Below are 115,343 nucleotides of genomic sequence, written 5' to 3' on the forward strand. Positions count from 1 at the left end.
AGGGGCTTCTTATTTCCCGAAAAAAGCGGAGTACATGGAAAGTATCGATACGCTTGCGGCGTTAGTGGAGTTTTCCGAATTTGTTCAGAAGGTTGTAAAGGACCATCTCATAATCCGGGAGCTGTCACAGCTAAGGCTGTTATTGGCAAGACTTCAAGGCATTATTAAAGGGGCGGAGATCAAGCAGCTGCGCATCCATGATCTTACGCTCGGCAAGCTTCGAAATTGTACGGCGATCTGTCTGTTTCAGCATAGCAATGACATATTGTCATGCATCGAGGCCGCAGGAGACACGGCCGGCGGTTATTCTTTTCATGTGAGCGATCCTAACTCTTACGTATCTTTCACCTACAATACAAGAGCTGAAGGCGAGCCGGTACTGTTCTATACGGAGGCCAAGCGCATGTTCTACCTTCTGTACAAGGTTGGAGAGTACGTGATCTCTTATCATTTCCCAGAAGAAACAAAATGGAACCAAAATATGTACGTGGACTACACGGATGATATAAAAAATGGTATACTGATGGCACATTCCAATGTAATGATTTTTGATTTCATCCATTCCGCCTTAAGGGGGTTGCAAAAATGAGCTCGAACAAAATTAAGATGCGACGGGTTCAGAACACGGACCATCCCAAATATACGATTCATCCTGATTTTAACCCTGCAACCAAGGTCGTCATCGTGAACAAGGGAATTACGATTGGTTTAACGGGAAGCAAATTGCCCGAGCTGCCGAAGGATTCGGTTTTGTTTGTCGATACTAATCGTACAGACACCTACACCTCCCGCAATAAGCTGCAGCGGATGAAAGAACTTAATCAGTCCTTAAAGAGCTCAATCCTCGTATCAGAGGCTTAATAGAAGAAATTTAAACAAGGACCCGCAGCTTGCGGGTCTTTTGCGTAAATATCGGGTAATAACATTCTGAACATGGAGGGGACTAACCCGTGGACGAAGTAACCTTTAACCAACAGAACATGTTCGCGCATGTTTTTAATTATGCTCCGATTGGAATCGCATTGATCTCACTGGATCAAAGATGGATTGATGTTAACCCGGCTGCATGCCAGATCCTCGGATACAAGAGGGCGGAGCTGCTGACGATGGATCCCACCGAGCTCATTTTCTCTTCGGGCACAGACGATCTATGCTCAAAGTTTGGGGAGCTGCTGGAAGGGAAAATCTCGACCTTTAGTCTGGAGAAGAAATATCTGCTTACGAACGACGATATCGTATGGGTATCCCTTCATATCTCGCTTGTTAGAGAAGGCGCGGACGGGAAGCCTTGGTATTATATCGCGCAGATCGTTGACATCACCGCAACCAAGATGACCGAGCAGAAGCTGCAGGAATCGGTAGAGCGGTATACGTCTCTGAAGAAATACAATCACGATACGATTATCTCCTTCGACCTGCAGGGCAAGATTATCGGCGGTAACGTGATGGCGGAAAAGCTGACCGGACGTCAGGTATCGGAATTAATCGGGACAAGCATTGCCAGTGTTATCGGCGAGGACAGTCTGGCGCGCATACTGGCCGATAATGAACCGTACACCGAGATTGAAAGCTCGATCAACCATCTTCTGCATGTCGATGGATCTTATTTAGAGGTTCTCGTTACGATCGCGCCTATTATCGTAAATAACCGAAGTATCGGCTTCTATTTGTTGATCAAAGACATTACGGAACAGAAAAAGCTGCTGATCGAGAAGGAAACGGCCGAACGAACAAATGAGGTAAAAAGCGAATTTCTGGCGATGATGAGCCACGAAATACGTACTCCGATGAACGGAGTGATCGGCATGACGGATTTACTTCTCGATACGCCGCTGGATGACGAGCAGAAGGAGTATGTGACGATAATCCGTAAAAGCGGAGACACGCTGCTTGGCATTATTAACGATATTCTTGATTTTTCCAAAGTGGAATCCGGCAATGCGGAATTAACGGTGGAGCCTTTTAATTTAAACGAGGCGATCGCGGAAACCTTTGATACCTTAATGCCCAAGGCGATGGAAAAAAACCTGGAGTTCAAAGTATGCATCAAACCTGGAATTCCGCAAAATATTGTTGGCGATTCACTCAAGATTCGTCAGATTATGCTGAACTTGATCGGCAATGCCATCAAATTTACGCCAAGAGGTTCTATCGGCGTCTCCGTAGACAAAGCCGAGGCCGAAGGCGAGTACGTCAGACTTCATTTTGCCGTGAAGGATACAGGGATAGGAGTTCCGGAGGACAAGGTGCCTTATTTGTTCGAGCCGTTCTATCAAGCGGATCATTTTATGGTGAGGCAGGAGGGCGGAACCGGTCTAGGGCTTGCCATTACGCGTAAGCTCGTTCAATTAATGGACGGCCAGATTTACTGCGAGCCCAATCCTGGAGGAGGAACGATATTCAGGTTTCATATTCTGATCCAAGCCGAGCTGCTGCCGGCAATTGCCTTACATGAATCCATTACGGAAAAAGCACCGCAGCCGGAGGAGGAGCTATCCATTCTGATCGCGGAAGATAACGAGGTTAACCGGCTTGTGTTAATCCGCATGCTGGAGAAGCTTGGCTATCGACCAAAAGCGGTATCCAACGGTGCAGAAGTTGTGGAAGAGGTCCGCAGGAAGAAATACGATATCGTATTTATGGATATACAGATGCCGGTTATGAACGGAATGGAAGCTTCAAGAATTCTGCGCAAGACCATTGAACCGGGTAACCTGCCGTACATCGTTGCCGTTACGGCTAACGCGCTAGTTGGCGACCGGGAGCGGTATATGAGTGCGGGGATGAACGAATATATAAGCAAGCCCCTGCACAGCTCGGCTATTCTTACCGTGATTCAGAAATGCTTGGAAGGCAAGCGCAGGAAAGTAACGAGTTAGCTGGCTTTATAGTAAATGATAAAACCGCGCAGGTGCGCGGTTTTTTGCTGCTTCTTTTAAGTGAGAGCATCGTTGTGCTGCGCGTAATACCGGTGTAAATCTGCCAATTTGGATTGCGCTTGGGAGCTTCAACTGGACGAAGAAAAAACAGGCTTGCAAGAGCCCTTTAACGATACCCGAATCCGAAGACTTTAAGCCGCATGCAACTCTCGAGTTGTCTAGATTGCGGGAGCTTCTGCGTTAGAAGCATAACAAACGTAAATACGCCTGCTGTCGGTTATACCGGGGCAGGCGTATTTGTGATGCAGAGGGGTTCTATGAAAGTTAGAACTGATGACGTGCTGGCAAACGGGTAAACGCAGTCGGAGAGCGTACTCCGATTGATAAGCTATGCGTGTGCGTCAAAGGCAATGGGACTTCCGAAATCGGTTCAACGGTTACTAGACATACGGATCTAGCCGTAACCCGGACGAAATGCGGAGAGGATTTCATGGCGTGGGGAAGTAATCCCGATCGTATCGCGTCTCAATTGGGAACAAAGTCCAGTTTTAGTTAATTTCTTCTTATTTATGATTCGCGGACCAAATAATCGAGTATGATTTGGGAAGGGAATTAGCCGGCGTTCATGGGAGGCCGGGTAAGGAGTGATGAATACGGATACGATATGGCGGATCCGAAGCGTGGTTAGAGATTACGCGGAAGCAGTGTACCGATTCGTCCGAGAAATACCTAACAGATATACTTGGCTGACAAAGATCTATGCGGTCTGGTGCTGGATATCGTTGCTGCTGTTTATCGTGGGATTATTCCTGTATCGCGATTCGCGTACGATGCTGGTTCAATATTTATGGTCATTTTACGTGCTGCTGCAGTTCTGGCTGTTATGCCGCAGCAAGACCTTTACCTGGAAAAAGACGGCCATGTTTATGCTTCTTGGAATCTTTCTTGTTATCCCAGTCACGGCATGGACACTGATGGGCGTACATGGGCTGGTAGGAGGCCGTACATCGGACACTTGGTCACAAGCGGTTATTACTCCCATTGCGGAGGAAATATGGAAGCTGCTTCCTCTTGGCTTGTATTTATTATTCTCGCGGCGGGCATCTGCCATGAGTCTAAGCGATTATACGCTAGCCGGAGCGGCATCCGGGGTGGGCTTTCAGCTGATGGAGGAGCTAAGCCGAAGATGGCTAAATTCCGGGATCATCGGGCGGACATACGGCTACAGCACAACGATGCTGGGCGGTGAAACCATCCACTGGGATTTCTGGACGTTGTTTCCGGGCCGATTCGAAGAAAGCATATTCCCGACCATCATGACCGTCAGTCACCCTGTACATACGGCAATGGTTGCATTAGGGTTGGGGCTTGGGGTAAGATACCGCAAACGGCTGACCCATTGGATTTTTACTTTGCCTGCGCTCCTGCTGGCATGGTCCATTCTGGATCACGCCGCCTATAACGGGCAAAATTCTTTGCCGGAATGGTTCATGACGATAAGCGAGTGGACCGGCAGCGGGTATCATACGAAAAATGTTTTTCTATTGATGCTGTTATTGGGCATTGTTCTTGATTACATCGCGATTAACCGCGTAAGAAGCCAGCTTCCGTTGATGGCAGGGGAACGATTTCTTAACCCTCTTAGCGAGATGATTCAAATGTGGAGAGCCTTCTTCGCGAAGAGGGAAAGCTTTTCCACGGTTATGGCTTTGACACGGGAACGGCGGGAGATGGGTTTTTCGTTGCTCTATGGGAATGCCGAAGCGGTATCCGTTCAAGAGGAATTACGCATAAGGATGCTGCATCATTTCCGGATGGCTGCAGCGCTTGTTTTGCTATTGTTAGGGATGGGCATCGTCGCGGGCTTTACTGCTTATTGGCAGGGACATATGCAGGTTGAACCCTCTGCCTGCTTCTCCTGTATGTTCGACTCGCTGCAGAATTGGTGGGACCGTCTCAGCTTAAGGGAAAAAGGAGCAATTCTCCTAGGAGCTTTTTCTCTCGCGCTTCTGTTTGTGGGCTTCTGGCCGGCGCTGGGCTTTGCCTTTACCGCGATTAGCATTCCTGCCAGCGGCCATGAAATAGCGAAGGACATTCGAGATCCGAAGAGGCTGCTTACCCCTGAGAACGCCGCTGCCGCGCTGATTGCGCTGGCTCTCAGCCGAGTGCCTTTTGGGCGCTTGGCTAAGAAAGGCGGAGAGCGTCTTGAGAAATGGCTGGAGAAGCTGCTGAAGCGCAAGGGTAAGCCTGAACCGGACATCCCGCATAAAAAGCCGGACGTTGACGGGCCGAAAGAGAAGCCTGATAGCGGCAAACCGGAAGAGAAGGAGTCTTCCAAGAGCCCGGAAGAGGAAGATTACGTTCATTGGAGCAAGGCCAAATACAAAGGCGTTGAGCTGTATGACAGCCGAAACGGAGCTTTGGGCGAGTTCGACGGCATCGACGTTGAGAACGGTATTTTCTATGAAGCGAAATCAGCCGAAGGCTTGAACCGCATTCATCCCAAAACCGGCAAACCGCAGCAGACGCCTCAGCAGTTCACGGATAAACAGCTTTACCAGAAAACCAAGACCCGGATTAATAATCTGATGCAAAAGGCTGTAGGCACGCGCACGACGCCTGACGGGACATCCGAGATCCCGAGCTTGGAAGATATAAAAAGCATTCGCCGCTTTCAGTTTCAGCTTGACGGAGACACCCCGGAGCTGCGAGCCGCCGCGGAAAACAGCTTGAACCGGCTGCGTCAGGAGTTTCCCGATTACACATTCTCAATCAGATTTGGAGTGAAATAGACATGTCGATCAGCGCATTTATACTCGATCCTGAAGATGAATTCGAACGTGCATTTATGCTGCCGGTTGCTACGGAAGCATTCTTTAAGCAGTACTGGGAACCGGCAACCGAGGAACTGGGACTCCAATGGACGGCATTGTTCCAAGGAGGGACGGATGTCGAGCACGAAGATGTTCCCGCCATCCTGGAGGAGATCGGTAAGCTGAAGGAATGGGTAACCGTTAAGATGGACGGAGAAGCGCAGGAGCATATGCTGCGCAGGCTGAAGCTGCTGGAAACGGGACTTCCGAGTGCCTTTCGGCGCGGTGACACAGTAGTGCATATCGGTTAAGACGAGAAGGAGAAAAATGATGGACCCAAAGATAAAAGCTTTGTTTTTGGACAAATATGCGGAGGAGGGTGCGGCAAGGTACGGGGTTAACCCCGAAGAGCTGACGTTTATCGGGGGCTTTCAAAATTTTATATATTCCTATTGCCGCAAGGACAGGAAATACATCCTCCGGTTCACGCCAAGCACGCTTCGTTCTCAGGATGGAGTATCGGCCGAACTGGAATGGGTTCGTTATTTGGCACGGCATGAACTGTCCGTATCCGTTCCGGTGAACTCGATGGAAGGGAAACCATTCGAACAAATCGATGGGAAAGAAATTTCGTTCTACGCGAGTTCGTTTACCTATGCGCCGGGTCGCAGGATCGGATACCCCGAATGTCTGGGCAATCCCTCCCTGTATGAGCAATGCGGGCGTATTACCGGCCGTCTTCATGAACTGTCCAGATTGTATAGGCCAACTGGTGCATGCAAAAGACATACATGGGAAAAGAATGAATATCTGCTCCATGCCGAGGACTATTTGCCGCAAGATCATCAACCGATTCTTCAGGCGCTCCAAGAAATGAAATTAGAACTTGCGAGACTGCCCGAAACCCCGGAGCAATTCGGACTTATCCATGGCGATATCAATGCAGGCAATTTTATGATTGATGAGGCAGGAGAAATGACGCTTTTTGATTTCGACGAATGCCAATACAGCTGGTATACCGAGGATATTGCGATCCAGCTCTATTACTTGCTCTATGTGTTTGGAGAAGATTCGAAGCCGGAACGAAAAGAACAATACGAGCTGTTTATGAAGCATTTTGAACGGGGCTATACGGAAGATGGCCGCCAAATGCCCCGCAATTGGAAGGAGCAGCTCGGGTTATTTTTGCGGCTTCGGGACATTATCGTCCTGGTAGGCATGCATAGGAGCTGGGATTTAGGTCAACCTGACGACTGGACGCGGGATTTTCTGAAGGATAGCTGGGAGCGGATAACGAACGGGAAATCATTGATTGACGGGTTTTGATGGATTGAAGGCTGAAAAATAAATTGGAAAATACATGCAGTTACTGATATAGTACTATTAATTGTCATTTTCATAGAGGAGGCAGGCGATGAGATTAGCGGAAGCGCTTGTTCTGAGGGCGGACTGCCAGCGGAAAGTAGCGCAGATTAAGCAACGGCTGGAAAGAGTCATAAAGGTTCAAGAAGGCGAGAAGCCTGCAGAATCACCCGCGGAGCTGCTGAGCGAACTGAAGAAGACGCTCGAAGAGCTGGCCGTCTGGGTGAAGAAGATTAACAAGACCAACTCTTTAATCGCCTTTGATGCCAGCGCAACATTGGCGGAAGCATTGGCCGAACGTGATCGGATCATGCAGCATCGCAATATTCTCAATGAACTGCTCGGCACGGCATCCATCCGGCAGGAGCGCTACTCGAGGCAAGAAGTGAAATATTATACGACGGTTGAGGTTACCGAACTCCAGAGTGAGGTTGACGAGCTGTCGAGGAAATACAGAGAATTGGACTTTAAGATTCAAGAGAAAAATTGGAGCACGGATTTAATAGATAACTAATCAAGTCGGTAACCGAAATCATACAGGCGAGTACAACCCGCCAACGGGTAGTTGGACCTCCGATGCAGGTGCTGGGCCATGCCTGCAAAACATCATGATTTAGCCCGATATTGTAACAAGAGTGCGAGTAGCACGCAACTAGGCCGTATTTTTTTAATTGTAACTACCATGTACTGATGTATGAACGCGGTGAGGGCGGGTTCGGGGGCTTTATTAGGGAATAAGAAAGACAGTCGGCAGACGCTGACTGTCTCTTTTTTTGTGTTATAAGAAGACCTAAAAATGCCATGGATACATAATACAATACATAATTTTTCAACATAAGTCTATTACTTTTTTGGCATTAATTGTATCGTATTAAAGCGGCCGCAATATAGGAAAGGGAGGAAGCCTTGCATGATCTCGCTTCGAAAAATTACGTTGGATAACCGTCGTGACATCTTTAATCTGGAGGTAGCCGAAGATCAGAAACGTTATGTTGCTTCGAATCTCTCAAGCGTAGCTTCTTGTTATGTACTTGCTGCCAATGGAGGAGCTCCGTTTCCGTTTGCTATTTATGCGGATGAGCAGCCTGTGGGATTCGTCATGATTACGTATAAAATAACCGGCTATGATCTTCCGTCCTTTGCTGGAGACAGCTATTGCATCTTGCGACTGATGATCGACGCGAAGCATCAAAACAAAGGATACGGACGGGAAGCCATGGCGAAAATATTGGCGTTTATCCGAACCTGCCCGGCAGGACCCGCTCGTTATTGCTGGATTCCGTACAAGAAAGAAAATACGCCAGCAAGGAAGCTTTATGAGCACTTTGGCTTTCGGGATTGTGATGAGGTCCTCTATGAAGAGGAGATAACCGTTTTGCAGCTCTAAATGAGGAGGGTTTCTCATGGACTACAATAGATATTTGGAAGAGGCTTTACGATTCTACTCTTTTGATGAACCGGCGTTTGAATTCATACGTCATAACGAGAATATGACTTACAAGATCACGGATAAGAGTGCCCGTTATTTGCTGCGGCTTCATAAGCCGATAGCCCGCAATATGGAAGGGACTCAGACCACGCCGGAAGCAATCCGCTCCGAACTCGCTTTTTTGCTCGCTTGGTCTGCGCATTCCGATCTGCCTGTACAGACTCCGGTTGCCAATAATAACGGGGAACTGGTCACTATGATTCGAATCGGTCAAGAAGAGATCCCCTGTACCGTCCTGAAATGGATTGATGGCGATGTCTTGTCAAAGCAAGAGATGAACAGCGAGGAAGAAGCCCGTACCCTGGGTACTCGAATCGCGATGCTCCATCGATTCTCGCAAAGCTATGAGGCGGGACCAAATTGTATCCGGCCGGCATATGGAACGGAATGGATTCATTCCATGATCCTGAAATTGCGGGGCGGAGAAGAGCGGGGGATTCTCTCCGGCAAAGATTTACACATTCTCGAGCGGACGATGCGGTTGATGATCGAATGGATGACTTTATGGGAAACGACTCCCGGAACCTGGGGCTTTATTCATGCGGATATCAATTTCAGCAATTTGATACGTTCCCCCAAAGGAGTTTCAATGATTGATTTTGGTTTGTCGGGATACGGGTACTATGCGATGGATCTCGCTATGGGCGCTTTACTCGTTGAGAGCAAGCATCGGGATGCCTTGCTCGCCGGCTACGGCAGCTGCATGACAGGATGGTTGGACCACGCTCGGCTAGAAGCTTTTATGTTTCTTGCAATCGTTGGCTATTACACCTTTGTATTAAGCCAGCCCGATCAGTTAAGTTGGATTGAAGATCATATTTCCGGGCTGATTGAGCATATCTGTCTGCCGCTGCTAAAGAGCCAAAGAGTGTTCTATACGATCTAAATAAAACACAACTATAGATGATTTTTACTAACCGGCATTTGGTTATAAATGGTAGACTATTGAGGAGAATGTAAGCCTGGGAGAGGATCTATATGAATGAAATGATAAACAAAAAATTATTCGAAGCGGATATTTCATCGTTGCAAGCAGCGATGGAAGCGGGCGAATTAACGTCAGAGGCATGCGTACGCTGGTATTTGGCACGCATTGAACGGATAAATCCGACTTTAAGAGCCGTACTCGAAGTGAATCCCGATGCCATCTCCATTGCGCGGGAACTGGATAAGGAACGGTTGGCGCTTGGTGCGCGAGGACCACTTCACGGTATTCCGATTCTGCTTAAAGATAATATCGATACGGGAGACCGGATGCACACCAGTGCGGGGTCCGTAGCTCTCGCGGAGCATGTTGCCCCGTCGGATTCAGCTGTGGCCGAGCAATTAAGAGGAGCAGGAGCCGTCATTCTCGGAAAGGCTAATATGACGGAATGGGCGAACTTTATGTCCGGCTCCATGTGGGCGGGATACAGCTCCAGAGGTGGACTTACCTTGAATCCTTACGGACCGGGCGAGCTGTTCGTAGGTGGATCAAGCTCCGGTTCGGGCTCGGCTGTAGCAGCTAATCTATGCGCGGCTGCAATCGGAACGGAAACATCGGGCTCCATTATCAGCCCTTCCTCGCAAAATGGCATTGTTGGCATGAAGCCAACCATAGGTCTTGTCAGTCGGAGAGGGATCATACCGATTACTCATAGCCAAGATTCGGCTGGGCCAATGACCCGGACGGTCAGGGACGCCGCGATTTTGTTGGGGGCAATGACAGCCTCGAATCCGGATGATTCAGCTATGCATGATGCTGGGCGAACCGCGCATACGGATTATACGAGCTTCCTGGATGCCAATGGCTTGCAAGGCGCTAGGATTGGTGTACCGCGGCATTACTATCAAGGTCTTGATAGCGCGAGAGCCGAAATCATAGAGCGGGCAATCGCAATGTGCGCTGAACTTGGGGCCGTTATCGTGGATCCCGTAACAATGCCTTGCGAGAGCGCGACATGGGATTGGGATGTTATGCGTTACGAGTTCAAAAAAGGTCTCAACGATTATTTAGCCAAAGCCGGCAGCGGCGCATTCATCCGGACTTTAGACGAACTAATCGAGTACAATGAGGCCCATCGCGATACGGCTCTTAAATACGGGCAAAACGTACTGATCTGGTCGAATGAAACGAGCGGAACGTTAACCGAGCCCGAATATCTCGAAAGCCTCAGGCTTAACCATGAAACCGCGCGGAAGCAAGGAATTGACCATGCTATTGAGGCGCATCAGCTTGACGCCTTGCTGTTCCTCGGCAACGAAGAAGGGCTCGATATTTCCGCGCGTGCGGGTTATCCCGCCATTACCGTTCCGGGCGGTTACGCGGAGACGGGCATTATCGCTGAAGGAGGCTATACGACCAAAGGTCCGCAGGGCATCACGTTTGTTGGTACGGCCTACAGCGAACCGGTGCTCCTCAAGTTAGCCTATGCTTATGAGCAGGCAAGCAAATACCGACATGCACCGGCCGACCCGGTCTAACCTTTAGGCCTTCGATTGTTTCAATTGCGCGGAACGGGCTCGCCGCCAGCTCATCAGGACCAAAGTTAAGGCAATAACCGTTAAAATAATTCCTAGTATGCGAAATCCGGTGAAGCTGAACTCGCCTCCCATTACGATGCCGGTCAATAAGGACGAAATGATGGTGCCGAGATATCGGGAGGTATTAAATAGGCCGGCAGCGACGCCAATGATTTCTTTTGGCGAGCTGTCGAACAAAGCCGTCTGCATGCCCACGCTGTTCAGTCCGTTGCTTATTCCGAAGGCAGCTAAGGCTATACAGACGCTTATTACGGGCGAATTTTCATTTAATGTCACAATCCATACGGAACCAAATACCATTAGAATGGCTGACACGAACAAAGCGGGCCGAGGGCCGGATTTGTCGATCCATTGGCCTGCAATCGGGGAAGCGACAAGCGAGCACAGCCCTAAACTAAGCATCAGCATGCCGGTGTGGAATTCGCTGACATGCCGCACGATTTGCAAGTAAGACGGTAATCCAAAAAATAACGAGTAGAACAAAACGTTCACAAGTATGAATTGAACATTAACCCAAGTCATCGCCGGGAATTGGGCAATAGTCCGTAATGGGATAAAAGGAGATTTTGCTTTTAGCTCATGTCTGGCAAAAGCCCCCAGCGATAAAAGTCCAATTATACCGATAACGACGTAACTAAACGAGACCTGCCCGGAAGATTTTGCGGACAATAATCCAACAAGCAGAGCAACCAGTCCTGCGGTAAATAGCAGAATCCCTGACGCATCGATCAGTTCAAGCCATTTGCGGAAGGTAAGTCCGCGGACGGGAGAAGTCTTCGGTTTGTCCTTGGGAATGGTTCTCCACGCGAGCAAGTAGCTGGCAATGGCAAACGGAATATTGACGAAGAAGATCGCCGGCCAATCCCACCAGTGGATGAGCACCCCGCCAACAAAGGGACCAATAGCTGCCGCGCCGGATAAAAAGATGGACAGAACGGACAGCGCGGCAGCCTGCTTATCTGTTATATAGATACGGACAATAGCCATGCCTACGGCCACCATCATGCTTGTGCCTATCGATTGAATAACTCGGAACACGATCAGCCAACCAAAGCTTGGCGACAATGGCGCTAATAGCGACGCTAGAAAAGCTACAACAAGACCGTTTAGAAAAATATTTCTTCGGCCGAATAAGTCGCTGGCTCTGCCCATTACGGGCTGGGCAACAGCGCTCGCAATATAGAAAGAAAATATGATCCAGGAAACGCCGGTATAATCAAGCTTGTATTCAGTTTGAAGCCTTGCCATTGCCACGGAAATCATGGACGAATTTAAAGGGTTCAGCAGAATCCCTAATCCGACGGCAATCATAAGCCACCTATTGCGTGTATTCAATGAAAGTCACTCCTCGATTAATCCTGCATTTATCGTACGGTATATGCGTCATTTATTCCAACGCATTTCATGTTATAATTTCATGGACTTGAAGGAATAAACGGATGGTGAATTTCATGGAGCTTCTGCAATTGCAATATTTCTTGACGGTAGCCCGGCTGGAGCATGTCACTGAAGCGGCTCGGCATCTGCATGTCACGCAGTCGTCGCTAAGCAAGACGATTCAACGCTTGGAGGAAGACTTAGGCGTGCCTTTATTCGACCGGGTAGGCAGAAAGCTGCGTCTTAACGAATCGGGCAGCCGATTCCTGCTGCGTGCGGAGCGGGCTTTATTCGAGCTTGACCAGGGAAAGCAGGAGCTGAACGATCTGTCCAGCTCTGAACAGGGGACGATCGAACTTGCCGTAAACACGGCCAGCATGCTGCCTAATATCCTCCGAGAGTTCCGGAAGAAAAAGCCGAATATCCAGTTCCACGTGCAAATGCTGACGACGCGGGAGATGGTGGCGCATCTTCATCGGGGAGATATTGATTTCTGCTTGTCTTCGCCGTCCCTGGAAGGAGAAGATATCGAATGCCAGATCTTATATAGAGATCCTATCCTTATAGCGGTTCCCCAATCGCATCGTCTGGCAGGGCGGAGCAGCGTATCCTTATCCGAGCTGAAAGAGGAATGGTTCGTTGGGGTGAAGAAGGGTTACGGTACCCGTGATCTGGTAGACTCCATATGCAAAAAAGACGGCTTTGAGCCCAAGTTTGTCTATGAAGGGGATGAGCCTGCGAGAATTAATGCGCTTGTGGAAGCCGAAATCGGCATTGCGTTTATACCGGGCACGGCTAGAAATCAAAACGGACAGATTGTTTATCTACAAGTAGAAGAAAACGAGCTCGTGAGGGAAATCGCTTTGTTATGGCATAAGAGCCGTTATGTATCGCGGGCTGCTCAATCCTTTCGCGAGGTTGTCGTTGACTATTTCGAGAAATTATCAAAGTCAAATAATTAATGCAGCTAATTATAGTTGACCATAGGAGGATTATTCATGTTGAAATTATTCGAGTATAACTGGCAGGTACGAAAAGATTGGTTCGAATGGTGCCGGGACGTCTCCCGGGAAGAGCTGCTGAAGAAGCGGACTGGAGGAATAGGAGGCATTCTGCATACCTTGTTTCATATTGTGGACGTGGAATACAGCTGGATCCAAGGACTGCAAGGGAAGCCCGATTTCACGGAACCGTTCGAGTCTTATGCCAGTCTTGAGCAGGTCATGGAGCTTTCGGATAGATTCCACGAAGAAGTCCGGTTGTTCGTAGCCGCATGGACCGATGACATGGAGATGAAGGTATTGTCCGATGTATACCCGAATGGAGACCCTATTAACTTCAAATACGGGGAAATCATGCGGCATGTCCTTGCTCATGAAATACACCATATGGGCCAATTATCCGTATGGTCGAGAGAACTAGGAAAGGCCCCTGTGACCGCTAATTTTATTCGCCGGGGATTGTTCGGCTAATCACGAATGGGTATGCGGCGACCTATCAAGTATTAGATCCCGGTGTATCAACGGGGTTTGTGTTTAGAACCCTGGATCAAAATGGATCCATTATCTCGACGTCGCGTTGATAAATGTCATAAGCGTTCAATAAGATGGCCAGTAGTTTCATTCTTAGCTGTAGCGAGGGGCAGAGGTTTTATGATTGAAGTGTATTTGGATGGTGCCAGCGCCGGAAATCCCGGGCCCAGCGGCGCAGGCATTTTCATCAAGAATAACGGGGAGGTTGAACGGCACTCTATTCCGTTAGGGGTAATGGACAACCACGAAGCGGAGTTCCGTACCTTCATTCTCGCTCTTGAGTTATGTATCCGCAAGGAATATAAGACCGTATCCTTCCGGACGGATTCCCAGTTCGTAAACCGGGCTATCGAGATCGAGTTTGTGAAAAACAAGAAATTTGCGCCGCTGCTTCAAGAAGCGCTTCGGCTGACGAAGCAATTTGAGTTGTTCTTTATGATGTGGATTCCAAGCTCCGAGAACAAATCGGCCGATCAATTATCCCGGGCGGCTATTCGCGGCAACTAGCGGATAGCGTTGGCTTGTTGCCGGTATAGCGTAGGAGCTATGCCTGTCTTTTGCTTAAAGAGATTCGAGAAATATTGCGGGTCCTCATAACCAAGATGTCCGGCAATTTCACTAACGGGCAGCTCCGTGTCTTGCAGCATCATTCTCGCAATGTCCAGCTTGCGCGTCAGCACGTATTGATAAACGGTGCTGCCGGTATGCTGTTTGAAGATACGGTTCAGCTGCTTGAAGGACAATCCCATTTGATGGGCAAAATCCTCCGACTGGAAGGGTTCACCGACCAGCTGATCCAGATAAAGCTTCATTCGTCCCATCATAGGGGAGTTATATTCGGCGGCTTGCTTTACGGATTTCTGCAGGGCAATGAATATCTCCGTGCTGCTAAGGATTAAGGAGGTTTGCGTATCCATGCCATCTTCGGTCTTAAGTTTTGCGGCAGCAAAGCCTTTCAAGAACAAAGCTTCAATATCAGCGTTTGGAATATACGGGGTATGAAACAAATGGAAGGCTTCGAGGAGCGGGAGACTATTGCCGTGGAGATTGTACCAGTAATACGTCCATGGATCGTTTGAATCCGACAAGGCCGTTACTTCATGCTTGCTGTCTTTCCTCAAAATAAAGGCGTCGCCTTTTCCCAGGCGATGCTTCTCCGTATTAACCTGAATTTCTCCATGTCCGTTTATCACATATCCAAGCACAGTGATATCTGCTTTATTTCGAATATTCTTATAGGTCGGCGCGCAAATATTCATTCCGATCATCGGGATGTATACTGATAAATCTGGAGAATACGGCAGTGCGTGGATATCGCCATATTTATGCTGCGCACGGTTATCATCCGTATGTGTCATGTCCATTTTCCTCACTTCACCTTCCTTTTCCTCTATGTTCATCTGTCTACGAAAACACTATCATGAATATGAAATCCAGTCCATCCGCATGGGAAGAGTAGGCGGAAGTCTAATAGATGAGGGAGAGAAAACGTATGAACCAGAGGGCCTTAATTACCGTAAACACCGAAGCACCTTCCAAGCACCGCTTGAATCCTTATATTTTCGGCCATTTCGTGGAGGACATCCGCGATCATATGGATGCCATGTTAGCCTTTACGCTGAAGGACATGGACTTTGAGGACGAAGCCGATGCGCGCGGCGTATCCTCAGGCTGGTATGCCGTAACCAATGGCAAGAATACGGAATATAAATTGGAGCCTGCCGCTCCGCGGCATTCCGGCCATAGCCAGCGTATCCGGATTTTAAGCGCGGACCGCTGCTACGGCGGAATTGGTCAACAGGTCAGTGTCGAGGGCGGCCTTCCTTATCGCATTAGCATCGTAGCGCGTGCCGCTATGGATCTTCGGGCTGCTGTCTGCGAAATTATCGACCGTGCTTCCGGTGAGGTACTGAGCCGCACTGAAGTTGGGCTGCGGGGACATAAGTGGAACGAATATAAATTAGAGTTGATTCCTGACCGTTCGTGCGAAAGGGCGGAGTTCCGTATTCTGCTCTCCTCGGAGGAAGAAACCTGGCGTGATGGCATGGGATCGGGCATGCTGTGGCTGGATCATGTGTCGATGCTTCCTTCGGACAGCATAGGTTACGTAAAACGGGAAGTCGTAGAGCTGACCAAACAGCTAAAGCCGGGAATGATGCGTCTCGCGGGTAATTACATCAGCGCGTATCATTTCGAGGACGCCATTGGCCCCGTACTGGAACGGCCCAACATGATTAATGAAGCATGGGGCGGCTGGACGAACAAATATTTCGGAACGGATGAATTCCTTGCGTTCTGCCGGGATACGGAGACGGAGCCTTTAATCTGCGTCAATGCGGGAACGGGTTCACCTGAGGAAGCAGCGGCTTGGTTGGAATATTGCAACGGCAGCGTAGACTCGGAGTATGGCGCGCTGCGGGCTCGAAATGGCCATCCGGAGCCTTATGGCGTCAAGTATTGGGAGATCGGGAACGAAATTTACGGACCATGGCAGCATGGGCATAGCACGGCGGAGCAATTCGCGCATCGGTATAACCGTTTTGCGGATGCGATGAACGCGGTAGATCCGGATATAGTGCTTCTGGCATGCGGCGATTGCGATCCCGAATGGAACCGTACGGTGCTTAGCCTTTCGGCGGACAAAATGGACATGCTGACGCTGCATATTTATCATGGCTTCGGCACGGTCGGAATTACGCCTGACACGCCAAAAGAAGAACGGTACCCGGCAGTGATGTCGTTCCCTGAGGTAAGCCGTGCCGCAATCAGCAAGACGGAAGAGATCATTGCCGGCAATCCCGCCTATTCGCATGTGAAGCTCGCGATCACGGAGTACAACACGATGTATTATCCGAACACGATTCGAGCAGGGCGCCCGATGGAGCATACGCTGGAGGCTGCGGTAGCCAACGCCGCAAACCTGAACGAATTTATCAGGCAATCCCATCTGATCGAAATCGGCAGCTACTCCGACCTGGTCAACGGCTGGCTTGGCGGATGCATTCGGGTTGGGGATTGCTATGCGGATCAGTACCGGGGCAAAGAAACAGGCTGGAGCGGTCGCAGCAGAACGGTATACGGCACGCCAACCTTCCATGTGATGAAAGCCTACGCGAATCGCGACATCTCTCGTGTATTGAAGGTGCATACGGACAGTCCAACCTTCGATTGGCCATCCGGATCGAAGCGGTTTGGACTCGAGCCAGGGAATTTGCCGGCGCTTGATGTGGCAGCCGGTGTTAATGAATCCGGCAGCGTGTTAACCTTGTTTGCCGTTAATCGCGGGCTTTCAGCGGTTGACGCTGAGCTGGCTATCGGTTCGTTTGCGGACTCCGGAGTAGCGGCAATATGGGAATTGTCCGGCAATGATTATGAGTTAATCAACGATGTATTTGAACCGGAAGCCGTAACAGCGGAGGAGGGCCTTCTGAAATTCAAAGATGGCAAGCCTCTGCTGACTTTGAAGCCCCATTCGGTGTACGTCATTGAGGTGCGCAAGTGAATAAGGGGTGTCGGGAAGAGCTTCCGGGTAATCCGGGGGTTCTTTTTTTTATTTAGCTGTGTTAACGATCATTGCCATGCTACAATATTTGGTAATGTTAAGCCATTTTTCGAGGAGGCCGTATACCGGGATGAATGTTCAATTGGCAGAGCGGAAAATCGCGGAATGGGCGGCAGCAAACGCTGCAGCGCTTGGAATGAGCCCGGAACGCATACAGGCTAGTTATATTTATAACCCGGGAGGCTTCGGCAACTTGTCGATCCGGTTAACGGATGGAGCCTCGCGTCTTCACGTTAAGCTTGCTCCTCCTTACAAACGGACAAGACTGCAGCAGTGGGCGAGAGTAAGCGATTATTTAGCTTTGCATTATTCCGCACCTATGCTCATTCATGAAATCAATGAAGAAGTAGTGCCGGGTTATCCGTATGGACTTGTATTCGAATACATAGAAGACGCGGTCCCGCTTGCCGAGATTCATAACGCGAATGAGATCCGATCCGCCGTGCTGAAGATCATTGCCAAGCTGCACCACGATGAGGAGCTTCGCGAGCTGCTTCCCGTGACGGCGACCCGATCCTATGCCGAAGCTTTCGAAGAGGAATACCTAACCCGCTTTACGGAGGATCTGGACGGAATCCGAGAATCGAGGGAGCTTCTGAAGGATTTTGTGACGGATGAGACCCTGACCTGGTTTGGGGAAGAGATAGAGAAATTGAGGGAAATCATCTCACAGACCCCAGCTTTTCAAAAGGCGGCTGTCGATGTTGTCCATAACGACTTGAATGGCAATAACGTATTGGTGCGGGGAGACGGCTCGTTCCGGATTATCGATTGGGATGATCTGACCGGACAAGGAGATGCGGCGATGGATTATTCCGTGCTCCTCTGGCCGCTTGCCGATGATCCATCATGGCCGAACTGGAGAGAAAAGGTACTTGCAGCTGCCGGAGATGGCGTAGTCGAACGGCTTGAGCTTTATTTTCGCGCTAAGCTTCTGGATGATGTCATTGATGTTCTCGCCGATTATGTTGAAGCGGAGCAAGTGCCTGAATATAGAGAGGAAGCCCAGCGCAAATCGAAAGCCATTCATCTGTTCTCTTATCCCAAGTATCTTGCTAAATATGAAGCTAACTCGTAAAAGCCGCCAATTCGCGGCTTTTTCTTTGCGTTTAGGTTCTCCAAGAATCCATTTCGAATACACACGTTGGACACACGAACCCCCTATACTTCAACTTGTAGATCAAATGGAGGTGCAATCGGATGATAAGAATGCCGAATTTCGGGTAAACCTGTGATAGCATAGGATATACGATTGCGGTTCCGTACGAGAAAGGAACCATTGCCGGAAAGAGGCGGGATTCAAATGAAACGAAGTATTTTATTAGTGGAAGACGATACGCTTATGCGGGAATTTATAACGGATTATTTCAAAAAAGAACTATGGGATGTCCACGAGGCGGAGAACGGAAGGGTTGCGCTTGAGTTATTCGAGCGGGTCTCCGTCGACCTGGTTGTGTTAGACATTATGATGCCGGAGATGGACGGCTGGTCCGTATGCAGACGGATCCGCGAGAAATCGGATATTCCTATCATTATGATCACGGCAAGGGCCGAGGACGAGGATCAACTGATGGGCTTCGAGCTGGGAGCCGACGAATACGTTACCAAGCCGCTAAGTCCAAGGGTGCTTGTCGCCCGGGCAAACGCCTTAATGAAGAGAACGGAAAGAACGGTGGGGCGGGAAGCGGAGCTGCTTCAATACGGAGAATTGTCGGTGAACCGCGAGGCCCATACGGTTACGGTGGCTGGGGAACTCGTTAATCTGTCGCCCAAAGAATACGATCTGCTGCTATTCCTGATCAAGCATGACGGAAAAGTATTGTCCCGGGACTACATTCTGAATGCGGTATGGGGATACGAGTACCTTGGAGATTTGCGGACCGTGGACACTCATATCAAGAAATTAAGAGCCAAGCTCGGGGACGCCGGCAAGCTGATTGCGACCGTCATCCGATCCGGCTACAGGTTTGAATCGGAAGCATGAGAAGACATGGCGTTGTACTCAAGCTGTTCGTCATTACGTCCGCTTTGATTTTGTTTATTTTTACGCTGGTGATGTTGGCCGAAGGGTTGTTCTTTGAACGTTTTTACCGGATGTCCCGGATTCATCAGCTGGAATCGGCCATTAACGGGTTTAGCGATCAGTATAACGAGGTAAAGGGGAATGAACGGGAGCTTTCCAGTTTGCTCGGAACGTTTATGAACCGGAATGATACCAGCTCGGCCGTACTGAATAAAAGCTTTAATAAGGCTAACCTCAATCCGTATTATGTTAAGCTTCAATCGGGCGGTAAGAGCATTACCGTTCCGATCCCAACCGCAGGCGCTACGATCAATAGCATTCCGCGAGGAGTTTCGATTGGAAGCAATATAATAGTGGACGGGATTTTTATGGACCAGAAGGATACGGTGCTTCACCCGATTGATTTCTGGCCCGATAATTCCGCTCCTCTTGATGAAGGCTTAGTACGGATTGAAGGAAAGGTAACGGACTTTTTGCTGCCGGAGCAGCGGTCGTTCAACCCTCTTTACCAGGATGCTCTTGTTGACGAAGCTCTACAGGATTGGACAGCGTCGGCGGAGGCGAGACTGTCCCGCTTGCATGCGGGAGAGACGGTACGGAGCGAATGGAAGGATCCTTGGAGCGGAGTCGAGTACGCCGTACTCGTAAAATCTCTTGCCGGTACGGATGCGGATGAGCATTACATGTTCGTGATGGCTTCCCTTCAGCCGGTAGGAGAAGCGGTTGATATTTTGAAAAAGTACTTTATTTACTTGGCGCCGATCATACTTGCTCTCGTTCTTGCGTTAACGCTGATCTATTCGAGAATTGTATCGCGTCCGCTGCTGACCCTTAATCGTTCGGCCGCGCGGCTCGCCAAGCTTGATTTCACCGATCATCCGGAGATTCGCTCCAAGGACGAATTCGGAGAGCTATCGAGGAATATGAACGCCTTATCCCGCAACCTGGACTCGGCACTTAACGAGCTCAAGCTTGCTAACGAGCAGCTGCAGGAGGACGTAAGAGAGAAGCAGAGGTCCGAGCAGCTGCGCAAAGAACTGGTAGCGAACATATCCCATGAGCTCAAAACTCCGCTTGGCATCGTAAAAGGCTTTGCGGAGGGACTTCAGGACGGGGTAGCAGACGACAAGCGAGAACGTTACCTTGCCTTGATCGTGAACGAGACGGACCGGATGAACGCGTTGATAATGGATATGCTGGAGCTGTCCAAATTCGAGGTGAAGGCCGTTAAGCTGCAGATTGACCGGTTCTCCCTGACCGATCTCGTCAAAGAGGTTGCAAGCTCCTTCACGCAGCAGCTGGAAAGCAAACATCTAAGGCTAAGAGTTCGGCAGGATAGAGAACGGGAGTTGTTCGTTTATGCGGACCGTAGACGGATCGAGCAAGTTCTGCTCAATCTGCTCAGCAATGCGATTCGGCACGCCATTGAGAACAGCGTAATCGTTATGGAAATGGAAAAGGCAGAAGGAGCAGCAATTAAAACCACCGTGGAGAATACAGGCCCGTCTATTGCAGAGCAGGACCTGAGCAGAATTTGGGATCAATTCTACAGGGTAGAACGTTCCCGTGATCGCAAATCCGGCGGAACCGGCTTAGGGCTCGCTATTGTCAAACATATATTGGAGCTGCACGGTAGTGATTACGGGGCAGCCAATACTGAGAACGGTGTAGCATTTTCATTCACTTTACAAGAAAACAAAGGAGAGACTCATCATGAATAAAAAATCCGTAAGCTTACTGGCAGCATCGTTAGCCGTTCTGATTGTTCTGAGCGCATGCGGCAACAAAACGGAAACAGGGAATACGAATACAGCTAGCAATAATACCGCGACAGAAGCGCCGGCATCCAACACGCCTGCCAACAATGCCGGAAATGCGGAGGAATCCGCCACGCCAGACCATAACGCTCCCAGCGAGGAGTCTACCGCGCCTGAGACAGCGACTCCTGACGATACGAATTCGTCTAACGCCGCAGGGGATAATGCTAGTGAAGAGATTCTGATTATCATCGATCAGACCGACAAACCAATCGAAGGCAACAGCTTTGACTTCACAGTCAACAAGCGTCCGGAAGGCTACATGCTGTCCAAGATGGAATGGAAATCCGGCAAAACCAGCATTGTTAACACAACGCAAGAAGCAATTGAGCATGGCGGTAATGGAGAAGACGGCTTTTACATCAGCGGAGATGGACAGTTCATGGGCTTCTTCTACCCGGACGACTTGAAGGGGCAAAAAGGCGATGTAAGCTTTACATTCGTAAACGATGCGGGCAAAGAGCTTACTTGGAAGAAGACGATCACTTTGAAATAAAAGATAAATTGAAGGAAAGCCGCGAGAAGTGCTCGCGGCTTTTTTGCGTTTCGTCATATTGGGAATTGGAATGGGAATGTGCGGGAGAATAGGTTTGTTACGCTGTTGACACGACACCATTTGGTGTCTTATAATTCTTTTAGACACCAAATGGTGTCTCATGAGTGAATCGAACAAGAAAAAGTTACCTTGCATTCTATTGTAACGAAATGAATGGAGCAGTCGCAACCCATGGATTCTAACGCCAACTATTCTTTTATGAAGTTGAACTCTAGGAGGGGGTGTTGTGAACGATAATCATCCGTCACGGGATGTCTTTGACGCGATTGCGGATCCAACCAGGCGCCGGTTGATTCAGCTATTGTCCGAGACAGCGGAAATCCCGCTTCATGAGCTAACCTCGCAATTCGATATGGGGCGTACGGCCGTATCCAAGCATTTGACCATCCTGAAAGAAGCAGGACTGGTAACGGACCGGAAGGTTGGCAGGGAAACGCGCTTTCGGCTGAATGCCGCTCCATTGAAAGAAATTCAGGATTGGGTCTCTTACTACAGGAAATTCTGGACCGTTAATATGCTGCGTCTGCAGCAATTATTAGAGGAGGAAGAAGAATGAGTTTGAAATTAGAACTGGATTTTCAATACAATACTTCGGTTGAAAAGGCATGGGCTGCGTTAACCACTTCCGAAATGCTTGCCAAATGGGTGCTTCCAAACGACTTTAAACCGGAGGTTGGACACCGGTTTCAGTTCCGGGCAGAGCCTAATCAATATTGGGACGGCATTATTGACGGGGAAGTGCTTGCGGTAGACGAAGCAAACCGTTTGCTGTCCTACTCTTGGGCGGTTGGTCCGGAGAAGCATACGGTTACTTGGACGGTGCAGGAGTTGGGAGAGGGCAAGGTTAACCTTCACCTCGAACAAACCGGCTTCTCCAGCGTACCAGCGCTTGAAGGAGCTAGATACGGCTGGACGAATTGGCACAACGAGCTTGCCAAGCTGCTGGCGCAATAATCGCATAGTTGAGCCTCTTGGACACAAAACCACATAAACCGGTTGCAACTGTTTGCAACCGGTTTATGTCTGGTTCGTACAATTGGAAGAATATAAATCTACGACCCGAAAGGATGTAAGGAATGAGCGGAACGGGCCAGGAGTACATCGTTATTACGAATGCCAGGGAAAACAATCTAAAAAACGTTTCTTTGCGTATCCCGAAGCGGAAAATCACGATTTTTACGGGAGTATCGGGATCGGGAAAGTCATCCATCGTCTTCGATACGATCGCTGCTGAATCTACAAGACTGTTAAATGAGAATTTCAGCACGTTCGTTCGGACTTTCTTGCCGAGCTTTCCACAGCCGGATACGGACGGAATCGAAAACCTCAGCATGGCCGTCGTTGTCGACCAGAAAAGACTAGGCGGCGGCTCCCATTCCACAATGGGCACAATCACCGATATTTCTCCGATTCTCCGCGTTTTGTTCTCACGGGTAGGGCAGCCGCATGTGGGATCGGCAAATATGTTTTCCTTTAATGATCCTCAAGGCATGTGTCCGGAATGCAACGGCATCGGCCGTAGACTCGGAGTGGATATGAGCAAGGCCATTGACTTGTCCAAGTCGCTTAATGAAGGCGCCATCATGCTTCCGGATTATACGGTAAACGGCTGGGAGATGAATATGCTCTTGCAGTCGGGTGACTTTGATCCGGACAAAAAGCTGCAGGATTATTCGCCGGAAGAGCTGGACCAGCTGCTGTATGCTAAGGCGCGGAAGGTGCAGATGGACTTCGCCGGCAAAGCCACCAACATTACCGTCGAAGGCGTTATCGAGAAGTTCACGAACAAATATATTAAGCAGGACGTAAAGCTGAAGTCCGAACGCACGCAAAAAGCGGTTATGCCGTTTATTACTGAAGGGAAGTGCTCCAGCTGTCAAGGTTCCAGACTCAGTCAAGCTGCGCTGAACTGCCGGATTAACGGGAAAAACATCGCAGAGCTATCCTCAATGGAGGTTGGACACCTCATCCGGGTTATTCAAGAAATCAGCGATGCCAAGGCAGCGCCAATCGTCAAATCGTTGACGGAACGTCTTCAGCATCTGGTGGATATCGGGCTTGACTATTTAACGCTGGACCGGGAGACCGATACGTTATCCGGGGGTGAGTCGCAGCGCGTCAAGATGGTCAAGCATCTTAGCGGCAGCCTGGTCGATGTCACTTATATTTTCGACGAGCCTAGCGTTGGCCTGCATCCCCGGGATGTACACCGGTTGAACGACTTGCTAGTGAAGCTGCGGGATAAGGGTAATACCGTTATTGTCGTGGAGCATGACCCGGATGTTATTAAGGTCGCCGATCATATCGTTGACGTTGGTCCGCATGCAGGCAGCCGCGGAGGTAACATCGTGTTCGAAGGCAGCTTCCATGGGTTATTGGAGTCGGGTACCTTAACCGGAACGCACATGAAGAGACCCCTTGAGTTGAAGAAGGATTGCAGGAAGGCTTCCGGCAAGCTGTCCATCCGCAATGCGAATTTGCACAACCTGCAAAACGTTAGCGTAGACATCCCAACCGGTGTTTTAAACGTGGTAACAGGCGTTGCGGGTTCGGGGAAAAGCTCGCTTATAAACGATGTGTTTCTCAGCCAGCATCCGGACGCAGTCGTCATCGACCAATCGGCGGTTGGCGTATCAACCCGTTCGAATCCGGCAACCTATACGGGGATTATGGATGATGTTCGCAAGGCGTTTGCATCCGCCAATAAGGTTAATCAGGGCTTGTTCAGCTTTAACTCCAAAGGGGCTTGCGAGAACTGCCAAGGGCTTGGCGTCGTCTATACAGACCTTTCCTTCTTCGAAAGCGTAAAGATGCCATGCGAGGTGTGCGAAGGCAAACGCTTCAAGGAAGAGGTTCTCGGATACAAGCTGAATGGCAAAAATATAGCCGAAGTGCTGGAGATGACCGTCGAGCAGGCATTGGAATTTTTCGAGCTGAAGGAAGTAAAGAAGAAGCTCCAAGCAATGAGCGACGTCGGCCTGAACTACATCACGCTTGGCCAGCCGCTCAGCACGTTATCCGGCGGGGAATGCCAACGGATCAAGCTGGCAAGCGAGCTTCATAAGAAGGGCAGCATTTACGTCATGGACGAGCCAACAACCGGTCTGCATATGTCGGATATCGGGCATCTCCTGGAAATTATGAACCGGCTTGTGGATACCGGCAATACGGTTATCGTCATTGAACATAATCTCGAAGTAATCAGCCAGGCGGATTGGATTATAGACATGGGACCGGATGGGGGCAGCAGAGGCGGGCAGATTGTATTCGAAGGGACCCCGTCTCAAATTATCCTGGAAGAACAGTCGATAACAGGGAAGTTCTTGAAGTAGGCGAAAAAGAAAAAGCTGTCGAACCTATCGTTCGGCAGCTTTTTCTGCATTACAGCGTTTCGATTCCGTCAAAGCGGGAAGTAAGCTGCTTCATAAAAGCACCGGTTGCTTTTCCGATATACCGGTCCTTAAGATAGGCAATTCCGACTTCCCTGCGTAGCGAAGGGTTGCTTATCGGAATCATGATCATATCTTGACCCGGATACAGTTCAAGCAGCGTTTTGGATAGGATGGAGGCTCCCGCACCGGATTGCACGAGGGAGAGAATCGATTTGATGGCCGACGTCTCAATGACGGGCTCCCAGGCAACGCCATGCATGCTGCAAACCGCGTCAATCAGCTGCCGGCAACGGTGGGTTTTGGGAAACATAATGATGGGCTCTCTCATCGCTTCTTCTATGGTCACGATAGACTTGCCGTTTAACGGAGAGCTGGAATGAGCAACGAAATAAAATTCTTCCTCGTACAAAGAAACTTTACAGAATCTGTCGTCATCTACCGGAAAGATGGTTACGGCAAAATCAAGCTCGTCCTGCAAGAGGGGATCCACCACATCCTCCAAGGCCAACAGCTTAATGCTAATCCCCGGGTATTTATTGTGAAAATCAACCAGCAAACCGGAAACAAGATCATTGATTTCTCCGATTAATGTCCCGATCGTCAAGGTTCCGCGCTCCATATGATGAAGCTCGGATATTTCCTCGCGTGCTCCGTCAATCGAACGGAAGATGTTGCGGCTATGGTTAAGAAGGATGAAACCGGCTTCCGTAAGCGCGATTTTTTTCCCGATCCGATGAAATAACGGTACCTCCAGTTCTTCCTCCAGCTGCTTGATCTGATAACTTAACGTCGGCTGAGTAATACCAAGCTTATCGGCGGCACGCGTAAAATGAAGCTCCTCGCATATCGCTTGAAAATACTCCAGTTGTCTAATCTCCATGTGATACACCTCATCAAAAATCATAAATCCTTCTTTATTAAGTATAAAAGCATCATAATGATAAATCAATTAAAGAGAATCTATGATTTCCATAGAACGGATCTATGATTTAATGATGCATATAACTGCCGATTGATTTAATTTTCTTATGGAAACGATAGAAACGATAATATTGATCTATTGTTAGTTTCCTCCTTACAATGAACTCATATTCATCCGGTTATATGCAGAGATGAACAGGAGAGAGAATGGAGAGATGACCATGAAAAAAAGAATGTTGAAACTGCCGATTGCGCCAGCTTCGTTTTTCGCGATGACGTTGGGGCTCGCGGAAACGGGGAACGCGCTCAGGTTCGCGCAAGAAACATGGGGAGGATCTAAGCTATGGGGGGAACTACTAGAAGGGTTAGCCGTACTGTCTTTCCTCTGGTGGGGATTGCTATACGCGAATAAATGGATAAACCACCACTATGCGGCAAGGCAAGAGTGGAACGATCCCGTACAAGGGTCCTTTATCGCTCTGATTCCGGAATCCGTCCTATTGTTGGCGGTTGCTATTATGCCATACCATACGACTTTTGCCCATGTCCTGTTCTGGGCGGGCTCCGTCTTGAACCTGCTGTTGGCCGCTGTCCGGCTGTCCGGAATGTGGAGAAGTCCGCGAAGCCATACGCAAGTTACGCCGTCGTTATTCCTTACCTATACGGCAAGCGTACTGGTTAACGCCTTGGTTGCAGGGCTGATCGGCTATCGGGAATATGGATGGATGGTCTTCGGGATTGGTGTTATCTCCTGGATCATATTGGACTCGGTTATCTTCCATCAACTTGCGACAGGCGGTTTGGATGCAAAAATGCGCAATTTTATGGGCATTTACATGGCGCCTGGTGCCATTGTACTGGTTGCCTACCAAGTTCTGAGCGGGCAGTCCTCCGATTTCGTCACTTACGGCTTGGCGGGCTATACGTTATTCCTTTTATTTTCCTTGGCCCTTTCCTATAAGTGGTTAAGAGAGCAGCCGTTCGCTCCGGGCTATTGGGCTTATACGTTTGGTGTCGCAACGGCAGCGCAAGGCTTGCTCTTGATGGTGAAGCACGGCGCAGCTCCATCCCTGACGGCAGTAGCGGGAATTGTTCTGGCGGCTTCCATTGTTGTCACTTTGTCCGTTGCTCTTGGAGCTGTATATCTTCTGGTAGCCAAGAAATATTATCCTCCTGTTGCAGTCAGCAAGACCTGAATACAGCCTTGGAACCTCGAAACAGCTATGCAGCTTAAGGAGTCGAGAGGATATCGGATCACCGGCCGCGAATACCTCAACCATAAGGGAAGGATAATAGAACGAATTAATAGTTTAGGGGGAGACCTTATGGAAGTGTTTGCGGATTTTCTGGCAGGTATTGATAACTTGTCGCATCGGGAAAGGACGGAGGAAGTGTTGACGTGGGTAGGGAATACGTTCCCGGCTTTAGTTCCGAAGATCGGCTGGAACCAGCCTATGTTCACCGATCACGATACCTATATCATCGGATTCAGCGTTGCCAAACAGCATCTGGCCGTTGCGTCAGAAAGGGCTGGGATGATTCGTTTTAAGGAAGACATAGAGAAGGCCGGCTATGATCAGACCAACCTCTTGCTGCGGATTCGGTGGGAAAAACCGGTGGATTACAGCCTTCTAAAGAAGATGATCGAATTTAATATCGCCGACAAAGCGGAATGCACAACGTTCTGGAGGAAATAGTTCAGTCGAACGGGCAGGAGTTTATATATCCGAGTAGAATAATAGGAATATACTTGCTGTGCGGGAGGGCTGTTCATGATCAAGTTATTCGAATATAACTGGCAGGTTCGCAAGGTCTGGTTCGATTGGTGCGGAGAAATTAACCCTGATGAGCTTCTAAAAAAGCGTAACGGCGGGATAGGCTATATTCTGCCCACGCTTTATCATATTGCCGCCGTCGAATACGGCTGGATCTGCGGCGGAATACAAGGGAAGGAAATATACATACCCGCGTTTGACGAAGTAGCCAGCCTGAAGCAAGTGATTGATTTCTCGAACCGCTGTCATGAGGAAGTTGCGCCTTTCGTCTATGGATGGAATGACAGCTTGGAGAACCGCGTGATGATAGATATTACGGATGACGGGGAAGAAGAAGCCCATGCATGCGGTGAAGTTATGAGGCATGTCATCGTCCATGAAATCCACCACATCGGTCAGTTGTCCGTGTGGGCACGCGAGATTGGCAAGGCACCCGTTAGCGCGAATTTAATTGGCAGAGGATTATTCGGTTCATTCAGTAGCAACCATAGCGACGAAGGAGTGTAGATAGCATGGAATTAGGGCTTAAAGGAAAACGGGCCATCATTACCGGCGGAAGTAAAGGGATCGGACTTGAAACAGCGATTCTGCTTGCAGCAGAAGGAGCGCAGGTGGCCATTGTCGCCAGAAGCGAAGAGCCATTGAAGGCTGCGGCAGCAAAAATCGTCGAAAAGACCGGCGTAGAGCCACTTATTATTTCCGCTGACGTATCTGTCGAAGTAGAGGTGCAGCGCGCGGTTGCGGAGGCAGCCGAACGATTTGGCGGCATTGACATATTGGTCAATAATGCCGGTACTTCGGCAGCAAAGCCGTTTGAAGCGGTGGATACGTCAGCTTGGTCTGCCGATCTGGATCTAAAGCTATTTGGCGCAATCCATTTCACGCGGGCGGCATTGCCTTACCTGCGCCAGAGCGGAAGAAGCGCGGTTGTTAATGTAACGGCAATCGGCGGCAAGACGCCTTCCGGCTCTTCGCTGCCAACCTCGGTAAGCAGGGCGGCCGGCCTCGCGCTGACGAAAGCGATGAGCAAGGATCTGGCGGCTGACGGGATTCGCGTAAATGCCGTCTGCATCGGCTTGATCCGAAGCGATCAGATCGAGCGGATGTGGCAGGCAACGGCTCCTCATTTAACCTGGGATGAATTCGCCGCGGAGCCGCGCCACGATATTCCTCTTAAGCGCATTGGCCGAACGGAGGAAGCGGCGAACGTAATCGCGTTCCTCGTATCGGAGGCCGCATCTTACGTGACCGGGACATCCGTTAATATTGACGGCGGCAAAGCAGCTGTTCTCTAGACTCAACAAAGTCGCGTATCCCGCGGCTTTTTTTTATTTAACCCCATTAAATAAAAAGAATCGAGGGGATTAATCGCATACGAACAGCATCATACTAACAGCAAATGGCTTGCGAAAATTGTTTACTGTTCGTTCTTAAACCGCTATGATGGGACATAAGGGAGGTATGCACAATGGCAAGACCTAGAGAATTCGACCAAGATGCTGTCCTACAGAAGGCGATGGAATTATTTTGGGAAAAAGGGTACGAACGGACTTCGATTCAAGATCTGGTCGAACGTACCGGAGTGCACAGAGGCAGCTTATACGATACCTTTGGCGACAAGAATCAGCTATTTCTGACATGTCTGGACCGATTCCGTGAAGGGAACCGAGGCCATGCCTACACCATTCTTGAAGAGCAGGGCCCTGCTAAAGACGTGTTATGGCGTTACTTTCAACGGTTAATCGATGTGGCAATGAGCGACGAGAACGGCCGCCGCGGCTGTCTGATTGCCAATACCGCTATGGAGATGGGGAAGGTAGATCCCGTTGTTGCTTTCCGCATTGAGGCGTATACGCTGGAAATGGAAACAAACTTCAAGAAATTTCTGATGCGCGCGCAGCAGCAAGGTGAGTTGAGAACGAAGCATACCGTGCAGGAAACGGCCAGATTCCTGTTAAATACGCGAAATGGGTTGTATGTGCTTGCCAAAATCGCAACGGACCGTCAAGTGCTTGAAGACGCTGCGAAAGTAGCGATGTCAATCCTTGTCTGACGAGGTTCTTATTATTGTTGACTAATCGTTCTTAAATAAATATACTGAGACATGTGGAAATCATGTCTGCATGATTATTAAAGAACGGTCATTCCGAAATTTTGTGAGACGTGATGAGCAATTGATTTCGATCGTCCCGCTTCATAAAAGGAAAGCAAACCATTTTTTTAATAATAAAAGAACGAGTATTCTTTAATTTCATTTTTTATTCTGGTCATCCTATAAACAACGAAAAGAGGTCATATCATGCGTACAATATCTTCCAAAGCATCCTTTTGGATTGTGGCTTGGGTACTCACGGTCAGCTTGTGGTCAAGTACGGCACCATCCATCGAATTTCCGGTTTATGCCTTGCAGTGGCATCTTTCCAAGTCAGTAACAACGGGTATTTTCTCGGTGTATCCAATCGTCCTTATTCTTGTATTGTTCCTGCTGGGTAATCTATCCAATTATATCGGGCGCAGAAATACGTTAATTACGGGTCTTCTTTTTCTTCTTGTCGGAGCCTTGGTATTCGCGATGGCGCAGAACGTGATCTGGTTGTTTGCCGGCCGGGTATTCCAAGGCCTTGGGGTGGGATTAACGGCCGGATCCGGAGCGGCTGCGCTTGTGGAGTTCAACCCGACCTCGAATAAAAAGCTGCCGGGGTCCATTAACACGATAACGCAGGCGGTTGGGCTATTCCTTGCCACAATCGTGGGAGCGGCATTGATTAAATACGCGCCGGCACCGCTTCATTTCAGCTATTGGGTATTGGCCGTTCTTGTATTGGTCAGCATCATTCTTTGCCTCTTTCTGCCTAAGCAGAGCAAAACGCAATCTGCGGCTAGACCAGTCTTCAAGCTTCAGCTTCAAGGGGTAAAAGTTCCGAGAGGACAGTGGGGCGTCTACTTTCTGGCAGCCCTGGCGATTGGCACGGGCTTCGCGAACGGGGCGTTATTGCTGTCGCTTGGCGCGCAGATCGCCCGTGACGTCATTGGCACGCAGGATATTCTTGTCATTGGCACCGTATTATCCGTTTCTTATTTGCTGGCTTCGGTCAGTGCAACGATTGCCGGTCGCTTAAAACCGGTTGTATCCATTCGGATCGGCATGGCTTCAATCGTAGTGGCAGCCGTATTGCTCTTTATTGCGGCGGAGGTTCATTCGTTCCTGCTGTTCATGAGCTCGTCCGTGCTGGGAGGACTTGCGTACGGGTTCTCCGCATCCGGAGGCATCGGTATAGCGGCGATCAACTCCCAAGCTCATAACCGCGTTCAATTTTTGTCCGCCGTGCTGGTAGCCGCTTATTTGTTCCAAGGAACCAGCGCATACGGCGGAGGAGTTGCCTCCAGCACGCTAGGCTTCAGTACCGCAATCGGCGTGATGTCGGTCATTATTGCCGTCCTTGCCTTAACGACGTTTACGCTCGCCATCAAAAAAAGCAAAAATGCGGAAGCTATAGCGGCAGAGCCTGCCAGGCCATAACGGAAGACGGAAAGAACCTTCGCCTAATCTGAAGCGAAGGTTCTTTTTTATTTTTACAACGGATATTTTATGAAACGTAAAGGAGCATTTTACAGTATGTAAGGCTGAAGCGATTATTAGATGCTAAGGGGTCAAGACTGCGATGACAACAACGGAAGATTTTCAGTACCTAAATTCAGAGTTAAAGTTAATCGAACAGTGGGAGAAGGAGCAGAAGGATCTGTTCTTTTGGGAGAAGCTGGGCCGCTTGCCTTTTGTCATCCTGGACCGGCTAACGCCAAAGTTCATCCAGGACAAAATAGGAGTCGTTCTCGACGAGCTTGGAAGCTATGTGCAGAGCGGCGGCCGTTATTTAATCAGCAAGGAGCAAATGTACCGGAAAATGCTGTCGCACGAAGAACCGGATGCGGATACGGCATTGGAGAGGATAGCGCAGCTTCCGCTTGGCAGAATGGATGAAGTTGCCGAAAGCATAAGCAAATCAAGCAGCAACACGGCGACCGTTCAAGGCGCCACGACGGGTATCGGCGGAATCTTTACGCTAGCCATCGATATTCCGCTCCTGCTTGGGATTTCCATCAAAGCGCTGCAGGAAATCGCAATCAGCTACGGCTATGACCCGTCAGAGAAATCCGAACGTATTTTTATCGTAAAATGCCTTCAGTTTTCCTCCTCCGACATCGTAGGGAAGAAGGCTATTCTCGAGGATCTTGCCGCTTTCCGTTCAGGCGAGCAGAGCAAGCAGGTATTGTCTCAGCTGCAAGGCTGGCGGGAGGTCATGCTGTCGTACAGGGATAATTTCGGATGGAAAAAGCTCTTTCAAATGATTCCGATCGCGGGAATTTTGTTCGGGGCTTATCTTAATCGCTCTACCCTTCAGGATGTGACCGAGACTGGCCGAATCATGTACCGGAAGCGCAGAATTATCGAAAAGCTGGAAGCTATATCGTGAATAGAGGAGCATCAACAAGGCAATTGTAAATGAAGCAGATGAACTCGAGTTTGGACAAAGGAGCAAATCTTAGTGGAAAATATGGAATGGTACGATAAGCTGCATGACTATTTTCCGGAGCACGAGATGAAGGATCCTCATCAGCTCGTTGACTTGCTTGAAGAGACCGACGTCTATCACATTAAAGAAACCGACAGCTACATCGTTTTGTATGCCGAATTCACAACCTTTATTTTTATCGATTACCTGTTGGTTACGCCGCATTCGAGAAGCAGAGGAATAGGTTCCAGAGTACTTAACTCGTTAAAGACGAAGGGGAAAATGATCCTGCTTGAAGCCGAGCCGAATGATCCCGATAACGAGGATACCCGCAGGCGTCTTGCTTTTTATAAAAAGAATGGCTTCAAGAAAGCCAATCGGATCATGTATGCTCCCGAGGATTTCGATGGCCATCCCTATCCCATGCATGTTTTATACTGGTCGCCAGTCGAAATGGAGGAAGAAATCATTATGGGCCGCATGGAAAAGGCGTGCAAAGAAATTCACAACTTCAAATCCAAGCAATATTACGGGCGTATTTTGGTCGATCCCGATAAAGCTTTGAAATTATTACACTAAGGCATGGCGGTGGACTTGTACGGCAGCCAGGCAATGGCTGCTTTTTTTTGCTATCATCTTTTGAGATATTCATTATCTTGATTTCGTATTAGGCACGTTAGCGGAGATATAGTAATATGAAGCAGCGGACAACAAAACGAAAAAAAGCAACGCCTACCTACTAATAGGTAATCAATAAATACAAAATTGAAGGAGATAAGACCATGTTGTACGAGCTGCGAATTTACGATATGCATCCTGGCAAGCTGCAGGCGATTAAAGACAGATTCAGAGATCATGTCATCGAATTATTCGCGAAGCATGAGATGAAGATCACGCTATTCTGGGAAGACCAGGATGAAGCTAAAGAACGCTTATATTATGTTGTCGAGCATGCCGATATGGAACAACGCAACCTCAACTACGATCGCTTCCGCAACGATCCGGAGTGGATAGAAGTGAAACGGGTCTCGGAGCTTGACGGACCATTGGTGAAGAAACAAGAAAGCATCTTTATGAAGGACGTACCGTTCTTCCAAAATAACAAATAAACCATTAAAGGAGCAATTTATCATGAAAACATTGGTAATCGTAGCACACCCTAATCTGGAAGCTTCCCGCGTAAATAAGGCTTGGATCGAGGAATTAAAGAAACAAGGCGAATATACGATCCACGAAATTTACAAAGCTTATCCGGACGAGAACATCGACGTGGCGAAAGAGCAAGCGCTGGTGGAAGCCCATGACCGCGTTATTTTCCAATTCCCTGTATTCTGGTACAGCGCGCCTGCGCTTTTGAAAAAATGGTTCGATACCGTGCTGCAATACGGCTGGGCGTTTGGTCCGGATGGCGACAAAACAGCCGGCAAGGAATTTGGCGTAGCCGTCTCCACTTACGGCACGGAAGAATCGTACCAGGCAACCGGCTTTAACCGGTTCACTTTGCAAGAAATCCTGCGTCCGTTCGAAGCAACTGCCCATTTCATTAGCGCAACCTATCTGCCGCACTTTACGTTAAACGACGTATCCAATCTCTCGGATGAGCGTCTGGCGCAAAGCAGTGCCGACTACGTTCGGCATCTGAAATCGGTTAAGCCTTTGGCAAACGTCTAATAACTAAGCATCTAAATAAACTATCTATTGATAGGTAAACAAAAGGAGAGCAAACAACATGACTTTTCAAAATAAAGTAGCCATTATTACAGGCGGAAGCAGCGGTATGGGCAAGGCTGTTGCCATTGAACTCGTTAAAAAAGGCGCGAGGGTCGTTATTAACGGTCGTCGCGAGCAAACGCTAGCGGAAGCTGCAAAAGAAATCGATCCAACCGGATTGAATATCGCGTATGTCGCAGGGGACATCTCCAAACCGCAGGTGGCGGAACGTCTGATTAGCGAAGCTATCGCACGCTTTGGCCGGGTGGATACCCTGATCAACAATGCCGGTATTTTTCTCGCAAAGCCGTTTACGGAATATACCGAAGAGGATTTTGACGCGGTATTGTCCACAAACGTAGCAGGCTTCTTCCATATTACGCAGAGAGTTCTGACCGAAATGCTGAAAGCAGGCTCCGGACACATTGTGAATATTACGGCAAGCGGCGTATCCGAACAACCGATTAAAGAAGTACCGTCGGCACTTGCCGCATTGTCCAAAGGTGGCTTGACGACGGTATCCAGGTCCCTTGCGATCGAATACGCGGACAAAGGAATTCGCGTCAATGCGGTTGCGCCAGGCGTTATCAAAACGCCTATGCATGCTCCCGAAACTCATGATTTCTTGTCTAAGCTTCACCCGATGAAACGAATGGGCGAGGTTCATGAGATTGTGGAAGCTATCCTGTACCTTGAAGCCGCGCAATTCGTGACGGGCGAAGTCCTGCATGTGGATGGCGGTCAAAGCGCGGGCAAGTGGTAAGCGGATTGTTTTCCGCGTTTATTTGGAAAGACTATATCTCGTGAGGAGATGATGTTCATGCTTTACGAGTTGCGAATCTACGATGTGGTTCCCGGTCGATTGCATGCCCTGCTTGATCGGTTCGAGAACCATACAATCGGATTTTTTAATAAGCATGGGATGCGGGTTCCGAATTTTTGGGTAGATGCGGACGCATCAAAGAACCGGTTATATTACATTTTGGAGCATCCGGATATGGCTGCGCGCGAGCGGAACTTTCAAGCCTTCATGGAGGATTCCGAATGGCGGGCTATTGTAGAGAAAACCGAAACAAACGGTCCTCTGCATGAGAAAATAGAAGTGATCTATATGAATAACGCGCCTTTTTCCCATTCGATAAAGAATGATTGAAATAAATGTGCTATCTGCTATCTCATTTTAGGATAGCAGATAGCATTTTTCTGTATTATTCGCGAAAGCCGGATCGTTGTATACTTGAAGCAAGAAAAGGCTGGACGATAAAAAAGGAGTGAATCCCGATGAAAATAACTATGCAGACGGCTTTGTGCGAATTATTCGGTATCCGGTATCCGCTCTTCCTGGCCGGTATGGCAGGCGGGCCGTCCACGCCGGAATTAACGGCAGCCGTCTCCGAGGCGGGCGGTCTTGGCACCTTAGGTGCAGCTTACATGGCGCCGTCGGATATCCGAATAGCTGTCCACCGAATCAGAGAGATCACTTCGGCACCGTTTGGAGTGAATCTCTTCGTGAATCAGCCTGCCGATCAGAACACGCGGATCCAAGAGGTTCAGGACAAGCTTAACGATTTCCGAATGCAGCTGGGGATCCCCGCTTCAGCAGGAACCGAGGTCCATTCGCCTAATTGGTTCGAAGAACAGTTCGAAGTGCTGATCGAAGAGAAGGTTCCCGTAATTAGCACGGCTTTTGGCGTGTTGCCCGAACCGCATATGCGGAAGGCCCAGGCGTCCGGGATTAAGGTAGTGGCCATGGTAACTACGGTAAGGGAAGCGCTTCTTGCCGAGGAGAAGGGCTGTGACGCCATTGTAGCGCAAGGAAGCGAAGCCGGCGGACACCGCGGAACGTTTAGCGGGGACGTTCATCCAATGGGAGCGAATATCGGTACGATGGCTCTTGTTCCGCAGATTGCGGATCGCGTCTCTATTCCCGTTATCGCTGCAGGAGGGATTATGGATGGCCGCGGGTTTGCTGCCGCTCTGATGCTTGGCGCGCAAGGGGTGCAGCTGGGAACCCGATTCCTGACATCGACTGAAGCCGGAACCAACCAAGCATACCGGGCGGCGCTTCTTGCCAGCAACGAGGAGAGCACGGTCATTACCCATGCATTCTCCGGAAGGCCGGCGCGCGGCATTAAAAATAGCTTTATCGAGCAGTGGGATGCTAGCGGTATAGCGCCTCTGCCATTTCCGACACAAAATACCGCAACGCGCGATATTCGCAATGCGGCAAGCAAGCAGCAGACAGCGGAATTCTTGTCCTTGTGGGCAGGGCAGGGAACACGGATGCTGACTGCCGGTCAATCAGCCCGGCAAATTGTAGAAGAGATTATTAGTCAAGCTGCCGCATTAATGCAATGACAAAAGCCCATTCAACTGAAATGGGCTCTCATTTCCGCGAGGAACGTGGATAAGGCGGGCGTCATTAAAGCATCCTTGCGCCGTATGAACACCGTTGTGACTAGAGCATGCTTGCTTGGAATCGCGTGTGTGCGGATTTGCCCTTGCTGCTCCTGTTCGACGACAATCGATCGCGGCAATAAAGAAATGCCGAGACCTGCGCCGACGCAGCCGATAATCGTCTCGAGCGAACCGAATTCCATCAGCTTGACGGGTACAATGCCTTCGTCTTGAAGCAATTGATTAAATTTTGCCCGGTAAGAGCATCCGTTTTGAAAAACAAGCAGCGTCCGTGATTCAACCTCGTGAATGCTGTTAATAGCCGGGTGGGAGGCTGCGGTGACAAGGACCAGCTCTTCGTCAGTCACATCTTCCTGCTCCAATTCGGGATGATCAACCGGTCCGGCCACAAAGGCCCCGTTCAGCTCGTAATGAAGAACGCCATTGATGTTACGCTCCGTCGGACCTGTAACCAGATTGAAATCGACTGCCGGATAATCGGAATGGTATTTGGCAAGAAGAACGGGCAGCCGGACGGCAGCGGTCGTTTCCATCGACCCGATTGACAAGGGTCCCGTTGGAACCTTGGAGTCTACAACAGCCGATCTGGCTTCCTGAATGACATGCAGAATTTTTTCCGCATACGAGACGAGAATTTGTCCCGAAGGGGTCAAGGTAATACCTCGGTTGTGGCGGTAGAAGAGCTGGGTCTGCAAATCGGCTTCCAGCTGCTGAATTTTGTGAGTGACGTTTGATTGGGCAAAATTCAATTTTTGTGCCGCTTTAGAGATGCTTCCTTCTTTAGCGGTGGCGGAAAATACTTTGAGTAATTGAATGTCCATTGCGGCCTCCATCGTATGATTATGTCTTTGATATCTTAAAAATAGATATTGAATTTATATATTATCCAAAATTCATGATAACAAAATTATGCCATCATGAACAGGCTGTCCCAAGAAAGAAGGAACATGAATGAGAAGACGCACTTGGATCGTACTTGCCGGGGGTGTAGCCGCCATGATGGTTGCCATGGGGATCGGAAGGTTTGCTTTTACCCCGATTCTGCCCATCATGATGGATCATCGTCTGTTTTCCGCAACAGGCGCCGGCTATCTGGCTTCGAGCAATTATTTGGGATATTTAATCGGTGCGTTTCTCTTGACGCTCATACAGGTCAAGAACCGCTCAACGCTATTGTTTGCGGGTATCATCATAAGTATAGGGACAACATGGGGCATGGGGGAATTCCACAGTCTGGAGGCGTGGCTGCTTCTACGGTTTTTATCCGGCTTGGCAAGCGCTACGGTCTTTGTTATCGTCACAAGCATCGTAATGGAGCGTTTGTCCGCCCTGCAGGCTGGTATCTTCTACGGAGGGGTAGGAGCCGGGATCCTGCTGACCGGGATTGCCGTTCCACTGCTGGCTCACAACAGGGAGTGGATGGGAATCTGGAAGGGATTAGGCTTGATTAGTCTTGTCCTTGGCATGGCGGCCTGGTATTCATTAGGGGGAAGCAATACCGGAGCGGTTAAGGCCGGTCCTCCAAGCAACCGGACTTCCTCCTCCGTCCGCCGGATTTTGATCTGTTTGACGCTTGCCTATGGCTTGGAAGGCCTCGGTTATATCGTGACGGGAACTTATCTCGTCGCGTACGCCAAGACGGTATCAAGCCTACCGAACATGACTTCGCTCAGCTGGATGCTTGTTGGCGCTGCAGCTATTCCTTCTTGCATCGCATGGTCGATGATTGCAACGCGGTGGGGGAAAAAGTGGACGTTGTCCCTTGCGATGGCCATTCAAGCCATTGGCATAGCCGTTCCTGTGCTCATTCCGAATACGGCGGCCATATTTGCCGGCGCTATTTTGTTCGGGGCTACTTTTATGGGAATTACTATGATGTTTGTTGCTTATGCCAAGGATCTGTTCCCGCAGAACAACCGGAAAATCATTGGCCTGCTGACTACGTTTTTCGGCCTGGGGCAGATCATCGGTCCGCTTATTGCGGGTCATTTGATCTCCGGCAACGGCAGCTATCTTGCGGCTTTGATCGGAGCAGCGCTTATCGTGCTTGCCGGTGCGGTAATCTTGCCGCTTGGGATCGGCCGTGCCGACCGGAATGCCCAATCATTTTGAACCCGGATTGATTCCGCTAGAACGGAAATCCCGAAGCCTGGAGCTTAACTGCGCTCCGGGCTTTATTTATGCGCTCCCGGTTGAATATTTTGAATCGGCGCATCCATACTATGGGAATGGAATTCATTATGGTCCCGATACCGCCTGGGAGGAGCCTTCATGAGGAGATTAAGAATCAGATCATCCGGTAAAGCCTTCAATATTCTTAAATCCAATAGCAGCATTCTCCAGGAAGATTGCAATAAATCGTTTGGTTCCGACTTGGAACAGAACGAAGGTTATATCAAAGAAACGTTCCAGAACTGCTATGACCTGGTGTATAGAAGGATAAAAGCTCATCATCAATGGCAGTGGATTATTGTTTACATAGACAGCCTGATAGATAAACCGATGCTTGAAGAGCATGTATTAAAACCGTTACTCCGGCATTCCGCTGACGATGACAATACCGAAATACCAGAAGGTTTGGCCGACCATTGGATTTCCATTGGCACGACGGCCAGCACGGATCGAGTATCCGAGGTTGCTCGCAACCTTCTGCAAGGCCATGCGGCAATCTTAACGGCAGGGAGCAGCGGCGTTATCACGGTCGCGATTCCCGGGATCGCAAAAAGAAGCCTCGAAGAACCTTCCTCCGAACCCGTTATCCGCGGTTCCAAGGAGGGCTTTATCGAGCAGCTGTCGACTAATCTGGGGCTAGTCCGTTCGAGACTCAAAACGTCGAAATTAAAGACGGAAAGCGTAACGCTGGGAGAGCTGTCCCATACGCAAATCGTCATGACGTATCTTGAGGGTATTGCGGACGATAAGGTTATCGAACAGGTTAGGAGCCGGCTGCGCGCCATACGAATAGACGGCGTTCTTGACTCGGGCTATATCGAAGAATTCATCGAGGATCAGCCTTATTCGCCATTTCCGCAGGTCCACAGCACGGAACGCCCGGATGTGGTTGCCGCTGAGCTGTTGGAAGGAAAAGTAGCGATTCTCGTGGATACAAGCCCCTATGTCCTGATTGTCCCGATGACGTTCTGGACGGGGCTTCAAGCAAGCGAGGACTATTATATCCGATGGCCCATCGCTACTTTTATCCGTTGGATCCGTTTTTTATTTATTCATTTTGCTGTTTTTGCCCCTGCTCTTTACGTAGCGATTACGACCTTTCATCAAGAAATGATTCCTACGAATCTAGTGCTTAGCATTGCCGGTTCAAGGGAGGCCGTTCCTTTTCCCGCGATGATTGAAGCCTTGCTGATGGAGGTTATATTCGAGGCATTGCTTGAAGCCGGGGTCCGGATGCCGAAGCAGATCGGTCCTACGATCGGCATCGTCGGAGGTCTTGTTATAGGTCAAGCGGCGGTTCAGGCCGGATTAATCTCTGCTCCGGTTGTCATTATCGTATCGATTACAGGGATTTCAGCCTTCACAACACCGCGATTCAGTCTGCGCAACGGGATCCGTCTGCTTCGATTTCCAATGCTTTTCCTGGCAGGGACGTTGGGGTTATACGGCATTGTCTTGGGCTTTTTAGGCATCATGCTGCATGTGACCTCGCTCCGCTCCTTCGGCAAGCTGTATTTTTCGCCCGTCGTCCCATTTGGTCTGGCTGCTTTCAAGGATGTTTTTGTCCGGATTCCGATCCGGCTCAAATTTCGCTTCAAGTCCACATCGAATTCAAAGGGTGGAGAATAGATGAGAACGCTGAAAGGGATGTTTCTTCTCCTTGTTGTCTTTACTCTAAGCGGCTGCTGGGACCGTATGGAAATTAACGATCTTGCCTTTGTGACGGGAACGGCCTTGGACGTGCAGGATGACGGCAGCTTGTTTTGCACCTTGCAAATCGCAATTCCCGGATCCAAGGAAGGGGCGGGAGGCGGGGGGAAAGGTGATTCGGGTTCCTTCTATCTGATATCCGCAAGCGGGAACAGCGGTAACGAAGTTCATCGGGCACTGCAGAAAAAAAGCTCGCGTCAACTGTTCTATTCCCATCGCAGCGTGGTGTTTATAAGCGAACGATTGGCCAGACAAGGGATTGATGGTGCCTTGCTGGATGTCTTTACTCATGATCCGAGAAATCGCCTGAAAACCTATGTGATGATCGTCAAAGGCGGCGAGGCGAGGCAGATTCTTGAATTAAACTATCCCTTGAAGCAGGTGCCGCTTGAGGTCGTTAACGAAATGCAAAGAACGGGAGACGAAGTGGCCGTTACCTTGCGCGATTTATTCATCGCGAATCAAAGCGAAGGGATCCAGCCCGTCCTTGGAGTGCTGGAGCTTGGAGATCGCCTAACGGATAAAAAGGAGCAGATTTTTAAGTCAGAGGGTACCGGCATCCTGAAGGGTCTGAAGTTGACCGGAATATTGGACGAAAAAGAAACTCAATGTTTAATGTGGTTAATGAACAAGTTGAAATTCGGCCGGATTACGGCCCAATTGCCCAAGGACTATGGGCAGATCGGGTATATGCTAAATCATACGACAAGCAAAATCATAACGCATACGGAACAAAATAAAGTCCGTTTCAACGTTGTATTGGAAGGGACGGGTACGGTGGAAGAGAATAATTCCCCTCTGGATATAAGCGATCCTAGCCAAATGGCGATTATTAAACAAGCGATGGAAGACTCTGTAAAGAAGCAGGCTGAACAGCTCTTGTTCAAACTGCAAAAGAAATATAAAGCGGATAGCGTGGGATTTGGCCAAGAAATTTATAAGAAAAACCCGGGGAAGTGGAAGGCATTAAAAAAGGAGTGGGATGCCGAGTTTCAGAACGCCAGCATTACCGTTGAAGTCAATTTGACGGTTATAGGCGCCGGAATGGTTCATTCTACGCTCCAGCATGAATAGGAGAGCTGACTAATGTTCTTGCAATTGATTGGTTTTGTTCTGGTTGTGGCAGGCTGGACTCTGTATCAACTTCAACAAATAAAACAGCCGGGATCGGCTGTTTTATTTGCAAGTTTAATGGTGATCTGCGTGATAGCGGGTTCCCTCTGGATTGCCAATATACCGCTTCCCAGCTCGACAATCCCCATTAGAAGCCTCTTCGAACCAATCGGCAGGATGATTGTCCGGCAGCATTAATGCGCTTCTTTCCTAAAGCCTCTCCTGAACGTATCCACGGCGAGCAGCATAAGCGGCAAAACAAAGTGAGTAAACATCGCATAGCTGGGGTAGGTAAAGTTCAGGTAGCTGCTGAGCTCCGTTGAATAATTTCTAAACACGGTGACCGAACCGAGCACTGACAGTATGGTTACGGGGATGACGATATCCCTGTAATTTTTCGTGTTGAACGTTTGGCTGACGCTCAGGCTGATCACGAATATAGTAACGGCGATTTTGATAAAACAGCTCATCACCCAGATCGCCACGGCCAAGGCTTCCAATCTCTCAAAGCTGCCTTTTATCCCTATATATTGGATGACGCTTAATACCGGAAAAGTCAGCTTATCCGTCAACGGACCAAATACCATGATAAGAGGGAGCAGTGTAATGCATAGAAGCCCAGAGATAATGCCCAAAGAAAGGAAGGAAGCCTTGGCTGCATTCTTCGGTTGATTGAGATAGGGGAGAAGCCATCCCAAAGTGAAAAATTGTGTGATGTAAGCAATAGGGAAAACGCTCGCCTGAAAAACGGGAACAATGCCATTGCCCATCACCGGACGCAGCCTCTCGGGATCGGATTCCGCCAGCATTAGGAACAGAAGCGGAATCAGCAGCACGATATTGAGCAAAGCAAGATATTCGTTGCATCTTGCAATAGCTTCAATACCCATATAGACCGCAATGCAGCAAAAGATCGCCAGCGTTAAACTGATTACGACAGAAGGAGTTTTCATTAGAAAAACCGTATTAATAAATTGGATATGTTGATTCAGGATAATGAAATCGAAATTAAACCAGACGTAAATCAGATAGCAGCTTAAAAGCTTTGCCGGCCATTTGCCTATAATATGAGCGCTATATTGAATGATGGTCATCCCCGGATAACGCTTTGACAAGGTGAGCATGATTCCTATGTTTAACGCACCTATCAATAATGTAGGAAGAATCGTCAGCCAAGAATCCTGCTTGGCCAGGCTTGACATCAGGCCCGGAATGACAAGAATAACGGTAGGGGCGATAAAAGAAAACATTAATAGGCATAATTGCGTTCCCGAGACTTTTTCCGCGGACTCCATTCGTCGACTCCTTCTTTTACCCATTGGCTACAACCAAGTATTCCCATGAACGCTTTAATCATACTGAATATAGAAAGGAACAAACCAATGATAAAAACGACCAAACGGGCTCTCAGGCGATTTTTATTGGAAAAGCAGCTTCTCCTCGCACCGCGAAGCAACAACAATGCCGGTTGTGATCAGGTACTTGACATCATTCGACGGTTGGAATGCCTGCAGATCGACCCGGTGGCTGCCGTCCGGGCGAATCAGCATTTGGTTATGTCCGCCCGGCTGAAGGGGTATGAGCCAAGTTTTCTTAATGACTTATTAAGCGATCATAAGGTATTCGAATATTTTGCCAATGCGGCTTGCATGATTCCGATGGAGGATTACCCCTTATTCGAACCTACCCGGGCAAGAATCCGTGAGCGGTTGTCTTCCGCGATTGAAGCTTTGCAGCCCGTTCCGGAGCAGGTTATGGACAAGCTTCGCCAGGAAGGAGCTTTGCCGGCCAGGGCGTTCGAATCGGATGTCCGGGTACACGGTTATTGGGAAAATACAAACGCGGCTGCCAAAACGAAAGCAACCTCGCATGCCATCAACCTGCTAACCGATTCGGCTCATATCCGGATTGTCGGCAGGGAAGGCAATCAGAGATTGTTCGATTTGACGAGTCACAGCGTGCCGGAGCAGCTCCTTAAAGCTGCCGGGGAAATGGGGATAGAAGAAGCGGAACGGCGTATGCTGCTAAAATATTTCCGCGCTTACCGCGTCTTTGAGCCCTCTGATTCCCGATTTGGCTGGCTGAGATACAGTGCCGCCCAACGTCGTGACGCAGTCAAGCAATTTATTCTATCCGGCATCCTGACAGAGGTTGAGGTGGAAGGTCTTAAGCATCCGTATTATGTGCTGTCTTCCGATGCGGAACGGGTGCTGGCACACCATGATACGGCTGCCGAAGAACAAGAGCAGGCGCTGGAAGCGGAAGCCGCTGATATTACGTTCTTGCCGCCGCTTGATAATTTGCTGTGGAGCCGAAAGCGCTTGGAAGATTTATTTCATTTCGAATACCGCTGGGAAATATACACGCCTGCGGTTAAACGGAAGTATGGCTATTACGCGATGCCTATTCTTGCAGGGGACCGATTAATCGGCAGAATGGATCCCCGTCTCGACCGGAAAGAAAATGTACTGAAGGTAGAGCTGCTGCATTTTGAACCGGACGTTAAAATATCCGCCCAGCTGCGCAAAAACGTGAAGAGAGCGGTCAAGGAGTTTGCGAAGGCTAACGGAGTAGTTAAAGTCATTTATAATTAATGGAATTAACTAAAAGCGTGTCGGACTCCGACACATTTTGTTGACATCTTCGATGCAACTTGGACGCAGTTTCTAGACAATCCCGAAACAAATGGAAGTTAGTCTATAAGGTACAAACGACAGATTGGAGTCTCATAATGGACAAAACAAAAATTCTCATCATCGAGGACGAGGAGGCAATCGCGGATTTGCTTGCCTATGGTCTAGGGCGTGAAGGGTTCGAGACGCGTATCGCCGGAACGGGCGCGGACGGGCTTCGGGAGATGGACAGGTTCATGCCCGACCTGCTTGTGCTGGATTGGATGCTGCCGGACAAAAGCGGACTAGATATTTGCAAGCAGGTTACCGCTCAATATAACATCCCGATTCTCATGCTTACGGCTAGATCGGACATTACGGACAAAATCCTCGGACTCGAAGTAGGGGCGGACGATTACATTACAAAGCCTTTTGATCTTCGGGAAGTAGTCGTTCGGATCCGAACTATACTGCGTCGGATTGCGCAGGCTCAAGTTCCGGTCAAGGAGGCTGAGCCGCCCGTGATTGGGTTCCGGGACATCGCCATTTCGAGAGCGGAGCGGCTTGTAACGAAGAATGGAGAGCCGGTTGACTTAACGCCGAAAGAATTTGATTTGCTGCTGGCGCTGCTTGGCGTACGGGGCAAAATCTTTACGCGCGCGGAGCTGCTCGAGTCGGTGTGGGGCTATGATTTTCCGGGGGACATGCGGACCGTGGATACGCACATCCAGCGGCTTCGCAAGAAGCTTGATGCGTCTGAGCTGATAACTACCGTGTTTGGTATCGGTTATAAATTCGAGAAAAGGACGGATTGACCGCATGCTCCATACGTTGCGGTCCAAATTCGTCATCGGATTTTTTCTGATTTTTTGCCTTTCGTTCCTCTTGCTGAACGTTACTTTAAAGGAATATATTCGAAGCAGCAACAAGAGTATTGTCACATCGGATCTCATCGATCTCAAGAACAACGGCAATATTTACGTCACTCAAGCCTTTCTCATTAATCATTTCACTAACAACGACCTTTATTTCGGTCAAATGGCCGAGGAGATGGCCGGCGATCTTCGCCGCGCCACTTCCAGCGATGTCAGCGCTTATACGATAGACGGCAACTTGCTGTATTCCACGGACGCCGGCAAATTCGCGGGTCGTTCCACCGATGACCTGAAGCTTGCCCTGCAAGGCAAGACGGCGTATACCATTTCGTATAAGGGCAGTGCCGGCTCCGTACTTTATTCCTATCCTGTCGTGATAGATGGGGTGAAGGTGGGGATCCTGCGGTTTGCCAAAGACTTCTCTTCGTTGTATGAGCAGACCGGACGAATCCTAAACCTCATCTTCTATCTCGCTCTTGCCATCTTCCTGGCTGCATTCGTCTTCTCTTATCTGCTGTCCCGGCATATCACGATTCCTCTCATGAAGCTGACTAACGCATCCACGGAGGTCATACGGGGGAATCGGAATGTCCGTCTCGCCTTTAGGCGCAAGGACGAAATCGGGCGGCTCGCGGACAACTTCAACGATATGATCGAGCGGATTGACAGCCAGATTGCAACGATCGGCCGGGATCGCGACAGACTTCAGTCGCTTATCGAGCAAGAGAAGCGCTTCTTCGATAACGTCACACATGAGTTGAAGACGCCGCTTACTTCCATACTTGGCTACGCGGAGATCATTCGGGAGAATGGAGAGAGCGACCCTGCCTTTTTCCGAAAAGGAATGACCCATATCGTTGATGAAAGCCGGCGGCTGCACGGCATGGTGCTGAACCTGCTAGAAGTGTCCAGGCGAGACGCCGTCAGGGAGGAAGCGGAACCCATTGATGCAGGCGTATTGCTTCGCGATCTATGCGATGCCATGTCGATTCGCGCTAAACGTTACAAGAAAAGCATTGTCTTGACGGCGGGAGACGGGCTTGTTGTTTTTGGGGAAGCGGACAGGCTGCGGCAGCTGTTTATCAATTTGCTTGATAACGCGATTAAATACAGCGCACCGTTGGCGGAGATTGCGGTTGCCGGAGAGCATTGGCCGAATGGGAAGACGCTCCGCTTCACGATAAGCAATCCGGGAGAAACGTTGTCCGCCGGTCAGATAGCCAGCGCATTTAAACCCTTCTATTCCGGCGACCGGACCTTCAAGGAAGAAGGAAGCGTGGGCTTGGGGCTCAGCATTGTACAATCCATCGTGGAGGACCATTGCGGAACCATTCGAATGGAGAGCGACAAAGGACGGACAACCGTATACGTTGAGCTTCCGGCCGCCATCAGCAAGGGAGGCGAAGTATAATGCGTTGCAAGATTAAGCGGAAAGCGCGATTCCGTCTTTACTTGGTTTTGGCAGCGCTGCTCCTGACGGTTTCCGGCTGCATGGGCAATCCCCGCTCCGAGACAATCGTGATCCCGGATTCGGAAGCCGGACAGCCAACGGTTGGAGCCAGCGTCGGCAAGGCGTTTCAGGTGAAGACGATTTATCCTTTGGGGAAGTGGTTTGACAAGCTTGGGGTTCTTGGTTGGACGAACGAGGAAGAGCTTGTTGGATATTATTCGGGCAGCGTTCCCGGTTCTCCGTATGACGGCCTGCAGCTGCTCGCGCCGCCATATAATGAGCTGAAACGGTTAACAACAAGCTTGAACGCAGGACAGGATCTGCTTAGCCTATCGCCGGACGGCAAGCAGCTCGCGCGCTTGTCGAAGTCCGGGAACGGTTATTCGTTGATTCTGATCCCCGTAGACGGAAGTACCAGCAAGTCTATTGAGGGGCCTGTGCAGACGCAGCGGTTGTTTTCCCGCAGCCTGCAGTGGTCGAGCGATAACCGATATCTGTCGTATCTAGCACTAGGCGACCGCCGAGATCAGTTGAGCCTTGTCGTATGCGACGTTCGGCAGGGAACGTCTAAGCAAGTGCCGCTGCAGGGCATGTCGGATATGAAAAACAGCGCTTCTGCCGCCTTGTCCGAGGACGGCGGGCTTCTCTTAATCGATAACGGCACGCTAGTCTCGATGGCTAAATTAAACGATGAGGGTCGCTTTGAAGTCATATACGACCATCCGTCCGCGATGAACGGTTCTTTTTGGATAGATGCGAACCGGTTTATATTCCTGGGTGCCGACGGCACTTTGTTCCAATACGACAGCCGGAACGGAGAGCTGACCGTCTTGCAGGAGAAGATCGCAAGCTTTAGTCTGTCAGCGGATCGGGAAAGGATTGCTTACACGCAAAACGACGGGGAAATTATCTACGTGGGCAAGCTTCAAGGCAACAATCTGTTGTCCCAAACGGCCGTCTACCAAGGTTTTGTTCCTTCCCTTATGAAATGGAGTATCGGCAATGGAAAGCTTTTGGTTGCAGGCAGCAAACCGTTCGGCAGAGCGGCGCAGGAGAATGTGCCGGCACCTGTGTCCGAACAGGAGGGCCCGCATGACCTAAATGGCTTTATTATCGATTTCCAGGACAAGTAGAACCGGATATGATTTGCCCGCCAATGCGGCAGACTGGACGATAGCTCGTCCGGCCTGCCGCATTTTTTTTGAAAGTCGGAGACATTTCGTACGCAAAATGATGAAAGCTTGGAGATATCTCTTATTTATACTTGGGTCAAGCCTCCGGCAAGAGAAGGCCAACGCAATACCAGAGTAAATACATGAAAAGGAATGAATAGGATGAAAAAAATGGGTCTAATCATACTTACCGTCTCGCTAATCGTGCTGGTTATGGCCGCTTGCAGTAATAGCAAAAGCATGGAGGCAGACGATAAAGCAAGTCAAGAGCCAGGCAAGACGACTGTTCCGTCCGGGACAACAGCAAACGCGGACCCGGATGGGGAAGCAGCCGGAGGAGATCCGGAAACAATCGTATTCTCCGTCTTCTGGCCAAGCGAGCAATACGAACAAGCGGTAAAATCGTACGAAGCGGCTCATCCGAATATCAAGATCAAGCTGCAGTACGGGTTAAGCGAACCTTACAGCGACGAGCGCGGAGGAGAGCAAACGGATGCCGACATCGAGAAGTTTACGACAACCACAAACGCGGCGATGCTGGCCGGAAAGGGACCGGATCTGGTCGATCTCCGGTATTTGGCGGCAGACGATTACGAGAGGCATCATTTGCTCGACGATTTATCCGCAAGAATGGACCAAGATCCTAAGTTTCGCAAGACGGACTACTTCACGAATATATTAGGCGGAGAACAGGGAGAAAAGAGTCTGTTCAGCCTTCCGTTGTCCTTCAGCTTAAGCGGCATGGTTGGAGATCATAGCGCGATTGCCGCCACCGGCGTAAAGTTCGACGACCATTCATGGACATGGAATGATTTTATGTCGGCGGGCAAGGAATTGGTGGACGCAAAAGGTAAATATAAGGCGGCTATTGTCAGCGGAGAAGGCCTTCAAGTCGGCGGTACCGATTATTTCGTGCGGAGCATTGTCGCGGATAACTATAGCAGATTCGTAGACGAGACTAACCGGAAGGCAAGCTTTGATACGCCGGAGTTCACGGATTTGCTGAAGCAAATCAAAAGCATGTTTGACGATGGAATCGTCAGCACGTCGGAACGGGGATATTTTACGAACGTGTCTATCTTGTCGCCGGAAGATTATTTAACGACGTTAAATGTATTCGGCAAGGATACGGAATTTTACATCAAACCTCATGCGGATAAAGAGGCTGCGGGCACTTCCTATGAAACGAGGTCCGATATTGGAATAAACGCCAATTCCAAAGTAAAGGACGCAGCCTGGGATTTCCTGAAATACATGATGGATCATACGGCGATCGGCCTGCCCATCAACAAAGAGCGATTCGCTGACGCCGTACAAGCCGTGAAGAAGCAAGGAACGATAACGCCGCCAACCATCGGCTCGCAGCACGGCGAATCCTTCAAGGTGGATGAGGCGCAGCTCGACAGGCTTGAAGGATTCGCGAATGCCGCTTCCCGCAAGAAGAACGCATCCGGCAAAGTACTGGATATCGTATCCGCCAATACCGCTGCCTACTTCGCCGGCCAAAAATCCGCGGAAGACGTAGCGAAGCTGATCCAAAATAAAGCGATGACGGTCCTCAATGAGTAGAAGAGGATTGCGGAGATGGAGTGGGGACGGTATGACAGCCGCGCTGTTCCTTGCTCCCAGCTTAATCGGCTTTTCCGTGTTTTATCTCATTCCGTTTCTGCTAGGCGTCTATGAGTCCTTTACTGACGGCGCGCTTGGCGGACAATTCGTAGGCTTCAGCAATTATTCGGAGCTTCTCCATAGCGCCTCTTTCCGTAAAGCGGCTGGCAATACGATGCTGTTTACATCGGTTGGCGTGCCGCTATTAATCGCTCTGTCCTTAACGCTAGCGCTCCTCCTGAATAGGCGGATCTTCCTGCGTAGTACGTTGCGGACAGCGTTTATGCTCCCGCTAGTCGTACCGGTAGCATCCGTCGTGACGGTCTGGCAAATCTTTTTCGACTGGAACGGGACTTTGAACGCATGGTTGCATGCCTTTGGAATCGCCAGGATTGATTGGATGCAGTCGAATTGGTCCATGAGTATCGTTATCGCGATGTATGTATGGAAGAACATCGGCTACGACATGATCCTGCTGCTGGCGGGACTGCAATCGATTCCGAAGGATTATTACGAGACCGCGTCGCTTGAAGGCGCCGGCCGTTTCCGTCAATTTCGCCATATTACGCTTGTTTATTTGACGCCAACCTTATTTTTTGTGCTGCTGATCTCGATCATCAATTCGTTCAAGGTATTTCGGGAGACGTATTTGCTTGCCGGAGATTATCCGTATGATCGGCTTTATATGCTGCAGCATTACATGAACAACATGTTTTTCGAACTGGATGTCCAGAAGCTGACGGCAGCCGCGACAATGATGGTCGCCTTCATCGTGATCCTGGCCTCGGGACTGCTCCGCGCTGAACGCCGGTTCAGGGAACTAACGGAGTAGGGGGAAATGGGATCCATGAATAGTAGAATATCCGGACTGGCATTGACGGTGATTCTTGCCGTATTTGCGGCTGTTATGCTGTTCCCGATTGGCCTTACGCTTGTAAGCTCCTTGATGACGGAAGCCGAGCTTAGCCAAAATTACGATTTAATCGGACGAATGGTAGATACGGCCAGCGGCGGGCGGGATGCTTTCGTGAATCTGAAGCTGCTGCCCGACTGGCTGTCATTCGAACCCTACGCGAAGGTATTGTTTCTAAGCCCGAAGTTTCTTTCTATGTTCTGGAATTCCGCCGGGCTTGCAGGGCCTATCGTGATTGGTCAGATTATCGTCGGTTCGCTGGCGGCTTACGCTTTCGCTATGCTGCGGTTTCCGGGCAGGGACAAGCTGTTTCTCGTCTATTTGATGACGATGCTTATGCCTTTCCAGGTTACGCTTGTCCCCAATTATCTCGTTATCGATAAGCTGGGGCTCATGAACCATTCTTCAGCAATCGTTCTGCCAGGCATATTCGGCGCGTTTGGCGTGTTTATGCTTCGGCAATTTATGGCCCATATTCCTTATGCGCTGTCGGAAGCAGCCAAAGTCGACGGAGCAGGTCCGTTTATTATCTTCTGGCGGGTAGTTCTTCCGCTGGCCACACCGGGAATCGCCGCTCTAGCGGTGTTGCTGTTCGTCGATTACTGGAACATGATCGAGCAGCCGCTAATTTTCTTGCAGGACGCTGCCAAGCAGCCGTTGTCACTCTATTTGGCGCAAATCAACCAATCGGAACGGGGGGCCGGTTTTGCCGCTTCCGCGTTGTATATGGCCCCAATGGTGCTCTTGTTTCTGTACGCGGAATCTTATTTCGTGGCAGGGATTCAACACACGGGCATAAAAGGATAATCTCAGGAGTGAATAGTATGGAAGAAAGAAAGTCCGGTTCCGGCAAACGGAAGCTGCGACTGCTTGTCGGTCTGTTTCTGATTCTGCTGGCGGTATGCACTCTAGCGGGAAATACGATAAGGAACATGTCCTTGCAGAAGGTCTACACGCAAACCGCGTCCATGGGATCGATCACGCATGAATTCGAAGGCATAGCGACCGTTCAGCCGGAGCAGACGCAAGCCCTTATGAATCCGTCAGGCTGGAAGGTGAAGAAGGTGCTTGTTAAACAAGGCGATAAAGTAACGAAAGGCCAGAAATTAATCGAATATGACGGCGGTGAAGCGATGCTTCAGCTCGACGATATGAAGACAAGTCTCAAGAAACAGCAATTGTCCTTGAGTCAACTGCAGACGGATTATATTACCGCGGTAACCGAAGGAGACGAAAGTGCGCTCTCTGCCGCCAAGGTCGCGCTGGACTCCGCCAAGCTTGACATTGCTTCGCAGGAAAATCACATACTAAGCCTGCAAAAGAGCATTGCGGAAAGCCAATCGGTTTCCGCGCCTTTTGCGGGCATTGCAACCGAGGTTAATGCGCTGGCTGGTTCGGGACCCGGCGGTGGGCCGGATATTGTGCTCACAAATGCATCCGAAGGCTTTAAGATCCAGCTGCAGGTACCGGGCGATATAGCCCGACTGCTGGAGGTTGGAGAAACGTTAGATCAAATAAAGATCGAGGGCAAGGACGCGGAGCAGCTTACGGGTACGATAACGACTATCGATAATGACGTGAATGGTGCGGCTTTGGATTTGGCTGACAGCGACATATCTCCGCAATCTAACGATTCCGATTCCATGCCGGGCATCGTAACGGTTAAGCTCAAAGACAATAAGCTGATCGGAGGCGAACGCTTGCAGGTAAAGATCGTGAAGAGCAACAGCGGGAATATCCTTACGCTGCCTAACGAAGCCGTGCATCAGGATGATCAAGGAGCTTATGTATTTACGCTGGAAAGCAAGGAAGGACCTCTCGGAAATGCCTATCATGCCGTAAAAACCCCTGTTAAGGTCACGGACTCCAATGCCTACGCAACGGCTGTTACGGAAGGGCTGTTCGAGGAGCAGGAGGTAATCGTGAGCAGTACCGGCTATCTCATTGACGGGGCGAGAGTCAGAAGGTAACAAGAAAAGCCGCTATATCGCGGCTTTTTCTTGTATTGAAAATCGAGTTATAAATCGAGGCCAATCATGGATTGCGCAAGAGTAGGGGTATCCGTAATCAGACCGTCCACCTGAAATTTAAGCATTTCCTTCAAGTTGTGACGACCGTTCACCGTCCACACCCACACCTCCCGTCCGGAGGCATGCGCTCGGTCGACGAGCTGTTTGGTTACCATGACCTGTTCAACCGTATAGAAGTCAACGTCTAACGAAGAGAGATTGCCAACGGCGAAATACATGATCTGCCCGATGCGGATATCCGGAGACAGCTCGCGGATTTGCCGCAGCATGTTGCTGTCGAAGGATTGGATATAGACTTCATTCTCCATCTCGTTTGCATGGATCAAGCCGATCACTTCCCGCACGAGGGGTTCACTTGCTCCATGGGGCTTCAAATCCAGCAGCAGCTTAATCCGTCCCTTTGCCTCCGTTAATACTTGCTCAAGCGTAACGACGGGAATAGGAACGCCATCCGCATCCTGACCGATGGACAGCTTGCTTATTTCCTCGTAAGTTAATTCATTAACGGACTTGTTCACGCCGGCCATCCGGTTAAGAGTAGCATCGTGATTCAAGACGGCAACGTTGTCTTTCGTTAATTGAATGTCGATTTCGACCGATTGAATACCTTTATTGATGGCGCTCTGAATGCCCGGCAGCGAGTTTTCCGGAGCGTTCTCCGTATCGCCGCGATGCGCGGAGATAAGGACGCTCCACTTGGCGTAGACCAGATGGCTGCTTGCTTTTAGACCAACAAATAAGGCAAGGCTCATATAAACAACGGCTAATAAAGCGAATAAGGCTCGTTTGTGAGTGAACCGCTTCATCATACCGGAAAGCGCATCTTCAAATCTTCCGATCATACTGCGATACAACTTCAGATTATCCTGCAAATGCTGTCCGTTTTCCCGCTTGAGCACGTAGAATAACCGGGTCAGCACGATAATGTTGAGGGGCATGATCGCCAGCGTCAGCATGTACGTGAGAATGGTGGACAACGTTAACGAATAATGATCGGAGAATGCCTTCAGCACATTATGATTAAGCCAATGGGGCAAGAAGGAGACCGACGAAAGCGTTGCAAAGCCCGTACCGATAACAATCGCATTAATTAAAAATAATGAAGTGAGCACCTTGAAATGCTTGCCTCTCGTCAGATCGAGACTGCTCCGGATTGCGCGGCTGATAGAATGCCCCTCGAGTACGATATAATGCAGCACAAAAATCCATCGGAGCACCAAATAGATGGCTGCAACCAAGATGAGCATGTAAACAATGGACATCACAACGGACAGGTTCATGACGCTTCGCTCGAGTACTATAGGGAGATTAAACAGCGCATAGAACGATTCCGACATCGGCGAATCGATGAACGGAATCAGCACGAGCAGCAAGACAAGCAGCTGGACGGTACCAAAGCCGAGTAGACTCGGCGTCTGCCGAAGCGCGGTAAGGAGGGCGTCCATGATAGCGATTCGTTTGCCGAAATAACGTTGTTGAACCAGAATTATAAGAACGCACAGCTCGATAAATATCGCGTAGGAAGCGACTAGAGCAATTACGGTAAGTCCAACCATGCTCTGCCAGCTTAAACCGAGCTGAACGATATCATCGTTCATAAGCGAACCGGATCCAAGAACCGTCAGAATACGGCTGAAGATTAACGTAATAATGGGGATAATGATAACGCTGGTTACCAGCATAAATAAATATTCAAACAATAAGAGCTGCGGATACGCTGCGCGGAAGTCGCGAATGCTTCTACTGAGCAGCTTGAACATTAGATTCATCCTTTCTTGACAATCAGCATAGTTGAGGGTAGCTGCATTAACTTACCATACCGTAACAATAGTGAAAATACCAGTCTAGCCTAAGTGAAATAATTGACAGTGGTAATTATATCCAATATAATTCGAATAACTTGAATATTCAGATAATCGCGCGAGGATAACTCTCGTCCCTTCGGGATGGGAGTTTTTTGTATTCATCTATATAAATGAATGAAGGAGGAGATATCATGAACCCTATTTTTATTGGCGGCGCTTGGCCTTACGCGAATGGATCGCTGCATCTGGGTCGGCTCGCCAGCTTGCTGCCGGGAGATGTGCTGGCCCGTTATTACCGGGCAAAAGGCAATCCGGTTCTGTATGTTTCGGGCAGTGACTGCCATGGCACTCCGGTTGCCGTGCAAGCGCTGAAGGAAGGCGTATCGCCGGGGGATATAGCGGATCGTTATCACCGGGAATTTACGGAATGCTTTCAGAAGCTGGGGTTTACGTATGACCTGTATACGCGAACGGACCAGGAGTTTCACCATAAGGTCGTAAAAGAATTGTTTCTTCGCTTATTGGAGAACGGATATTTGTACAAGAAAACGATTCTGCAAACCTATTGCGAGACGGACCGGAGATTTTTGCCCGACCGTTATGTAGAAGGAACTTGTCCGGTTTGCGGAAACCGGGCGCGGGGAGATCAATGCGATTATTGCTCCACTTTATTGGATCCTGCGGACCTAACGGATAAGACCTGCAAGATATGCGGCAATCCCCCGGTAGAACGTCCTACCGAGCATTATTATCTGGAGCTTTCCCGCTTTCAGGATATCCTGTCGGAGTATGTGGAGCATGCTCGAGGCTGGAAAGACAATGCAGTCCAGATAACCGGAAGATATCTGAAGGAAGGACTGCAAGACCGTGCGGTTACGAGAGATTTAACCTGGGGAGTAGATGTTCCCGTCAAAGGCTTCGAGGATAAAAAAATCTACGTCTGGATTGAAGCCGTCAGCGGTTATCTGTCGGCAAGCAAGCAGTGGGCTGCGCAAACGGGAGGCAGTTGGGAGTTGTTCTGGCAGGAAGGCGAGGATCCTATCACGGCATATTACGTGCACGGCAAAGACAATATACCTTTCCATACGGTCATTTGGCCGGCGTTGCTGATGGGCGCCCGCGGTCTGCATCTGCCGGACCGGATTATTTCCTGCGAATATATGACCTTGCAAGGAAAGAAGTTCTCCACGAGCAATAACTGGGCAGTCTGGGTACCGGACATTCTAAGTCGCTATCAGCCGGATTCCATCCGATACTTTCTGATTGCCAACGGTCCCGAGAACCGGGATACGGACTTCTCTTGGCGGGAATTCATTCATAGTCATAACGGCGAATTGCTTGGCGCATTCGGGAATTTAGTCAATCGTACGTTGTCTTTTATCGATAAATCATTTGAAGGACTTATCCCCGAGGGTAATCTAAACGATGAATGGAAGCAGACGATCGGCGACTGTTATACTAGAAGCGGAGCTTTAATAGAAGAGGGGCATCTAAAAGAAGCTATTGAGCTCATATTCGCATCCGTACGCCGGGCTAATAAGTATTTCGACGAACAGAAGCCATGGCTTCAGATCAAAGATGATAAAGCGGCATGCGGAAATACGCTTCATGCATCCGTTCAGATCATTGCCAATCTGGCTCAATTGTTAAATCCTTTTATCCCATTTGCCTGCGAAAAAATAAGAAACTTCCTGACGCTTGATCAACCGGAATGGACGCAAATTTCCGTTCCCGCAAACCGCAAAATCAAGGATCTGAACATCTTGTTTGAACGGATCGACGTTAGCCGCATTGAGGAAGAAACAAACTTGTTAACGAAGCAGCAGGAAATGAAAAAGGATCAATAAACCAATACTATGGTGCAAATGAAGATCAGGGAGGATTTCGATGGATCGAGGTAACCGAACGGTGCCATTTGGCCACGTTGAAGAGCCGGACACCCGAAAGGGGACGCTGGCGTATTATGACACGTTCCAGGATGTGTCGGAGCGGCAGCTGGAAAAAGCGGCAGCGCTCGCTAAAGCAAGGTCATTTGTCAAGCTTGTACTCTATCCGCTCCACGAAGAAACGGCAAGACGCATGTGGAAACGTCCTATCGAGCCTTATTACAAGCGGGAGGACTACCTGTTCGACTGGAGAAGGGAACACGGGGACGAAGGAATGATTGCGATTGAGAATTGGGAAGGGAAGCGCAAGAAATATACGCCTATCGAAGCGGCTATCCGTCATCTGATGGAGGCTTATCCGCCGCCGCTCTTCCTGTATGTCTCGCCGGAGACGGCAAACGCGTTTGCTTCGTATCATTCCTTCGAAGAATGGATCGGCAAGATCCGCTTGATCATCACGGAACCGCCTCCGGATGCACATCCGAATCTGACCAAGTTTAGACATCGTTGGGATGTAGACTAGAACAGTATTAATCTCGTAGAAGCAGCTGCCAAGCATTGGCAGCTGCTTTTGTTATGTATACCGCTCCAAAGATAAGGATACGCATAATTTCCCTCGCATTGGTAAAACCTGAGAAAGCGAAAAGTCAGATTATGGTGATTAGCAGGTGAAGGAATGCCAACAAGAAAAGTCAGAAGATTAGATGCCAAGCTGCTCATGCCAAGTCCAAGCAAAACGATGGATAAATACAAAGGACAGCAAGTTTCCGGCAGCATGGCGGACACGATTGCTTTTCTAGACGGCATACTGGGCATAAATGAAGATTTCACGGTACGCAAGTTCAACATATTTGGACAGTTTCCCGCCGCCATCATGTTTTTCACTTGCATGGTCAACCAAGACAGCGTAAATGCAGACATTATGAGAGCGTTGATGTATACGCCGCCGCATCTTATTGGGAGATCTATCGAGACTGCTCATTTATCCGACGTTATCATGAACGACGCTCTTTATCATAGCAAGAGCAGCCTGCAAGGTGAGCTCACGGCACTCGTGGATTGTATTTTGCGAGGCGATACGGTCATTGCCGTTGACGGGATGGAGCAATCCATTGTCATTTCGACTCGATCCGTGGAAAAACGTTCCATCGAACAGCCTGCAACCGAACAGGTTATAAGAGGTCCCCGCGAAGGCTTCATTGAGCCAATAGGCACAAATATCTCATTAATCCGGTATCGCCTTCAGTCTCCCGATCTTCGCATACAAACGATGGAGATCGGCCGAAGAACCAAATCGAAGGTAGCCGTCTGCTATATCGAAGGCATAACGAATCCCGCGTTAGTGGAAGAAGTCCATAAACGTCTATCCAAAATCGATACCGATACGGTGCTGGATTCCGGCTATCTGGAGCAGTTTATCGAAGACAATCATTATTCACCGTTCCCGCAGGTTCAATATACCGAACGTCCCGACAAAGTGGTTGCCAATCTGGCTGAAGGAAGGGTCTCTATTCTTGTAGACGGTTCACCTCTGGCCTTGGTTGTGCCTACGGTGTTTAACCAGTTTTATCAGACGGTGGAGGATTATACGGAACGATTCCTTCTGATGAGCTCGATCCGGCTAGCCAGGATGATCGCACTCGTCTTCTCGTTGGTTTTTCCTGCATTATACGTCTCGATTATCTCCTACAATCCGGAGCTTATTCCAACTGATTTTGCTGTTGCCGTAGCCGGAGGAAGAGCGGGGGTACCATTCCCGGCTGTTATCGAGGTCATCATTATCGAGATCTCCATGGAAGTTCTCAGGGAGGCTACGATCCGCTTGCCGCAGCAAGTTGGCGGTGCGCTATCGATTGTCGGCGTTTTGGTTGTTGGTCAAGCAGCCGTAGCGGCCGGATTTGCGAGTCCTATTACGGTTGTCATTATTGCCTTGACGACAATTGGATCGTTTGCAACACCGGCATACAACGCGGCGCTAGCGCTGCGGCTGCTTCGTTTTCCGCTCATTATACTAGCCGGAACCTTTGGGCTTTACGGAGTTATGATCGGATTGATTCTAATTGCCAATCATCTGCTGTCCTTGAAGTCTTTTGGCGTTCCGTATCTTAGTCCGTTTATTCCGATTGACTTTCAAGGCTTGAAGGATCTACTGGTCAGAGGACCGTTATGGCTAATGAACAGACGACCTGCGTTTCTTGATCCGGTCGATGAAACAAGGGTATCGGAATCGAAGTTTAACGAGCTCAAAAAAACGTCAAAGAATGTGTTAGATCCTTTAAATGATAAAAGTGAGTAGGAGGAAGCGTTAGATGGAGACCCGCCAGATTACAGTCATACAGGCAGCCGCGGTTCTTGTTAGTACCATTATTGGCGTAGGCGTGCTCGCACTGCCGCTATTTGCGGTACGCGCTGCCGATTCTGGCGGGCCTCTTGTAACCTTTCTTGCTATGATGCTTGCCTTTGTCGGGTTAAGTCTGATTGCAAGACTCGGCATGCGGTTTCCGGACGAGACGATTATCCGATACAGCGAGAAGATTATAGGCAAGTGGCTCGCCTGGATTGGGAGCGTATTTATCATTCTCTTCTTTGCGGTACTTACCTCTTTAACCGCACGGGAGTTTGGCGAAGTTGTTGTTACGTCGGTCTTAAAATCAACTCCGGTCGAAGTCACGGTTATTGCCATGCTGCTTCTCGCTGCAATCTCTACGCGTCACGGAATTACGACTTTCGCCCATATTCATACGTTTTACTTTCCGTTTTTGCTAGTCCCCGTTCTTGTCATTGCCGCATTGGCTTTAAAAAACGCGGAAGCGATTAATCTGCTGCCCATTTGGGGGAATGAACCGGGCGGAATGATAAAAGGGACGCTTACGATTGCCGCCCTTTTCCAGGGAGCATTTGTATTGACGGCCGTAATCCCGAGTATGAAGCACCCGGGGAAGGCTATGAAGGCTAGCTTTTGGGGCATGCTGATTGCCGGAGGCCTTTATGTTATTATCGTTGCGGCCACGATAAGCGTGTTTGGCTCGGAGGAGATAAAAAAGCTGCTGTGGCCAACCTTGGAGCTTGCCAAGGCAACCTCATTGCCCGCTAATATTTTGGAACGGATGGATGCCGCTTTTCTCGCCGTATGGGTGACGGCCGTGTTTACAACGCTGTTCTCCAGTTATTTCTTTACGATTTATTCAATGAGTCATCTGTTCCGCTTGAAAGAGCATAAGCTCTTTTCCTATTTCATTTTGCCTTTTGTTTTTGTAATGGCCATGGTGCCTCAGAACATTATTCAAATGTACGAGATTATAGAGAATGTCGGCCGCATTGGATTGATTATTACCATTGCGTATCCGGGTTTATTGCTGATCGTTTCGATTCTTCGCAAGAAGAGGGGGAAACCTGTTGCTGACAACAAGAATGTGGATCAAAATCATTAGAACCCTATGTGCGGTTACGCTTGCCGCACCGTTTCTCACCGGATGCTGGGACAGGCTGGAAATCGAGGAACGGGCTGTTGTACTAGGAGTATCTATCGATAAGGTAAACATGGAAACGGCGGAAAAAGAAGAAGACGAAATCTCCCATTTACGCGGAACGATTCCGGCCCCGGGGAAAGGGATGGTGCGCGTTGCCGTTCAAATTGCGCTGCCCGGAAGAATTCCGTTAGGTCCCGGCGAGAGCGGAGGAGGCGGAGGAGGCTCCGTTGGAAAAACGGTATGGGTGATCGACGTTGTTGGGCATAGCTTGGACGATGCGATTATGAATTTGCAGCAGCAGGTATCCAGCAAGCTATTTTTCGGTCATCTTCGCGTTATTGTTATATCCGAAGCCGTGGCAAGAAATGGCCTTGAAAACATTAACGATTATTTTCGCCGCAACTCCGAAGTCCGCCGAATGGCGTGGATGATGGTGGCGAAAGGACAAGCACGAAAGCTTATGCTGGCTGCTCCGCCTTTGGAAAGGGTTCCTACTCTATATTTGATGTCAACGCTCGATGAAGGCATTCGAATGGGAAAATTTCCGAAGGATTATATCGGCATTTTCTGGAGCAATGTTTCCAAGAAGGGACAGGAAGGCTTTTTACCCTATGTTGAGATCAAAAAAGAAGAGAATGTGGAGATTAAAGGTTTAGCTTATTTTGTAGGAGACCAAATGGTCGGGGTTACCAAACCTCTGGAAATTGCGGGTTATCTGGGGATTAAAGGGATAAATCCCGCGGGCTACAGAGTATTTGTTCAACTGAGCAATCCGGAACAGACGATCATGACGACCGCAACACACCGCCGTTCAAAAATAAAGGTGCAAATCAAGGACGGCATTCCCCATTTCACCATTGGTATGGGAATTGAGCTTAACGTGGAAGGAAAGCTAAGCGACGAAATTCAAATCAATAATCCGGAAGTTCTGAGAATGATTGAGGAGAAGCAAACCGAAGAATCCGTCAAATCCTATTACAAGCTCATCAAGGATTCGCAAGAGAAAGGTTCAGATTATTTCGGATTCGGCGAAATCGTACGGGCCAAAAAACCTCATTATTGGAATAAACGGATCAAGACGGCAGAGGAATGGGGCAAAATGTACCGGAACTGTACTTTTGATGTCAAAGTAACGCTGAAGGTGCGCAGGATCGGAATGAAAGGCGTTTAATATCCTGATTGGCGAGGAAGGGATTACGGATGCTTGGGGGTTACACGATAGGGTATCTGTACTACGCAATCACATTGTATATCGTAAGCGGGCTGCTTATCATTTACATTGATGCAAGGGATCTGGGTAAGGATAAAAAGAAGAAAAAGGAATGGAAGATTTCGAGGTTCATCGGGTGGTTTAATATCGCGGCCGGCGTTCTTATGTGGGTTTGGGATATTGTTATAGATTAGCTCAAGCTCTGCATAGCCTCAAGACGCGGGACTCGCGCCTTGAGGCTGTTTCATGAAACCTTTTTCCTCCAAATTCGTAAAAAGTAAAAAAATCAAACATGCAGGAAGGAAGAGGCAGCTGAATGAGAAAACTGATGGTTCTCTTACTCGTCGTTTCGTCCATGATGTTAAGCGCTTGTACATGGTTTGAGAGTGCCAATCAAACCGTTCAATACGCGGATTCAGCACAGGAGCATATCCATAGATTAACGGATTTCGCGGAGCAAGCACCGCAAATGATCCAAGACGCGGCGACTAATCCCGAAACGAAGCGGCAGCTGGAGGAACGGCTAGTTGCGTTAAAAGAGGATATTGAGCAATTTAATTTGATGGACGCCCCCGCTATGGCAAAGGATCTGCATCAACAAATAATCGAGAAAAATCAAGTATTGCTGCAGGAGATCAACGACGCCCTGGTTAATGGCCATCTCGCATTGGACCAGCTTCAAAATTCTCCTATCCTACAAACGATTACGGATATAACGGGCTTGCTTAACCGGATCGAAAATTTAGGTTTGTAACAGCAAACGCCATCTGATATCGGAGGGAAAGCCACCGAAATCAGATGGTTTTTTTCTTAACTATACATGGAGTAAACCTGGTTATTTTCGAATAACTGTTGAACCTGGCCAGCCATGAATGAAGTGGAATGAGGCATGCCGCGGCGGATCCACCACTCCACAATGCCAATAAAGGCCGAAGCCATAAATTGCGATTTAATCTCTAGGTCTATATCGGGCTTGTCATTCGTCTGCTCCATCTTGACCGTCATGTTCACGGAGAAGAAATGCAGCAATTGATCCCGGAATAGAAATACTCTCTCATTGGAAAACATAGCGGAGAAAAACGGGAAGTGTTTTTGGAAGTATTCAAATACCTGCTGGGGATTTCCTTCCCCCGACTCGCGATTTTTACATAAGGAGATAATTTCGCGTATATGCTCTTCCGTACACTTGTCCAGAAGGTCGTATTTGTCGCTGTAGTGTAAATAAACAGTACCGCGATTGACATTTGCCCGATCCGCAATCTCGTTAATGGTGATTTGTTCAAATTCTTTCTCCGTAAAAAGCTCAAGAAACGATTTCTTAATCGCCTGCTTCGTTCTTAGAATTCGGCGATCGGTCTTAGCCACATTTTCCATCCTGCTTGGTTCCTCCGTAAGATAATCAACAATTGCGTTGAGAGTGTCGGATATAAAACAAAATCGCATCAATCAACCATTGAGAGGCTGAGACATCTGTCTATAATGTAAATCAACGGCCGTTAAATATTCAACATGCGTTTTATATCCGATACAAGTCCATTCAACAAAGGAGACGATAACCATGGAAAATATAAAAGGTAAAGTGGTCATTATTACCGGAGCTTCAAGCGGAATAGGTGAGGCTACGGCGAGGCTTCTGGCAGATTACGGCGCGAAGGTGGTATTAGCGGCAAGAAGAGAGGATCGTCTTCAATCAGTCGTTAATGGCATTAAGCAAAATGGAGGAGAGGCGGTATCCGTAAGAGCGGATGTCGTATCTTCCGAAGACATGATTAACCTCGCTCGATTCGCCGTGGACAAGTACGGTCGCATCGATGTCTTGGTGAACAACGCAGGCATTATGCCCAATTCCAGAATGAACGAGCTGCGCGTTGAAGAGTGGGAGCAAATGATTGATGTGAATATTAAAGGCGTATTAAACGGAATTGCAGCGGTACTACCCGTTATGCGCGAGCAACAGTCCGGACATGTCATTAATCTATCCTCGACCGCCGGATATCATGTATCCGCCACTTCAGCCGTATATGCGGCCACCAAGTTTGCCGTCCGTGCAATCTCGGAAGGGCTTCGCCTTGAGGAATCCGGAGCATCGGGGATCCGGTCTACCGTTGTTTCTCCGGGTTTAACGAACACGGAGCTCTTCAGCAGCATTACTAGTCCGGAGGTGAAAGCAATGGCCAGTCAGATTGGCGATTTGGGAATTGCTCCATCCAGTATTGCCAGAGCTATCGCGTTCGCGATTAACGAACCTGACGATGCTCTCGTGAGCGAAATTATGGTAAGACCAGCCGCATTAGCTTAAGCTATAGATCGCGACTCTCGCTGAACCGGGTATGGACTGGGTGACCGGTCAGGTTATCGCGGTAGATGGGGGATTGAATATCACTTAAAACTTTTTCGCTTAAGCTGTCACAAAACAAAACCTCCGATTGTCTTAATAACGTCACAACAAATTTGAGGAGGAACACAAAATGACACAACGCGTAAATTATATGCAGCAGTCTCCGGAGTTTACAAAAAAATTGATGGAGCTCAGCTATGCGGAGAAATCCAGCTCCATTGAAACGAAGATTATCCATCTCGTTCATATCAGAGCTTCCCAAATGAACGGCTGCGGATTCTGCCTGGATATGCATGTGAAAGAAGCTAAGATTCACGGCGAGAGAGAATTGCGTCTCTACCATCTTGCTATCTGGAGAGAATCCACCTTGTTTGACGCTCGGGAAAGAGCTGCGCTTGCTTGGACCGAGGTTTTGACGAAACTGCCGGAGCATGGCGTATCCGACGAGATCTACAACCTTGTTCGCGAACAATTCACGGAGAAGGAAATCTCCGACCTGACTTACTCGATCATGGCAATCAATGCCTGGAACCGTGCAAACGTTGCTTTCAGAACAGAGCCCGGCTCCGCCGATGCTGCGTTTGGCTTGACAAAAGCCGGCTTGAACTAATCGAAGCTTGGTTTAGTGAGAGAATTGAATAAATAGAAGGAGATCCGGCATAGCGGCGGGTCTCCTTTCTTTTTATTTGCTCCAATATTTCTCGAGTTCTTTGATTGGATGACTCCATCACCTCTGTTTATTGCTATCCCTGGTGGAACCGTTTATATTAGGTAATGTTCTACTTAAATTGATTTCGTTATGATTAGATATAAAAGAAAGTGGAGGAGAAGGTTGATTAACGCGCATGATTTTTGGCTTCCTATCCGGCTATCCATACAAGTAGCCTTGTTCTCGAGCCTTTTTGTGCTGTTACTTGGGGTAGCTGCAGCATGGTGGATGTCCCGGACAAAGCTAAAAGGCAAGATACTCATCGAAACCGTATTTATGCTGCCGTTGGTCCTTCCGCCAACAGTTGTTGGTTTTTTATTGCTTGTGTTATTGGGAAGGAGAAGCTGGTTGGGGCGGGCGATCGAATGGCTGTTCTCGGCTCCGGTTATTTTCACGTGGTGGGCAGCGGTTATTGCCGCGGTTGTCGTTTCTTTTCCGCTGGTGTATCAAACCATGAAAGTTGGCTTTCAATTCGTCGATAAAAAATTGGAAGAGGCTGGACGGTCAATCGGGGCGAATGAATGGCAGGTTTTCCGTCACATAACATTGCCGCTGGCATTCCGATCGCTTGTTTCGGCGTATATACTTGGTTTTGCACGCGGATTAGGCGAGTTTGGCGCTACGCTGATGATAGCAGGGAACATTCCGGGCAAGACGCAAACGATACCTACCGCCATCTATGTAGCCGTTGATTCCGGCAATACCGCGCTGGCTTGGGCATGGACAGGCTCCATCATTGTGATCTCGTTTATCTTGCTCTTAATAAGCAGACGATAACGGAAAGCAGCTGCCGATTTTTTCGGAAGCTGCTTTTTTGTAATGAAATATTCACGATTCCTTCAATGAACAGCCACATGGCCAGCCATATTAAGGCATGTTAAAAGGGTATAATCGATCTAAGGAAAGGAGTGCATTTTATGAAAAACAGCATATTAAAATCCCCGACCATGTGGCTAGTTTTAGCGATAATTATGATATGTGCTTTATTTTTCGTCTTCTTCTCCTCATCAAACACGAAGACAAATGCGGAGGCACCCGCCGTTTCCATGCAGGATGGTTATCAGGTGGTTACGATCCAAGTCAAGAAGGACGGTTTTTACCCTTCAAAAATTGAAGTGAAGGCCGGAGTTCCCGTAAAGCTGAACTTTGTCAAGAATACCTCTTTTACCTGCATAACAAGCGTGGATTCGGATGAGCTCGGATTCGATCTTTATTTGAAAAAAGGGGAGAATTACACGACGCTGGATCATTTATCGCCCGGGTCGTATCCATTTGATTGCGGAATGTACATGTACCACGGAACGATAACGGTCGTTGCCTGATTGCCATAGAATGAACCTTAATAAAAAGCTGCAGATTAACGATCTGCAGCTTTTTTGCTTTAAAAATTGCATTTCGGGTAACGCTATGAGATAGCACCTTATTGCGATTTCTAGGGTTAGGAGAATAAACGAACATGGCGAACAGCGAAACTGTAGTGGATAAAATAAAAGAATCATCAATCCCGCTAAGAAGCGCAGCGGATCTTGACCCATTAATCCAAGCCATTGGAGATGCGGATTTTGTATTATTGGGCGAAGCCTCTCACGGAACGTCCGAGTTTTATACTTGGAGAGCGGAGTTGTCCAAGAGACTTATTGCCGAGAAAGGTTTCTCTTTTATTGCGGTGGAAGGTGATTGGCCCTCCTGTTATACCCTCAATCGATATGTAAAACAGTACAACGGCGCTGCTCCAAATCCGAGAGAGGCGCTCCGCGACTATAACCGTTGGCCGACCTGGATGTGGGCTAACGAAGAAATTTTGCAATTAACGGAATGGCTTCATGATTACAATCGTTCTCTATCTTCGAAGTCGAAGATTGGCTTTTACGGCATTGACGTATACAGCTTGTGGGAATCCATGGACGAAATTTTGAAGCATTTGGAGAAAACGGGCTCGCCGGAGCTGAAGACGGCGCGCAAGGCGTTTGCCTGCTTTGATCCTTATAACCGCGAACCGCAAAACTACGGGGTTTCCGCTGCATTTTTATCCGAAAGCTGCGAAGGAGAAGTTGTGCAGTTATTGAGAGACCTTCAAAGGAAAAGACAGCAGAGCGACAACCGTGACGAAGCGCTCCTCAGCGATGAGCTGAACGCACTCGTAGCCGTAAACGCCGAGCGTTACTATCAGTCGATGGTGCGTGGAGGACCCGAATCCTGGAATGTTCGGGATCAGCACATGGTGGAAGCGCTGGACAGAATCAAAGCCTTTCACGGCCAAGGGGCCAAGGTTATTGTGTGGGAGCATAATACTCATATCGGCGACGCCCGCGCAACGGATATGCTCGAAGACGGTATGGTGAACGTCGGCCAGCTGGTTCGGGAGAAATACGGGGAGGACCGTGTTTATGCCATCGGTTTCGGCACGCATAGGGGAACCGTTATCGCTTCGGATGAGTGGGGCGGAGAGATGATAACAATGAGCGTGCCGGAAGCCCGTAAGGACAGCTGGGAAGACCTGATGCATCGAGCGGGCGCTTTTGACAAAATCCTGCTGTTCGATGAGCAAGATTTATCTCTTTCGGAGCCGATTGGACACCGCGCGATAGGTGTTGTCTATAATCCTCGGCGAGAGCGGGGGAATTACGTTCCATCTGTTCTGCCTCAGAGGTACAACGCGTTTATTCACATCGAGGAGTCGCATGGGCTGTCACCGTTGAATCAGGAAGTATTGCATTTTTGAACGCGAAAAAGGGATATTCCTCAACCGGGAATATCCCTTTCTTGCACGTTATACAAGGGCGCCAGCCTTCTCCGCGATAGCTACCGCTTGTTCATAATCGTCTTCATCGATAACGACAGTGAGAAGAATGTCGCGTCCGGCTGTTTCATCAGACTGTCCCCCGGAACTCATGCCGCTTGCGCTAACGTTGGCTGCCGCAAGGATGGCGGCATCCCGATCAGAGAAATCCCCTCCCAGAGTCAAGTAACCAAGTCCGGGGAAATCGCCGGTTATCGGGTTGCGAATCCGATCCGATCCGTCGCCCGGATATCCGTCAAACCGGTTAATGGAGCTGTATACAAGCTTTAACGCTTTTATTTGCTCGAGTGCTTTTTCTGCTTGCTCGGGACTTTTGAAATAAGCGAGAATATTTTTTTCCGCCATGGCAATCCCCCGGTTCTGCGTAATCATTAGTCAGGTTCCACGCTGTATCTTGCGCGTATAGCCTGAGATCTATGCACTACGGTTACCGGATACGCGCTTATTCGTATGAAATTGACGATTTCGTCCACCCTAATGTTGATCGCGAAATGAATCGTACAGTGGGGTGAGCTGATTTGTCCAATTCAACCGGGTTATTGACTCCGCCGGCACGCGATACGAAGGTATTCGTTCCGGAGCTTGTTTATTTTGAGCCTGATGCGCTGAACTATCCGAAAGGCCAACGAATACATGAATGGGCCAAAGAACAAGGGCTTCCTATTCAAATGACGACCTCGCATAACCGGATAACGAACTTGCCGGGGGAGAGCGATCTGGAGAAGTACAGGATTGCGAAACGTACTCTCGTCGTGGGCATTCGTAAGACATTAAAATTCGACCAATCCAAGCCATCGGCCGAGTATGCCATACCGATTGCTACGGGATGCATGGGGCATTGCCATTATTGCTACCTGCAGACAACGCTTGGAGCCAAACCGTATATTCGCGTCTACGTAAACACCGACGATATTCTTAACCAGGCTAAACAATATATCGAGGAGCGCGCTCCGGAGATTACCCGCTTCGAGGCAGCTTGCACCTCCGATCCCGTTGGCCTTGAGCATATTTCCGGCTCACTGAAGGAATACATCGAATTTATGGGGCAGCAACCTCTTGGACGGTTGCGTTTTGTCACGAAATACCATCATGTCGAGCCGCTCCTGGATGCGAAGCATAACAAGCATACCCGGTTTCGTTTTAGCGTAAACGCCGACTATGTCATCAAGCATTTCGAGCCGGGCACGTCGAAGTTCTACGAGCGAATTACCGCAGCGGGCAAGGTTGCCCATGCCGGCTATCCGCTTGGATTTATTATTGCGCCGATCATTTGGCATGAAGGATGGGAAGACGGTTACGCCGAACTTATTAGTCAATTAAAACTAGCGCTTCCGCCGGAAGCGTGCACCGATCTGACATTCGAGCTGATACAGCATCGCTATACGAAAACAGCCAAAAATATCATTCAGCAGCGCTATCCCAAATCCAAGCTGGAAATGGACGAAGAGAAGCGGAAATACAAATGGGGCCGCTGGGGACAGGGGAAATACGTTTACCCCGATGAGCAAGCTAACGCGCTCAAGGAATTTCTTTATAAACGGATCAACGAGCATTTTCCGGAAGCCAAGATCGAGTATTTTACATGATACCAAAGGCCAGGGAACAGATTCGTGCCAGGCAAGCGGCCATGATATAATCGGAAGAAGCTAAGTTGTAGCTAAACAACTTAGCTTCTCTTTCTAATCGGTTTTCGGACGGTTTTGCGTACATATTTAAAGTTCCTCAAGACGACTGCTTAAGAAGCCCAAAGGAGGATCCTATGCGATATTTTCGAATGTTTACGCTTTACGCGACAATTTTTACGCTCCTCGTTCTAACCGGATGCGGGACGGCAGAGCAACAGCAGCCTGTAATCAGCGAGACGCCAAAGCCTGTCGATCCGATAGCCCAGCTTGTAGCATCCATGAGCTTGTCCGAAAAAATCGGGCAAATGATATTGGTAGGGATGGACGGCACGGAAATACAGCCCGAAATAAGCAAGCTAGTCAAGGATAACCATGTTGGCGGAATTATTCTATACAGCAATAATATCGCGTCGGCATCTCAGACAATTAAGCTGGTTAATGATCTAAAACGGATTAATCAAGATAATGGAGCAAAGCTCCCGCTTCTCTTGAGCACGGACCAAGAAGGTGGCCGAGTGTCCCGGTTGCCGAAGCAAATCAAGGCATTTCCGGCAAGCAGAACGATCGGAAAGACTAACGATCCCCAATATGCCTATCAGGTGGGCACGGCATTAGGCGAAGCGGTGAAAGCGATTGGCTTGAATACCGATTTCGCACCCGTACTGGATATTAACACAAATCCCAAAAATCCGGTCATCGGCAACCGCGCTTTCGGAACTACGGCAGAATTGGTCAGCAGCATGGGCGTGCAGGAGATGCTTGGCATCCAATCGGAAGGGGTAGTCCCGGTGGTCAAGCATTTTCCCGGACATGGCGACACTTCCGTTGATTCGCATCTCGGTCTGCCTGTTGTCGCTCATGATCTGGAACGGCTCCGCTCCATTGAGTTTGTACCGTTCAGCTCGGCAATTAAGCAAGGAGCGCCAATGGTAATGGTCGCGCATATTTTAATGACCAAGCTTGATCCGAACACACCAGCCTCTATGTCAAAAAAAGTTATCCAGGATTATTTGAGAGGGGAGCTTAAGTTCGGCGGAGTCGTTATTACGGACGATATGACAATGGGAGCCATAGGAAAGGTTAAACCAATCGGGCCAGCCTCCGTACAAGCCGTGCAAGCCGGCGCGGATATCATTCTTGTCGGGCATGACCCCATTCAGCAGCAAACCGTTATCGATGCACTGACTGCAGCTGCGCAGAACGGAGAAATCTCTCCGTCTGTTCTGGATGCCAGCGTGTATCGCATCGTCAAGCTTAAGCAAAGCTTCAAATTATCGGATCAGCCAACGTCTTCAATCGATATAGCAGCGCTGAACCAACACATTCAAGCCGCTCTGGAAAAATGAGAATCTAAACGAAAAACGGATTCGAGAGCTTTCAGATCGCAAAAAATAACGTTAGCGTGGCCCGCAGAGAATCTGCGGGCTTTTTTGTTTTGTACAGTCCCATACAAAACGATTAATACAGTATTTAACGCGAAATACAGCTTTAATGTGCTGCTATTCGAGAATTGAACAGTTTCCATCTGATTCGTGATCAGGCACGATGAAGGAGTGGATAAGGGAGGTGAAGACTGATTCAGAGCGGTTAGCAGCAGAGAGAGGAACTTCTTAGCAATCATAACAGGGGAGAAGAAGCCGGAAGCATCTGTATGCCATTATTCCAGTAACGAAAGAGAGAGTGAACTTATGAGATTAGCCAAGTCGATACGGACTTCCAGGACCAACAAAAAAATCGTAAGCCTTTTATGCGCGACAGCCTTGCTGCTTCCCGTCATACCCGCGATGCCTGCTTACGCCGCAACCTTGAATGTCGCTTCGTACGGCGCAAACGGCACGGACACGGGCGACGACAGCGCGGCTATTCAAGCGGCCGTTAACGCGGCTGTCAGCGGCGATACGGTCTTTATTCCCGATGGCACGTATTATCTGGGAACCGCGGTTAGCGGAAAATCCGGCGTCAAAATTACGGGACAAAGCAGGGACAACACGATTATTAAATACAATTCGACCTCCGCTAATACGTTTTTCTCGCTCTACAACTTGTCGGGCGCCGAAGTGTCGTCCATGACGCTTGACGCGGGCAGCAGCGCGGTCCCGCAATCCGCCGTTGTATCGGAAAACGGCAGCGGCAATAAAATGCTCAATTTGAAGGTCAAGGATTTCGGTATGTCTTCCGGGTTCGGCCCGTTTGCCCTATACGGTATCAACACGGATAACCTGACCATCGCGGACAGCGTGGTAACCAATATCGGGGTCAATTCGGACTGGGGCGGCGGCGTACGCGTTGGCTGGGGCTCGGATCATGCGCTTGTCGAGAATAACTATGTTGCGGAAACCGGACGCGGCGGCATCTTTATAAACGACGACAGCCCTTACGCAATTGTTCGGGGGAATACGGTCGCCGGCACAGGGAAGAAAATGGAAGGTCTCGGCATCGAGCTCCATACCAACGTAGATTATTCCCTGGTTGAGAACAATACGGTCGATCATTGGATCAGCACGGTTCGGTCGGCTTATATCGCGGTTCGCAACAACTATGTCGGCTCCAGCACAACCGTGGGGAATATGGGGCTTGAGGTGATGGTTGACCACGGCGTCACTTCCGGCAATATGGTTGACGGCGGCCAGCAGGTCGGCATTCAACAATCGCCGGGTACCGGCTATCAGCTCTGGAACTACAACACGGTCCAGAATATGGTGATGTGGGGCATGCAGCTGCAAGGCGAAGGCACGGGACAAACGGAGCAATACCAATATTTTTACAAAAATACGTTTAAAGACGGTGCCGCCGGCAATCCGAAAGCAGCTTATCCCGGTTACGACGGCAACGCGGTCCGCATTCACGGCAATACGAAAAACGTGACGTTCGACAGCAATACGATTACGAATAACGGACGAAAAGCAATCGAAATTACTACCGCGGGCGGTACCGATCGCCTAAGCTTCATTAATAACATCATTACAAACAACGCCGGGCCATCCATCGACCAATATCCTTCCTCGGCAGCGGACCTGGAGTGGAGCAACAATACGGTCAGCGGCAACGGCAATAACACGCAGCTTACAAGCAGGGGCTTCAGCGATCCGAAGCCGGTAGCGAACTTCACCGCTCCGCTGACCGTGCAGCTCGGTCAATCCGTGACGTTCACGAATACATCGACCGATAACGGTACCATCGTCGAGAATTTGTGGGATCTCGGCGAAGGACTGCCGGTTACGACAGTCAGTCCAACCTATACTTATCAGAAGCCCGGTACTTATCAAGTTATTCTTGGCGTTTGGGATAACGGCGGACGCGCCAGCGTAAAGGAACAGTCCGTTACCGTTATCGCGGGGCCGCCGGATACAACGGCTCCTACTACGCCAACCAATTTGGCGTCTCCGTCGAAGACCGATACAAGCGTTACGCTGACTTGGACGGCATCTACGGACAATATCGGCATTGCCGGCTACGACGTTTACAAGGACGGCGTGATGGCGGGTTCGACGGTTGGCCCAACCACGACTTCCTTTACGGTTAACGGCTTGACCTCCAACACCGCTTACAGCTTTGCCGTCAAAGCGAAGGACGCATCAGGCAATACCTCCGGGCTGAGCAGCGCCATCAGCGTGACGACCAGCTCGATTCCGACACCCGTATGGGTAGCATGCGCGGGCGAGAACAATATGTGCAGCTTCACGGGAACGAAGGAAGTCCGCTACGGCGCCGCAGGTCTATACAATTACGGCACGTATACAAATGGCGTCATGTGCGCCAACAACATATTTGGCGATCCGGCTCCCGGACAATATAAAACCTGCGACGTAAACATGGCTGCCGGCGGTGGCGGAAGCGATACGCAGGCGCCTACGGCTCCAACCGGATTGTCTTCTCCTTCGAAGACATCGTCAAGCGTTAATCTGACTTGGTCGGCATCGACGGACAACGTGGGTGTTACGGGCTACGACATTTATAACGGAAGTACCCTCGCCGGATCAACCACGGGCGCCACTTCCTTTAACGTAACCTCACTTTCCCCAAGCACAACCTATTCGTTCACGGTGAAGGCGAAGGATGCCGCCGGCAACGTATCTGCCGCAAGCACCCCGCTAAGCATAACGACGAATGCTCCGGCTGGCGATACGCAAGCTCCAACGGCGCCAACAGGGCTTACTTCGCCATCGAAGACGTCCACAAGCATAAGCCTGTCCTGGTCGGCTTCGACGGACAACGTGGGCGTAACCGGATACGAAGTCTACAACGGAGCAACGCTTGCGGGCACAACAACGGGAGCCACGTCGCTTAATGTAACGGGCTTGTCTCCAAGCTCGACCTACAGTTTTACGGTGAAAGCGAAAGACGCCGCCGGCAACGTGTCGGCAGCAAGCGCTGCGTTGAACGTTACGACAAACGCGTCCGGCGGCCAGACGCCTACGGGCTCCATCACGCGCGAATACTGGACGAATATTACGGGAAGTACGATTGCCAGCATCCCGACCGGTACGGCACCTACCGGAACCAGCTCGTTAACAAGCTTCCAGGCGCCGTCCAACTGGGGCGATAATTACGGCACGCGGATCCGCGGCTATATTGTCCCTTCGGTAACGGGTATCTATCAATTCTCAATCGCGGGAGATAATAACAGCGTATTGTACCTCAGTACGGATGCGAATCCTGCCAACAAAGCGCAGATTGGGGAAGTTGTCGATTGGGTATATCCGCTGAACTTCACTCAAAACACGGGCCAGCAATCCGGACAAATTACGTTAACGACCGGCCAGCGTTACTATGTTGAAGTCCTGCATAAGGAAGAAGGAGGAGACGATCATGTCGCGGTAGGCTGGAAGACGCCGGGCAGCTCTTCTTATACCGTAATCGACGGGGCTAACCTTGCCCCAATTCAATAACGGAATCCTACAAAGAACCGCAAGCAGCGCTATGGCTGCTTGCGGTTCTTCTTTATCCACCGGATTAATCGTCAAATCAAAGGACGCATATGCAAATACGAATAGATTCTTCAATGTTACGATAAACGAAAGGTCTGCTTATGCCCGGGAAAATGAAGTGCGGGGAAACGATTTTTATAGGATAATAGAGAAAGAGCGTGTAAGCGCTGCCAGCATATCAGGGAGGGGGTGGCGAATGAAAAAGTTTAACAGCGTTTTTAGGAGATTCCTCGTATCGTACATCGTTATTCTGATTATTCCGAGCATCGCCGGCTTCCTATCCTATCACACTTCCATCTCGGTCACGGAGAAGCTGTCCATTGAGAACAGCGTCATGCAGCTGCAGAAGAGCAAAGAGCTGCTGGAGCGAAGAATGGCAGAGGTTGAAGGATTTACGAGACAGCTTGCCATCAATCCGGATATAAATGTACTGATGAACGAGAAGAGCTCCGGAGAGCAGACGAATGTGTACGGCATCTGGCGGATCTTGCGCAGCGTGCTGACGTTTGGACAGACCAATGATTTTCTGCAGCAATTTTATATTTATCTGGGAAATTACAACGTCATTCTGACGCCAGGCTCCGCTTACGTTAGACCCGAGCATTTCTATGAAAGCTTCCGCTATGAAGACCAGTCATTGGCGGAATGGAGACAGTCCATTCTCGGACAGACGCACCGGAGCGAAATTATGCCGCTGCGCCAATACAACAATAGGGGAACCATTACTTCGGTCGTCACCTATATGCAGTCTTTGCCGCTGGACAGCTTTAGCGGTTCGTCTCCCGCCATAGTGGTTGTTACGATCGACGAGAAGACGATTACCAATCTATTAACGGGCATCACGGACAAATACGGCGGCTGGACGCAAATTAGCGATGCCAGCGGCCGAACCATTGCTTCGCTCGGGACCGGCGTGCCCGACATGCAGGCGTTAGCCAAGGATGCGAGCTTTGACGCGGATAAAACCAGCCAGTTCTACAAGGACGATCTAGTCATCACGATTCATTCCAATACGAACGGCTGGGTATACCGCTCCGGCATACCGAGACATGCTTTGCTGGAGTATGCGAACCAGATCAAATTCATCACCTGGACGATTACCGGCATTGCCATCGCCGTTGGTCTATTCGTTGGTTTGATGCTGGCTTACCGCAACAGCATGCCAATCCATAAGCTGGTGTCTGTCGTTAAGGAACAGTTCGGAAAAGACGACACGACGGAAAGAAACGAATACGACTTCCTGCACGGGAACATCGCGGAGATGATCCGCAGCAGCAATCAGCTGGAATCCGAGCTGCGAAGGCAGCTTCCGCTCATTCGGGATGCTTTCCTGAAACGGCTTCTTTCCGGAGAACTGCAGACGCGCGAAGAAATATTCGCTGCCGCTTCTCAAGCGAATACGGGCATTTACGGGAATTCCGGATTCGTATGCATTTTACAGGTGCAAGGCTATACGGGCATGGACAGCGTGGAGGTGCTGAATGAGCTTCATGCCGCAAGGCTGCTGCTGAAGCAGGCACTCCTCGACATCGCAGGTTTTACGTTGACCACCGATTGGGGCTCCGACCGGATTGTTATCGTATTCGCGTCGAAGGAAGCGGAAACCGGCAATACGATAGGAAGGGACGAGATTGCCAGTCTGCTCGATCAGCTGTCCAAGCATGCGTTCGCCGAATACCGGATTACGTTTATCGCGGCGCTTGGCGAAGCGTTCGCATCGGAGACGGAAGTCAGCGTCTCCTATGAGCAGGCGAAGCAGACCATGGATCAAGCGCTTCATGCCGACCGCAAAGGGATCGTCTGGTTTGAGGAAACCAGGCTCGAGAGCGCAACCTATTACTATCCGCTTGAGATGGAGCTGCGTTTGATCGGTACGATCCGGGCGGGAGAAACGGAGGAAACAAGCCGAATCGTCCGTACGGTAATGTCGCTCAACACCGAGCAGCGCGAGCTGTCCGTAGAGATGTGGCAGCAGCTGGCGGGCGAATTAAAGGGGACTTTGCTGAAGCTGCTCGATCAGAAGTCCTTTATGGAATCCGGCATGTTCGAACAGCTGAAAGACCGGATCATTGCGCTGCACGCTACCGATAAACGATCCTTCCAGGCTGAAATCGAAGAAATTACGGGCGTAATGTGCTCGATCGTCGTCAGCCGCAAGAATGACGGACATACAAGGATTATTGAAGCAATAAAAACGTATATTTCCGGTCATTTCTCGGATTCCGACCTGACCTTGTACCGGGTAGCCGAAGCCGTGGAGCGACCGGAAAAATATATTTCCCAGCTCTTCAAAGAAGTAACGGGCTCGAACCTGTCCGATTATCTGGAGCAGGTACGGATGGAGAACGCGATCGCGCTGCTCCGCGAAAACCGGTATACGGTTGACGAAATATCATCCCGTGTCGGCTACAACAGCTCCCATTCGTTCCGTCGGGCTTTCAAACGCGTAACCGGCGTTTCGCCAAGCTCTTACAGGCAAACGGTGGAAGGGTGAAGGGAGGAAATGCGTTGAACAAGCTTATTCGTATAGCCTGCACTGTTCTCTGCGTTTACTCGGTTCTCCTGGCGCTCTCCTCTTGCAATACGGCGGAGCAGCATGGTGCCGAAACGAATAACCCGCTTCGGATAAGCGTCTTTGCGCAGCAAGACGCCGGCCAGAACCTGAAGACCAACGAATTCTCGAGATTATTGGAACAGAAGTTTAACGTAGCCTTCGACTGGCAGACGATTCCGTACGAAGGAGCCAAGGAGAAACGGCAAATCTCGCTGGCTAACGGTCATTATCCCGACGCTTATATTCTGACCAGCTACATTGACCAGTTCTCGCAAGCGGACGTCATCCGCTACGGCAAGCAAGGAATCTTTTATCCGTTGAACGATCTTATAGAACAGTATGCGCCTCATATTAAGGCGGCTTTTGAACAAGAGCCCGGGCTGCGCGCGCTTAATACGGCCCCGGACGGCAACATTTACGGTCTTGGCGCCTATAGCGATTGCTTCCATTGCTCGTATCCGTATAAGCTTTGGATAAACGACAAGTGGCTCAAAAAGCTTGGGCTGGAAATGCCGGCAACGACGGAGCAGCTGCGCGAGGTGCTTCTGGCATTCAAGGATGGCGATCCGAACGGCAACGGTTTGCCGGATGAAATACCGCTCAGCGGTTCTACCGAGGAGTTTGGCGTACGCGTGCTTCCTTATTTAATGAATGGATTCGTGTACGATGACGACCGGACCTATTTGAACGTGGCGACCGGAAAAGTCAGTTTGGCGGCAGTCAAGCCCGAATGGCAGGAAGGATTGAGGTACGTCAAGTCCTTGTATGATCAAGGGCTTATCGACGTAGGCGCTTTTACGCAAAATTCCGACGCGTTCTACAAGCTTGGCGAGAATGCCGAAGCTCAGATATTGGGGGCGGGTACGGCCATGCATCCGGCGATATTCGTAAATACCGGGCCTGGCAACAAGAGAGGGAGCGATTACGTGCCGGTTCCGCCTATAAGTGGACCGCATGCCTCCTATGCGGTATATTATCCGTCCGGCATCATGCCGGGCGCCAAATTCGTCATTACGGACAAAGCTAGTCCCGAGGCGCGAATCGCGCTCATCCGCATGGCCGATTATCTCTTCACGCCGGAAGGTCAGGCGAATGCGGAGATTGGCAAGGAAGGCGTGGACTGGAGGAAGCCCGTGCAAGGGGAGCAGGCGCTCGATCCGGATATCCCGGCAGCGTTCGCCAGCATTGCGCCCAAAGAAGGGGATCCACCGCATAATACGAGATGGAGCGGGATGGGGCATTTCTATATGCCGAAATCCTACCGGAACAGCTGGGTGCAGGACATGGATATTTACGCCCCCGGCGGATATGAGAGAAGGCTGTTTCAAGCGACGAAATTATACGAAGGGCATGAACCGGAGGAATACTTTCCGATGTGGTCCGTATGGCTTGATCCCGAAAGCGCGGATGAAGCAAGTCTCTTGCAGTCCAATCTTAAAAACGAGATCGATGAGAGCGCCATGGAGTTCATTACCGGCCAGATGGATCTGGATAAGGATTGGACTTCCTATGTAACCCGATTGGAATCACTCGGATCCGACCGTTATATCGAGATCATGCAGCAAGCGTACGATACGTGGCTGCAGGAAAAAAATACAAAATAAAGCTTTAGGCCGGCCGCGGCGCACGCGGCCGGCCTTTTTGCTGTAATTGTACGGTGCCGCAAGGCCTAAATGGCCGTACCACGCGGAATTGTCCCTCGATTTTCGGGAGATTTGTACGCTGAATGACGCAATTGTACCTATTCCGGCACCCTTGAAATCCCCTATGATCAAACCTGTAGAAAGCGCTGTCATCCATCAAGACGCGGTTTACTCAATTTAATAGGGGGGATTCGTTTGGAAGCCGCCGGCAAACGTCTCAGCGCAAGAAAGAGCTTCGCTAGACACTGGCAATTGTATCTTATCGTAGCACCGCCGCTGTTGTTCTTTATCATTTTCAAATACTACCCGATGCTGAACGCGGTGCTGGCCTTCAAAGACTATTACGTCACGAAAGGCATATGGGGAAGCCCTTGGGTCGGATTCCACAACTTCAGGTTGTTCTTCGAGAATCCGATATTCGGCTCGCTTGTGAAAAACACGCTGATGCTCAGCTTCTATCTGCTGCTTGCCGGATTCCCGATTCCGATTCTGCTCGCTTTGATGCTGAACGAAGTGCGAGCCCAGAAATTCAAACGGTTCGTGCAGCTCGTGACATTCGCGCCGTACTTTATTTCCACGGTCGTTATGGTGTCGATTATCATGCTGTTCCTGGCGCCAAGGCTTGGTTTCGTAAATGTGCTTATGAATCATCTGGGGATGGAATCGGTCAATTTTCTCGGTAATCCCGGCATGTTCTCGTCGATCTATGTCTGGTCCGACATTTGGCAGACGGCCGGCTATTCTGCCGTCATTTATTTGGCCGCATTATCGGGTATCGACCCAACCCTGTACGAAGCCGCAAGAGTGGATGGAGCTTCACGTTACCAGAAGATTTGGAACGTTGATCTGCCCGGTATTCTGCCAACGATCTCCATCATTCTCATTCTGAACGTCGGGAACGTTATGGCGATTGGCTTCGAGAAAGTGTACTTGCTCCAGAACAAGCTGAATATCGCCAACTCGGAGATTATCGCTACTTACGTGTACAAGATCGGCTTGCTGAACGCGAATTACAGCTTCGCAACGGCTGTCGGCTTGTTCAACTCGGTTATCAATCTTGTTCTCCTATTTACGGTTAACGCACTGGCACGACGGTTTTTGAAATCCAGCATCTGGTAATGAAGAGGTGTTTGCATGGCTAATGTAGCGAAGGTAAGGAATAAAATCAGAGAATCATCGGGCGATAAAGTATTTCTCATCACCATTTATATCATTCTTGCGCTTGTGCTTGTCGCCGTACTCTATCCGCTTATCTATATTTTGAGCAGCTCGTTCAGCAGTCCGTCCGCCGTTTCGGCAGGCAAGGTCTGGTTGTGGCCGGTTGACGTCTCGCTGAAGGGATACGAAGCATTATTCAAAAACTCTCAGGTGTTGACGGGTTACGGCAACTCGCTGCTGTATACGGTATCGGGCACGCTCGTCAGCGTCACGTTGACCATTATGCTGGCGTATCCGCTGTCGCGGTCAACCTTCTTCGGAAGAAACGCCATTATGATGATTATCACGTTTACGATGCTGTTCAGCGGCGGCTTGATTCCAACCTACATGGTTGTGAAGAGCCTGGGCCTCATCGATACAAGATGGGCGCTCATTATCCCGAATGCGGTCTGGGTGTGGCAGGTTATTATCGCAAGGTCGTTCTTCCAGCAATCGATTCCGTCCGAGCTTGTAGAGGCAAGCGAAATCGACGGCTGCAGCGATCTGCGCTTCATGCGCAGCGTCGTGTTGTCGCTGTCCAAGCCGATTATCGCCGTACTTATCATCATGTATGCGGTAGGGCAGTGGAACGCCTACTTTGATGCCTTGATTTATTTGAAATCGGACACCAAGTATCCGCTGCAGCTTATTTTGCGCAGCATCATTATCCAGAATAACAGCGGCAGCGCCAATATGGACGCCTTGAAGCAGGTTGAGCGCCAGCAGCTGGCGGAGCTTCTCAAATACTCTTTGATTGTGGTGGCAACGCTTCCCGTGCTCATTATCTACCCGTTCGTGCAGCGGTATTTCGTGCAAGGGATGCTTGTTGGTTCCGTCAAGGGCTAATTTCGTGGACATGGAAAGGGGGAATGCCGTTCAAAGCGCAGCATGAAGCACATCTTCATTACAGCAAGCAAAACTTACCGGAATTCATTAAAAGGGAGCGATTGCACGTGTTAAAACAGAGAATGGTCCTTCTGCTCGTGACAGTCTTAATGGTCAGCTTGGTCGTATCGGCCTGCTCGAAAAACAATGCAGGCAGCAATGCGCCAGCCAGCAACAAACCCGCTAACAGCGCTTCAACAAACACCGAAACCGAAAAACCAGCCGCACCGGTAGATATTAAGCTGTTTGCGGTACAAGAGCCTAACATCGACCTGGCAACGAACAAATTCACGCAATTCGTAGAAGAGAAATTCAACATCAAGTTTAATTTTGAAGCTATCCCATCGGACGGCGCCAAGGAAAAACGCCAAATTTCCCTGGCGAGCGGCGATTTCCCGGATGCCTACATGCTGACAGCCTACATCGATCAGTTCTCGCAAGCGGACCTGATCAAATACGGCAAGCAAGGCGTACTTATCCCGCTGAACGACTTGATCGATAAATACGCGCCAAACATCAAGCAAGCCCTTGAAACCAACGCGGACTTCAAAGCGTTCAGCGTAGCGCCGGATGGCAACATTTACGGCCTTCCCGCTTACTCGCAATGCTTCCACTGTTCGTACCCGAACAAATTGTGGCTGAATACGGGCTGGCTGGAAAAGCTGAACCTGGAAATGCCGAAAACAACCGAGGATTTCAAAAAGGTACTCGAAGCGTTTAAAAACCAGGATCCTAACGGCAACGGCAAAAAAGATGAGGTTCCTCTGAGCGGTTCGACCGAAGAGTTCGGCGTTCACGTTGTTCCTTACCTGATGAATGCTTTCGTCTACGACGACGACCGCAACCATCTGATGCTGCAAGACGGCAAAGTTGGCTCGGCCGCGGTTACGGACGAATGGAAGCAAGGCCTGGCGTACATTAAATCGTTGTATGACGAAGGCTTGATTGATCCGGGCGCGTTTACGCAAAATGCCGAAGCGTTCAAAAAAATCGGCGAAAACGGCGATGCTCAAATTCTTGGCGCCGGCGCCGGCATGCACCCTGCGATCTTCCTGAACATTGACCATGGCAACAAAAATTCGAAGGACTACAATCCGGTTCCTCCGCTTACCGGTCCTAACGGCGTATCGCTGGCAACGCATGACGGCGGCGGCGTATCTCCCGGAGCCAAGTTCGCGATCACGAGCAAAGCAAGCGAAGAAAAACAAATCGCACTCATCAAACTGGTAGACTACATGTTTACGCCTGAAGGTCAAACGAACGGCGCATCCGGCATGAAAGGCATTGACTGGACAGATCCGAAGGAAGGCGATCTTGCGCTTGGAGAAAACGTCAAGCCGATGGTAGCGCCAATTCCTACGACGGAAGGCGAAGCACCGCGCAACGCTGGCTGGAGCGGCATGGCGCACTTCTATATGCCGAAAGAATACCGCGACAGCTGGGTACAAGGCTCGGACATCTATGATTCCGCGAACTACGAACGCCGTCTGTATCAAGCAACGCTGCTCTACCAAGGACATGAGCCGAAAGAATTGTTCCCGCTGTGGGCGATTTGGCTTGATCCTGCCGAAGTAGACGAAGCAACCATGCTTCAAACCAACATCAAAACTTACATTGACGAGAACGAATTGCAATTCATTACCGGTCATAAGAGCCTTGACAAGGACTGGGACAGCTACTTGAAAGGCCTGAAAGATCTGAAGCTTGACCGTTACCTGGAAATTTTGCAGAAAGCATACGACGCCTCGACTTTCAAAAAATAAGAGGTATAGGCGAAGCAAGAGCGTTCTCTCCGCGATTTGGCGGATAGAACGCTCTTTTTAAACTTCACTCTGTTTATTTGGTGTTGACTAATTTTCTTTTGGCGGAAGTCATAATCCACAGACCTATCGGTATACCTATCGCGCATACCGGAATAACGATCGTTTCCCACAATTTCTGGAGCGTCATTATGGCTGCTTCATTAGGGATGGCCAGCGCAATGATATAAATGAGAGGAGCGGTGAACCAGAACAGGCGTTTCCAGGACTTGATCCGGAAGGACTGAGCCATTTCATAGCTGGTAATGAACAAGTAAAGCGACATTTTCGCAAACACTCCGAATATCCAAATAAAGATGACAAGAATATCGACATTCTGAATGAAATTCAAAATGTTGATCGACCGAACCAGCATGAAATAAGGGAATCGAAGCTCTTGGGCAACCGTTGGACCAAACACCATAAGAACCATCAGCGTTGACAGGATAAGCATGCCCCCGGTTAACCAGATGCTTGCCAAGGCCTTCCTCACAATATGCTTGGGATTGGATACAAACGACAACAGAACAAGCACCATAAAAGATTCAGCCAGAAACGAAGTTGGCGCGAAGGAGGCGCTTACGATTTCCGTCAGGCTTGCATCGCCAACCACCGGTAGCAAATTAATCCATTTCGCGTTTGTTGCATTCAGAAGAAAACTCACCAAGAGGGTAAGAATCGTTAGAGGTCCCGCGATTTCGCAAAAACGACCGATCCCCTTAATTCCGCTTGTACCCGCCAAGTAAATGGCGGCAATCAGAATCATGGCCATCAGCACCCATACCGGCGTTTTGTCCAAGAGGACCAGATGAAGGAAATCCGCAAAAGAACGAAGGACATCTCCGGATAAAATAAACCAGGCCGTAAAATAGGGAAGGGTGACGATTTTGCCCAGCCATGGCCCAAAGAGCTCCCGGCTGAATTGGGCCAGACTTTGGCCGGGATGCAGCATGCCGACCTTGACAACCAGAACGGTGATCGCCCCGCCTAGCAGGCATGCCAGGAGCATGGACAGCCAAGCATCTTGTTCCGCTATCTTCACGGCAGGCGATATGCGAAGCCAGACAGCCATCACCACTTCCGCGGTTGCCACAATCCAGAATAATTGCCACCCCGTAATTTTCATTTCCTTCGTCCTTTCCCGCATGCCTGCTGAACATCATATCGAAGAATTCGTTTGTCCCGGATCCTCGTACCGAAGCTGTACCTCTACCGTGATTGGAAGCCTGCAGAATGTCTCGTTCCAGTTATTCTGCAAGGATTTCCATTCACCGGGGAACTTGCGATGCACATGCTTGCCGATTCCAAAAATATCTGCTTTATATTGCCCCTGAGCTTTACGGACCAGCTTGCTTACGGCCTGCTCAGCTTCACGGCTTAAGCTTTCTTCGATTTTTCGGAGCTCCTTGCCTTGGGAAGGGTCCCGCATTGTATTGTTTTCCACAAGGTTGCCTTTTCCGCTTAATTGAATATGTATGTGCATGCCTTTCGAGTCTTTGACCACTCCGATCCGGCTCTTGAGAGCTTGCGCCCTTAAGCTGATACTGCCATTGCTTTGGGTCCCCGAGGTTGAAACGGTAAGCGCTCTTTGTCTTCCCTTAATCCAATTCGCATAATACGATTCGTCGGGCTTCAGAAATCCGCTAAGCTTATGCGAATTTTCCTTATTCAGAATCGCTGCTCCCGCGTAGATGAGCCTTTTTGTACTCGCATTGTAACTAATGGCCGGCAACAATACGGCTCCGCCTTTTGTCCGCGAGTCGCACAGAAATTCCCTATAGTAATAAGGTTTCATCCCAAGCGCCAACTGAACGCTTCCCAATGCCGTGCTGATCAACGGATCAAAGACAGGCTCCGTGGCAAGGATTTCCTTCGCCGTTCCGTCTTTTACGACAAAAATGACGGATCTCATCTCCGATTTCGGATTTCGCACGACCATATCCAAATATTTATCCATTCCTTGCTCGGCCATACGCTGGCCAATCAGCAGCGTCTGGCGATGCGCGTAGAACAAGGTGCGGGATAGCTGCGTCTGCAGATTCTGACCCGCATCCATAAAGTCCTTGCCGGTAGCGCTGACTACTACGAAGCTTTTTTTCTTGCTGGGTCCGGTATCCGGACCTCCCAAACCAGCCGGAACGGCAATCTGGGAGCTGACATCCAGCCTTCCTTCCGCATTTATATCCAGCCCTCCGCCGATAACAATCGCCAGCTGGTCAGGCTCTTTAAGATTCCAGCAGCCGGCCGTTGCCGCTGACAGAATCAATAAGCATATGGTTATCAAGTATTTTTTCATTGAATGGATCCCGCCTTAATTCATGCGCTTTCTGGGCCTTCTCAAAAAAACATTTTTCAGCTTGCTTTTACTGGTCGGCGCGATCGGTTCAAGATACGGCGTTCCAAGCGGGCTTAATTGAATCAGGTGGGACAGAATCATGATCAATCCAAGCGCAACGCCAAAGAGACCAAATAACCCGGACAGAACGAGCAGCGGGAATCTCAGCATTCGAAGCGGATAACCAAACCGGTATCGCGGAATAACAAAGGACGAGATACCGGCTGCCGATACGACGATAACAATAGGAGCCGAAATGATTCCCGCTTGCACGGCCGCTTGACCGATAACTAAAGCTCCAACGATGCTGACGAGCGGACCGATTTGCTGCGGCAGGCGAATCCCGGCTTCCCTTAATCCTTCGAACATGAATTCCATTAGGAACACCTCGATCACCGTTGGAAAAGGAGATTGTTCCCTAAGCCCCGTAATGCTCAGCATAAGTTTCGGAGGCATCATCTCGGGATGATAAGTAGTCAGCGCGATATAAATGGACGGGAAGAGAATCGAAAAAAGAGCGAACAAATAGCGGATCCACCGGTTCATCGTTACATACAGGAATCGTTCGTAATAATCATCCGGGGCCTGAAGACCGTCCCAGAACGTCATCGGAACGACAAGCACGATCGGAGATCCGTTAACGAAGACGGCAACTCTTCCTTCCAGCAGACCCGCGGACACAACATCGGCCCGCTCCGTGCTTTGCATTTGAGGAAACGGCGAATAACTCGTATCTTCGATATATTCTTCGATATAACCGGATTCCAGGACGCTCTGAATGTCGATTGCGCCGATTCTGGTCCTTACTTCATTAACGAGAGCAGGGGTGGAAAGACCATCGATATACGCAAGAACAACCTCGGTTTTCGTCAATTTGCCGATTTGAAAAGATTCCATCTTCAGATCGGGCGTCACGATAATCCGTCTAAGCAGCGTTGTATTCGTTCGAAGAAGTTCGGTGAAGCTTTCGCGGGTGCCGCGCAGAGCCGCTTCGGTGGAAGGCTCTTCAATGGAACGCGTCTCGTATTGGGAGACATCCGCAAGAAGAACGAAGGGATCGCCGTCTGCGAGAAACGCAACATTTCCTTTTAAAATAAGGTCGGCGGCCTCTTCGAATTTGGTAATCCTCTGGGTCTGCAAAGCCGCAATAAGCTCCATATCCAGCATTTGCGCCAGGCTGCCAAGCGTCCCGAGACCTTGGGGAATTCCCTCATACAGCAATGGCTTAAGGATCGTGTTTTGAACGAGATCTTTATCGATCATACCGTCGACGTACACAAGCAGCAGGAAGATGTTGCCTTGAATAGTCATGCGCCGAAAGACTACATCGGAACAGTTCTCGAATATGGAACGGAGCGTTTGTTCATTTTCCGTGAGGGAAGGACTAACCGCTTTAGCGGCATTTCTTTGCGAAACGGTGCGTTCGTTATGGGATGACATTGGAGTTGCAGCACCTGCCACTGGAAAAGTTTTGTGTTTCTTGATACTATACCCAAACCTTTTGCTCCCTACACTCCGTCACTGATTTGTTCCTTATGCCAAACAGCCTCCGCCCAATGTTGCGCGGAGGCTGTTTCATCATATAGGAGGAAGACGAGAGGGAGGTCCGCTAGTTACGAACCCGTCGAGCGATAATGCCGGACGCCAATATGCCATAGCAGCAGGCAAGGGAGGATGAAGACTACGCCTGCGAGCGGAGACAGCATATACCGGAGCTGATGTCCGTCGGTTCGGCCAAGCACGTAGAGGAGAGGCAAATAATTGACGCAGCCTAACGGAATGACGTAGGTAAAGAAATTCGTTACCCATTTCTCGTAGATCGACAGCGGGTATTTCGCCATCTCCCGGCCACCGTCGGTAAAGACGTTAGCCACCTCTATGCCTTGAATCGTCCAGAAGCTCAACGAGGCGGTGGCAACGAATAATCCCGAGAAGATCAGCACCCCGCAAACAATCATCAGCATAAGCGTAAAAAGCTTCGGAAAAGTAAGCTCAATCGGCAGTTTGCTCAGCGACCAGAACAATACAATCAAGCTCTGCAGCATCCGGCCAACTCTGGCGAATTCGAATTTGGAACCCAGCACCTGCAGAATGGTGCTTCTAGGCCGGACAAGCAGACGGTCGAAGTCGCCGCTGCCAACCAGGCTTGAGAACATATCGAAACCGCGGGCGAACGTCTCGCTGAGGGCATAGCTAAGTCCGATAACCGCGTAACATAAAGCCGCTTCGTAGAAAGTCCAGCCCTTTACCTGTCCAAACTGCGCGAACATAAAGTATAATCCGGCGAGCACGGTTAGCGGAGTAAGCGCTTGCCCCACAGTCAGCAGCCAGAAGGAGAGACGATATTGCGCCTGCGATTTGAACAGGATGGATATATATTTCAGATACAGATACATGCGAATTAACCTCCTTGTACAACGACCTGGCGAAGAGCCCGCTTCAAGCACCATCGGCCAAGCAGGATTAATGCGGCAAGCCACACGAATTGAATGAGAATGCCCCAAACCGCCTCGGATTGCGGAATTTGCCCGGAATAGACGCGAAACGGAAAATCGGCCGTCCAGCGAAAGGGGAGCGCATAAGTAATGGCCTGCATCCAAGACGGCATCAAGGGAACCGGAATAATCATCCCGGCCAGAAATTCTCCGATCACGGCGATTACCAGGGTGGATCCGACGGGGGACATCGTCCAAAAGACGGAAATGTAGATAAACATGGAGATGGCGATATTGACGGCGAGTCCTAGCAGAAGAGTCACCACAAACAGGGCAAAGGTTGTTGCCGTAGGCGGCATGGTTAAGTTATACGGTTTCGGCAGCAGGAAAGCCACCAGAAGAATTGGGACGCAACGCAGGATAGCGCTCGCTAAACGCTGGGCAAGCAGCTTGGCATACCAAAAGGAGTAGATCCCGCATGGCCTGCATAATTCATACGCGATATTGCCGCTTGTAATCAGATTAAAGATCTCATTGTCTCTGAACCAGAGCATGACAAAAGCGAGGAAAATTTGCTGCAGCCATATATAAGTAGCCAATTGCTCAAGCGACATAGAGGGCTGAGCCGAGCTGTGTGCATAGAAAGCGACATACACCATGATAAAAACAAAACCGAAAAACAGCTGGGTAGCCATGCCGGCAATTGCGGCAGTCCGATATTGCAGTCCGCTTACAAAACGCAGCTTCCAGACGGACAGGTACGTATTCATATCCGGTGCTCCTTATAGAGCTCGAGCACAAGCTCCTCGACTGGCGTTGTGCCAACCTCGAGGTCAACGACCTCAACTTGCTCGGATAGCCTGGCAATTACGCTGGCTACCGGAGTGACTTCGATATCCATGCTGTACACGGCACGCTCCGGCGACCACGACAGACAAGTAACCCCGTCGATAGGTACCGGTTCGTAATGCTCGCGGTAATCGACCGTAACAATCCGCTTCGATCCGAATCGGCTGCGCAGATCGTTCAGCGTTCCATCATAGAGAAGAGTACCTTTGCCAATCATTAGGATCCGGTCGGCGAGCGCTTCAATATCGTTCATGTCATGCGTAGTCAAGATGACCGTGACGCCACGCTCCTTATTGATTCGCTTGATAAACTGTCGGACGGCGATTTTGCTGGCGGCATCAAGACCGATTGTCGGTTCATCGAGAAATAGAATTTTAGGGTCGTGAAGAAGGGAAGCGGCAATTTCGCAGCGCATGCGCTGGCCCAGGCTAAGCTGCCGGACAGGCGTCTGCACAATGTCCGTTAGCGCAAGCGATTCCGTCAGCATCGCAAGGTTGGCGTGGTATACATCGCCGGGAATTTTGTAAATATCGCGCAAGAGTCCAAAGGAATCGATGACGGGGACATCCCACCACAGCTGGGTTCGCTGACCGAAGACAACGCCGATATTCCGGACATACGCCGCGCGGTCTTGCCAAGGCGTGTAGCCTAAAATTTTGCATGTTCCATTGTCCGGTACGAGAATACCGCTCATGACTTTAATGGTGGTTGATTTACCGGCACCGTTCGGGCCGATATAACCTACGATTTCACCCGGGGAGATTTCAAATGAGATATTGTGGAGCGCCTCGACAATCGTATGCTCCCGGGCGAACAGGGCTTTAACCGCTTGCCGGACCCCGGCTGTCCGCCGAGCAACCTTAAATGACTTAGTAATACCTTGCAGCGCAATCATGGAATGACGCCTCCTTAAATGAATTTTAAGTCCAGAAAAGAAATATACCGATATTTTCTAATAAAGTATAGACTTATAATAAAATCCAGGTTATAATACTATTATAGAGATCGAGGATATCTCTGAAATTGGAAAATATTGATTTTTAATTTTTTTAGGGACGAAAGTTGATTCGTTTCTTAATTTAATTACATAGATCGAGCATGAAACCTTGTATTTTGCCTCTCGCAGATAAGGTTTTTTTATTGCGTTAGCCACATGATCAATTAAAAGGACATCTTCCCAGTCGGAGAAGATGTCCTTTTTGTCATTCTATGAAAAAATTTTCAAGAGGACTGGTGATATGACTCAATCGTTCAACCCTCTAACTGTATACGTTAGTAAGTATGGAGATTGATAGTTTCCGAGAGAGGGAAAGAGAGGATGGAGCGATGAAAATTATCGTAAACGAGAAAGAACTGAAGGAATATTTCGACGGGCTTGCTCGTCTGCTGCCTCATGCTAGCGCGATACAGCCGCAAGGTTCGAATCCGCATGACATGTCGGAACTTCTGGCAGAGCTGCGTCAAACGATTCGGGAAGAATTGGCTTCGCTCGGAATGGAGGGACAACGCGATGCCGGCTCGTACAACTTGAATAAGCTCAGGCAAGTATTCGAGCCATACACAAGCAAGCCAGCCGAATTATTAACGTCGGCAGGTACAGTCGAAGGGACTATTACGAAGGTAGGCGGCGATTTTTTGGTCGTTCGCGAGCCTGGAGGAACGATGGTTATGGTTCCGCTGGAACAGCTGGTCTCCTTTCAATTGACAGGAAAGAAGGTGGAACGATGATTGAAGAGCTACTGTCTTTCGTGAACAAAGAGGTGCAGATTGCAAGCGCCTTGGAGACGATATGCGGAACGCTGGTATCGGTTGACGGATCGGCTGTTACGATCCGCACCTCGGAAGTATTCGGGTATGAGAACGGCAGCTATGCCATCATTCAATTGCGCTTTATTTCTTATATCCGGCTGTTATGACGATTTTGATGAAAAAGGGAGGTGAGGCATTTGTCGTATCAACGCGTGCCAGGACTAGTCAGCATTGTTGTCACCGTCTACAACAAGCTTCCCTATCTGTCGGATTGCTTGACAAGCCTGCTCAATCAGACCTACACGAATTGGGAACTTATTCTTATCGATGATTTATCTACGGACGGGTCATACGAATATACCGTCAGTTGGCTGAACAGCAACGAGCCGTTGCTGCGGGAAAGAAAAGGAATTTATACCCTTCGTCTTCCGCGTAATGCGGGTTACGCCGGTGCCATAACGGCTGGGATGTATCTGGCGAAAGGAGAGTATATCGCAATTCAGGATGCGGATGATCTGTCTCATCCGGAAAGGCTGGCCAAGCAGGTTCGTTATTTGAACGATAACAGGCATATTGATCTGTTAGGTACGAATTACGAGGTGTTCGAGGATGGTCAGCCGGACAGCCGACAGGCGGTCAATTGGCTGAAATACGGGGATCAGATCGGGAAAGTCTATGCCAAAGGCGGGCATTGCATCTGCCATGGGACGGCAATGTTTCGAGGGGCGGTATTCGACCGTATCGGCGGACATACAAGGCGTATCGAAGGAGCCGAGGATTACGAATTTATAGCGAAGGTTATCAAGCCTGGAGCAAGGAACGTGGACAATTTGCGGGAGGTGCTGTATTACTACCGCAAGCATCAAAAGCAGCGTTCACGGGAGTTTTTCGGCAAACCGCAGAAGGAGCAGGGTCATGACGCGTAACCGGATTCGGCTGCTGATGGTGATGGACAGCTTGGCTGTCGGCGGTACGGAAACGTATGTGCTGAGCCTTGTGAAGGCTTTGCCGGCGCTTGGCGTCATGCCCGTGTATGCAGGCGGGACCGGCGTGATGTACGAAGCTTTTGCCCGCGCGGGATGTCCGATTCACCGCGTGGATCTGACGGCTGAGCGGCTGATGGACCCGGAACGCCAGAAGCACGCCGAATCCGCGCTTACGCATATTATGCGCAGCCGTCAGATCGATCTCGTGCATATTCACCAAACGCCATCCGGCTTGCATGCGGCAAGAGCGGCAAGAAAACTGGGCATCCCGGTTGTCTTTACCGTACACGGTGCCTACTATCCGACAGAGCAGCTTCAATTGCTGAAGGATGCCGGATGTACCTTCATAAGCGTTAGTCCTCCCATACAGGGGTATTTGGATTATTTGAATTTTCCGTCCTATCTGATTGCCAACGGTATAGATTTTGAACAGTATCGGCCCGCATCATCCGCAGCTTTGCGCGCCAGTCTTCAAATCCCGGACGAAGACAAGGTCGTTGTCTACGCGTCTCGCCTGGCATGGGACAAGGCAGCGGTTTGCGCGATGCTCGTGCGGGCGGCACGAACCCTTCGCCTTCATGAAACGATGCCTCTTCATTTGGTTATCGCCGGCTCCGGCAATCAGGCAGCTGCTATCGCCGAACTGGCGGAGACCGCGAACCACGATTGCAATGCGAAATTCGTCCATATGGTTGGCAATCAGATGCAAATGGGCGACTATTATAATCTCGGCGATCTGGTTGTCGGGACGGGGCGAGTTGCGCTGGAGGCAATGGCTTGCGGCAAACCCGTTCTGGCTATTGGCAATCACGGGTATTTCGGCCTTGTGGAACAGCCTGTTTATGACGAGGCATGGCTGTATTATTTTGGCGACCATAATTCCAAGGAGCGTCCGACCGAGCGGTTAATCGGAGAAGCAATCAGCGGAGCGCTATCAACAGCGATTAATCTAGAAGAAATAGGCCATCAGGGACAAGAGTGGGCGAGGGCGAACTTTGACATTCAAGGCAAAGCGCTGCAGTTGAAGCAGTTGTACGGGTCTTTGCTGGCAAAAGTCAGATAGGAATGGAGTGAAGGTAACGTATGCGAAAGGTACTGTATTTAGGATGGATTGGCTTCAACAATCTTGGGGACGAGTGGATGTGGGAGATGTTTAAGACTTTGGCGGACACCCATCTGGCGAAGGAGGAATATCAAGTTATCCCCTCGCTTCCGAGCGTTGAATGGAAGAAGGTAGGCCAATACGATACGATCGTTCTTGGCGGAGGATCACTTATTGTACCCGGTTATGTCGAACTCGTGCATGAGGCGTTAGAGCTCGGGAAGACCATTGTCATCTGGGGCAGCGGCCATGACCGACTGCATAAATGGGTTCCGGCAATAGACGGGCGGCCGAAGCCGGAGGCGGCCGCGGAAAGCGCGGCGTATCGCCAAAAGCTGAAGGATATCTTGGAGCATAGCGTCTACTGCGGCGTTCGGGGGCCTTGGACGCGGGATTATATCGAATCGCTTGGCGCATTGCCTAAGCATATGGAGATCAGCGGCGATCCCGCCATGCTGATGAATGCGCTGAAGCCCATGTCGACTGAGCCGCTGTCCAATAGTCAGCAAGGGGACAATCGCACGATTGGAATCAACTGGGGAACTTCGTATAACCGGATTTACGGAGGCAACGAGGAAGAGGTGGAGGATCGGCTGGCGGAGACGGGACAATCGCTTCTCGCACTCGGGTACAAGCTCCATCTGTACTCCGTCTGGGGACCGGACGAAAAGGCGCTTGCAAGCCTGTACCGCAAGTTAGGCCATGACGAGCGCGTAACATTCGATCCTAAAGTGTATTCGGCTGCCGATTATGTACGGCAATTGTCGGGATTCGAAGCGACGATCAACCTCAAGCTGCATGCCAATCTGCTATCTGCGGCGGCTAACGTTCCCTTTGTATGTATCGGCTACCGGTTCAAAGGCTTCGATCTGATGAACGGTCTGGACTTGGCCGATTGGATTGTTACTTCGGACGACCGACAATTGGCCGACAAGCTGACGCAGAAAGTTCAAGCCGCCGCGGCATGGCGGGAAGGGTATATCGGCAAGCTGGAAGAGGGGCGCCAAGCTGCTTATCAATCGCTCGTTAAGCCGTTTGCGGAGAAGTTATTTTAACATTGCTTAAAAAGAGATTGTCCGCTTATGAGAGGGCAATCTCTTTTTTGTTGATGCAACAAATCGATTATACCAACGTCTATAGAGTGTTTCTAAGGGCAGGAAATCGATTGTTGCCAAACCAAATAAAACTTTTAGATGAAGGTAACAAGGATTTCGAACATTCGTATAGTATTCATTTACACAGTAGGATTTATTTGGTTAGATGGATGGCGTTTAGCAAGACTACGAGGCGTAGGTGATCCTTTTTGTTTCTTATTGATTATATTGTGAATCTCTCGATCTTTTCGCTGCTGGTTAGCGTTCCATTCATTTTCCGTTCATTTATAAATTTCAAGCCGCTGAAGCATCCGCTCTGGGGAGGTCTTTATGCGGGTGTTGTTTCCGTCATCCTCGTTTTGTTAGCGGTTAAGCAGCAAGGCTATGTCTACGACATTCGATATTCTCCCGTTATTTTGATGTTTGCCTATCTCGGCCCCATACCGGGCATTATCACCGGGTTATTCGCGTTGTCCGTCCGTTTGCTTTCAAGCGGCAATTGGATGCCCGCCATTGAAGGCTGGGCTTTTATTATGCTGGCTTTTTCCCTTCTGCATATTTACTTCTCCCGCCGGCAGCTGCCGCCTATTAAGAGGAGCCTTGCATTTTCGGGCGCCTATGTCCTGCTGTACGCATGCGTGGTATTTACCTTCCGGATCATGGTGAACGAACCGCTCTTTCATCTGCAGTACGTCTGTTTTGTCATATTAGGCGTATTGTTAGGCGCGCTGTTGATTGAATCCCATGAACGTCTGCGCCGCACCATCGCCGAACGCAACGAGATGGAGCTGTCGCTTCTCGAGAGCGAATACCAGTACCGGTTAATTGCCGAGAATACGTCCGACCTCATTGTGGTGATGGATCCCGATCACTCGATACGGTATTTCTCGCCGTCCCACGCGTTTGTGCTTGGATATTCTAGTCTGTCCTTGAACCGCGCGGAGCTCGACCGGATCATAAGTCCGGATGATGCAAAGATGTTTAACCAGACGATAACGAAAATATTGAATCAGAAAAAATCGCTGTCGATGGAAATTCGATTCCGGCATACGGACGGCCGATTGATACCATTTGATTCGTTATGCAAGCCGGTTGAGGGCAAGGATGGCCGGATCGAGCATATCGTCATTATCAGCCGGGATATCTCCGAACGCAAAAAGGCAGAGGAGTTTCTGCTGCAATCCGAGAAACTCTCGATTGTCGGGGAATTGGCCGCCGGCGTTGCCCACGAGATTCGCAATCCGCTGACTACGCTCAAAGGATTTCTCCAATTATATAAAATAGAGAACCCTACTATGAAATACGGCGATTTGCTCCGGGACGAACTGGAACGCATCGAAATCATTACAAGCGAGCTTCTTTCGATGGCCAAGCCGCAGGCGGCGATGTATACCGTCGCGAACGTCAAGGACGTCATTGAGCAAACGCTTGAATTTCTGACGCCGCAGACGCTGTTAAGCAATATTGAATTCATCCGCGAGTACGAAGGAGATTATTTCCCGGTTACATGCGCCAAACATCAATTAAAGCAGGTGTTCCTCAATGTTTTAAAAAATGCGATCGAATCCATGTCTAACGGAGGGAAAATTCATATCGGCATGCAATTGGACGAAGCAGGTGAGTGTTTAATATCCATTCAAGATCAAGGCTGCGGCATTCCGGAGGAGCATCTTCACCGTCTGGGACAGCCCTTCTACAGCTTGAAAGAGAAGGGAACGGGACTAGGACTCATGATTAGTCACAAAATCATTAAGCAATATCACGGCCGTATCATTTATGACAGCAAAGTAGACATAGGTACTCGAATCGAAATCAGGCTGCCGATTCATAATCATTCAAAAGATCGGGCTGGTAAATAAGCATCCGGAGAGAGAAGGTATAGGTATGAGATTGGAGGTCATAGCAACGTGCATGGACGATGCCTTGACGGCGGAAGCGAACGGAGCGGACCGTCTTGAGCTAATAACGGCCATTACGGAAGGAGGCTTAACGCCAGGAATCGGTCTAGTGGAGCGGGTGGTACAAGCCGTCCGGATTCCGGTATTTGTAATGGTGCGTCCACACAGCCGTTCGTTTGTGTACGCGGAGCATGATATCGATACGATGGCTTCGGAAATAAAAGCGATTGTAAATGCCGGAGCGGCTGGCATTGTGCTAGGCGCTTTAACGCCGGAGGGGAAAATCGACGAACGGGCGCTTGAGAGCTTTCTGCCGCTTACCGGCAGTTTGCAAGTAACGTTTCACCGAGCGTTTGACGAGCTGGCGGATCAGCATGAAGGACTTCGAACCTTGATGAAGTATCCGCAAATTACGCGCGTCTTAACTTCTGCCGGGCCAAGGCCGGCGATAGAATCGGTGAAGGAAATGGCCGATCTTGTTTCAGCAGCCGCAGGAAGCCATCTTGCGATTTTGGCGGGAAGCGGTCTTACGACGGAAGGCGTTGAAGACTTTATAACGCGGACCGGAGTAGGGGAGGTTCATTTTGGATCGGCTGTCCGGTACAACAAATCCAACCTGTCGCCGATTGATCCTTCCGCGCTCCGGCAGCTGGCTGACAATTTAAAGCTGTTCAGATGAATGTAAATAAATATAAACAAAAAAGAACCTGGGCAAAAGCCCGGGTTCTTTATATTGCGCATCCGTAAACGCAATGTTATAATCGGTTTACGACTGTCTTGTATTAAAAAGTCATAGTTATCTTATCTTACAATTTAATTGTAGCATGCCGATTCAATTCTTGTCAAATGTTTTTATCAAATTTACGATCGGGAGAGATGCGGAATGAATTCATTGGTTCTTGATTTGAAGGAAGCCGACCAAACTCAGATTTCGCTTGTTGGCGGAAAAGGATCCAATCTTGGCGAATTAATAAAAATGGATGGCATACACGTGCCTGAGGGATTTTGCGTAACCACCGAAGGCTATCGAAAAGCCATTGAATCAAGCCAAACGTTTCATGCTCTGGTGCACCGGTTAACGTCGCTGAAGCCAGGGGACCGAAGGGAGATCGGCTCAATCAGCAGCGAAATCCGTCAGACTATCAGACAACTCGAGATTCCCGCGGAGGTTGTAGCAGCGGTTGCTCATTACCTCTCGCGGTTTGGCGAGCAGTCTGCCTATGCCGTACGCTCCAGCGCAACGGCGGAGGACCTGCCGCATGCCTCTTTTGCCGGACAACAGGATACCTATCTCAATATCGTCGGCAAGGAAGAGATTCTCAGGCATATCAGCAAATGCTGGGCATCCTTGTTCACGGACCGCGCGGTCATCTACCGGATGCAGAACGGATTCGACCACGGTCAAGTTCATTTATCCGTCATCATCCAAAAGATGGTCTTCCCTTACGCATCGGGCATTTTATTTACCGCGGATCCCGTTACGGCTAACCGCAAGGTGTTGTCCATTGATGCCGGCTTTGGACTCGGAGAAGCGCTGGTCTCCGGCGTGGTATCGGCCGATTGCTATAAAGTGCGGGATGAAATCATTGTCGACAAGAGGATAGCAGCCAAAAAGCTCGCGATCCATAGCCAAGAAAATGGCGGAACCGTAACGCAGCCATTGGATCCTGACCGGCAGAACAATCAAGTGCTGACGGAAGAACAGATTTTGCGACTGGCACGGATCGGAAGACGGATTGAAGCCTATTTTGGCTGTCCGCAAGATATCGAATGGTGCGTGGCGGAGGATACTTTCCATATCGTTCAGAGCCGGCCGATCACAACCTTGTTCCCGATTCCAGAATCGAATGATGCAGGAAATCATGTTTACGTATCCGTTGCCCACCAGCAAATGATGATTGACCCTATCAAGCCACTCGGTCTATCCTTCTACCTAATGACGACTCCCGCACCCATGCGGAGGGCAGGCGGATGGTTGTTTGTTGACGTTACCCAAATGCTTGCTTCTCCGGAAAGCAGGGAACGGCTTTTAAATACAATCGGACAATCCGAACCGCTGATCAAGGACGCCTTAACGACCGTAATCAAGCGTGGAGATTATATCCAGCCCGTATCCACGGAAGCTTGCGAACCTCATCCCGGCCGCAGTCAAAAAGCTTCTCCGCCTGCAAATGCACAAGCAGAACCGGAGCTTGAGCCTCATATGGTTGCTGATTTAATTAAGAATAGCGAAGCATCGATCGAGGAATTAAAACGAACGATCCTAACGAAATCGGGCACGGAGCTATTTGATTTTATCGTGCAGGATATTCAGCAGCTAAGGAAGGTATTATTTAACCCGCAAAGCATTCAAATGATTATGGCTTCCATGAATGCTTTAACCTGGATCAACGAGAAGCTTTACGAATGGTTAGGCGAGAAAAACGCAGCGGATACGTTATCCCAATCGGTTCCGAATAACGTTACCTCGGAAATGGGATTAGCGCTTATGGATGTCGCGGATGTCATTCGTCCATATCCGCAAGTCATTGAATATTTGCAGAATGGTAAAGATGATTTGGAGGGACTAATCACGGTGGAGGGAGGACAGCAAGCCCTAACTGCGATTCATCATTATCTCGAGAAATACGGCATGCGTTGTCCCGGAGAGATCGATTTGACCAGAACCCGCTGGAGCGAAAATCCGGCTGCGCTTATTCCCGTTATACTTACAAACATTAAAAACTTCGAGCCCAATGCCAGCACCCTTAAATTCGAGCAAGGACGCCAGGAAGCTCTGGATAAGGAACAAGAGATATTAGCAAGGTTAAGGCAATTGCCCGATGGCGAGGATAAAGCAAGCGAAACTAAGAAAAGAATTGATCTGATCCGGAATTATGCCGGTTACCGGGAGTATCCGAAATACGGGATGGTCAGCCGTTATTTTGTTTATAAGCAGGCCATTCTGAAGGAAGCCGAACAACTCGTGCACAAGAACGTTATACAAGAAAAAGAAGATGTGTTCTATCTCGCTTTTGAAGAGCTTAAAGAGGTTATAGGATCGAACCAATTGGATGAGCAGCTCATCATTAAACGAAAAGATGATTATAAGCGGTACGAAAAGCTAACTCCGCCACGCGTTATTACCTCTGACGGCGAAATCATTGCAGGCGAGTACAGACGCGAAAATCTGCCTGCCGAGGCTATAGCGGGTTTAGCGGTTTCCTCCGGCGTTATCGAGGGCCGGGCACGTGTCATTCTGGACATGGGGGAAGCAAATTTGGAGGAAGGGGATATATTAGTTACCTCTTTTACGGACCCGAGCTGGACCCCTTTGTTTGTATCCATCAAAGGTCTGGTCACTGAAGTAGGCGGACTAATGACGCATGGCGCGGTTATTGCCCGCGAATACGGGATACCCGCGGTAGTTGCCGTAGAGAATGCCACGACTTTGATTAAAGACGGGCAGCGGATCCGGGTGCACGGAACGGAAGGGTACATCGAAATCTTGTCCTAACGATTGAACTGCATAAATCTGACCGGAAATACACAATCTAGATTTAGCTTTTGCAGAAAGGATGAGCCCGGAAATGTCCAATAACAGTAACTACAACCATAACCAGCATGATCATACCGACAACAATGATCAGCGGCAAAATAGCGTTCACGGCGGAGAGAACCGCAATGGACGTCTAAGCCAGATTAAAAATAGCAATCCGAATGGCGAAGAAGTGCAAAACGAATTTTTAAGCGAAAAAGAACTATAGGCCTCGGGACGGAAAAATAACGGGAACAGCAGCCAAATCGGCTGCTGTTTTTTGTTGCGGGCTAGCCAGGCGCTTAAATTATTCCATTTTACATTTGAGATCTTGCATCGGGAACGTATGTTTGGTATATAATAAATAAGAACAAATGTTCCTGACGGGGTGAATTCGAATGGAGAGGTTTATCGGCAAAGTGGTACAGCTCATTTATATTGATCGAAAGCGCGAGGTAAGCATACGCGATGTTCGCGTTATATCGGTTAAAGCCGGTCGGCTGAAGGCGTATTGTTTCCAGGCGCAAGCCATTCGTATTTTCAATCTCGAAGGAATCGTAGATGTTGAAATCGCGCGAAAGAAAGAAGGGGCTTAACCTGTTGAACGATACGGAGCGGAAATTGCTCAGGATTCTATTTAATCGAAATGGCCATCAGAATACGCGTATTGTTATTCCGGAATTAGCGCGATTCGCTCAAAGGGAAACGGGGCAGATCCGAAAGGCGCTTGAGAAATTGCGCGAGGAGCGCTTCATCGAATGGGAAGATACGATGGATTACGTGAGGGTTATTCCCGGATGGCTGCAAGCGCGTTAAATGTAAACAGCCCGCTTCATTAGAAGCGGGCTGTTGTTGTTAAATGGGCAAACTTCTTATTTACCGTTAAACGCGCTAAGCATCCAAACATGTTTTTCGAGCTTGGTATGAATGGCAAGGAGCATATCCGCCGTTGTTTCGTCGCCGGCTTCCTCGGCTTCTCCCATTCCTTCCTTAAGTTCATCTATCACTAGCGAGAAATCTTTAATAAGCTGGTCAACCATTTGTTCGGCTGTCTCCTTGCCGCTGGCCTCCTTAAGGGTGGACTCCTTCAGGTGGTCGCTCATTGTGGCGATCGGCTGGCCTTTTACCGCGAGCAAACGTTCCGCGATTTCGTCGACATGCAGTGCCGCTTCTTCATAGAGCTCCTGGAACTTAACGTGCAGCGTAAAGAACTGCGAGCCTTTGACGTACCAGTGATAGTTGTGAAGCTTCGTATAGAGAACGCTCCAGTTGGCGATTTGGCGGTTCAAGTGTTGTTGGACGGTTTTGGTTGTTTTGGTAGTCATGCTACATTCATTCCTCTCGAGATTAATATTGAACTCTGGTTAGTAAATAAACAGGAAAACGATCATTGAAACAGCATCGCTCTATTTACTCCCGAACATCCGTTTGGTATAGTCGATTCAATAAGGAATCTTGTACGGCGAAGAGCGAGGAGCGAGGAGAACGTTATGACAAATACTGTGCAGTTATCCGTGCGTGCGCTCGTGGAATACGCTTATAAAAGCGGGGATATCGATACAGCTTTCCGATCGGCCGTTGCGCTTACGGAAGGAACGAAGGCGCATCAGCAAATACAGCGGCAATATGGCGAGCAGGATGCCAAAGAGGTATACGTATCGGCAGAAATGGTTTTCCGGGATCTGCTGTTTGTCATTGACGGCCGTTGCGACGGCCTTCTTCAGACCGATGGCGGGTTAACGGTCGACGAGATCAAATCCACCTCCGGCAGACTCCCCGCCCTTATGGAGGAGACGCACTTCGTACATTGGGCGCAGGCGTATTGTTATGCCTATATGGTGGCAAAGGAGCGGGAATTAGCTTCGATTAACGTTCAGCTCACCTACATGCATATAGACACCGGAGAATGCCGCCGCTTCGTGCGGACGATGACAGTAACGGAACTCGAGCAGTTTTTGCTCGATACGGTTAGCAGCTATTATCCGTATGCCGCTATGAAAATTCTTCATGTGGCAAAACGGGATGCCAGCATCAAGAAACTGGCTTTCCCGTTCTCCTCGTATCGGGCTGGCCAGCGCAAGCTGGCAGCTTCCGTGTACCAGACGATCGTGGATGGGCGCAAGCTGTTTGCGAAGGCGCCAACCGGAATAGGCAAGACGATGTCAACACTTTTTCCGGCTGTGAAAGCGATTGGGGAGGAACGGCTGGAGCGGCTCTTTTATTTAACAGCCCGAACGACAACGCGCACGGCTGCCGAAGACGCGCTTAAGATGCTCGGCGATGGCGGTCTGCATCTGCATGCGGTTACGTTGACGGCCAAGGAAAAGGTATGCCTGAAAGAAGAAGTTCGCTGTTCTCCAGAGTACTGCGAATTTGCAAAAGGGTATTACGACCGCGTAAATGGAGCCATCCTGGACATGCTGGGTAACGAGACGTCCATGACGCGCGAAGTCATTGAACGGTACGCTTACAAGCACCATGTCTGCCCGTTCGAGTTTTCGCTTGATGCCGCTTATGCGGCGGATGCGGTCATTTGCGATTATAACTATATTTTTGATCCTCGCGTAAACCTGAAGAGACTGTTTGAGGAGCAGAAGCGGAAGACGGCATTATTGGTAGACGAAGCGCATAACCTTGTCGACCGGGCACGGGAAATGTATTCGGCGGAGCTTAAAAAAGCCGATTTCCTCGAGCTTCAGCGCGCAAGCAAAACGATTCGTCCGCTCGTGTACCAATCGGCGAAAGCAGTTAACCAATATTTTATTGCTTTGCGCAAATCGATTGAGGAAGGCGGCAAAGAAGCAACCGGCACAAACATGGAGCGTTACCTGCCTGAGCAATTGATTGAACAATTGGAATCGCTTGTCCAAGCGGCGGAAGAGCAATTGGCTCAAGGGGATCAAGATCCGTTATTGATGGACGTCTATTTCGGTTGCCAGCATTTCTTGCGCATAGCCAAGCTTTATGACGAGCGATACGTCACCTACGCCGAGAAGGAAAGGAATGACGTTCGCATCAAGCTGTTCTGCCTCGATCCATCGTATCTGCTTCGGCAATTTGCCAAAGGCTACAAAGCGCAGATTCTGTTTTCCGCTACGCTGTCTCCGCTTCATTATTTTATGGACATGCTTGGCGGAGATACTGAAACGGATTACGCGGTCGCCATTCCCTCGCCATTCTCGTCCGAGCAGCTTGATGTACGGATCGAAAGGCTGTCGACCCGTTATCAGGACCGCGAACGGACAATGGACCGGGTCGCGGGTTTGCTGCATTCGATGGCCGAACGGCGACGGGGCAATAATTTTGTGTTTTTTCCGTCATATGCCTACATGAACGGAGTGTATGAACGTTTAATGGAACTGTCGCCGTCCTCCGAAGAGACGACAACCTATACGACGATTGTCCAAAAGCCTTCTATGTCCGAGGAGGAGCGGGATGCCTATCTTGCCGCCTTTGCACCGGACAATAAAAAGACGCTTGTCGGCTTCGCCGTTATGGGCGGCATTTTCTCGGAGGGGATCGATTTGGTGGGGGACCGTCTTACCGGCGTGGCCGTCGTTGGAGTAGGATTGCCCCAGGTCGGGCTGGAAAGAAACATTATTAAAGACTATTTCGACCGCCAAGGGAAAAACGGCTTCGAATATGCATACGTCTTTCCCGGCATGAACAAAGTGCTGCAGGCCGGCGGGCGGCTGATCCGTTCGGAAAGCGACCGGGGAATGCTCATGCTGATTGACGACCGTTACGCGCAACCCCAATATGCCAGGCTTTTGCCGCCGGAATGGAGTAGGCAAGAGACAAACAAATCCGAGTAGGAAGACGAACCCAGCAAGGGGCGTCTTTTTTTATTCCGATAAAAATGGGATATGTTGCTTGCTTTAAATATAGGTATGCGATATATTGCATATAAGATTGATAATCGATAATAAAGAGTAAGGATGATTAAAGCCATGCCGGTACCTAAAAATTTCGTCTCGCCTGCGCGAATGTCCGCAAAAGAAAGAGCCTTTTCCCAAATCCAACGATGGATTATCGACGGTACTTTGCAGCCAGGAGAAAAACTGATCGACGCCGAATTGGCGGAATCGCTTGGCGTCAGCCGCACGCCGATACGTGAAGCCTTCCAGCTGCTCGAAGTACAAGGGCTTGTATCCACGCATCCGGGAAAAGAAACGAAAGTAACGGAAATCGAGAAGGACGACATTTTTAAAATGTACTCTACGATGGCCGTTCTCCAGGCTTTAGCAGCCGACATTACGGCGAAAATTATTGTTCCCGATCAAATTGAGCAGTTAAGGGCAATCAATCTGGAATTTGCTGATTCCATTAAGAGCGGTCAAGCTTATCAAGCGATGGAGGCGGATGAACAGTTCCATAATTTAATCGTGGAGCTGTCGGACAATCCTTATATCGCTACCTTCAGCGCATCCCTTCAGATTCATATCCGGCGCTTTAAATATGTGTTCTTAAAACAGCCGATTACTGCTGCGCAAACGTCAGTCGATGAGCATGCACGAATTATTTCGGCCTTTGAGAAAAAGGACAGCGAGCTTGCTCATAACGTGATGAAGCAAAACTTCATTCGCCCGATGCAGGAATTATATGAATTACTTTAAGAGATAGGAGCGAGAAACATGGCAAATGGAAAAGATCTTCGAATTCGCAGCAAGGTAATTAGCGAGGGAGTTAACCGAGTACCAAACAGGGCGATGCTGCGCGCTGTAGGTTTTACGGATGAGGATTTCAAGAAGCCAATGATTGGCGTAGCCAGTACATGGAGTGAAGTTACCCCTTGCAATATGCATATCAACGACTTAGCCGCCCAAGCTAAGCAAGGAGTACGCAACCATGGCGGCGCTCCCTTGATTTTTAATACCATAACCGTATCAGACGGTATATCCATGGGTCATGGCGGCATGTTGTTTTCCCTGCCAAGCAGGGAAGCAATTGCCGATTCCATTGAAATTGTAACCGGAGCAGAGCGGTTTGACGGAATCGTAGCGATCGGCGGCTGCGATAAAAACACTCCGGCTTGTCTTATGGCAATCGGTCGAATGAATCTCCCGGCCGTTTACGTGTATGGAGGGACCATTCAACCCGGTAATCTGGACGGGAAGAAAGTTGATATCGTTACGGCTTTTGAAGCGGTTGGTCAATATCATGACGGAAGAATGACGGATGAGCAGCTTCACAAGGTCGAATGCAGCGTATGTCCGGGCCCGGGCTCTTGCGGCGGGATGTATACCGCTAATACGATGGCTGCAGCGGCGGAAGCAATGGGCATGTGTCTCCCAGGTTCTTCTTCCACGCCTGCTATATCGCCTGACAAAGCTGCGGAATGCGCTGCAGCCGGCAAGCAGGTTATTTCGCTGCTGGAACAGGAAATTTACCCTAAGGATATTATGACAAGAAAAGCGTTCGAGAATGCGATTACGGTTGTTATGGCTTTGGGTGGTTCCACCAATGCCTTCCTGCATTTGCTCGCCATTGCGCACTCGGTAGGCGTTGATTTAACCTTGGATGATTTTGAGCAGATCCGGCTTCGCGTACCTCATCTGGCAGACCTGAAGCCAAGCGGCAGATACGCGATGCAGGATTTAAACGATATCGGCGGGGTTCCGGGCGTTATGAAGTTATTGCTTGCCGAAGGCCTTCTTCATGGGGATTGCTTAACCGTTACCGGTAAGACCTTGGCGGAAAATTTAAACGACATTGCTCCGCTGCAACAGGACCAGGACGTTATTCGTCCATTGGACAATCCGCTGAAGCCAAATGGACCTCTAGTCGTGCTTAAAGGAAACCTAGCCCCTGAAGGTGCCGTTGCCAAGATGTCCGGCATGAAGAAGCTGCGGTTTGTTGGACCGGCCAAGGTGTATGATAGCGAGGATGAAGCAACCGAGGCTATTTTGAAAAATGAAATCCATAAAGGCGATGTGCTGGTGATTCGCTATTGCGGACCGAAAGGCGGGCCAGGCATGCCGGAAATGCTGTCGGTTACCGCATTGATTGTAGGCAAAGGCCTTGGAGGGGAAGTTGCTCTCCTGACGGATGGTCGATTCTCCGGCGGTTCACACGGGTTCGTAGTTGGGCATGTATCGCCGGAAGCGCAAGTAGGCGGGCCAATCGCGCTGCTTAGGAACGGGGATATCGTCACGATTGACAGCGAAACCCAGCAGATCATGTTCCAAGTGACGGAAGAGGAATTGTCCGCACGGGCCAAAGCATGGACGCAGCCTCCGCTTAAAGTAAGCTCAGGCGTATTAGTGAAGTATGCCAGACTGGTGTCCTCTGCTTCAAAAGGAGCGGTTACTGATCTTTAAGGCATCCATACAACCGCAGCAAAAGAGAGAATCAGCCGCTCAAATCCCTGTTTCAAACCCATCTTGAATGTCTAAAAGGGAGTAACAACGTTCAAGGAGGAATGGACATGCCCTGGAACAAAGACGACTATCCGGATTCTCTCAAAAACTTCATGGCTCCGATCCGCAACAAGGCGATTGATATCGCTAACGAGCTGTTGAAGGATGGCTATTCCGAAGGCCGCGCGATTTCCATCGCTACCGCGAAAGCCAAGGAATGGGGAGAGCATCACGATAAGCAAATCCGCAAGAAAGGCCACTGACCGCCTTCGTTAATCCCGTTAAATAATTTGAGTAGCCGCGTATAACGCGGCTTTTTAATTTTCTTGAAACGTGCTTCACTCTATCATGAGCAGGGTATATATCCTAAAAATTCACGTTTAATAGAATGCGAGTGTGATTTTCTATGGATTACGCAATGATATCGGTGAAGCTCGTCACGGGTTTCTTTGGTCTGTGGTTCATGACCAAGCTGCTCGGCAAGAAGGAAATATCGCAGCTTACTCCGTTCGACTTCGTCTCGTCGCTTATGTTGAGCGAGCTTGTGGGGAATACGGTCTATGACCGCGATGCGCATTTTTCGATGCTCATCTATGCCCTCGCGTTATGGATGGCGTTATCGCTGGCCTTGGAGAAGGCCGTTCAGCTCGTACCCGCCCTATCGATACCTCTAAACGGCAGACCGGATATTATTATTCGCGACGGCGAAATCGACGTGAAGGCAATGAAACAGAATCGGCTCGATATGCATCAGGTTGGCATGCTGCTAAGAGAGCAGGGAGTCTTTTCCGTTCGCGAAGTAGCATTTGCGGTATTCGAGCCCAACGGAAGTCTCAGCGTAATGAAAAAGCCAAGTCAAGAATCTCCGACTCGGGCAGAGCTTCGGGTGGAGGAGCCTAAGGCAGCACTTCCGCGCATTCTTATCGAGCAGGGCAAGCTGCAGAGCGGCGAGCTTAAGGAGATTGGCCGAAGCGAAGAATGGCTGTTAACTCAACTGGAGGGGCAAGGCATCAATCGCATACAAGCTGTCTATTACGCTGAATGGACGGAGGAGAAAGGCCTGCATCTACAGTTAAAGGATACAGCCGAATAAAATCTTTTATTTCAATCCAAAGGACATAGCCGTGCCATATATGGTAAAATAAAGTAGATTGACTCTAGACTGTCAATTTTCTACAAGAGTCATTACAGTCTTTTTGCTGGGGGATAAGGCGCCTATGTCCAAACGAATTAAACAACGCTCGATAGTATTGGGAGGGTTCATGACTCTCCTTTTTGCTGTCTTAATCGGCAGAATTTATTGGGTTCAAGTCATTGATAGAGACTTCTGGTATAACATAGCGAAAACCAGATGGGCAGCGGAAGAGACGATCGAAGCGAAGAGAGGAACCATTACGGACCGGGACGGCAACATGCTTGCCATGGATTCCGTGGCCTATGACGTGTCTGTGAATCCCGAAGTGATTCATTCGCTCAACATAGCCGACGAAGTGGTCAAAGGGCTTAGTCAGATATTAGGTAAGCCTGAAGCCCAATTGTCCAAGATCGTGACGGCTCAGAAGGAAAACGGAGATTATTATCAGCAACGGGAGATTCACGAAGAAGGCTGGAGGATAGACAAATCGCTGGCAGATCAAATCATCGATTTCCGGGATCAATTAGAGAAAAAGCATAACAAGAAAGATGTCGGCATTATTCTGGCCAATGACCAAAAACGCTATTATCCAAGCCAAGAGATGGCTTCCCAATTAATCGGTTACGTAACCAAGGAAGGGGAAGCCAAAGCTGGTCTTGAGGCTTATTACAATAATAAGCTGAGCGGGGAAGACGGGGAGATGAAATACGAAAAAGACGGTAAACGCGTCCAGCTCGCTGGAAACGAAGCGGAGTACATACCGGCAAAGGACGGTCAAGATTTTGCCTTAACCATTGATGTCGAGATTCAACATTACGTAGAGGAAGCCCTTAGAAGAATAAATACGTTATATCATCCGAAAAGCATTACGGCCGTTGCAGCCGATCCGAATACGATGGAAATATTGGCTATGGCCAATTACCCTTCTTTTAATCCCAATACGTACTGGGATACAAATTATGAGAATGCGTATAATCATGCGATCAAATCGCTGTATGAGCCCGGTTCCACTTTTAAGATCGTCACTCTGGCGGCAGCGGTGGAGGAAGGTATTTTTGATCCCAATGCTAAATATATGTCGGGCAAAATCAATGTTCCCGGTAAACCGGTATACGATATCAACAACATTGGTTGGGGGCCGATTACTTATTTGGAAGGCTTGAAACGATCCAGTAACGTTGCATTCGTAAAGCTGGGCTGGGAACAGCTTGGCGGCGAGAAGCTTCTCGATTATATTAACCGGTTCGGTTTTGGACAAAAGACGGGCATTGATATGGGAGGCGAAGCTAAAGGCGCCATTAGCGTTAACCTTTCGATCCCTTCGGATATTGCGCGTGCGTCGTTTGGCCAAGGCAAAGTGCAAGTAACAGCCCTTCAGCAAGTCGCGGCCGTAGCGGCGGTAGCCAATGGAGGTACGCTGCTGCAGCCCCATATTGTCAAGCAAGTGTATGATCCCAACACCAAAACGACTATAAAGACGGAACCAAAGGTTGTTCGCTCGAATGTCATTTCGAAGGAAACCTCGAAGAAGGTTGGAGAGTACCTGGAGCAGGTTGTATCCGACCGTGAACTTGGCACCGGTCATAACGCTTTTATAGAGGGCTATAGAGTGGCAGGCAAGACGGGAACGGCGGAGAAAGTTATTAACGGCAAATACTCCCGGAATAAATTCGTCGTTTCTTTTATCGGATACGCACCGGTGGAGAATCCCAAAATCGTATTGTACATAGTGGTCGACGAGCCGGATGATCCAACGGCGGGCGGAGGCAAAGTCGCTGCGCCGGCATTTAAAGATATCGTGTATAAAAGCCTCAAACATATGGGCGTATCCCCGCAATACAAGGTGACTCCGGGAACGGAAAAGAACGAAGTGACCGTTTCGATTCCGGAACTCGCGAAGCTAAAAGTAACGGAAGCAAAGTCCCGGTTAAAATCGCGTGGACTTCACGCGGAGATCATCGGAAGCGGCAAGACGATTATTCAGCAGGTTCCCGCTTCCGGCGCTGTCGTCCATCCCGGTCAGAAGGTTTATCTAATCACCGAACAGCGGGAGAAGCTCACCATTCCGGATATGACGGGTCTTTCCTTGCGCGATGCGCTTCGGATTGCTTCGGTGCTGGATATCCAAGTGACGGTTAGCGGCGAGGGATACGTCATCTCTCAAAAACAAGCAACGAAAAACGGCGAGCGTCAGCTTCAGCTGACTTTATCCCCTCAATTGACGAAAACGGCCGAAGGTCAGTTGGATCATGCGAATACGTAATTTGAATGGTCTTTTATAAAAAAGAAGAAGGCATTTGTTCGATAACAAAGAATTATATTATCGTATGAACAAGTTAATGGACAAGGAGAGCGAAACATGAGGATTGATCTATCTGGAAAAGTAGCCTTGATCACAGGGGCGACAGGCGAACTAGGCCGCGTCATCGCACGTTCACTCGCAGAGTGCGGGGCGGATATCGCCTTGCATTACCATAGCAACGAAGCCAAGGCAGCTGAACTAAAAAGCACGATTGAAGCGCTCGGAAGGCGTGCGGTTGCTATTAAAGCAGACGTAACGAAGCAGGACTCCATTGCCGCGCTTAAGCAATCCGTCGAATCGAGCTTGGGTCATGTGGATATCGTTGTAGCGAATGCGGTCGTGCAGTACAAATGGACTTCCGTACTTGAGCAGCCGGCCGAGGACTATGCGAGTCAATTCGAGTCCTGCGTCATGCAAAGCGTGTATTTAGCTAAAGCTTTCATTCCATCCATGATCGAGAGGAAGTCCGGGCGTTTCATCGGCATCAACACAGAGTGTTCAATGCAGAACTTCCCAACGCAATCGGCTTATGTAGCCGGAAAAAGGGGCATGGATGGCATATACCGGGTGCTCGCGAAGGAAGTAGGCGAACATCAAATTACGGTCAATCAAGTCGCTCCAGGCTGGACAATCAGCGAGCGCGAGCGCACGAATGGCTTGGATGAAAGCGCCAATTACATCAAGAACGTTCCGCTCAAGAGACGCGGCACCGACCAGGAGATCGCGAATGCGGTCGCATTCCTTGCCTCGGATTTGGCCAGCTTCATTACGGGGGCTTATATCCCGGTTAGCGGCGGCAACGTCATGCCAACGATATAAATTTGGTTCAATAAAGCATACTTTTAGTCATTTTTTTATGACAAGTCATCAAAAACCGGAAACGACATTCGTTTCCGGTTTTTGATTTTCCGAAAAATCATGCCTGTTCATTCAACGGAAGCGTGATGTGATACGTGGTTCCGGCGCCTTCCTTGCTATGGACCTCGATCTTACCGTTCATTCCCCGAATGACGCTGAAGATAACCATGGTCCCAAGACCGGTACCCTTGTCTTTGGTGGTATAATAGGGCGCCCCCAGACGGTTAAGCTGCTCCTCATTCATGCCGATGCCGGTATCGGAAATTGAAATGATGACATTGTTGTTGGGTTCGTTGACCGTATAAGACAAAGATAGCTTCCCCCCGGCGGGCATCGCCTCGATTGCGTTCTTGCCGATATTGATGATGGCCTGCCTGAACTTGGACTTGCTGCCGTATACCGTTGCGGGATGCTTTATGTTCGTGATGATCTCTACGTTCTGCATATTCGCGTAGGAGCTCAGGATTTGTGCCGCCTTGGAGAGTGCCTCATCCAGGCAGATGGATTCGAATCTCTCGATCTGAGGTTTAGCAAGAGATAAATAATCGGAAATGATTGATTCCGCCCGGTCCAGCTCCTCAAGTGTAATAGCGGAGAATTCCTTGCGTTTATGTTCGCTTAGTGCCGGATTGGACAGCAGTTGGATGAACCCGCGGACGGACGTTAACGGGTTGCGGACTTCATGCGCGACCGAAGCTGCGATTTCGCTGACAACCTTCATTTTCTCCGCTTGGATGATTTCCTCTTGCATGCGATTCTGCGAGCGGATCGTTTCAATCATGAATACCAGCATGACCGCCATGACGCATTGAACAAGGATAATAGGCAGACTCGGAACGAACGAAGCCATAAAGAAAGTCTCCTTGCCCTCGAGCAGGGCATAAAAATTGACGACCGTTACGCGCAAAAAGAAGCATATACCGGAAGCAAGCAGCATTCTTTTTTTGGCGCCGCTTTTCTCGTATATCCGGATGAGAAGCAGCAGCAGAACGATTGTCGGCAGCAGCGAAAGAAAGTAATGAAAAAGCTCGATGCCGCCCAAGATCTGCCTGTATGTCAGCATGCTGCCAAATAGAAGCAAGGTCGTATAAATGCCGCCGTAGAGTGAACCGATGACGAGAGGAATAGCTCTGAGGTCAAGCACCGAATCGAAGATTTTGACGGGAAAGGTCATTGTAATAATCAGGGGAATCAAAAATAAAACGTAAACGAAAAGCGGGTGTTTACGTTTATTGAAAGGTCCGTAAAAAATCAAAGGCAGGAAAATAATAAAAGCGTTGAGGATGAAGTCGGAATGAGAGATCATGAGATGTTCCTTTCGTGAGTGCTTGCCATTGTTTTCGAGAGAAGAACTGTCATTTCCTTCAAACCGGGAGAGTTAATTTTATATGAAGGTTGGGATCCGTTTGAAACGGGAACAGCGCAACTTCCAAAAGAAGGAAACGTATTCATGTCATACTAATTCTTAAGGAGATACGAATGAAAGGGGGATACGATTTGAAGAAAATGCTTGTGGTCCTATTGGCTTTGTTCATCATAACGGGATGTTCATTCCAAGCAAACTCCACCGATGAAGTACGTTACGTATACACCGTAACCATTAAAGATAAAACATACGGTCTTACTGATGTACAAGTACCCAAAGAACAAATCGGCGAGAAAATTGGAAATATCCCCGTAGACTGCAGTGTACCGGAATGTGCAGCACCTCCCGGGAATACCTTTTACAGCATCAAGGGAAAGGAAAGCAAGAAATATGTGGCAATGTTAAGCTTCGACGGAGAAACATATTACCGATGAACAAAAATAAAGGAAGCATAAGACAACAGAGAAGGCTGCCGACAATTCCGGCAGCCTTATTATTTTTGTTGCAAACGATTACGGCGTAACCCGAATGGAATCCAGCAGCATATACGTGCCGGACTTCTTAACGGCCTTAAGCGTATGGCTTCCGCTCGTCAAGCCCGTCGCCTGGTATACGACTTGGTTAACTTGCCGAGTGGTACTCGCCGTATTAACCGTTGCCTGCAAGACGTTGTCGAGATAGATATCAACGTTGCCTTGAGACGCGTCCTTCTCCGTAATGAGCTCGACGCCGGTGCCCGTGAACGCGAACTGTAAGGAATCGTTGTTCGTCTGGGTGAAATGCACGTCGTTGTTGTAATCGCCGAAGCCGCGATTGCCGTTCAGCGACCATGAACCGGTGTAGACGATGCCGGCATCGGTATCGTTATACTGGATGCGGGGGCTTTTGAGTTTGAATTGATCGATCAGCATGTACGTGCCGGTTTTTTTTACGGCTTTGATCGTATGAGTGCCGCTTGTCAGCCCCATTATGCTATACACGGTTTGCTGGACGAGGCGCGAAGGGCTATAGGTGTTTACGGTTTGCTTGAACACGTTATCAATGTAAATATCGACGTCGCCTTGGGCAGAATCCTTCTCCGTGACGAGGTCTATTCCCGTCCCGTTGAACGTGTATTGCACGAAATCGTTGTTGGTCTGCGTGAAGTGGACGTCATCCTGATAATCGCCGAAGCCCCTGGCGCTGTTAAGTGACCATGCTCCCGAATAGGAAATACCCGGGTCCGTATCGTTTACAGCGAGGGGTGATGCCACAAAGAAGCGCAGCTTGTCGAGCAGCATATAAGAACCGGATTTTTTGACAGCCTTTAGCGTATGTGTACCGTTCGTTAGTCCGCTGACGCTGTACACGGTCTGCTGCAGCTGCCTCACGCTGTTATACGTACTGACTGTTCCTTTTAATACGTTGTCGAGATAGATATCCACATTGCCTTGGTCGGGAGATTTCTCGGTAATCAGATCGATACCGGTGCCTTGGAAGGTATATTCAAAAGAATCATTGTTCGCCTGGGTGAAATGCACATCGTCCTGATAGTCGCCTAGTCCGCGGTTGTAACTGCGCTGCCAGGAGCCTGTGTATTTGACTCCAGTATCATCGTCGTTTGCGGTTACGGAACCGCCGGAAGCAGTCACCTTGAGCAGCCGCGATGCATGGGGCGGCAAATTAACGGAGCTGTAACCCGCGTTGAACGATCCAAGATCGTTGTGGCTCCACAGATCGCGCACCGCAGCGGCGCCGTTCAGACCTATGTCGTTCCAATTCACCGTCACCGTAGCGGCGGAAGACCCCAGGTTGAACAATCCGACGGTATACGTTCCGTCGCCGTTATTGGCGTACCAGACTTGTTGATTAGACGCGGTCGATACGGGATGGGCTGGCCGGCCGGCCTGGTTGACGGCAATGACTTCATCGTTTGTTAAAAGCGACAAGCCAAAAGCGTCCAGGTTGGTCAGATCGTTGCCCGTATACAGCTGTGCAGAGGACATCGCCCACAGTGACATTGCCGTCTGCCGCTCATCCTGCGTCAAGCCGTCCATCGCTCCGTTGCCAACGTTAAGCGAGTCGAAGTCGTTCCATCCGCCCGGCCCGGCATCCCGCCACCAGACAGCGGCGTCCGGGAAGAGTCGAGCGATGTTCGGCCAGCTCGTGAGCGCCGTATTGACGCAGTAGCATTCTACGTCCCAGTCAACGCGCCAGCCGTTGGCGTATTGTTTCCAATAATCGACGTAGTTGTGGTCGAGCGCCCACGAGATCTCGAACCAGATGCCGCGCGAGCTGAGCGCCTGCGACCAGGCAGCCACGTCGCTGCGAGCGTCAATCGACGTATCGTTATGACCGGAACCGGGGGTAACGCTATCGAATTTCACGAAATCCACGCCCCAGGAATCGATGAGATCCGCGATAGAATCAATGTACTTTTGGGCGCATGCGTTGCCGAAGTTGATTTTGTAGTCCAACCCCCAATAATCCGCGGTAGTCAGCGGTTGGACGGCGATGTCCTGCATCGAGCAGCCCGGGGCGCCGTAGATCGGCAGATCGGCGTCATAAGCTTGAGGGGAGAGACCCGGAATGAAATAGAGGCCGAACTTTTGTCCGTTGGCATGCACGTAATTAATGACGTCAGTCAATCCGTTCGGGTAAAGCGTCGTGCTTGGCACGGGCCGTCCGTAGCCGTCAAGGCCGCCATTCCATCCCGCGTCCACGTTAATGTACTCGTACCCATGCGACTGCAGCTTCTGATGCATCGCGTCCGACTGCGCTTTGATCTGCGCCGCCGTGATCCAAGCACCGTTGCCGGAATACACCTGCATGCTGTAGCTGCTCCAGCCCATAAGCGGCTTTAGAGCCAATCCGTTGTTCGCAGCCTCCGCCACTCGGGGTGGCAGAAAGCCGTAACCGCCGAAGACGGCGGTCAGCAGCAGGGCGAGTCCCAGGATAATCGCGCCAGCCGGTTTGAATGCTGCGGACAACCTTGCGGCATTCCTTGCTTTGTACTGTACCTTCATGAATTCCTCTCCTTCGCATTGATAAATTGTCGTCAAGAAAACGTAGATCTCCGGTTGGAGAAACCCTGCAAGACAGCGCTTTCTTTGCTCCGATCATAGTGGCTGCGAGGAGTCCCGGACAAGGTACAGTTAAGCGTTTTCAGGTACAATTTTCCTGTTTTGCGGAGTGCTCCGTTCATATTGCCGGCTAATATCCGTGCATGGAAAAGCAAGAGATATGGAAGCAAATGAGATTGGCTGGTATAATGCCTTATTGAGGATCAACTGCTTTTCAACGGAGGATTAGATGTATCCAAATTTTAACGGCCATAATCTTTTTTTGCATGCATTCGAGAAATCTCCAATTGGGATGGCTTTGTTATCGTTTGATGGACGTTATTTAAAAGCTAATCCTTCTTTATGCAGCATGTTAGGATATAACGAAAGTGAATTAATAAATCAAACCGTTTTTTCCGGCACCCATCCTGACGATTTAGAAGCAGATCTGGAATTATGGCGTAGAATGGTACAGGGTGAGATCGATGGTGATCAAATCGAAAAAAGGTATATTCATAAATCCGGGACCATCATTTGGGGACTTCTAAATGTGACTGTCGAGAGGGATGTACAAGGGATTGATGGCAATCATATTTTCATTTCCCAAATCGTAGATATATCGGAGCAAAAAAAGAAGGAAGAAGAGTACAAGAGGATTGAAGAGCTGCACATGCTTATTTCTGAGCATTCGCAAGACGTGATATTACGATTAACTCCCGACGGAATTATCTCGTATGTCTCGCCAGCTGCCCGTTACCAGATCGGATACGAACCGGAAGAACTAATAGGGAAGCACGCCTATGAGTATTGGCATCCGGATGATTTGAACGGCGGCTGGTTAAGGCGGGGCAATCCCGACCAATCGGATAGCAGAATATTCGTGTACCGTCTTCGGCATAAAAGCGGCCATTACATCTGGCAAGAAGCTCACTCTAAGAAGATTAGAAATGCCGCGGGAGAAATTCAGCATGTGATCAGCATGGGACGCGACGTAACCGAACGGGTTCATTCGGAAGAATTAATCCGGAGATCGGAGAAGCTCTCCTTGATCGGCGAGCTTGCGGCCGGGATCGCTCATGAAATTAGAAATCCGCTAACCAGCCTGCGAGGATTTATGCAAATGTATTTGAAAGAGGATAGGGATGGTTCAAAGAAATTGCGTAATGATGTCATGATATCGGAAATCGACCGGATCAATGAGATCGTAAGCGAGCTTCTTGTGTTAGCCAAGCCGTCGAATGAGGTCTATGAGTTAAGGGACCTGGTTCATCTATTAACTCACGTTACAAGATTATTCGAGGGACAAGCCAACCTATACAATGTTCAAATAAAGCAGGAATTCGACGCCAATCTGCCGTTGATTCAATGTCAAAGCAGTATCAATCAAGTCTTTATCAATGTTTTTAAGAATGCCATCGAATCCATGCCTAAAGGCGGAGAAGTAACTCTGCAAGCTAAGCAAATGGGAAATCATATAAACATTCGAATTAAAGATACGGGGTATGGAATCCCGAATGATGACATAGCCAAGATCGGCAATCCATTTTTCACTACGAAGGAAACAGGAACAGGGTTGGGATTAATGGTTTCGATGAGAATCATCCAGAATCATAAAGGAACGATGCGAATCGAGAGTGAAGTCGGGAAAGGAACGATGGTTGAAATGATTCTGCCGATCAACAAATAGGATTTAGGCCTGCGTATGCTTAACCTTTAAGTATACTTTAGGCTTTTTTATTTTTTACGGGAAAGGAGGATATTGCCGGTTCTAGCAGAAGATTCATTTCCAAAACTATAGGATGGCGAGCTAATAACGAAAGGAGGCCAGCGGCATGCGCGTGCTTTATGAAGCAGCCATGGATGAAGAGCGCGACGGATTTGTCGTAGGCGACGTAGACGAGCTCTTTGGAAAAAAGGGAAACTTCCGGGTGCTGCAATTTTCGGATGCGGCCGTGCAGGGAGCGCTAGATCTGGACGATCCACAGCGGATCGTATTCGAATATCCACGGGCGATCCTCCATCTGCTGGAACATAACCAACCGGGGCTGGAGAACGTATTTCAAATCGGACACGGGATCGGGACGATCGCCCGGCATTGCCGGGGCGAACGGTTCAAGACCGCGGAGCTCGACGAACGAATTGTCCAAGCCAGCCGACAATATTTTGGTTCCGCCGGGGAATTGATCGCGATCGGTGACGGACGCCGTATTTTGGAAGGCGAGGAAGCGGAGTTGTACAACGGCATCATCGTGGACGCCTTCACGGACACTGGCGTACCGAGGCATTTGACAACGGACCGTTTCTTTGCGACAGCCGCGGAGAAGCTCGACTCCGGAGGGATGATTTTGCTGAACGTGACCGGCAAAGGACCTAGCGACCGGCTGATTGGCGCCCTTCACGCAACGCTGCGTGAATCTTTCACTCACGTATCGGCTTACATGCTGCCGACTGACCGGGCGTCCGAAACGCGGAACGTGCTGCTTGCAGGGCGGAATGGCCGAATCGAATGCCGGGCGCGGGATATGGCCGGCTTCGTTCCGTTTGAGCCCGCTCCTGGACATGTCATTAAGGAATCGGTCCCATTCTCATGCTGATCAAATTCATTTATTGCTAGGTTGGTTTATGATGCGCAGCCCGCCATTTGCTGGGAGTCATGCCGGTCACTTTTTTGAACACTGTGCTGAAATGCTGGCTGGTCTTGAATTCAAGACTTAAAGCAAGGCTCGTAATGGGAGTATCTGAATGCGCCAATAGCTGAGCGGCATACTCTACGCGTGAACGTTCCACGAATGAAGAAGGCGACTGGCCAAAGCTTTCCCGGAACAATCGGTAAAAATGGGATTCGCTCACCCCAATGGAGGCAGCGATGTCCCGGTTGTTCCAATGCTTCTCGGGGTTTCGCTGTATGTTTTCCACAATGGAACGCAAAGCGGCATGCAGATCTTCCGGGATATGCAAATCCGGAGGAGGCTCGGTCATGTTAAGAATCAGATCCAGCACCATATGGCGGACTTTCAGCTTGAGCCAGGGCTGCGCTTCCGTTTGAAGAACTTGCTTCAGCCTTCGGAAGCTTATTTTCAATTGATTATTGGTCCGCAAAACCCTAGGCAGATTATGCAGTTTTTCTATGACGGCATCGACTTCAATCGCGCT

105 protein-coding genes (2 of these 105 only partly in view) are annotated in these 115,343 nt (G+C 49.6%); 87 read left to right on the forward strand and 18 right to left on the reverse strand.

What is annotated here, in order from left to right; translation table 11 throughout:
- The 10 genes from ACR9FF_RS15140 to ACR9FF_RS15185 form a co-directional block, all read left to right on the forward strand.
- Window positions 1-589: the final stretch of a DUF4062 domain-containing protein gene (locus ACR9FF_RS15140; protein ID WP_435171953.1), read on the forward strand. 596 nt of this gene lie to the left of the window's left edge; only the last 589 of its 1,185 coding nucleotides appear in the window; its start codon lies off the left edge, out of view; it ends in the stop codon at window positions 587-589.
- Entirely contained in the window at window positions 586-861 is a 276-nt protein-coding gene (locus ACR9FF_RS15145; protein WP_435171954.1) for a hypothetical protein, read from the forward strand. The genes ACR9FF_RS15140 and ACR9FF_RS15145 overlap by 4 nt, the downstream gene beginning before the upstream one ends.
- An 89-nt stretch (window positions 862-950) precedes the next feature.
- On the forward strand, window positions 951-2,879 hold the full coding sequence (locus ACR9FF_RS15150) for a PAS domain S-box protein (RefSeq protein WP_435171955.1): 1,929 nt from the start codon (window positions 951-953) through the stop codon (window positions 2,877-2,879).
- Window positions 2,880-3,526: 647 nt separating this feature from the next.
- Window positions 3,527-5,671: a PrsW family glutamic-type intramembrane protease gene (locus ACR9FF_RS15155; protein WP_435172125.1), complete on the forward strand. Its 2,145-nt coding sequence runs from the start codon at window positions 3,527-3,529 to the stop codon at window positions 5,669-5,671.
- Window positions 5,672-5,673: 2 nt separating this feature from the next.
- Window positions 5,674-6,003, forward strand: a complete 330-nt coding sequence (locus ACR9FF_RS15160; RefSeq protein WP_435171956.1) for a hypothetical protein — start codon at window positions 5,674-5,676, stop codon at window positions 6,001-6,003.
- Window positions 6,004-6,022: 19 nt separating this feature from the next.
- On the forward strand, window positions 6,023-7,018 hold the full coding sequence (locus ACR9FF_RS15165; RefSeq protein WP_435171957.1) for a phosphotransferase enzyme family protein: 996 nt from the start codon (window positions 6,023-6,025) through the stop codon (window positions 7,016-7,018).
- 88 nt (window positions 7,019-7,106) lie between these two features.
- Window positions 7,107-7,568 (forward strand): DIP1984 family protein, encoded by a 462-nt coding sequence (locus ACR9FF_RS15170; protein WP_435171958.1) that lies wholly within the window; start codon window positions 7,107-7,109, stop codon window positions 7,566-7,568.
- A 396-nt stretch (window positions 7,569-7,964) separates the two neighbouring features.
- Window positions 7,965-8,441: a GNAT family N-acetyltransferase gene (locus tag ACR9FF_RS15175; protein ID WP_435171959.1), complete on the forward strand. Its 477-nt coding sequence runs from the start codon at window positions 7,965-7,967 to the stop codon at window positions 8,439-8,441.
- 16 nt (window positions 8,442-8,457) lie between these two features.
- Window positions 8,458-9,429 carry a phosphotransferase enzyme family protein gene (locus ACR9FF_RS15180; protein ID WP_435171960.1) on the forward strand — a complete coding sequence of 324 codons (972 nt, stop codon included), beginning with the start codon at window positions 8,458-8,460 and terminating at the stop codon, window positions 9,427-9,429.
- Window positions 9,430-9,521: 92 nt separating this feature from the next.
- Complete coding sequence (locus tag ACR9FF_RS15185) at window positions 9,522-11,006, forward strand: amidase family protein (protein ID WP_435171961.1); 1,485 nt, start codon at window positions 9,522-9,524, stop codon at window positions 11,004-11,006.
- Window positions 11,007-11,009: 3 nt separating this feature from the next.
- Here ACR9FF_RS15185 and ACR9FF_RS15190 read toward each other — a convergent pair whose 3' ends face one another.
- On the reverse strand, window positions 11,010-12,401 hold the full coding sequence (locus tag ACR9FF_RS15190) for an MFS transporter (protein WP_435171962.1): 1,392 nt from the start codon (window positions 12,399-12,401) through the stop codon (window positions 11,010-11,012).
- Between the two features lie 116 nt (window positions 12,402-12,517).
- Between ACR9FF_RS15190 and ACR9FF_RS15195 the strand changes: the two genes are divergently transcribed.
- From ACR9FF_RS15195 to ACR9FF_RS15205, 3 genes are all read left to right on the forward strand, one after another.
- Window positions 12,518-13,405, forward strand: coding sequence for a LysR family transcriptional regulator (locus ACR9FF_RS15195; protein ID WP_201005965.1), 888 nt, complete (start codon window positions 12,518-12,520; stop codon window positions 13,403-13,405).
- Between the two features lie 36 nt (window positions 13,406-13,441).
- The gene (locus ACR9FF_RS15200) at window positions 13,442-13,915 is read left to right on the forward strand and encodes a DinB family protein (RefSeq protein WP_201005470.1); all 474 of its coding nucleotides are present in this window, start codon (window positions 13,442-13,444) and stop codon (window positions 13,913-13,915) included.
- Window positions 13,916-14,095: 180 nt separating this feature from the next.
- Window positions 14,096-14,482, forward strand: a complete 387-nt coding sequence (locus ACR9FF_RS15205) for a reverse transcriptase-like protein (RefSeq protein ID WP_435171963.1) — start codon at window positions 14,096-14,098, stop codon at window positions 14,480-14,482.
- Here ACR9FF_RS15205 and ACR9FF_RS15210 read toward each other — a convergent pair.
- Window positions 14,479-15,333: an AraC family transcriptional regulator gene (locus ACR9FF_RS15210; RefSeq protein ID WP_435171964.1), complete on the reverse strand. Its 855-nt coding sequence runs from the start codon at window positions 15,331-15,333 to the stop codon at window positions 14,479-14,481. The genes ACR9FF_RS15205 and ACR9FF_RS15210 overlap by 4 nt on opposite strands.
- A gap of 134 nt (window positions 15,334-15,467) precedes the next feature.
- Here ACR9FF_RS15210 and ACR9FF_RS15215 point away from each other — a divergent pair, with 134 nt between their 5' ends.
- The 8 genes from ACR9FF_RS15215 to ACR9FF_RS15250 all read left to right on the forward strand — a co-directional run bounded on the left by ACR9FF_RS15215 (window position 15,468) and on the right by ACR9FF_RS15250 (window position 25,265).
- Window positions 15,468-17,477, forward strand: coding sequence for an alpha-L-arabinofuranosidase C-terminal domain-containing protein (locus tag ACR9FF_RS15215; RefSeq protein WP_435171965.1), 2,010 nt, complete (start codon window positions 15,468-15,470; stop codon window positions 17,475-17,477).
- Between the two features lie 130 nt (window positions 17,478-17,607).
- Entirely contained in the window at window positions 17,608-18,615 is a 1,008-nt protein-coding gene (locus tag ACR9FF_RS15220) for an aminoglycoside phosphotransferase family protein (RefSeq protein ID WP_435171966.1), read from the forward strand.
- Window positions 18,616-18,840: 225 nt separating this feature from the next.
- Window positions 18,841-19,521, forward strand: a complete 681-nt coding sequence (locus ACR9FF_RS15225) for a response regulator transcription factor (RefSeq protein ID WP_435171967.1) — start codon at window positions 18,841-18,843, stop codon at window positions 19,519-19,521.
- Window positions 19,518-21,281 (forward strand): sensor histidine kinase, encoded by a 1,764-nt coding sequence (locus ACR9FF_RS15230; protein WP_435171968.1) that lies wholly within the window; start codon window positions 19,518-19,520, stop codon window positions 21,279-21,281. Before ACR9FF_RS15225 ends, ACR9FF_RS15230 begins: the two co-directional genes overlap by 4 nt.
- Window positions 21,274-21,873 (forward strand): hypothetical protein, encoded by a 600-nt coding sequence (locus ACR9FF_RS15235; RefSeq protein WP_435171969.1) that lies wholly within the window; start codon window positions 21,274-21,276, stop codon window positions 21,871-21,873. Before ACR9FF_RS15230 ends, ACR9FF_RS15235 begins: the two co-directional genes overlap by 8 nt.
- Before the next feature lie 286 nt (window positions 21,874-22,159).
- On the forward strand, window positions 22,160-22,489 hold the full coding sequence (locus ACR9FF_RS15240; RefSeq protein ID WP_127498986.1) for an ArsR/SmtB family transcription factor: 330 nt from the start codon (window positions 22,160-22,162) through the stop codon (window positions 22,487-22,489).
- Entirely contained in the window at window positions 22,486-22,887 is a 402-nt protein-coding gene (locus ACR9FF_RS15245) for an SRPBCC family protein (RefSeq protein ID WP_435171970.1), read from the forward strand. The genes ACR9FF_RS15240 and ACR9FF_RS15245 overlap by 4 nt, the downstream gene beginning before the upstream one ends.
- A gap of 122 nt (window positions 22,888-23,009) precedes the next feature.
- Complete coding sequence (locus ACR9FF_RS15250) at window positions 23,010-25,265, forward strand: ATP-binding cassette domain-containing protein (RefSeq protein ID WP_435171971.1); 2,256 nt, start codon at window positions 23,010-23,012, stop codon at window positions 25,263-25,265.
- Window positions 25,266-25,314: 49 nt separating this feature from the next.
- Here ACR9FF_RS15250 and ACR9FF_RS15255 read toward each other — a convergent pair whose 3' ends face one another.
- Entirely contained in the window at window positions 25,315-26,205 is an 891-nt protein-coding gene (locus ACR9FF_RS15255; RefSeq protein WP_435171972.1) for a LysR family transcriptional regulator, read from the reverse strand.
- A gap of 262 nt (window positions 26,206-26,467) precedes the next feature.
- On the opposite strand from ACR9FF_RS15255, the gene ACR9FF_RS15260 reads away from it, so the two are divergent.
- The 13 genes from ACR9FF_RS15260 to ACR9FF_RS15320 all read left to right on the forward strand — a co-directional run bounded on the left by ACR9FF_RS15260 (window position 26,468) and on the right by ACR9FF_RS15320 (window position 36,600).
- Window positions 26,468-27,442 carry a hypothetical protein gene (locus tag ACR9FF_RS15260; RefSeq protein WP_435171973.1) on the forward strand — a complete coding sequence of 325 codons (975 nt, stop codon included), beginning with the start codon at window positions 26,468-26,470 and terminating at the stop codon, window positions 27,440-27,442.
- 129 nt (window positions 27,443-27,571) lie between these two features.
- Complete coding sequence (locus ACR9FF_RS15265) at window positions 27,572-27,943, forward strand: iron chaperone (RefSeq protein WP_435171974.1); 372 nt, start codon at window positions 27,572-27,574, stop codon at window positions 27,941-27,943.
- Between the two features lie 75 nt (window positions 27,944-28,018).
- Window positions 28,019-28,528 carry a DinB family protein gene (locus ACR9FF_RS15270; protein ID WP_435171975.1) on the forward strand — a complete coding sequence of 170 codons (510 nt, stop codon included), beginning with the start codon at window positions 28,019-28,021 and terminating at the stop codon, window positions 28,526-28,528.
- A gap of 5 nt (window positions 28,529-28,533) precedes the next feature.
- Window positions 28,534-29,316 carry an SDR family NAD(P)-dependent oxidoreductase gene (locus ACR9FF_RS15275; protein WP_435171976.1) on the forward strand — a complete coding sequence of 261 codons (783 nt, stop codon included), beginning with the start codon at window positions 28,534-28,536 and terminating at the stop codon, window positions 29,314-29,316.
- Between the two features lie 173 nt (window positions 29,317-29,489).
- Window positions 29,490-30,074: a TetR/AcrR family transcriptional regulator gene (locus ACR9FF_RS15280; RefSeq protein ID WP_435171977.1), complete on the forward strand. Its 585-nt coding sequence runs from the start codon at window positions 29,490-29,492 to the stop codon at window positions 30,072-30,074.
- Between the two features lie 246 nt (window positions 30,075-30,320).
- Complete coding sequence (locus ACR9FF_RS15285) at window positions 30,321-31,541, forward strand: MFS transporter (RefSeq protein ID WP_435171978.1); 1,221 nt, start codon at window positions 30,321-30,323, stop codon at window positions 31,539-31,541.
- Window positions 31,542-31,683: 142 nt separating this feature from the next.
- Window positions 31,684-32,493 (forward strand): EcsC family protein, encoded by an 810-nt coding sequence (locus tag ACR9FF_RS15290; protein WP_435171979.1) that lies wholly within the window; start codon window positions 31,684-31,686, stop codon window positions 32,491-32,493.
- Between the two features lie 81 nt (window positions 32,494-32,574).
- The gene (locus ACR9FF_RS15295; RefSeq protein ID WP_435172127.1) at window positions 32,575-33,111 is read left to right on the forward strand and encodes a GNAT family N-acetyltransferase; all 537 of its coding nucleotides are present in this window, start codon (window positions 32,575-32,577) and stop codon (window positions 33,109-33,111) included.
- Between the two features lie 203 nt (window positions 33,112-33,314).
- Window positions 33,315-33,641, forward strand: a complete 327-nt coding sequence (locus ACR9FF_RS15300; protein WP_127498964.1) for an NIPSNAP family protein — start codon at window positions 33,315-33,317, stop codon at window positions 33,639-33,641.
- 22 nt (window positions 33,642-33,663) lie between these two features.
- Window positions 33,664-34,203 (forward strand): NAD(P)H-dependent oxidoreductase, encoded by a 540-nt coding sequence (locus ACR9FF_RS15305; protein ID WP_435171980.1) that lies wholly within the window; start codon window positions 33,664-33,666, stop codon window positions 34,201-34,203.
- Between the two features lie 58 nt (window positions 34,204-34,261).
- The gene (locus ACR9FF_RS15310; protein ID WP_435171981.1) at window positions 34,262-35,005 is read left to right on the forward strand and encodes an SDR family NAD(P)-dependent oxidoreductase; all 744 of its coding nucleotides are present in this window, start codon (window positions 34,262-34,264) and stop codon (window positions 35,003-35,005) included.
- Window positions 35,006-35,062: 57 nt separating this feature from the next.
- Window positions 35,063-35,395 (forward strand): NIPSNAP family protein, encoded by a 333-nt coding sequence (locus ACR9FF_RS15315; RefSeq protein ID WP_435171982.1) that lies wholly within the window; start codon window positions 35,063-35,065, stop codon window positions 35,393-35,395.
- 128 nt (window positions 35,396-35,523) lie between these two features.
- Entirely contained in the window at window positions 35,524-36,600 is a 1,077-nt protein-coding gene (locus ACR9FF_RS15320; RefSeq protein ID WP_435171983.1) for an NAD(P)H-dependent flavin oxidoreductase, read from the forward strand.
- 11 nt (window positions 36,601-36,611) lie between these two features.
- Here ACR9FF_RS15320 and ACR9FF_RS15325 read toward each other — a convergent pair whose 3' ends face one another.
- A complete protein-coding gene (locus tag ACR9FF_RS15325) occupies window positions 36,612-37,481 on the reverse strand; it encodes a LysR family transcriptional regulator (RefSeq protein ID WP_435171984.1) in 870 nt (289 codons plus the stop codon).
- 130 nt (window positions 37,482-37,611) lie between these two features.
- On the opposite strand from ACR9FF_RS15325, the gene ACR9FF_RS15330 reads away from it, so the two are divergent.
- From ACR9FF_RS15330 to ACR9FF_RS15345, 4 genes are all read left to right on the forward strand, one after another.
- Complete coding sequence (locus ACR9FF_RS15330; RefSeq protein WP_435171985.1) at window positions 37,612-38,772, forward strand: YbfB/YjiJ family MFS transporter; 1,161 nt, start codon at window positions 37,612-37,614, stop codon at window positions 38,770-38,772.
- A gap of 159 nt (window positions 38,773-38,931) precedes the next feature.
- On the forward strand, window positions 38,932-40,461 hold the full coding sequence (locus ACR9FF_RS15335; RefSeq protein ID WP_435171986.1) for a spore germination protein: 1,530 nt from the start codon (window positions 38,932-38,934) through the stop codon (window positions 40,459-40,461).
- Window positions 40,462-41,616 carry a Ger(x)C family spore germination protein gene (locus tag ACR9FF_RS15340; protein ID WP_435171987.1) on the forward strand — a complete coding sequence of 385 codons (1,155 nt, stop codon included), beginning with the start codon at window positions 40,462-40,464 and terminating at the stop codon, window positions 41,614-41,616.
- Window positions 41,617-41,628: 12 nt separating this feature from the next.
- Window positions 41,629-41,853, forward strand: a complete 225-nt coding sequence (locus tag ACR9FF_RS15345) for a hypothetical protein (RefSeq protein WP_435171988.1) — start codon at window positions 41,629-41,631, stop codon at window positions 41,851-41,853.
- Here ACR9FF_RS15345 and ACR9FF_RS15350 read toward each other — a convergent pair.
- Window positions 41,850-42,950 carry a GerAB/ArcD/ProY family transporter gene (locus ACR9FF_RS15350; RefSeq protein ID WP_435171989.1) on the reverse strand — a complete coding sequence of 367 codons (1,101 nt, stop codon included), beginning with the start codon at window positions 42,948-42,950 and terminating at the stop codon, window positions 41,850-41,852. The genes ACR9FF_RS15345 and ACR9FF_RS15350 overlap by 4 nt on opposite strands.
- Before the next feature lie 126 nt (window positions 42,951-43,076).
- Here ACR9FF_RS15350 and ACR9FF_RS15355 point away from each other — a divergent pair, with 126 nt between their 5' ends.
- The 8 genes from ACR9FF_RS15355 to ACR9FF_RS15390 all read left to right on the forward strand — a co-directional run bounded on the left by ACR9FF_RS15355 (window position 43,077) and on the right by ACR9FF_RS15390 (window position 52,255).
- The gene (locus tag ACR9FF_RS15355; RefSeq protein ID WP_435171990.1) at window positions 43,077-44,249 is read left to right on the forward strand and encodes a winged helix-turn-helix domain-containing protein; all 1,173 of its coding nucleotides are present in this window, start codon (window positions 43,077-43,079) and stop codon (window positions 44,247-44,249) included.
- Window positions 44,250-44,386: 137 nt separating this feature from the next.
- A complete protein-coding gene (locus ACR9FF_RS15360) occupies window positions 44,387-45,082 on the forward strand; it encodes a response regulator transcription factor (RefSeq protein ID WP_201005535.1) in 696 nt (231 codons plus the stop codon).
- Window positions 45,083-45,086: 4 nt separating this feature from the next.
- Window positions 45,087-46,553: an ATP-binding protein gene (locus tag ACR9FF_RS15365; RefSeq protein ID WP_435171991.1), complete on the forward strand. Its 1,467-nt coding sequence runs from the start codon at window positions 45,087-45,089 to the stop codon at window positions 46,551-46,553.
- The gene (locus tag ACR9FF_RS15370) at window positions 46,553-47,725 is read left to right on the forward strand and encodes a hypothetical protein (RefSeq protein ID WP_435171992.1); all 1,173 of its coding nucleotides are present in this window, start codon (window positions 46,553-46,555) and stop codon (window positions 47,723-47,725) included. Before ACR9FF_RS15365 ends, ACR9FF_RS15370 begins: the two co-directional genes overlap by 1 nt.
- A 210-nt stretch (window positions 47,726-47,935) precedes the next feature.
- Entirely contained in the window at window positions 47,936-49,333 is a 1,398-nt protein-coding gene (locus tag ACR9FF_RS15375) for an ABC transporter substrate-binding protein (protein WP_435171993.1), read from the forward strand.
- Window positions 49,326-50,204, forward strand: coding sequence for a carbohydrate ABC transporter permease (locus tag ACR9FF_RS15380; RefSeq protein WP_435171994.1), 879 nt, complete (start codon window positions 49,326-49,328; stop codon window positions 50,202-50,204). Before ACR9FF_RS15375 ends, ACR9FF_RS15380 begins: the two co-directional genes overlap by 8 nt.
- A gap of 15 nt (window positions 50,205-50,219) precedes the next feature.
- Window positions 50,220-51,092, forward strand: a complete 873-nt coding sequence (locus ACR9FF_RS15385) for a carbohydrate ABC transporter permease (RefSeq protein ID WP_201005541.1) — start codon at window positions 50,220-50,222, stop codon at window positions 51,090-51,092.
- A 17-nt stretch (window positions 51,093-51,109) separates the two neighbouring features.
- Window positions 51,110-52,255, forward strand: coding sequence for an efflux RND transporter periplasmic adaptor subunit (locus ACR9FF_RS15390; RefSeq protein ID WP_435171995.1), 1,146 nt, complete (start codon window positions 51,110-51,112; stop codon window positions 52,253-52,255).
- Between the two features lie 47 nt (window positions 52,256-52,302).
- On the opposite strand, the gene ACR9FF_RS15395 is transcribed toward ACR9FF_RS15390, so the two are convergent.
- A complete protein-coding gene (locus ACR9FF_RS15395; RefSeq protein ID WP_435171996.1) occupies window positions 52,303-54,075 on the reverse strand; it encodes a glycerophosphoryl diester phosphodiesterase membrane domain-containing protein in 1,773 nt (590 codons plus the stop codon).
- A 236-nt stretch (window positions 54,076-54,311) separates the two neighbouring features.
- Here ACR9FF_RS15395 and metG point away from each other — a divergent pair, with 236 nt between their 5' ends.
- The 7 genes from metG to ACR9FF_RS15430 all read left to right on the forward strand — a co-directional run bounded on the left by metG (window position 54,312) and on the right by ACR9FF_RS15430 (window position 61,440).
- Window positions 54,312-55,967 carry a methionine--tRNA ligase gene (gene metG, locus ACR9FF_RS15400; protein WP_435171997.1) on the forward strand — a complete coding sequence of 552 codons (1,656 nt, stop codon included), beginning with the start codon at window positions 54,312-54,314 and terminating at the stop codon, window positions 55,965-55,967.
- A 40-nt stretch (window positions 55,968-56,007) separates the two neighbouring features.
- Window positions 56,008-56,529 (forward strand): hypothetical protein, encoded by a 522-nt coding sequence (locus ACR9FF_RS15405; RefSeq protein WP_435171998.1) that lies wholly within the window; start codon window positions 56,008-56,010, stop codon window positions 56,527-56,529.
- Window positions 56,530-56,682: 153 nt separating this feature from the next.
- The gene (locus tag ACR9FF_RS15410; RefSeq protein WP_435171999.1) at window positions 56,683-58,302 is read left to right on the forward strand and encodes a spore germination protein; all 1,620 of its coding nucleotides are present in this window, start codon (window positions 56,683-56,685) and stop codon (window positions 58,300-58,302) included.
- A 13-nt stretch (window positions 58,303-58,315) separates the two neighbouring features.
- Complete coding sequence (locus ACR9FF_RS15415) at window positions 58,316-59,437, forward strand: GerAB/ArcD/ProY family transporter (protein ID WP_435172000.1); 1,122 nt, start codon at window positions 58,316-58,318, stop codon at window positions 59,435-59,437.
- Complete coding sequence (locus tag ACR9FF_RS15420; protein WP_435172001.1) at window positions 59,403-60,647, forward strand: Ger(x)C family spore germination protein; 1,245 nt, start codon at window positions 59,403-59,405, stop codon at window positions 60,645-60,647. The genes ACR9FF_RS15415 and ACR9FF_RS15420 overlap by 35 nt, the downstream gene beginning before the upstream one ends.
- Window positions 60,648-60,676: 29 nt before the next feature.
- Complete coding sequence (locus tag ACR9FF_RS15425; protein ID WP_435172002.1) at window positions 60,677-60,880, forward strand: CLC_0170 family protein; 204 nt, start codon at window positions 60,677-60,679, stop codon at window positions 60,878-60,880.
- A gap of 122 nt (window positions 60,881-61,002) precedes the next feature.
- Window positions 61,003-61,440 (forward strand): DUF6376 family protein, encoded by a 438-nt coding sequence (locus ACR9FF_RS15430; protein ID WP_317979552.1) that lies wholly within the window; start codon window positions 61,003-61,005, stop codon window positions 61,438-61,440.
- 56 nt (window positions 61,441-61,496) lie between these two features.
- On the opposite strand, the gene ACR9FF_RS15435 is transcribed toward ACR9FF_RS15430, so the two are convergent.
- The gene (locus tag ACR9FF_RS15435) at window positions 61,497-62,060 is read right to left on the reverse strand and encodes a TetR/AcrR family transcriptional regulator (RefSeq protein WP_435172003.1); all 564 of its coding nucleotides are present in this window, start codon (window positions 62,058-62,060) and stop codon (window positions 61,497-61,499) included.
- Between the two features lie 184 nt (window positions 62,061-62,244).
- On the opposite strand from ACR9FF_RS15435, the gene ACR9FF_RS15440 reads away from it, so the two are divergent.
- The 5 genes from ACR9FF_RS15440 to ACR9FF_RS15460 all read left to right on the forward strand — a co-directional run bounded on the left by ACR9FF_RS15440 (window position 62,245) and on the right by ACR9FF_RS15460 (window position 66,455).
- Entirely contained in the window at window positions 62,245-62,985 is a 741-nt protein-coding gene (locus ACR9FF_RS15440; protein ID WP_317979554.1) for an SDR family oxidoreductase, read from the forward strand.
- 169 nt (window positions 62,986-63,154) lie between these two features.
- Window positions 63,155-63,634 carry a carboxymuconolactone decarboxylase family protein gene (locus ACR9FF_RS15445; protein ID WP_201005565.1) on the forward strand — a complete coding sequence of 160 codons (480 nt, stop codon included), beginning with the start codon at window positions 63,155-63,157 and terminating at the stop codon, window positions 63,632-63,634.
- Window positions 63,635-63,823: 189 nt separating this feature from the next.
- Complete coding sequence (gene modB, locus ACR9FF_RS15450) at window positions 63,824-64,510, forward strand: molybdate ABC transporter permease subunit (protein ID WP_435172004.1); 687 nt, start codon at window positions 63,824-63,826, stop codon at window positions 64,508-64,510.
- A gap of 194 nt (window positions 64,511-64,704) precedes the next feature.
- Window positions 64,705-65,055 (forward strand): cupredoxin domain-containing protein, encoded by a 351-nt coding sequence (locus ACR9FF_RS15455; RefSeq protein ID WP_317979669.1) that lies wholly within the window; start codon window positions 64,705-64,707, stop codon window positions 65,053-65,055.
- A 134-nt stretch (window positions 65,056-65,189) separates the two neighbouring features.
- The gene (locus tag ACR9FF_RS15460) at window positions 65,190-66,455 is read left to right on the forward strand and encodes an erythromycin esterase family protein (RefSeq protein ID WP_435172005.1); all 1,266 of its coding nucleotides are present in this window, start codon (window positions 65,190-65,192) and stop codon (window positions 66,453-66,455) included.
- 48 nt (window positions 66,456-66,503) lie between these two features.
- Here ACR9FF_RS15460 and ACR9FF_RS15465 read toward each other — a convergent pair whose 3' ends face one another.
- A complete protein-coding gene (locus tag ACR9FF_RS15465; RefSeq protein WP_435172006.1) occupies window positions 66,504-66,878 on the reverse strand; it encodes a hypothetical protein in 375 nt (124 codons plus the stop codon).
- A 173-nt stretch (window positions 66,879-67,051) separates the two neighbouring features.
- Here ACR9FF_RS15465 and splB point away from each other — a divergent pair, with 173 nt between their 5' ends.
- From splB to ACR9FF_RS15505, 8 genes are all read left to right on the forward strand, one after another.
- Window positions 67,052-68,119, forward strand: a complete 1,068-nt coding sequence (gene splB, locus ACR9FF_RS15470; protein WP_317979558.1) for a spore photoproduct lyase — start codon at window positions 67,052-67,054, stop codon at window positions 68,117-68,119.
- Window positions 68,120-68,292: 173 nt separating this feature from the next.
- On the forward strand, window positions 68,293-69,504 hold the full coding sequence (nagZ, locus tag ACR9FF_RS15475; protein ID WP_435172007.1) for a beta-N-acetylhexosaminidase: 1,212 nt from the start codon (window positions 68,293-68,295) through the stop codon (window positions 69,502-69,504).
- A 342-nt stretch (window positions 69,505-69,846) separates the two neighbouring features.
- On the forward strand, window positions 69,847-73,047 hold the full coding sequence (locus tag ACR9FF_RS15480; protein WP_435172008.1) for a fibronectin type III domain-containing protein: 3,201 nt from the start codon (window positions 69,847-69,849) through the stop codon (window positions 73,045-73,047).
- Window positions 73,048-73,282: 235 nt separating this feature from the next.
- Window positions 73,283-75,580 carry a helix-turn-helix domain-containing protein gene (locus ACR9FF_RS15485; RefSeq protein WP_127496287.1) on the forward strand — a complete coding sequence of 766 codons (2,298 nt, stop codon included), beginning with the start codon at window positions 73,283-73,285 and terminating at the stop codon, window positions 75,578-75,580.
- 14 nt (window positions 75,581-75,594) lie between these two features.
- Window positions 75,595-77,244, forward strand: coding sequence for an ABC transporter substrate-binding protein (locus ACR9FF_RS15490; RefSeq protein WP_435172009.1), 1,650 nt, complete (start codon window positions 75,595-75,597; stop codon window positions 77,242-77,244).
- 234 nt (window positions 77,245-77,478) lie between these two features.
- Window positions 77,479-78,402: an ABC transporter permease gene (locus ACR9FF_RS15495; RefSeq protein WP_127496289.1), complete on the forward strand. Its 924-nt coding sequence runs from the start codon at window positions 77,479-77,481 to the stop codon at window positions 78,400-78,402.
- A gap of 15 nt (window positions 78,403-78,417) precedes the next feature.
- On the forward strand, window positions 78,418-79,326 hold the full coding sequence (locus tag ACR9FF_RS15500) for a carbohydrate ABC transporter permease (protein WP_127496290.1): 909 nt from the start codon (window positions 78,418-78,420) through the stop codon (window positions 79,324-79,326).
- A 122-nt stretch (window positions 79,327-79,448) separates the two neighbouring features.
- A complete protein-coding gene (locus tag ACR9FF_RS15505; protein WP_317979670.1) occupies window positions 79,449-81,128 on the forward strand; it encodes an extracellular solute-binding protein in 1,680 nt (559 codons plus the stop codon).
- A 73-nt stretch (window positions 81,129-81,201) separates the two neighbouring features.
- Here the strand turns inward: ACR9FF_RS15505 and ACR9FF_RS15510 are convergent, their stop codons facing one another.
- From ACR9FF_RS15510 to ACR9FF_RS15535, 6 genes are all read right to left on the reverse strand, one after another.
- A complete protein-coding gene (locus ACR9FF_RS15510) occupies window positions 81,202-82,290 on the reverse strand; it encodes a GerAB/ArcD/ProY family transporter (RefSeq protein ID WP_435172010.1) in 1,089 nt (362 codons plus the stop codon).
- Window positions 82,291-82,323: 33 nt separating this feature from the next.
- Window positions 82,324-83,460: a Ger(x)C family spore germination protein gene (locus tag ACR9FF_RS15515; RefSeq protein WP_435172011.1), complete on the reverse strand. Its 1,137-nt coding sequence runs from the start codon at window positions 83,458-83,460 to the stop codon at window positions 82,324-82,326.
- Window positions 83,461-83,475: 15 nt separating this feature from the next.
- Window positions 83,476-84,939 (reverse strand): spore germination protein, encoded by a 1,464-nt coding sequence (locus ACR9FF_RS15520; RefSeq protein WP_435162784.1) that lies wholly within the window; start codon window positions 84,937-84,939, stop codon window positions 83,476-83,478.
- Window positions 84,940-85,112: 173 nt separating this feature from the next.
- Complete coding sequence (locus ACR9FF_RS15525; protein WP_435162786.1) at window positions 85,113-85,895, reverse strand: ABC transporter permease; 783 nt, start codon at window positions 85,893-85,895, stop codon at window positions 85,113-85,115.
- Window positions 85,896-85,900: 5 nt separating this feature from the next.
- Entirely contained in the window at window positions 85,901-86,704 is an 804-nt protein-coding gene (locus ACR9FF_RS15530) for an ABC transporter permease (protein ID WP_435162788.1), read from the reverse strand.
- Window positions 86,701-87,678, reverse strand: a complete 978-nt coding sequence (locus ACR9FF_RS15535; RefSeq protein WP_435162790.1) for an ABC transporter ATP-binding protein — start codon at window positions 87,676-87,678, stop codon at window positions 86,701-86,703. Before ACR9FF_RS15535 ends, ACR9FF_RS15530 begins: the two co-directional genes overlap by 4 nt.
- Before the next feature lie 431 nt (window positions 87,679-88,109).
- Here ACR9FF_RS15535 and ACR9FF_RS15540 point away from each other — a divergent pair, with 431 nt between their 5' ends.
- From ACR9FF_RS15540 to ACR9FF_RS15590, 11 genes are all read left to right on the forward strand, one after another.
- Entirely contained in the window at window positions 88,110-88,511 is a 402-nt protein-coding gene (locus tag ACR9FF_RS15540) for a hypothetical protein (RefSeq protein ID WP_317979567.1), read from the forward strand.
- Window positions 88,508-88,699 carry a hypothetical protein gene (locus ACR9FF_RS15545; RefSeq protein ID WP_201005637.1) on the forward strand — a complete coding sequence of 64 codons (192 nt, stop codon included), beginning with the start codon at window positions 88,508-88,510 and terminating at the stop codon, window positions 88,697-88,699. The genes ACR9FF_RS15540 and ACR9FF_RS15545 overlap by 4 nt, the downstream gene beginning before the upstream one ends.
- A gap of 30 nt (window positions 88,700-88,729) precedes the next feature.
- On the forward strand, window positions 88,730-89,458 hold the full coding sequence (locus tag ACR9FF_RS15550) for a glycosyltransferase family 2 protein (protein WP_317979568.1): 729 nt from the start codon (window positions 88,730-88,732) through the stop codon (window positions 89,456-89,458).
- Window positions 89,448-90,581, forward strand: coding sequence for a glycosyltransferase (locus ACR9FF_RS15555; RefSeq protein ID WP_435162794.1), 1,134 nt, complete (start codon window positions 89,448-89,450; stop codon window positions 90,579-90,581). Before ACR9FF_RS15550 ends, ACR9FF_RS15555 begins: the two co-directional genes overlap by 11 nt.
- A gap of 20 nt (window positions 90,582-90,601) precedes the next feature.
- A complete protein-coding gene (locus tag ACR9FF_RS15560) occupies window positions 90,602-91,675 on the forward strand; it encodes a polysaccharide pyruvyl transferase family protein (protein ID WP_435162796.1) in 1,074 nt (357 codons plus the stop codon).
- 248 nt (window positions 91,676-91,923) lie between these two features.
- Window positions 91,924-93,573: an ATP-binding protein gene (locus tag ACR9FF_RS15565; protein WP_435162798.1), complete on the forward strand. Its 1,650-nt coding sequence runs from the start codon at window positions 91,924-91,926 to the stop codon at window positions 93,571-93,573.
- A 25-nt stretch (window positions 93,574-93,598) separates the two neighbouring features.
- A complete protein-coding gene (locus tag ACR9FF_RS15570) occupies window positions 93,599-94,291 on the forward strand; it encodes a copper homeostasis protein CutC (RefSeq protein ID WP_435162800.1) in 693 nt (230 codons plus the stop codon).
- A 204-nt stretch (window positions 94,292-94,495) separates the two neighbouring features.
- The gene (gene ppsA / locus ACR9FF_RS15575; protein WP_435162802.1) at window positions 94,496-97,108 is read left to right on the forward strand and encodes a phosphoenolpyruvate synthase; all 2,613 of its coding nucleotides are present in this window, start codon (window positions 94,496-94,498) and stop codon (window positions 97,106-97,108) included.
- Between the two features lie 73 nt (window positions 97,109-97,181).
- Window positions 97,182-97,358, forward strand: coding sequence for a hypothetical protein (locus ACR9FF_RS15580; RefSeq protein WP_317979574.1), 177 nt, complete (start codon window positions 97,182-97,184; stop codon window positions 97,356-97,358).
- 169 nt (window positions 97,359-97,527) lie between these two features.
- Complete coding sequence (locus ACR9FF_RS15585) at window positions 97,528-97,725, forward strand: hypothetical protein (protein WP_127496300.1); 198 nt, start codon at window positions 97,528-97,530, stop codon at window positions 97,723-97,725.
- Window positions 97,691-97,945, forward strand: a complete 255-nt coding sequence (locus ACR9FF_RS15590) for a hypothetical protein (protein WP_435162805.1) — start codon at window positions 97,691-97,693, stop codon at window positions 97,943-97,945. The genes ACR9FF_RS15585 and ACR9FF_RS15590 overlap by 35 nt, the downstream gene beginning before the upstream one ends.
- Before the next feature lie 56 nt (window positions 97,946-98,001).
- Here the strand turns inward: ACR9FF_RS15590 and ACR9FF_RS15595 are convergent, their stop codons facing one another.
- Entirely contained in the window at window positions 98,002-98,454 is a 453-nt protein-coding gene (locus ACR9FF_RS15595; RefSeq protein WP_127496302.1) for a Dps family protein, read from the reverse strand.
- Between the two features lie 165 nt (window positions 98,455-98,619).
- Here ACR9FF_RS15595 and ACR9FF_RS15600 point away from each other — a divergent pair, with 165 nt between their 5' ends.
- The 7 genes from ACR9FF_RS15600 (at window position 98,620) to ACR9FF_RS15630 (ending at window position 107,744) form a co-directional block, all read left to right on the forward strand.
- On the forward strand, window positions 98,620-100,944 hold the full coding sequence (locus ACR9FF_RS15600; RefSeq protein ID WP_435162808.1) for an ATP-dependent DNA helicase: 2,325 nt from the start codon (window positions 98,620-98,622) through the stop codon (window positions 100,942-100,944).
- 135 nt (window positions 100,945-101,079) lie between these two features.
- Window positions 101,080-101,745: a GntR family transcriptional regulator gene (locus ACR9FF_RS15605; RefSeq protein ID WP_127496304.1), complete on the forward strand. Its 666-nt coding sequence runs from the start codon at window positions 101,080-101,082 to the stop codon at window positions 101,743-101,745.
- Window positions 101,746-101,763: 18 nt separating this feature from the next.
- On the forward strand, window positions 101,764-103,449 hold the full coding sequence (gene ilvD / locus ACR9FF_RS15610; protein ID WP_435162810.1) for a dihydroxy-acid dehydratase: 1,686 nt from the start codon (window positions 101,764-101,766) through the stop codon (window positions 103,447-103,449).
- Window positions 103,450-103,556: 107 nt separating this feature from the next.
- Window positions 103,557-103,751 carry a DUF2188 domain-containing protein gene (locus ACR9FF_RS15615; protein WP_127496306.1) on the forward strand — a complete coding sequence of 65 codons (195 nt, stop codon included), beginning with the start codon at window positions 103,557-103,559 and terminating at the stop codon, window positions 103,749-103,751.
- Between the two features lie 143 nt (window positions 103,752-103,894).
- Window positions 103,895-104,581, forward strand: a complete 687-nt coding sequence (locus ACR9FF_RS15620; protein WP_435162813.1) for a YetF domain-containing protein — start codon at window positions 103,895-103,897, stop codon at window positions 104,579-104,581.
- A 169-nt stretch (window positions 104,582-104,750) separates the two neighbouring features.
- Window positions 104,751-106,886, forward strand: coding sequence for a penicillin-binding protein (locus ACR9FF_RS15625; protein ID WP_435162815.1), 2,136 nt, complete (start codon window positions 104,751-104,753; stop codon window positions 106,884-106,886).
- A gap of 96 nt (window positions 106,887-106,982) precedes the next feature.
- Window positions 106,983-107,744: an SDR family NAD(P)-dependent oxidoreductase gene (locus tag ACR9FF_RS15630; protein WP_435162817.1), complete on the forward strand. Its 762-nt coding sequence runs from the start codon at window positions 106,983-106,985 to the stop codon at window positions 107,742-107,744.
- A gap of 97 nt (window positions 107,745-107,841) precedes the next feature.
- Here the strand turns inward: ACR9FF_RS15630 and ACR9FF_RS15635 are convergent, their stop codons facing one another.
- Window positions 107,842-109,089, reverse strand: a complete 1,248-nt coding sequence (locus ACR9FF_RS15635; RefSeq protein WP_435162819.1) for an ATP-binding protein — start codon at window positions 109,087-109,089, stop codon at window positions 107,842-107,844.
- Window positions 109,090-109,280: 191 nt separating this feature from the next.
- On the opposite strand from ACR9FF_RS15635, the gene ACR9FF_RS15640 reads away from it, so the two are divergent.
- On the forward strand, window positions 109,281-109,583 hold the full coding sequence (locus tag ACR9FF_RS15640) for a hypothetical protein (protein ID WP_435162821.1): 303 nt from the start codon (window positions 109,281-109,283) through the stop codon (window positions 109,581-109,583).
- 78 nt (window positions 109,584-109,661) lie between these two features.
- On the opposite strand, the gene ACR9FF_RS15645 is transcribed toward ACR9FF_RS15640, so the two are convergent.
- Complete coding sequence (locus ACR9FF_RS15645) at window positions 109,662-112,154, reverse strand: glycoside hydrolase family 27 protein (RefSeq protein WP_435162823.1); 2,493 nt, start codon at window positions 112,152-112,154, stop codon at window positions 109,662-109,664.
- A 286-nt stretch (window positions 112,155-112,440) separates the two neighbouring features.
- Between ACR9FF_RS15645 and ACR9FF_RS15650 the strand changes: the two genes are divergently transcribed.
- Window positions 112,441-113,877 (forward strand): PAS domain S-box protein, encoded by a 1,437-nt coding sequence (locus tag ACR9FF_RS15650; RefSeq protein WP_317979589.1) that lies wholly within the window; start codon window positions 112,441-112,443, stop codon window positions 113,875-113,877.
- 145 nt (window positions 113,878-114,022) lie between these two features.
- A complete protein-coding gene (locus tag ACR9FF_RS15655) occupies window positions 114,023-114,784 on the forward strand; it encodes a spermidine synthase (RefSeq protein WP_127496314.1) in 762 nt (253 codons plus the stop codon).
- A 16-nt stretch (window positions 114,785-114,800) separates the two neighbouring features.
- Here ACR9FF_RS15655 and ACR9FF_RS15660 read toward each other — a convergent pair whose 3' ends face one another.
- Window positions 114,801-115,343: the 3' portion of an AraC family transcriptional regulator gene (locus tag ACR9FF_RS15660; protein WP_127496315.1), read on the reverse strand. Its footprint extends 348 nt past the window's final position; the window shows 543 of its 891 coding nt (coding positions 349-891); its start codon lies beyond the right edge, outside the window — the gene reads right to left on this strand; it ends in the stop codon at window positions 114,801-114,803.

It is taken from the genome of Paenibacillus glycanilyticus (genome assembly GCF_051200795.1).
Classification (GTDB): domain Bacteria; phylum Bacillota; class Bacilli; order Paenibacillales; family Paenibacillaceae; genus Pristimantibacillus; species Pristimantibacillus glycanilyticus.

What these genes read in the sequence shown, in the direction of transcription:
- ACR9FF_RS15145 (WP_435171954.1), top strand. Translation starts at nt 586, where the DNA reads ATGAGCTCGAACAAAATTAAGATGCGACGGGTTCAGAACACGGACCAT.
- ACR9FF_RS15155 (WP_435172125.1), top strand. Translation starts at nt 3,527, where the DNA reads ATGAATACGGATACGATATGGCGGATCCGAAGCGTGGTTAGAGATTAC.
- ACR9FF_RS15160 (WP_435171956.1), top strand. Translation starts at nt 5,674, where the DNA reads ATGTCGATCAGCGCATTTATACTCGATCCTGAAGATGAATTCGAACGT.
- ACR9FF_RS15165 (WP_435171957.1), top strand. Translation starts at nt 6,023, where the DNA reads ATGGACCCAAAGATAAAAGCTTTGTTTTTGGACAAATATGCGGAGGAG.
- ACR9FF_RS15170 (WP_435171958.1), top strand. Translation starts at nt 7,107, where the DNA reads ATGAGATTAGCGGAAGCGCTTGTTCTGAGGGCGGACTGCCAGCGGAAA.
- ACR9FF_RS15175 (WP_435171959.1), top strand. Translation starts at nt 7,965, where the DNA reads ATGATCTCGCTTCGAAAAATTACGTTGGATAACCGTCGTGACATCTTT.
- ACR9FF_RS15180 (WP_435171960.1), top strand. Translation starts at nt 8,458, where the DNA reads ATGGACTACAATAGATATTTGGAAGAGGCTTTACGATTCTACTCTTTT.
- ACR9FF_RS15185 (WP_435171961.1), top strand. Translation starts at nt 9,522, where the DNA reads ATGAATGAAATGATAAACAAAAAATTATTCGAAGCGGATATTTCATCG.
- ACR9FF_RS15195 (WP_201005965.1), top strand. Translation starts at nt 12,518, where the DNA reads ATGGAGCTTCTGCAATTGCAATATTTCTTGACGGTAGCCCGGCTGGAG.
- ACR9FF_RS15200 (WP_201005470.1), top strand. Translation starts at nt 13,442, where the DNA reads ATGTTGAAATTATTCGAGTATAACTGGCAGGTACGAAAAGATTGGTTC.
- ACR9FF_RS15205 (WP_435171963.1), top strand. Translation starts at nt 14,096, where the DNA reads ATGATTGAAGTGTATTTGGATGGTGCCAGCGCCGGAAATCCCGGGCCC.
- ACR9FF_RS15210 (WP_435171964.1), bottom strand. Translation starts at nt 15,333, where the DNA reads ATGACACATACGGATGATAACCGTGCGCAGCATAAATATGGCGATATC.
- ACR9FF_RS15215 (WP_435171965.1), top strand. Translation starts at nt 15,468, where the DNA reads ATGAACCAGAGGGCCTTAATTACCGTAAACACCGAAGCACCTTCCAAG.
- ACR9FF_RS15220 (WP_435171966.1), top strand. Translation starts at nt 17,608, where the DNA reads ATGAATGTTCAATTGGCAGAGCGGAAAATCGCGGAATGGGCGGCAGCA.
- ACR9FF_RS15225 (WP_435171967.1), top strand. Translation starts at nt 18,841, where the DNA reads ATGAAACGAAGTATTTTATTAGTGGAAGACGATACGCTTATGCGGGAA.
- ACR9FF_RS15230 (WP_435171968.1), top strand. Translation starts at nt 19,518, where the DNA reads ATGAGAAGACATGGCGTTGTACTCAAGCTGTTCGTCATTACGTCCGCT.
- ACR9FF_RS15235 (WP_435171969.1), top strand. Translation starts at nt 21,274, where the DNA reads ATGAATAAAAAATCCGTAAGCTTACTGGCAGCATCGTTAGCCGTTCTG.
- ACR9FF_RS15245 (WP_435171970.1), top strand. Translation starts at nt 22,486, where the DNA reads ATGAGTTTGAAATTAGAACTGGATTTTCAATACAATACTTCGGTTGAA.
- ACR9FF_RS15250 (WP_435171971.1), top strand. Translation starts at nt 23,010, where the DNA reads ATGAGCGGAACGGGCCAGGAGTACATCGTTATTACGAATGCCAGGGAA.
- ACR9FF_RS15255 (WP_435171972.1), bottom strand. Translation starts at nt 26,205, where the DNA reads ATGGAGATTAGACAACTGGAGTATTTTCAAGCGATATGCGAGGAGCTT.
- ACR9FF_RS15260 (WP_435171973.1), top strand. Translation starts at nt 26,468, where the DNA reads ATGAAAAAAAGAATGTTGAAACTGCCGATTGCGCCAGCTTCGTTTTTC.
- ACR9FF_RS15265 (WP_435171974.1), top strand. Translation starts at nt 27,572, where the DNA reads ATGGAAGTGTTTGCGGATTTTCTGGCAGGTATTGATAACTTGTCGCAT.
- ACR9FF_RS15270 (WP_435171975.1), top strand. Translation starts at nt 28,019, where the DNA reads ATGATCAAGTTATTCGAATATAACTGGCAGGTTCGCAAGGTCTGGTTC.
- ACR9FF_RS15275 (WP_435171976.1), top strand. Translation starts at nt 28,534, where the DNA reads ATGGAATTAGGGCTTAAAGGAAAACGGGCCATCATTACCGGCGGAAGT.
- ACR9FF_RS15280 (WP_435171977.1), top strand. Translation starts at nt 29,490, where the DNA reads ATGGCAAGACCTAGAGAATTCGACCAAGATGCTGTCCTACAGAAGGCG.
- ACR9FF_RS15285 (WP_435171978.1), top strand. Translation starts at nt 30,321, where the DNA reads ATGCGTACAATATCTTCCAAAGCATCCTTTTGGATTGTGGCTTGGGTA.
- ACR9FF_RS15290 (WP_435171979.1), top strand. Translation starts at nt 31,684, where the DNA reads ATGACAACAACGGAAGATTTTCAGTACCTAAATTCAGAGTTAAAGTTA.
- ACR9FF_RS15295 (WP_435172127.1), top strand. Translation starts at nt 32,575, where the DNA reads ATGGAATGGTACGATAAGCTGCATGACTATTTTCCGGAGCACGAGATG.
- ACR9FF_RS15300 (WP_127498964.1), top strand. Translation starts at nt 33,315, where the DNA reads ATGTTGTACGAGCTGCGAATTTACGATATGCATCCTGGCAAGCTGCAG.
- ACR9FF_RS15305 (WP_435171980.1), top strand. Translation starts at nt 33,664, where the DNA reads ATGAAAACATTGGTAATCGTAGCACACCCTAATCTGGAAGCTTCCCGC.
- ACR9FF_RS15310 (WP_435171981.1), top strand. Translation starts at nt 34,262, where the DNA reads ATGACTTTTCAAAATAAAGTAGCCATTATTACAGGCGGAAGCAGCGGT.
- ACR9FF_RS15315 (WP_435171982.1), top strand. Translation starts at nt 35,063, where the DNA reads ATGCTTTACGAGTTGCGAATCTACGATGTGGTTCCCGGTCGATTGCAT.
- ACR9FF_RS15320 (WP_435171983.1), top strand. Translation starts at nt 35,524, where the DNA reads ATGAAAATAACTATGCAGACGGCTTTGTGCGAATTATTCGGTATCCGG.
- ACR9FF_RS15325 (WP_435171984.1), bottom strand. Translation starts at nt 37,481, where the DNA reads ATGGACATTCAATTACTCAAAGTATTTTCCGCCACCGCTAAAGAAGGA.
- ACR9FF_RS15330 (WP_435171985.1), top strand. Translation starts at nt 37,612, where the DNA reads ATGAGAAGACGCACTTGGATCGTACTTGCCGGGGGTGTAGCCGCCATG.
- ACR9FF_RS15335 (WP_435171986.1), top strand. Translation starts at nt 38,932, where the DNA reads ATGAGGAGATTAAGAATCAGATCATCCGGTAAAGCCTTCAATATTCTT.
- ACR9FF_RS15340 (WP_435171987.1), top strand. Translation starts at nt 40,462, where the DNA reads ATGAGAACGCTGAAAGGGATGTTTCTTCTCCTTGTTGTCTTTACTCTA.
- ACR9FF_RS15345 (WP_435171988.1), top strand. Translation starts at nt 41,629, where the DNA reads ATGTTCTTGCAATTGATTGGTTTTGTTCTGGTTGTGGCAGGCTGGACT.
- ACR9FF_RS15350 (WP_435171989.1), bottom strand. Translation starts at nt 42,950, where the DNA reads ATGGAGTCCGCGGAAAAAGTCTCGGGAACGCAATTATGCCTATTAATG.
- ACR9FF_RS15360 (WP_201005535.1), top strand. Translation starts at nt 44,387, where the DNA reads ATGGACAAAACAAAAATTCTCATCATCGAGGACGAGGAGGCAATCGCG.
- ACR9FF_RS15365 (WP_435171991.1), top strand. Translation starts at nt 45,087, where the DNA reads ATGCTCCATACGTTGCGGTCCAAATTCGTCATCGGATTTTTTCTGATT.
- ACR9FF_RS15370 (WP_435171992.1), top strand. Translation starts at nt 46,553, where the DNA reads ATGCGTTGCAAGATTAAGCGGAAAGCGCGATTCCGTCTTTACTTGGTT.
- ACR9FF_RS15375 (WP_435171993.1), top strand. Translation starts at nt 47,936, where the DNA reads ATGGGTCTAATCATACTTACCGTCTCGCTAATCGTGCTGGTTATGGCC.
- ACR9FF_RS15380 (WP_435171994.1), top strand. Translation starts at nt 49,326, where the DNA reads ATGAGTAGAAGAGGATTGCGGAGATGGAGTGGGGACGGTATGACAGCC.
- ACR9FF_RS15385 (WP_201005541.1), top strand. Translation starts at nt 50,220, where the DNA reads ATGAATAGTAGAATATCCGGACTGGCATTGACGGTGATTCTTGCCGTA.
- ACR9FF_RS15390 (WP_435171995.1), top strand. Translation starts at nt 51,110, where the DNA reads ATGGAAGAAAGAAAGTCCGGTTCCGGCAAACGGAAGCTGCGACTGCTT.
- ACR9FF_RS15395 (WP_435171996.1), bottom strand. Translation starts at nt 54,075, where the DNA reads ATGTTCAAGCTGCTCAGTAGAAGCATTCGCGACTTCCGCGCAGCGTAT.
- metG (WP_435171997.1), top strand. Translation starts at nt 54,312, where the DNA reads ATGAACCCTATTTTTATTGGCGGCGCTTGGCCTTACGCGAATGGATCG.
- ACR9FF_RS15405 (WP_435171998.1), top strand. Translation starts at nt 56,008, where the DNA reads ATGGATCGAGGTAACCGAACGGTGCCATTTGGCCACGTTGAAGAGCCG.
- ACR9FF_RS15410 (WP_435171999.1), top strand. Translation starts at nt 56,683, where the DNA reads ATGCCAACAAGAAAAGTCAGAAGATTAGATGCCAAGCTGCTCATGCCA.
- ACR9FF_RS15415 (WP_435172000.1), top strand. Translation starts at nt 58,316, where the DNA reads ATGGAGACCCGCCAGATTACAGTCATACAGGCAGCCGCGGTTCTTGTT.
- ACR9FF_RS15425 (WP_435172002.1), top strand. Translation starts at nt 60,677, where the DNA reads ATGCTTGGGGGTTACACGATAGGGTATCTGTACTACGCAATCACATTG.
- ACR9FF_RS15430 (WP_317979552.1), top strand. Translation starts at nt 61,003, where the DNA reads ATGAGAAAACTGATGGTTCTCTTACTCGTCGTTTCGTCCATGATGTTA.
- ACR9FF_RS15435 (WP_435172003.1), bottom strand. Translation starts at nt 62,060, where the DNA reads ATGGAAAATGTGGCTAAGACCGATCGCCGAATTCTAAGAACGAAGCAG.
- ACR9FF_RS15440 (WP_317979554.1), top strand. Translation starts at nt 62,245, where the DNA reads ATGGAAAATATAAAAGGTAAAGTGGTCATTATTACCGGAGCTTCAAGC.
- ACR9FF_RS15445 (WP_201005565.1), top strand. Translation starts at nt 63,155, where the DNA reads ATGACACAACGCGTAAATTATATGCAGCAGTCTCCGGAGTTTACAAAA.
- modB (WP_435172004.1), top strand. Translation starts at nt 63,824, where the DNA reads ATGATTAGATATAAAAGAAAGTGGAGGAGAAGGTTGATTAACGCGCAT.
- ACR9FF_RS15455 (WP_317979669.1), top strand. Translation starts at nt 64,705, where the DNA reads ATGATATGTGCTTTATTTTTCGTCTTCTTCTCCTCATCAAACACGAAG.
- ACR9FF_RS15460 (WP_435172005.1), top strand. Translation starts at nt 65,190, where the DNA reads ATGGCGAACAGCGAAACTGTAGTGGATAAAATAAAAGAATCATCAATC.
- ACR9FF_RS15465 (WP_435172006.1), bottom strand. Translation starts at nt 66,878, where the DNA reads ATGGCGGAAAAAAATATTCTCGCTTATTTCAAAAGTCCCGAGCAAGCA.
- nagZ (WP_435172007.1), top strand. Translation starts at nt 68,293, where the DNA reads ATGCGATATTTTCGAATGTTTACGCTTTACGCGACAATTTTTACGCTC.
- ACR9FF_RS15480 (WP_435172008.1), top strand. Translation starts at nt 69,847, where the DNA reads ATGAGATTAGCCAAGTCGATACGGACTTCCAGGACCAACAAAAAAATC.
- ACR9FF_RS15485 (WP_127496287.1), top strand. Translation starts at nt 73,283, where the DNA reads ATGAAAAAGTTTAACAGCGTTTTTAGGAGATTCCTCGTATCGTACATC.
- ACR9FF_RS15500 (WP_127496290.1), top strand. Translation starts at nt 78,418, where the DNA reads ATGGCTAATGTAGCGAAGGTAAGGAATAAAATCAGAGAATCATCGGGC.
- ACR9FF_RS15505 (WP_317979670.1), top strand. Translation starts at nt 79,449, where the DNA reads ATGGTCCTTCTGCTCGTGACAGTCTTAATGGTCAGCTTGGTCGTATCG.
- ACR9FF_RS15510 (WP_435172010.1), bottom strand. Translation starts at nt 82,290, where the DNA reads ATGAAAATTACGGGGTGGCAATTATTCTGGATTGTGGCAACCGCGGAA.
- ACR9FF_RS15515 (WP_435172011.1), bottom strand. Translation starts at nt 83,460, where the DNA reads ATGAAAAAATACTTGATAACCATATGCTTATTGATTCTGTCAGCGGCA.
- ACR9FF_RS15520 (WP_435162784.1), bottom strand. Translation starts at nt 84,939, where the DNA reads ATGTCATCCCATAACGAACGCACCGTTTCGCAAAGAAATGCCGCTAAA.
- ACR9FF_RS15525 (WP_435162786.1), bottom strand. Translation starts at nt 85,895, where the DNA reads ATGTATCTGTATCTGAAATATATATCCATCCTGTTCAAATCGCAGGCG.
- ACR9FF_RS15530 (WP_435162788.1), bottom strand. Translation starts at nt 86,704, where the DNA reads ATGAATACGTACCTGTCCGTCTGGAAGCTGCGTTTTGTAAGCGGACTG.
- ACR9FF_RS15535 (WP_435162790.1), bottom strand. Translation starts at nt 87,678, where the DNA reads ATGATTGCGCTGCAAGGTATTACTAAGTCATTTAAGGTTGCTCGGCGG.
- ACR9FF_RS15540 (WP_317979567.1), top strand. Translation starts at nt 88,110, where the DNA reads ATGAAAATTATCGTAAACGAGAAAGAACTGAAGGAATATTTCGACGGG.
- ACR9FF_RS15545 (WP_201005637.1), top strand. Translation starts at nt 88,508, where the DNA reads ATGATTGAAGAGCTACTGTCTTTCGTGAACAAAGAGGTGCAGATTGCA.
- ACR9FF_RS15555 (WP_435162794.1), top strand. Translation starts at nt 89,448, where the DNA reads ATGACGCGTAACCGGATTCGGCTGCTGATGGTGATGGACAGCTTGGCT.
- ACR9FF_RS15560 (WP_435162796.1), top strand. Translation starts at nt 90,602, where the DNA reads ATGCGAAAGGTACTGTATTTAGGATGGATTGGCTTCAACAATCTTGGG.
- ACR9FF_RS15570 (WP_435162800.1), top strand. Translation starts at nt 93,599, where the DNA reads ATGAGATTGGAGGTCATAGCAACGTGCATGGACGATGCCTTGACGGCG.
- ppsA (WP_435162802.1), top strand. Translation starts at nt 94,496, where the DNA reads ATGAATTCATTGGTTCTTGATTTGAAGGAAGCCGACCAAACTCAGATT.
- ACR9FF_RS15580 (WP_317979574.1), top strand. Translation starts at nt 97,182, where the DNA reads ATGTCCAATAACAGTAACTACAACCATAACCAGCATGATCATACCGAC.
- ACR9FF_RS15585 (WP_127496300.1), top strand. Translation starts at nt 97,528, where the DNA reads ATGGAGAGGTTTATCGGCAAAGTGGTACAGCTCATTTATATTGATCGA.
- ACR9FF_RS15590 (WP_435162805.1), top strand. Translation starts at nt 97,691, where the DNA reads ATGTTGAAATCGCGCGAAAGAAAGAAGGGGCTTAACCTGTTGAACGAT.
- ACR9FF_RS15595 (WP_127496302.1), bottom strand. Translation starts at nt 98,454, where the DNA reads ATGACTACCAAAACAACCAAAACCGTCCAACAACACTTGAACCGCCAA.
- ACR9FF_RS15600 (WP_435162808.1), top strand. Translation starts at nt 98,620, where the DNA reads ATGACAAATACTGTGCAGTTATCCGTGCGTGCGCTCGTGGAATACGCT.
- ACR9FF_RS15605 (WP_127496304.1), top strand. Translation starts at nt 101,080, where the DNA reads ATGCCGGTACCTAAAAATTTCGTCTCGCCTGCGCGAATGTCCGCAAAA.
- ilvD (WP_435162810.1), top strand. Translation starts at nt 101,764, where the DNA reads ATGGCAAATGGAAAAGATCTTCGAATTCGCAGCAAGGTAATTAGCGAG.
- ACR9FF_RS15615 (WP_127496306.1), top strand. Translation starts at nt 103,557, where the DNA reads ATGCCCTGGAACAAAGACGACTATCCGGATTCTCTCAAAAACTTCATG.
- ACR9FF_RS15620 (WP_435162813.1), top strand. Translation starts at nt 103,895, where the DNA reads ATGGATTACGCAATGATATCGGTGAAGCTCGTCACGGGTTTCTTTGGT.
- ACR9FF_RS15625 (WP_435162815.1), top strand. Translation starts at nt 104,751, where the DNA reads ATGACTCTCCTTTTTGCTGTCTTAATCGGCAGAATTTATTGGGTTCAA.
- ACR9FF_RS15630 (WP_435162817.1), top strand. Translation starts at nt 106,983, where the DNA reads ATGAGGATTGATCTATCTGGAAAAGTAGCCTTGATCACAGGGGCGACA.
- ACR9FF_RS15635 (WP_435162819.1), bottom strand. Translation starts at nt 109,089, where the DNA reads ATGATCTCTCATTCCGACTTCATCCTCAACGCTTTTATTATTTTCCTG.
- ACR9FF_RS15645 (WP_435162823.1), bottom strand. Translation starts at nt 112,154, where the DNA reads ATGAAGGTACAGTACAAAGCAAGGAATGCCGCAAGGTTGTCCGCAGCA.
- ACR9FF_RS15650 (WP_317979589.1), top strand. Translation starts at nt 112,441, where the DNA reads ATGTATCCAAATTTTAACGGCCATAATCTTTTTTTGCATGCATTCGAG.
- ACR9FF_RS15655 (WP_127496314.1), top strand. Translation starts at nt 114,023, where the DNA reads ATGCGCGTGCTTTATGAAGCAGCCATGGATGAAGAGCGCGACGGATTT.